The following is a 115,343-nucleotide window of genomic DNA, read 5'->3' on the forward strand; positions in this document are numbered from 1 at the left end:
ATATTATTTACGCTGCAGAAAGCGACATCTTAACGATCAAGTTTGACTGGTCTGAGAAAAAACTAAATTTAAATATTAAAAAGAAATAATGTTTGTTAAAGGAACAAGCTAATGAAAAAAATAGGTGTCTTGTTTGTGGGATTCGCTTTAGTCGCATGTACGCAACAACCAAACGAGAGTCATGAAACCAATACCGATGTTCAGATACCCAAAGTCGAGAAAGCTCAGAGTCAACAAAATAAGACGCTAAGCAAGCAAGGAAAGCCGGTCGTCTATCAGGTTTTCACGCGTTTGTTCGGTAATAAAAATTCGACCAACAAACCTTGGGGAACCATCGAAGAAAATGGCGTCGGTAAGTTTAATGATTTTACTGACCAAGCATTGAAGGGAATCAAAGAATTTGGCGTTACCCACATCTGGTACACTGGCGTGCCACATCACGCAGTGATCACTGATTACTCTGCGTATGGTATTTCAAATGATGATCCGGATGTTGTTAAGGGGAGGGCCGGTTCTCCCTATGCAGTTAAGGATTACTACAATGTTAACCCCGATTTAGCTGTTGATCCGGCGAAACGGCTTGAGGAGTTTGAGGCGCTCATAAAGAGGACTCATCAGCATGGTATGAAAGTGATAATCGATATCGTGCCTAATCATGTCGCTCGAAACTATCAATCACTGTCAAAACCAGCCGGTGTTGAAGATTTTGGCGCTTCCGATGATACCAGTGTCGAATATAAACGCGATAATAATTTTTATTATGTTGTCGGCGAGGCTTTTAAAGTGCCCGAACCGCTAAACAATTATCGACCTCTAGGCGGCGACAAGAATCCGCTTGCGGATGGAAAGTTCGAGGAAGTACCGGCTAAGTGGACTGGAAATGGTGCGAGAAAAGCACAGCCTCATTTTCACGATTGGTATGAAACCGTCAAAGTTAATTATGGTGTGCGTCCCGATGGTCGTTATGATTTTGATCGTTTACCTGAGACATATCGAACTAAATCATACCAGGAGCACGTTGCTTTTTGGCAGGATAAATCGGTCCCTAATTCGTGGAAAAAATTTCGAGAGATAGTATTGTATTGGACGGTAAAAGGAGTAGATGGATTTCGTTACGACATGGCTGAAATGGTACCGGTAGAGTTTTGGAGCTATCTCAACGCTTCAATAAAACAAGTGAATCCTGACGCCTTTTTATTGGCAGAAGTGTACAACCCAGACTTATATCGCGACTACTTGCAGCTTGGAAAGATGGACTATTTGTATGACAAAGTAGACTTATATGACACGCTTAAACCAATTATGCAAGGTAAACAAGTCACCTCGGCCATTACTCCTATCATTGAACGCTTTGCTGACATAGACACCAATTTACTGCACTTTTTAGAAAATCATGATGAACAAAGAATTGCGAGTCCTGACTTTGCTGGCGATGCGCTTAAGGGAAAACCTGCAATGGTCGTTTCCGCATTAATTGGTAAAGGGCCAACCATGCTCTATTTTGCACAAGCGTTGGGAGAGCCAGGAAAAGATGATGCTGGGTTTGGTGATCCCACGCGCACGACTATTTTTGATTACTTTGGTGTACCGAGTCTTCAACGATGGATGAATAACGGAAAATTTGATGGTGGTTTACTTTCAGAAAAAGAAAAAAAACTAAGGACTTTTTATACCCGTTTATTATCGTACAGCGCCAGTAGTTCGGCGGTTACTGGTGATTATGCTGATTTACATGCGACAAACCTTTCTCGAGCGCGAGCCGATAAAACCTCAGAGTATGATGAGAAACTCTATTCATTTGCGCGTTGGACTGAACAAGAAAAATTAATTGTTGTGAGTAATTTTTCGGACGAAAAAAGTTATTCAACAAGTTTATCAATTCCTGTTGAAGTGTTAGCAAAGATGAATATCCCATCCGGAGACCACTCATTAATGGATATAATGAGCGGAGCAACTTATAGCTTGAGCGTAAGTGACGGAGTAGGAGAGGTGAAGCTAACCCTAAAACCGTTACAGTCTTTGGTGCTTCAAATGTAATTGGCGAGTAATCAGCGATGTGTAAAAGAATTACGCAAATTTGGTGAAGAGCAAAATACATACTAGGGTAGGGAGAGATGATGAAATCAATGACTTTCTTAATCACACTTTTATTCATTACTGCAATAGTTGTTTCGGCGTGCAGTGAACAAAAGCCCAGAAAAGCTTCGGCCGCCGATAACGTTTTTGTCTTGGATAAAATCTTTGAAATTCCTGGACTTAATCGTCACCGTAAAATTAGAATTTATTTACCACCGAACTACCAAGCTTCCATTCAGTCTTATCCGGTTTTATATATGCACGATGGTCAAAATTTGTTTGACGATGCGACCTCTTATGCTGGTGAATGGGGGATCGATGAAGCCCTAAATCAACTCCATCAATCAAATGGACTATCACTAATTGTTGTTGGTATTGATAACGGTGAAGTGAAGCGAATGAATGAGTTGAGTCCATGGCCAAATCAAGACTATGGAGATGCTGAAGGTGAAGCATATATGCAGTTTATTATTGATGTCGTCAAACCTTTTATCGACTCTAACTATCGTACTTTATCCGATGCTAAAAATACCGCCATCATGGGCAGTTCTATGGGCGGTTTAATTTCACATTATGCCGCTTTTGAATACCCGTCGATATTTTCCAAGATTGGAATATTTTCCCCTTCTTATTGGTTCTCTGACAGCGTTTTTGTTTTCAGCGATATTAAAAAGCTAACCGCAGAGTCGAAACTTTACATGTTAATGGGGGGAGAAGAGGGTGATGACATGGTTGAAAACTTCAAGAAAATGAGACTACAGCTTAAGTCGGCTGGTTTGACTGATGAAAATTTGTCGGCGTCAGTGGTACCGGCAGGCGAACATAACGAGGCATTTTGGCGAAGCGAGTTTAAGCGAGCAATACTTTGGCTTTTTCAGTAAATTTAGGTACTCTCAATAAATTTAGGTACTCTCAGTAAATTGTTGTTCTATCGATAAGCTGCGGCGCTATCGATAATCTTAGGCGTTGTCACAAAAGATACTTGTTGCGCAAGCCGACTTTCATTCGGTCGGCTTGCTAGGCAGAGGATTCGTTTAGAAGTTGGAAATCGACCCTACGAGCCGATAGGGCGTTCTCGCTGCATCACATCGATTAAACTAGCCATACTTTTTTGGTTCCATAAGTCGTCTACTTGGATAGCGAGCCGTTGAAGCCAGTTGGGATGTTCGTCAATGGTTCCTGGTATATTAACTTGCTCATGCATTCCGAGCGCGTCTTCCAATGGAATCATTTGGATACTGCAAGGGGATTTAGCAAGATAACTTTGTACCGCTTCTTCTAATTGTGAGTTTATTATTGCGGGTGCTTTTTGCGGCGCATCTTCTTGTTTCAAAACTCCCATATCAATAAGTGCAGCGATCAAACGCTCTCGATCTAACACGCGATTTTCTTTATCCTGTTTTGACATCTCATCATTCGGGTATAGGTTTAGCGCGTTACGCCATTTAAGATCGTTACCCGTCCACCAACTCGCGAGGGTTGGTAAGTCGTGAGTTGATACCGTGACCATCGCTTGCTCAGGATAATGCTCTGGACGGAGGAATAATCCAGACTCCCAGCGTTCAAAAAAGAGTATTTTGTACGATAGCAAACCTGCAGCCGACATGATTTCGCCAAATCCCTCCGGAGTTGTACCTAAATCTTCACCGATAACTACACAGCTATCTCGTCTAGATTCAAGCGCTATGATGCGCAACAAATCTTCAAATGGAAAAGTAATGTAGATACCTTCGTCAGCTTTTTTTCCAGGTGCAACCCAGTATTGCCGCATGTAACCTAACACATGATCAATACGAATCGCACCAGCATGGCGCATATTACTTCTTAGTGCCTCCACAAAAGGTTGAAACCCTTGTCTTCGTAACTCAAGCGGATTGATCGGTGTAAGCCCCCAGTCTTGGCCGAGTAAATTTGTCGCGTCTGGGGGGGCGCCAACAGCACCACCCGAAACATAAAGTGAGCGATTAGACCAGACATCGGCGCCTCCTCCGTCACAACCGACAGCCAAATCGAGGTAGAGGCCAAGCGCCATTCCGCTTTGTTTAGCCGTTTGACTGACGGCAGCTAATTGCCTGTCAGCCAACCATTGATTAAACATAAAGTAATCAATTCGCTCGTTATGGGTTTTCTGAAATTCTTTCACTGCGGCTGAGTTATGATCTTGATAAGCTTCTGGCCAACTTGTCCAACCAAATGCATTGAAGTCTGTTTTCCTAAAGTGTTCATAAAGGGCGTCAAAGGTCGCCAACAATAGGAGTGACTCGCCCATTTTTTGCTTGAAGGCGGCAAACTCTTGGTTTTCTGGGGTGTTTTTCTTTACATGACTATCGACAAAATCTTTATGAAGTAATTCTAATGCTTGATATTTCAAATGAGCGACATGCTGATAATCAATATGTTCCTGCGCATTCGCTTGCTCAAGTTGATCTTTAAAATCCGCTGAGTTTGTTAACGCTTGGACAGCCTGACAATCATTAAAGTTTGGCGCTTTTGTTACATCAATATAGAGCGTGTTTAAAAACGTTCGGCTGGTTGGAGAGTAGGGACTCCGGTGAGCAGGATTTCCTGGATAAAGCGGGTGAAGAGGATTTAATCCGATGGTCGAAACGCCTTTTGTTCCGGCAACTTTGACCATATTATCTAAATCGCCAAAGTCACCAATTCCCCAGCTGTTATCGGTTTTTAAAGAGTAGAGCTGAGCGGCCAGCCCCCACATTTTATAATCCGCTGCATCTTTCGGGCTGAAGCCTGTTTTTGGCGCAACAATGATAAAGTTACTTCCCGTTAATACGGTTTTTCCATTCTCTAAACGAGCCAGCATTTTGTGGTAGCCTTCAATCAATCGCGGTAATTCGACCGAAAATTTTTGATATCGAGTTTGATTGATTACCTTCTCATCAATTGGTTTCAGGCTAGCTAAATCAGCCTCTCCAGTAATAACTTCACCTTTTTCAAGAGTGATCTCATATTTCAGTTTATTCGCTCGCGATTCGGCCGGCACTGATATTGTAATAAAATAGCTTGGATCTTCTGATTTAATAATTTCTGTCGGCTGTAAAAAGTCTAGCCACTCTTGGTTTTTTAATTTATCGATTTCTGATTGAACAGCAATATCAGAAGATACATCAAACCCCATCGCTTTAAGCAATGCTTTACGAGATTCATCAGTGGCGTAAACCGTATCCCCAAAACTATTAACGTAACTTTTATGAAAGCCGACTTGGTCAGCAAGTTTCTCGATCGGAGTCATTAATTTTCTTCTCTAGTTTAACTTTTTTTATCGTTTTGCTTGTTATGATTGTTGTGTATTTGTTCGAACGCTAAAACTACACATGCATTGGGTGGGACACGCAGAGGTTCGGAAGCAAGTACATCGGTATGTTTAAAGGCATACCCATTAGAAACAGAGTCGTCTGAAATTTCACAACTACTCAGACTCTCTGAAGTGTCGACAATTTTTTTCCATTCACCTTTGATGTTAGGTAACTGGAAGTTGATTCCTTTTGTATGAGCGTTGAAGATAATTAATAACGCATCATCCTGTCCGTACTCAATAGAACATTGCTCATTGGGTACTAAATAATTTTTTTCCATGCGGATTTCTTGACCGACGTCACCCAACAGCATAGCGAATGATTTTAAGCCCAAGTTGTGCCAGTCATCTCGAGTCATTGGAGCGCCGTCGGGGTTTAACCAACAAATATCGGGTAAACCGGTTTTTGCACTAATTTTTTCACCATGCTGGTAGTTTTCTCGATTGAGCAGTGGGTGCTCTTTACGCAATTGAATTAAATGCTTTACGAAGGACAACTCTTGCTTAATAGTTTCATCAGTTAAGTTTTGCCAGTCTAACCATGCGGTCTCATTATCTTGACAGTAAGCATTATTGTTACCCGCCTGAGTATTTGAGAATTCGTCACCAGCGAGTAACATAGGCGTTCCTTGAGCAAGTAACAAGGTCGCTAAAATATTGCGCTTTTGTTGTTTCCGAAAAGCAACTACCGTCGAGTCGGTTGTTGGTCCTTCTACACCATAATTGGCGGTAAAATTTGAACCATGACCATCAGTATTATTTTCGCCGTTCGCCCAGTTATGCTTTTGTTCATAACTAACAACATCTTGCAGTGTGTAGCCATCATGTGAGGTAACAAAATTAACCGAAGAATATGGACGTCGGCCTTTTTGTGAGAAAATATCGTGAGAGCCATGAAGACGTTTTGCAAACTCTGGGAGCATTCCTTTATCGCCACGCCAAAACCGTCTTACAGTGTCACGAAAACGATCATTCCACTCTAGCCAGTTATCCGGAAACCGTCCTAGCTGGTAGCCCCCTGGACCAACATCCCATGGCTCAGCGATCAGTTTGACTTTTGCAAGCGTTGGGTCTTGTCGTATAGCGGCAAAAAAACTACTGTAATCGACAAAGTCATCTTTACCTTGGCGGCCGCGCCCGAGTACTGGCGCGAGATCAAAGCGGAATCCATCAACGCCCATTTCATTAACCCAATAGCGAAGGCTATCCATGACGAGCTGGAGTACTCTAGGGTGTTGTAAATTTAAAGTGTTACCACACCCTGTGTGATTGACATAATAACGGGGGTCATTTTCTTCCAACCGATAGTAGGAGGCATTATCTATCCCCTTAAAACTGAACGTTGGTCCAAGGTGGTTGCCTTCTGCCGTATGGTTGTATACAACATCGAGAAATACTTCGATTTTTGCTTCGTGAAAAGCATTGACCATTTGTTTGAATTCGGCCAAATCCTGAGTATGAAAATATCGGGGCTCAGGTGCGAAGAATGCGATGCTATTGTAGCCCCAATAATTTTTTAAACCTTTAGTTAGTACGAATGGTTCATCAAAGAAACCTTGAACCGGCAGTAGCTCAACGCAGTTAACCCCGAGGTCTTTTAAATACTGGATCGTTTCAGGTTGTGATAGCCCTTTAAACGTACCTTGAAACTCTGTCGCAATTCTCGGATTTGTTTTTGTGAAACCTTTAACGTGTAACTCATAAATAATTGAATGTTGATGCTCTACCGTTGGGTAGTGAAGGTTCGGTAATCCGACCTCAGTTGTTTCGCTCTCGACAACCACACATTTTGGAATATATGGGGTGTTGTCTCGATAATCTGGAGTTAAGTCTTGTTGCGAACTTTGAGGATCGTAAGCGAGATGAGTATCTGACCAAATAAACTCGCCTTTTAATTGTTTCGCATATGGATCGATTAACAACTTATCTGGATTAAAACGATGGCCTTTATGGGGATCGTAAGGACCATCAACACGGAGTCCGTAGAGATCGCCTGGTTTGACTCCCGGAATGTAGCCATGCCAAACATCATCTCTAAACTCGGGTAGCGTAAAGCGTTTTATTTCTTTGGTCCCTGACTCATCAAATAAACAGATGTCGATACGCGTCGCATTAGCCGAAAAAACAGCAAAGTTGGTACCTTCCTCATCAGGCGTGGCACCCAGTGGGTATGCATGTCCGGCTAATATCTGCTGCATCTTATTGCAACTCCAATACGATGGTTGATAGTGGCGGAATGGTGATCGACACCGAATTTTCTCGATGATGCTGGCTGACTCGTTCACTCAACACGCCGCCAAGATTCCCTTGGTTGGAGCCTCCATAAATTTCCGCATCACTATTAAAGCGCTCTTTATACTTTCCAGCAACGGGGACACCGATGCGATAGTTATGATGTGTTTCTGGGGTAAAATTAGAAACCACAATGATAGGTTTGTCGCGGTTAAAACCAAACCTTGCGTAGGCGAAAATAGACTGCTCAGCGTTTTCATGATCGATCCACTCAAATCCATCATGTTCACAGTCTTTCTCATACAGTGCCGGGGTATTTCGGTAGAGTAGATTGAGGTCTCTTACCATCGTTTGCACACCGGCGTGTTTTGGCTGATGCGTCTCGTGCCAGTCTAAGCTTTGATCAAAATTCCATTCACCAGATTGAGCATATTCGCAGCCCATGAATAGTAGCTTTTTACCCGGGTGAGTCCACATAAAACCATAATAGGCTCTTAAGTTGGCGAATCGCTGCCAATCATCCCCAGGCATTCTACCGAGGATAGAGCCTTTGCCATGAACGACTTCATCATGACTTAGCGGTAAAATAAAATTTTCGTCAAAGGCATAAACCAAACTAAAGCTCATTTCGTTTTGGTGATGTTTGCGGTAAATCGGATCGCGGCTCATATATTCCAATGAATCATTCATCCAACCCATGTTCCATTTAAATCCAAATCCTAAACCACCAGCATCGGTCGGTCGTGAAACACCTGGCCATGAGGTTGATTCTTCGGCAACAGAAAAGGTTCCTGGATGCTCACCATATAACGATTCATTAAACGACTTTAAAAAAGCAACCGCTTCGAGATTTTCGCGACCGCCATATTCATTCGGCTCCCATTCACCTTCATTGCGGCTATAGTCGAGATAAAGCATTGATGCGACTGCGTCTACCCTGACACCGTCGACATGATATCTATCCAGCCAATGGTTGGCGCTGGCCCTTAAAAAATTGGCAACTTCAGTACGGCCATAGTTGTAAATCAAGGTATTCCAGTCAGGATGAAAACCTTTTCTGCGGTCCTCATGCTCATACAGGTGAGTGCCATCAAACTGCGCCAAGCCATGCTCGTCAACGGGAAAATGGCCGGGAACCCAATCAATTAAGAGACCAATATCGTTTTGATGGCAGGTATCGACAAAATACTTAAAGTCATCAATGAGTGTTTCAGGTGATTGACCAAAGCGACTGGTTGGTGCGAACAAACCGACTGGCTGATAACCCCAGGAACCATCGAAAGGGTATTCACTGACAGGCATTAATTGGATATGCGTGAAGTTCATATATTTGACGTATTGAATCAAGTCATCGGCGAGCTCTCGGTAGTTAAGAAATTCGTTATTTTCTTTTCGTTTCCAAGATCCAAGATGAACCTCATAGATTGAAATTGCCTTGTCTCGTTGATGCTTTTCACCACGAGTATCTAACCACTGCTGATCGCGCCACTGATAATGACTGACTGGTGCAATAACTGATGCGTTCTCGGGACGAATCTGAGATTGGCTCGCAAATGGGTCAGATTTTAATGGCAGTAAATTTCCATGACGGTCTTTAATTTCATATTTGTAGCTCATCCCTGCGTTAATATGCGGAATGAATATCTCCCAAACACCACAATCATGACGTAAGCGCATCGGGTGCTTTCTACCATCCCAGTGGTTGAATTCACCTACAACGGCGACATGGCTTGCATTTGGTGCCCACACAGTAAAAGCTACGCCGGAAACATCGTTAATCGTTTTAAGGTGTGCACCCATTACTTGGTAGGGCTTTTTATGTGTCCCCTCGGCCAACAAGTGCACGTCTAGTTCGCCTAATACGGGGGGAAAAGCGAATGGATCTTCCAGTAGCAACTCGGCTTCATCAAATTTTACTTTAAGTTGATAATCAAAGCGGTTTTTTCTTCGGGTCTTGACTGTGAAAATTTCACTGTGATCAACTTCAGCAAGTTTGTTGACGGTTCTGCCTGTTTTCTTGTCGATTAAACTGACCGCGCTCGCGCCGGGTTGAAACGTTGTTACCGTAAGATGGTCTGAGTCGTCAGATTTATGCATCCCTAAAAACGCGTAAGGCTGCGAATGATTCGCAGCCAAAATCGCAGAAATTTGTTGTTGCAGGTTACTCATTCAACCACCTATTCTCCAGATGCTAACTTAACTGCTTGAGTCGCAGGAAGGTTTTTGTCTAAAGACCAAATGTTATTTGCGTAATCTTCAATTGAACGATCAGATGTAAATTTACCCATCATAGCAGTATTCATGATGGCCATCTTTGCCCAGCCAGCTTGATCCTTATAGGCTTTATCCAATGCTTCTTGGGCTTGCGAATAGGAGACAAAGTCAGCCAATACTTTGTAATGATCACCGTCATTCAACAGACTTTGAGTAATCGCTGAAAGTTCACCAAATTTTCCAGGTGTAAAGTAGTCGGAATCTAACCAATCAATAATAGATTTTAATTCTGGCTCGCTATTGTAAATAGACACCGGATCATAGCCTTGACGATTTAACGCTTTAATTTCATCAACGGTTTTGCCGAAGATAAAGATATTGTCATCGCCAACTTCTTCCGCGATTTCAATGTTCGCTCCATCTAGTGTACCAATAGTTACTGCGCCGTTAAGAGCGAGTTTCATATTACCGGTCCCTGAAGCCTCTTTACCTGCAGTTGATATTTGTTCTGATACATCTGCGGCGGGAATAATTTTTTCTGCAAGACTAACGCGATAGTTAGGTAGAAAAACAACTTTAAGTTTGTCATTTATTCGCGCGTCATTATTAATTTTCTCAGCGACACAATTAATCGCATAGATGATTTCCTTGGCCAAATAATAACCGGGTGCAGCCTTTGCGCCGAAGATAAATACACGAGGGTTAATGTCAAGCCTCGGATTTTCTAACAGTCGGCGATACAAAGCGAGTATATGCAGCAAATTTAGATGTTGTCGTTTGTACTCATGCAGCCGTTTAATTTGGACGTCAAAAATTGCATCGGGATTAACCGAAACGCCAGTCAGTTTTTTAATTTCTTCACTAAGTTTAACTTTATTCTCGCGTTTCACTTGCATAAATTGTTGCTGAAATTTTTTATCTTCAGCGTAGTCGGTAAGCGTTGATAATAATGACAGGTTTTTTGCCCAGTCACCTTTGACTTTTTTACTAATCAAATCAGACAAAGCAGGATTACAAGCTTTCAGCCATCGTCTGGGTGTGATTCCATTAGTTACATTGGTTAGTTTGTTGGGGTAGAGCTTATGAAATTCCGGAAACAAATCTTGCTTAACCAGTTCTGAGTGAATTTCAGCAACACCATTGACTTTAAAACTTGTTATGACGCTCAAGTGGGCCATGCGAACCATTTTTTGCTGGCCTTCTTCAATCAAAGAAAGTTTGCGTCGCATTGCAGTATCGCCAGGCCACATTTTATCAACTTGACCATTTAAAAATTCCTCATTGATGCGGTAGAGGATCTCTAAATGTCTTGGCAAAATAGTCTCAAAAAGTTCAACGCTCCATTTCTCAAGCGCTTCTGGCAATAATGTGTGATTGGTGTAAGCAAAAACTTGTTTACACATTTGCCATGCATTATCCCAACTAAACCGATACTCATCTAACAATAACCGCATCAACTCCAAAATGGCGATCGTTGGATGGGTATCATTGAGTTGGATTACGAATTTGTCCGCGAACTGGGACCAGTCGTCGTGATGCTTTAAATAGCGACGAATGATATCTTTGATTGAACATGCGCAGAAAAAATATTGCTGGATAAAGCGCAATTCTTTACCTGCTGCAGTGGAGTCGTTTGGATAGAGGACTTTTGAAATGGTTTCCGCTTGGGTTTGTGCAGAGTTGGCATCCTGGTAATCGCCTGCATTGAAGGCTTCCCAGTCAAAATGACTTGAGGCTCGGCTCTCCCAAAGTCGCAACACATTGACGGTTTCGCAATTGTAACCAACAATTGGAACATCCCAAGGTACGCCTTTGATAATTTGTCCTGGATGCCAAACCTTGCGCAGGGTTCCATCAGTTTCGGCGACCGTTTCAACGTGGCCATAGAGAGGAATTTCTTGCTCAGCTTCGGGGCGGCAAACTTCCCAGGGATTACCGTATTCACGCCATTCATCTGGTGACTCGATTTGCCGGTTATTGTAGAACTGTTGCTCGAATAATCCGTGCTCATAATGGATTCCATAACCCATTGCGTTGTAATCGAGTGTTGCCAATGAATCGAGGTAGCAAGCAGCCAATCGGCCGAGACCACCGTTCCCTAAGGCGAGATCATGTCCTTCTTCAAAAATGTCCTCAATTTCGAATCCCAACTCTTTAGTTGCTGCTTGAGCCGTCTTGAACAGTTGCAAATTGTGTAAATTGTTGGAAAGCATGCGCCCCATCAAATACTCTAATGATAGATAGTTGATTGAACGGCTATTTCGCTCGTGACGACGTATATTGGTTGACTGTAACTTATCAAACACTATTTCGTTCACGCTAGAGCATACCGCCATAAGAATCGCTTTTTTGTCGATAGAATGGCTGAGATCAACGGCATGAAAGTTGAGATGATGCTGAATTCTCGCTTTAAATGCTTTGACGGTAATGTTTTTTCTCGATTTGCTTGTCATATTCATTTCTTTTTTCGGTTTAAACAGATATTCGTTGCCGACCATCTACTTATTATGGCCCTTTAGTACGTCACAACTTATATCAGTTTGTAATAGTTGCGCGGATTGGTCGAAGCCCCGGTGTTTTGCAAACAGCCTATGCGGCGAAATAGTTTCTCGTATTAGGCATAAATTGTAATCGGTAGTTTGTTATTTTTACTTAAAAATCAAAGATATACTTGTTGTTTTTGGCTGTAACTCTTTTTGGGTTTTTAAGTTGTTTAGGTGAACTCCCTGGCACCAGATGTGACTAGCCTCACTTATCCGTATTTTAAGGATTAAATTACTTGATGGTGTGACATTAAGGCAACCGAATACATACGTATTCAAAAAATAATTACCCTGCATACGTATGTATTGGAAAAAGGTTGTCTTTTTAAGTCTATTCGTCGTAAAACTAGCACAATCTAGAGCCATTGCATGTCATTCTTGGCTTTTTTTAATGTTATTGAATGAGTCGGTGGAAATAAGTTTTACGCTCGTAGCAATAGGTGATGTGGTTATCTTAAACTGAGATTTTTAGGTGTATAGTATTTTTAAAGCACCAGTTCGTCGTGTGACAGTAATGCTTTAAATAATACCACCATCAAGTACTAAGATTGTTTAATACAGTACTGACATGATTTAAAAATTTACCACTGAAATTTAATAGGGGTGGAGTGAAATAATAATATGACAAATGCACTTCAGTTAGCGGTATTCTTAGGCTTGACAGGACTCGTCGGCTTGATAACGTATCTCAAATGTCGTGCCGCCCCCAGAAATACCAGTAATAGTAAAGAGTATTTTTTGGCTGGTGGTACGCTATCTTGGCCGTTTGTGGCCGGCTCAATCCTGTTAACCAATATTAGCGCTGAGCAAATTGTTGGTATGAACGGGGCTCAATCTTTTCTCGTGGCTTGGTGGGAATTTGGTGCGGCGATCGGACTATTGGTACTGGCCAAGTTTTTAATCCCCCTGTACTACCGCTATAAGTGTACGACCACTACTGAACTGCTTGAGCATCGATTCCAAGATCATGGAATTCGCGCTTTAGTTTCGGGGCTATTTTTATTTGGTTACATGTTCATATTGCTGCCGGTGGTGCTATACACCGGTAGCTTGTTTATGAAGTCTATGTTTGGTCTTACTATGTCAGTTACAACTATTGCCGGGTTGTTTGCAATAGTCGGCGCAATTTATGCCATTTTTGGTGGACTAAGAGCCATTGCAGTTTCAGATACATTTAATGGTGCTGGATTGTTAGTCATGGGTTTAGCCGTTACTGTGTTTGCACTCAATGCTATTGATTTTGATCTATCTGGTTTACCTGCGGAACGTGTGACCTTAATTGGCAGTAATGAATCGGATATTCCTTGGCATACCTTATTAACCGGGATGGCTTTTATTCACATTTTTTATTGGGGGACCAATATGGTAATCGTGCAGCGAGCTCTGGCTGCCGATACGGTAAAAGAGGCCCAGAAAGGTATTTACGTAGCGATTGGTTTTAAGTTGTTGATTCCGTTTATCGTTGTCCTGCCGGGAATGATTGCTTTTAAACTTTATGGCGATGTTGGTGATGTTGCTTATGGAAAACTTGTTGGAGACGTTTTACCTGCCTGGTTGTCTGGAGCATTTGCTGCAGTAATTGCGGGTGCTGTTTTATCCAGTTTTAACTCATGCTTAAACTCGGCTTCGGCGCTTTATACTTGCGACTTGCACCAGAAATTTTTTAATCCGGAAGTTGATGTAAAAAAAGTCGGCCAAAGAGTCGCGCTGATTTTTGCAATGACATCGGTGATGCTAGTCCCTCTATTTGAAAAATCGGAAAGTATTATCGGTTTACTCCAACAATTAAATGGTCTTTACAGTATGCCTGTACTAGCGGCTTTTTTGATGGCGATGTTATTTAAAAATGTCAGAGGAACTCCCGTGAAAATCGGTTTGGTGTTTGGCGCTGCGCTTTATGCGATCTTTACTTTCGTTTGGTCGCCATTGCATTACATCCATTTAATGTTTATAACTTTGATAAGCTCAATGGCGCTCATTCTAATCATTAATCGATTCATGACCCACCAGGCAACGCAACTAGAACAATAATGATTAGTCGTTTGTTGTCGTCAAACTAAAGCGACTTAGGAAGGAATTTTATGCAAAAACCTCAACTCTCTTTTTGGCATATCTGGAACATGTGTTTCGGCTTTTTTGGTATTCAATTTGGCTTTGCGCTGCAAAATAGTAATGTCAGTCGGATATTTCAGACGCTAGGTGCTGACTACAGCAATATGACCATTCTTTGGGTTGCCGCGCCGATTACGGGATTATTTGTTCAACCGATTATCGGTTATATGAGCGACAATACTTGGGGCAAACTTGGCCGTCGTCGACCGTACTTTTTATATGGGGCGATCGTTGCAAGTTTATCTTTGTTAATTATGCCTAATTCACCGACCTTATGGATTGCTGCCGGTATGCTTTGGATTATGGACGCATCGATTAACGTTTCGATGGAGCCATTCCGAGCTTTTGTTGGCGATATGTTGCCACGAAATCAACGCGGTTTGGGATACGCGATGCAAAGCTTTTTTATTGGCGTCGCGTCGGTAATTGCATCAGCGCTACCTTGGATGATGACCAATTGGTTTGGGATTAGCAATGAGGCTGAACTCGGCAAAATTCCTGAGTCAGTTAAATTTGCTTTTTATGCCGGTGGAATTTTATTTTTTCTTGCCGTGTTATGGACCGTCGTTTCGACAAAAGAATATTCGCCAGAAGAATTAGAAGCGTTTGAGAGAGCGGAAAGAGAACTTGATAATCAGCCTGATTTACCCGAACCGACTCGTTCATCAAAGCAGTTTTTTTCCGGCGGATTCATTTGGGCTGCGAGCGGAATTGTATCCACCATTTTGGTTGCCTTCAACATCGAAGCCCTCGATAAAAATCTGTTACTACTCACTAGCGGTTTATTATTGTTTGGCGTCTTTCAAATTATCGCGGGCTTGTTGGAACAAACGGGAAATAATAACAATGGATTCTCTCAAATAATGGTGGACCTGTTTAATATGCCTGATGCAATGCGTAAGTTAGCAGTCGTGCAGTTTTTCTCATGGTTTCCATTTTTTGCCTGGTGGTCATCGTCAACACCGGCAATTACTTCTCATCATTACGGTACCAGTGATGTCGCATCAGCGGCTTTTAATCAAGGCGCTGACTGGGTTGGGATCTTAAACTCAGCTTACAATGTTGCCGCTGTTTTCGCGGCGATTTCAATCCCATTTGTGGTTCGTTGGTTTAATTTAAGAATTGCCCACACGGCGAATTTATTACTGGGTGGAATTGGCTTTATCTCGTTTATATTGATTAAAGATCCCAAGTGGCTGGTTGTTCCAATGATCGGTGTCGGTTTTGCGTGGGCATCGATACTTTCCCTCCCATATGCGCTGTTATCGAATTCCGTTCCGATGAAAAAAATGGGGCTATTTATGGGGATATTTAACTTTTTTATTGTGCTCCCACAGATTCTAGCGGCAAGTATTCTTGGATTTCTCGTCAACAAGTTTTTTGGTGGGCAAACCATATTTGCTTTGGTGATTGGTGGTTCGAGTATGGTTCTAGCAGGATTGCTTACATTAAGAGTTCAGCACGCAGACTAACAACTAATTTGGTATAGGTTCTAAATTTATGAGTGAACATTCACTAAAGATTAAACAACTGACATTTTTGAGTTTAACGAGTATTTTAATCGCAGCTTGTCAGCCAGCAACAGATTCGAAACAAAATGAGTCGGCACAGGAAACTCGTTTCGTAAGCACCGAGCGTTCCTACTATGGAACACTAGAGCCTTTTGCAAGCGAGGCGATTTACTTTGCAATGACCGATAGATTTGTTGATGGTGATCCAAGCAATAATTATCCCGAACAGGGTGGCGAACATAATACTTTTCAAAATCCGCTCAAAGGTCCCGGTAACCAAATGGCTTATGTCGGCTATATGGGAGGAGATTTTCGGGGCATATTAAACAACGCGCAGTATATCAAAGATATGGGATTTACTTCAGTTTGGTTAACGCCAATAGTCGATAACCCTGACCACGCTTTTTCTGGCGGCGAACCGATTGAGTTTGGAGGCGCTTTTAAGGATGGAGGTAAAACTGGCTATCACGGATACTGGGGTACCAACTTTTTTATCGAAGATGAGCACTGGGTTTCTGAGGACCTTAGGTATCAAGATTTAGCAACCCAACTGAAAGCAGACTACGGTATTAAATTAGTTTTAGATGTAGTTGCAAATCACGGCTCGCCAGCATTTTCAATGCCGTCGCAACTGGGGGATTTTGGAAAGCTGTATGATAAATCAGGGCAGTTAGTCGCGGATCATCAAAATCTTGAGCCTGAACAGTTAGACCATGATAACCCTTTACATCAGTTTTATAATCGTAAGAAAGATCTGATGCAGCTTTCGGATATTAATGAGAGCAACCCCGCAGTCTTAGATTATTTTGTTGAGGCTCACTCTCAGTGGATTCAGCAAGGCGCTGCAGCTATCAGAATCGACACGATTAAACATATGCCCAATAGTTTTTGGAAAAAGTGGGCGGATGAAATGAGAGAAAGACACCCTGGACTTTATATGTTTGCGGAGAGTTATTCGTTCGACGCAGAGTTTATCGGAAAACATACGCAGCCAGAAAACGGCTCGATCAGCGTGTTAGACTTTCCTGGTCGCGAGGCAATGCTAAAAGTTTTTGAGAATCCAAGCAGTGACTATAGTGAGTTGTTATCGTATCTGTATTTAGAGGAAGGGCCCTATGCAAATCCGTATGATTTAGCGACCTTTTATGACAATCACGATATGTCGCGAATTAATACTGATGAAAATGGATTTATCAATGTCCATAATTGGCTTTTTACTTCTCGCGGGATTCCAGTTGTTTACTATGGTTCAGAAATTGGTTTTATGGCGGGGACGTCTGAACACCAGGGAAATCGTAATTACTTTGGCCAAGAGCGCATTGAAATTGCTAAGTCTCACCCTATTCACAACGCATTAAAAAGAATTGCGAATGTCAGAAAAAACTCGATTGCGCTACAAAGGGGCTTGCAGGTCAATCTCGATTTTGTAGGACACACGGCTGCATTTTATCGCGTTTATGAACACCAAGGTGAATACCAAACGGCACTCGTATTATTAAATAAGGGCGATGTATCCCATGATTTTGTGGTTGAGAAATACCTGAGCTCCGGAGACTGGGTCGAAGCGTTTACTGGTGAAATAATAACCGTTAAGGACCAATTAGTCCGTAAAGTACCACCGCACGGAGTGGCTGTTTATTGGTTAAATCAGAAAAATACCAATTCAGATATGGTTACAGTGTTAGATAAATTAATGCAATAAAATCATAGTGTTACTTAGAAAAAGCCTCCCGAGCGGAGGCTTTTCAATATCTTGTTACGCTCAATGTATCATTCACACCGAGAATCACTTGAGTTTGGTTGTTTTCCCCTATAAGCTGGCAGTTTGATATCTATAAAGTTACGCTTTTTCAACGGGTTAATTCGTGACACTACTCATATTTTATTTACTGTTAGCGATCGGTGTATCGTTTCTTTGTTCTATTCTCGAAGCCGTTTTGTTGTCGATGAACGATTCCTATATTGCAATGCTCGAGTCGGAAGAAAAACCACATGGTAAAATTTTACGCGGTTACAAAGAGGATATTGATAAGCCGCTGGCGACAATATTAAGCCTAAATACTATCGCGCACACAGTCGGAGCCGCTGGAGTAGGCGCGCAAGCTCAGGTCGTTTTTGGAAGTTCGTCTTTAGCAATCACTTCGGCGGTTTTGACGTTATTGATACTAATATTCTCAGAAATCATTCCTAAAACTTTAGGTGCACGCTACTGGCGACAGTTATCTTTCCTGACGGCCAAAATTCTCCAAGTGATGATTATTTTGTTGATGCCATTAGTATGGTTATGCCAACAAATTACCCGTTTATTTTCTAAAGACGACCATATAGAACAGTTTTCTCGAGAAGAATTTGCTGCAATGGCTGATTTAGGCGCAGAGCATGGCGTATTTGAAGAAACGGAAGTCAGTGCTTTGAAGAACTTCGTATTTTTTGAAACACTCATGGCCTCCGATGTGATGACGCCGCGACCGGTGGTTCACTCTCTTGATCAAAATAGTGACATCGAAACCATTTTTAAACATGTCGAGGTATTACCGTTTTCGCGCTTCCCTGTTTATGATAAGCACCATGAAGATATCAGTGGTTATGTGCTTAAGACTGATATCTTTTTACAGGCTGCGAAAGGGCATGGCGAGAAGCTGCTGGACTCAATTAAGCGTCCCGTCTTTGTGGCTCCCAACACGCTAACTTTAAAAAATTGTTTTGAGCAGTTGATGGAGCGTAAAGAGCACCTCGCAATTCTAGTTGATGAGTACGGCGGACTATCCGGTATTGTGACGATGGAAGATATCATTGAAACAATATTAGGCTTTGAAATTATGGATGAAGTTGACACGATTGAAGATATGCAGCATTTTGCTCGTAAACAATGGGAAAAACGAGCGGAGCGGGTTGGCATCAAAAGTGAGGATTTAGATTCGGCGCTAATTGATCAAAACTAGTTTGAGAGAGTGATGGGGTGCTGACTGGCTCGTTAATTGTTAATCGTTGAGTGAAGTCATTCAAAAAGTTGAATTAAAAGTAAAAGTTGAAACTGAAAATGAAGCTAAGTAATTTAATGGGGCTCTCCTGGATGGCGATATCGTTGATTAGCTCTCCCATCGCCTTGTCATATTCAGTCCCCGATAGTCTTCAACAAAATAGTAAACTGTCGACAAAGTTGAAAGCTCGTGTACTCGAACTGAGGGAAGAGCGCGGCCAATCGCAAGTTGCTTTTCCGATAATGATCTATTTTACTGATAAAGGGAGCGATGTTACCAATAAACTCAACTCGGTAAAATTAAATATTAATGAATTGGCGCTCAAAAGAAGAGTGTTAAATCGGGGAGAAGCGAGAGCGATTGTTTTTGAAGATATCCCTTTAGAGTCTGGCTATATTAATCAGGTCAAAAGTCGGGTCGTTAAAATTCGCCATGAACTTAAAATGCTCAATGCGGTTTCAGCCGAGATCACGCCGCAAATGCTGCAAGAAATCACTCGACTGTCTTTTGTTAAAAAAGTTGATTTAATTAGCAAATTAAAACGTCAACCAACGCCACCAGTGACTGTTTCGCTTGAGAATTCCCTTCCCGGTCAATCGCAGAAAACGGCGAATAGTATGATGCTGGAGTATGGCAATTCGTTCACTCAAAATAATCAAATTAATGTCCCTGAAGTCCATGACATGGGTTTGAGCGGTAATGGCGTTGTTATCGCTGTATTTGATTCAGGCTTTAATCGTTTAAGCCATGAAAGTTTTAGTCAAATGGATATCGCAGGTATGTGGGATTTCGTTAATAACGATGGCAATGTTGCGGATGAGTCGGACATGGGTACCGGTTCGCATGGCACTAATACCCTCAGCGTTATTGGTGGTTTCAGTCCAGGAATATTAATTGGTCCTGCGTATGGTGCAACGTATTACTTGGCGAAAACTGAAAATAATGAATCGGAACTACATGTTGAAGAGGATAATTGGTGTGCCGCAGCCGAATGGGCGGACGCTAATGGTGCACAAATTATTACCAGTTCACTCGGTTATACCGTATTTGATCAGGGCGTTAATTATTCTCCCGACGATATGGATGGCAATACCACCATCGTCACTCAGTGCGCTGATTTGATCGCTGAAAGTGGTATTGTCGTCATAAATTCTGCTGGCAACGGTGGAAATGTTGCCCAATCAAATACAATTGGTGCGCCAGCAGATGGCAACTCAGTATTGGCTGTTGGTGCTGTTGATGCTAGTGGTAGCCGGGTTAGCTTTAGCTCTTATGGCCCATCGGCCGATGGACGAATTAAACCTGATGTGATGGCGATGGGACAAGGTGTTTTAGTTGCCAGCTCGTTGTCGGACACTGGTTATGGTAATGCTAATGGTACTTCGTTTTCTTGTCCTCTGACCGCGGGAGTTGCTGCACTGCTTCTAGAGTCTTCGCCAAATTTAACGGCATCGGAAGTACGCGAGCTAATCAGAAATTCTGCGGGGCAAGCTTCAAATCCGGATAACTTAAACGGTTATGGAATTATTAATGCGCTTGCTGCGGTTTATGCCGCTAATGGTCAATTTGTTCCAGAAGCATCTTTTGTTCATAATGAGGTTGATGCAATGACCATCCAGTTTACTAACACTTCTTCTGACTCCGATGGAACGATTGTGTCATACCTTTGGGACTTCGGTGATGGCAACCGTTCAACACTTGAAAATCCAACGCATCGTTATGCCGAGCCAGGGAGTTTCTCTTTGACCCTAAGAGTAACAGACAATGAGGGGTTAGAGAGTACAACTAGTCGTACCGTTTTTATTGAAGCACAAATGACAAGTTCAAGTGGCTCAGGTAGTTTAGGTGGCTTAAGTATTTTTATCTTGTTATTGACACTATTTCAAAGACGGCGAATCGAATTAATGGGTTAATTCCCCTACGTTAGCGGCCATTCTTGACTATTTGGTCAGCTTTTAACAGGGGGAAAATGCGTCAGCTGTTAGTTGCAAACGTCTGGTAACCGAAAAATTCACAAGGTATACTCGACGACTAGTTTACTGTTGACACCAATGGATTGTAGTTTGCATCTCATCAGAAACTTTCAATTTATTACACTTTTGCTTGTAGCGCTTTTGTCAGTTGCCTTTATATATGCGACTTACTTTGCGATCAATAATGTTGTAGCGGAACAAAGTAAAGTTCAGCAGCAAGCAATTTCTCCTGTTTATCGCCTGGTTAACGAACAATTACTCAAACCTTTACACATCGCGCAAACCTTTGCGAGTTCTTTGGATTTTAATAATAGTTTGGAGACTGCTCAAATCGATGAAGCGGTACTGTTGGCGCAATTAAAGCGATTACATGATAAAACCGGTATGGTGTTTTTCGTCGCAAGCGAAAAAGCTCGCAAGCAATATTTCTCTGACGGCAATGTTATCGATCTAATTGAAGGAAAGGTATTTTGGTATTTTGAAGCACTAAAAGTAGAGCAGGATGTTATTGCTGATTTGGGGCAAGTTGGTGATGTTCATTTGTTTTTTGATGTAAAAATATATGGCAGTAATGATGAGTTTTTGGGATTCGTTGGTGTCGGTAAGCGCCTTCAGACTTTTTTGGACTCATTCCAACAATACAAAAAACAATATGGTTACGATTTTTTATTTGTAAATGACGTAAACGATATTATTTTAACGTCGTTACCCGACCTAGTTGTAACCGGAGAACACATTCCAAAGTTGGATTCTTTAAAGTGGTACCAAGAGAGTATAAAGCAGCAGCAAGATTTAGACAGCTTATTGATTAGTAATGAGGATGAAGATTTTTTAATTTCTGAATTTACAATTGAAGAGTTGAATTGGCGGTTGTTGTTGTTAGTTCCTCTGAAGGAGAGACAAGCGCAAATCACCAAGTCTTTCATCGACAATACCTTAATTGCATTTTCCTTAGTTGCGCTTTTATTTATTGCGAGTTTTTACTTTGTGATGTTTTATAAAAGACGGCTTGAGAATCAAATAGAACTCGATCATTTGTCCGGCTTACCCAATCGAAATTTTATCCAAAGACGGTACAATCAATTACGCAGAAAAAAATTAGAGTTGTGCACAATTATTGTTGACTTAGATCACTTCAAACAAGTTAATGATACCTATGGGCATAATGCAGGTGACTTCATCATTCAAAAAGCGTCTGAGATCCTTTCTTTTGAGCTTCGACGAATGGACATGGTTGGCCGGTGGGGAGGTGAGGAGTTTGTAATGCTTATTCCTACCTCCAGTCCGCAAGAAGGTTTGGCCATTGCAGAGCGGGCCCGTCAACTATTAGAAAAAGCTTCTTTTGATTACGAAGGTACTGTAATTAAAGTTACAGCCAGTTTTGGCGTCGCGTCAGGCAACGCTAGCTTGTCATTATCAAAACTTTTAGCGAATGCTGATCTCGCGCTTTATGAGGCCAAGAAAAAAGGCAGAAACCGAGTGGAGATGTATCAGCAACCTTCACCGGGTCAAACCGCTGATTAGTATCCCACACTCGCTTTTATCTTTGTTTCGCTAAGCTTGATCAATTTTTAAGGTTGGTAGTTGGCGTTAAAATTACCGTAGCCTCTGTGCCTTCTCGCAGATATGCTGGACAGCCTCCGTCAAACACTCCGTAAGAGGCGAATATTGATTTGTCTGATTCTTGGTAACCTGCGGCAGTTGCCGTGAATTCCCATTCTCCTTCGGCTTTACCGAATCCACATGGCAATGTACAGGTAAGAATATCTTGTTCATAGTCAACTTCAATGTTGTGACTAAAAGGGGGACTTTCCTCGATAAAATCCAATTCAGTTCCGCCATTAATTCGGATGTTACTGAGTTGAATTTGCTCTATCGGTTCTTGTGTCGATTCATTAATCGCGCTGACTAAGTTTAATACCGGTTCTTGATTAATAACGATACAAGGTCCAAAAAGCGCTTCTTCATCTGAACCACATCCAGCAAAAAAAATGGAACAGATAGTGACGATTAGAATATTTAGATTTGCTTTTGAATTAAAAGCATATTTTTTCATATTTATGACCTCGATAAGTATGTTTTTATTATTGAAACTAGGCTCAAACCATAAACTCGCAACTTGTAATAGTCTGTAAAAATAATCGTTTAGATTGTTAGCTAACTCTATATCGTCAGTACGCTTTTACAAATTTTTGATTGAGTGACAGTCGCTGATTCGTCTTTGAGCTACTTTTGTTCAAAGTTTGTTTGTATTCGATTTGCCTGATTATATGATATGATATATCATCGCTTGGTTTTTTAATGAACACGACATTCAGTGAAGTGGGTACAGGTGACTAGCAGACAAAATAAGACCGTGATTGAGTCTCAATCACTTTGCGTTCAAATCAAGGGTATCTCCGTCCTTAAAGATTTAAACTTTAAAGTTGGCAAAGGAGAAATTTACGCCTTGCTTGGTGGAAATGGTGCGGGAAAGTCGACGACTCTAAAGACGTTATTAGGCTTCAACAAGCCGAAAAGTGGCTTAGCGATTATAGATGGTGAAAGCGTCGGAGATGCCTTAGTTTCGGTGAGAAAAAAAACGGCTTACTTACCGGAAAACGCCTCGCTTTACCCTCATTTAACGGCCAAGGAAAATATCGAATATTTTTTGTCGCTGGCTGATATAAAAAAGTCTAATGACGAAATTGAGAGCGCTTTTAAACTTGTTGGACTTCAAAGCGATTCCTGGGATAGACAATTGTTAACTTATTCGAAAGGTATGCGGCAAAAAACAGCAATCGCTTTAGCTGTGTTACGAGAGGCACCGATTTTCTTACTCGATGAACCGACTTCTGGCTTAGATCCCGTTGCAATCGATGAGTTTAACCAATTAGTCACCGAGTTAGCCTCAGCCGGCGCGACAATTTTAATGGTGACTCACGATGTCTATGGTGCCTGTCAAGTCGCTGACCGTATTGGTTTGCTTCGAAGAGGAGAGCTCGTTGGTGAGTTCGAGGCTCCGGATGAGGGAAGGATAGATACTGAACTCGTTCATGCTGCATTTGCGCAAAGGCAGCCAAATGAGTGATAAATGGAAAACACAAGTTTGGATTGTCGCAAAAGATGAATTGCGATATTGGTCTCGTTCCAAACTGGCTGTATCGGTACTTGTAATAGGGATAATTCTGACGCTGTCTTCGGTCGTTGTTACCGCGGTTAAGATGCATGAATTGAGTGAGCAAAGACAAGCGACGCAGAATAAGTCTGAAGAAACATTCTTACAGCAGCCTGATCGTCATCCACATAGAATGGTTCACTATGGCCATTATGCTTTTAGGGTTCCGGCTCCATTGAGCATGCTGGATCCTGGCGTCGACGCTTACACCGGGAACTCAATATTTTTGGAAGGGCACCGCCAGAATACCGCGATGTTTGCCGAACAAAAGCAAACGACGGGACTGACAAAATTAGGCAGCTTATCTCCCGCTTTTATCGTTCAAGTGATAGCGCCATTATTGTTGGTATTGATTGGATATAGCTCAATAAGTAGAGAGCGAGAGTCACAGACATTAACATTTCTGGTTGCTCAGGGAGTATCATTTTATTCGCTAATCATCGGGAAAGGTGTTGCTTTATTTTTTGTTGCTTGCCTCGTCTTGTTTCCGCTCTGCATTTCCGGCGTATTCACCGTTGCCCAAGGGGAAAGCTCACTGGTTGTCGCTAGTTTTCTATTGGCCTATCTGCTCTATTTGGTTATTTGGATACTTTTCATTTTATTGATTTCTGCATTATTTTCGAAAAGCAGTGAGAGTTTTTCAGGGCTAGCTATTGTTTGGATATTAGTATGTATTGTAATGCCGCGTGTTGCGAGTTCGACGGCTTCGGTGTCCGTACCAATTGAAGGAAAGCTTGAGACTGACTTTGCGGTTATCGCCGCTTTAAGACAACTAGGAGACGGTCATAATGCAAATGATCCTGCCTTTAATCAATTAAAAAGCTCTCTGTTAAAGAAATATAAAGTTGGGTCGGTAGAAGAGCTACCAATTAATTTTAGAGGTGCCGTAGCGAGTGCTTCGGAGGCAGAGTTGACGAAAGTACTTAATCAGTTTGCTGAAGAGCGAATGCAAAAAGAACTCAGGCAAACTCAAGTGGCTCGGCTTTTCGGTTGGTTGTCACCGAAGATAGCCATCAGATCGTTTTCAATGATTAGTGCAGGCACAAGTATTGAGACTCACCATCGTTTTTTGAGAGAAACAGAAGAATTGCGGTTTAAGTTTGTTCAATCTTTGAATAAAACTCACATGGAACAACTGAATTATATAGATGATATTAATCGAAATAAAGGACAAGAGGAAAATAGAAAAGCGCGAGTTAGCGCGTCGAATTGGAAAATAATACAAGGATTCAAGTTTTCTATTGATGATGCTTCGAAGCGATTATCCAGAGGTCTGCTTGGGCTTATGCAGTTGTTAATATGGATTGCGTTGCTATGTTTTCTTATCCGTTTTATTGGGAGACGAACCTTATGATGAATCATCTTTCAAGAGAATGGCGTTTTATGTTTCAACAGCGCTACGTAGTAGTGCTTTTATTATGTAGTTTTTTGGTTTCGACTTTTTCGATCGCGACGGGTTTAACAGAAGTTAGTGAGCAAAGACAGACGATCGAACGTCTCAAAAAAGCGGATAAAATTGACAGAGCTGAGGTTCAGTCGAAATACGATGATCCTGGGATGTTAGCTTACTATAGTTTTCATTTAACTTATTCAGAGCCTTCTAATTTAGCATTTGCTGCGCTTGGTGAACGCGATACTTATCCGTGGAAACATCGTATCCGCATGCTCGCATTAGAAGGACAAATTTATGAGAGCGACGCGCAAAACGCTGAACTTGCACAAGCGGGGAAAATTGATTTCGCTTTTGTTATAAGTGCGCTATCCCCGCTACTGATAATTCTGCTATTTCATGACTTGTTCGCAAACGAACGTAACGGCGGACGATATGATTTATTGATCAGTACGACGCGATCATCTTATGCTTTCTGGGGAGCGAGAATAACGGTTCGTGTAGTCGCACTATATCTAGCCCTTTTACTTCCCTTTTACTGTGGCGCCTATCTCAGTGACGCCTCATTGTTCGATGTGTTTCAAATTTCTTTCTGGTGCTCAGTCTACTTTATTTTCTGGGTTCTATTAAGTGTTTTTTGGGGCAGGCGATCGACTAGCGCTCCTAAGGTTGCTTCGAGGTTAATCGGAATCTGGGTGCTTTTTGCATTTATCATTCCAATTCTCGGAAACCTGCTAGTTAATCAATTAGTAAACTCTCCGAAAGGAAGCGAAATATTGCTGACTCAAAGAGAGGCGGTGAATGACGCGTGGGATCTTCCTGTGGAGACCACCATGAATGCATTCATCGCTACACATCCAAACTATGAAGCACATACAGAAGTTGGTAATAGCTTCGAATGGAAATGGTACTACGCCTTCCAACAAGTTGGCGATCAAGTTGCCGCACCGCTCTCTCAAGACTATCGAAAAGCAGGGATCAAAAAACATAGGCTTGCAGGTTATGTTGCATTTTTGTCTCCACCAATGTTCATTCAAAAGAGACTGTCGCGACTAGCGGATACTGACGCAATAGCGGCTATTGAATATGAAAGTCAAATTCGTCGGTTTCACCACTCGTTGAGGCTGTCATATTACCCTTGGTTATTTTCCGTCGAGCCATTCGATAAATCGCTATTAAACCGCCTACCTACCTATGAGCAATCCATTAAGGGGCCACAAGAACTGAATTAACTGAACGGACACAATTTCGTGTATAGCTTAATCATTTAGTGAACTTGTTGATTGAATTAATGCACATTGAAAAGATGAATATTTCTCAAATTAAAATTAGAAAGGTTAATAATTATGAATTTTAGCAAGGGACTTAAACCAGCGTATCTGGCTACTTTAGTTGGAAGTGCTTTAACAATAAATCCTGCGGTGTATGCAGAGGAAAAAACTGATATCGCCGATGAGGAGGATGAGCGAGTCGTGGTTATCGGCTCTCGTCAAGCTTATCAGGGAAATTTTGAACCACTAGAAACGCCGCAATCAGAATTGGAAATTAGCTCGGAAATTTTAAAAAATGCGGGAGCGCTTGATTTATCTGAGGCATTAGATTTATCGAGCTCAGTCGCGAGACAAAATAATTTTGGGGGGCTTTGGAACAGCTTCGCAGTTCGAGGCTTTGTTGGTGACGAAAATTTACCTAGTAATTATTTGGTCAATGGGTTCAACGCAGGCCGCGGATTTGGCGGATCGAGAGACTTATCGGGTATAGAGTCGATTGAAGTTTTAAAGGGGCCAAGAGCTGCTTTATTTGGACGAAGCGAACCGGGTGGAACAATCAATTTGGTTACTAAGCGTCCGACCTTCGAAACAAATGGTGAGTTCAGCTTCGCTGCAGGTAGCTTTGATACTTATCGATTGGATGCAGATTATACTGCACCCCTCTCTGACTCAGTTGCAATCCGCTTGGTCGGTTATGCGAAAGATGCTGGTAGTTTCCGCGATACTATTGAGTCGCAAGCGCAAGGTTTTAGTCCATCTATCGCATGGGCGATTACTGATAGCAGTAAGCTAATTTACGAATTAGAGTACAGTCACCAAGAGGTCCCTTTTGACCGAGGTGTCATTGCTATTGATGGTGTTCTCGGTTTGATTCCCGAGAGTCGCTTTCTTGGAGAGCCTGGTGATGGGCCCATGGAAGCCGATGTACTTGGTCACCAATTAGAGTTTCAACATGATTTCAACAAAGACTGGAGCGCTTTGTTAGGCTTTAACTACCGCGACACCTCTCTGGAAGGCGCTGCGACTGAAACCGGTTTTGGCGATGTTGTAGATGGAGAAATAAACCGGTTTCGCCGAACTCGGGATTATGATGCCGTGTATCGAGTTTTTCGTGCAGAGATAACGGGACTGTTTGAATTAGGGGACTTGCAACATCGAGTCATTATCGGCATGGATTCGGATAAATTTGAAAATGATCAAGTGTTTTTGCGAGTTAGGGGGGATCAATTCATTAATGTTTTTAATCCAGTTTATGGAGCGTATCCGCTTCCAACGCCCGGGCCGAATACTGACCGAGTAGAAATTCAAGAATCCGTTGGGATTTTCATTCAAGATCAAATTAGCCTAACCGATAAACTCGATATTCGATTAGGCTTAAGGTATGACGATTACAAGCAACAACTTAATAATCGAAGAGAAGATACACTCACTCGGCAAACTGAATCAAGAACCAGCCCGCAATTTGGCATTGTTTATGAGTCCTCAGATAGTCTTTCAGTTTATGCCGCGTATGGCGAAAACTTTCGACCGCTTTCTGGGAGCGATGCTAATGGCAATGGTTTTGAGCCCAATCAGTCAACCTCAATGGAGGTTGGTGTAAAATTTGCCCTTAATAATGGTGACTTGTTTGGAACTATCGCGCTATTCAAAGTTGAGCAGGAAAATATTTTAGTAGTAGACGATCCTCAAGCGTTCACGAGTGCAGCCATTGGTGAAGCAAGTAGTCAAGGTTTCGAGTTAGATTTAAATGGACAAATTGCTGATGGATTAGATCTCTGGGCTTCATATACTTATGTTGATGCACAAACTGAAAATGCTTTTTTCGATGCAAACTTTGGCTTCACTGTAGAAGCCGGAAGTCCGTTACTTAATATTCCAGAACACCAACTAACCCTTCAACTGGTTAACTCATCTGAACTTGATGGAAAGCTCTTTGAATATGGAGCTGGTATCTTGTATGTCAGTGAGCGAAATGGCTTTTTTGGTACAGACTTTGAGTTACCTAGCTATACCGTCGCGCGTGCTTTTGCGAACTATCAAGTTTCAGATTCGCTTTCAGTTCGTTTTGAGGTCGATAATCTTTTTGATGAGACTTATTATGTGAATTCTTTTGCAGATGTCTGGGTCCAACCGGGTACCCCTCAAAACTTTAATCTAATAGCGACCTATGGTTTTTAGTGAAATCACTTATGCCACTTTGTCCACTGCAAGAAATAGCTGTGGGCTTTGTGGCAATGTCTTTTTCATCGTATTCCAATTGGGCCGTGTTAGCTTAAGTATGAAACACGCTTTTTTTTCGATGTCTATTTGATTGCAACTTTAAGCCCGTCTTATTGGTTGGCTGACCACTGGTCTGGTTTGGGTGACCAATCGCCAGGTCCAAAGAACTGCTCGATTATTGCACCTAAGCTTCCACCAAATACTTTATATGCAGCCGCTTCACCACTGTCAGGATATTTTGCATTTCTTACAAACTCGACGAAGGACGGGTGCTCCTCTGCCATAGAAGCAACAATAATTTGCGCTAAGTGGTAACAGAGTTCGCTCGTTTCTCCCGGTTTTTGAAAACCTTCTCCAGACCAAAACTCTTGAATCGTTTTCTCATTCCAAAAGTCATTATGGCGAGAGTTTTTTTGCGGGTTTAAGCGATAGTTTGCCTGCCGTGTAATCATCGTTTCGGTATTGACCGCTAGTCCCTCGTCTACCCAAACAGGTAAAGATAAGTGACTGAGCATTGCATGCGTGAGCTCATGAGCAACTACCGCCTCAAGTTGTTCAAACTCGCTTTCTGGAACGACAAAGTGATTGATACCATAGCGCAAAAACACGCCACTACTTTGTTGAAATTCGCCATCTTCAGGGTAAAAGTAACTGACATAGTCGTAGTACAAATCGATATCACTGGTAACAAAAATCGGATGCTTAAAGTTTTCGGCAGCATCAAATTTAGGGTCCAAAATATCCGCTAAGGCACTTTTTATTCGGCGATAGATAGCCTCAGTCATTTTAAAAAGTTTGTTGAGAAATTTATCGTCTCCGTTGGAGAGGATAATGAAGTGATCAGATTGGTAGATGAAAAATTGTTGCGATAGTTGACTTCTCAATTGATTCAACCAAAGCAGGGTTAATTCTTGGTGAGTTATCAGATGTTTTTTATCAACAGCGCTTTGTTCTAGATAAGTGAAAACCCCTTGCCAGTTGATTCGAGCAATCTTATCTTGATGCTCGAGATAATCACTTAACCACGCGTTGTTTTCAGCCAGTTCAGAAAGTAGCTCATGAGAGACTTTTTGAAAAATTTTGGGGCGGCTTCGTTGAGTTTTAAAAAGACTAAGTAGCCCCATTTGTGATCCTTAAGTCAGACAACCTTCTCGGTTAAAAGACGAGTAAAAATTTGTTTGATAATGACTTTATTTTTTTGCTACGCCACAAGATTCGCGAATGATTAGCTTAGCAGGCAGCATGGTTGTTTTCACTGACTTATCATGAATTTTATCGATGAGTGTATTGACTAACACTTCGCCGGCAAGTTTAGTGTCCTGTTGAACAGTTGTTAAAGTTGGCCGGATAAACTCAGAGAGGGGGATATTGTCGTAACCGGCCACAGCGACTTCTTCGGGAATTTTAACTCCGCGCTCTCTTAATGCCTTGATGACGCCGATAGCGATTAAATCACTGGCACAAAAAATGGCATCGAATGGTTGTTTAAGTGCGAGCAATTGAAGTGCAGCAGCATAACCAGATTGTTCCGTTGTTATCGTGTCGATTTGTAATTTCGGATTAGGCTTCAGTCCCGCTTTTTCGAGCGCCGCGCAGGAGCCCTTATAGCGGTCAAAGAACTCTGGCGAGCCTATTCCAGCTCCGCCAATAAAAGCGATGTTTTTGCGTCCCAATTGAATTAAATGATCGGTGATTTCGAAGCCACCTTGGAAGTTATCACAACCAATAGAGATGCCTGGATGCCCTTCATTAGCCGCACCCCAGCGTACATAATTAGTTTTCTGTTCCTCTAATTGGAGGAGCTTCTCTTCGTAATCGGTGTAATCGCCATAACCAAGCAAAATGATTCCATCCGCTTTGTGACAATCTTCATAATCGGCATGCCAGTCGTCACTGAGTTGTTGGAATGACACTAATAAATCGTACCCCCGCTGGGTACAGGCTCGAGTGATACTGCCTAGCATCGACAAGAAAAAGGGATTTATTTGTGAGTCGTCACTTGTTGGGTCTTGGAAAAGCAGTAAAGCTATCGTGCCGCTTTGTTGTGACCTTAAATTACTCGCATTCTTGTCAACTTTGTAGTTGAGCTCTTTGGCGATGCGATGAATTTTTTCGCGTGTTTCTTCATTGACTAAGGGACTGTTGCGTAATGCACGAGACACAGTCGATTGAGAGACACCCGCTTGATGGGCAATGTCAAATGATGTCGCTTTACCTTTCAATCCAGGCTCCTGTCGCTATTATTATCGCTGGTCAGTTGGGTGACTGAAAGCGTGTACCTGATAATAAAATGTCAATGCAGTGGGTAGCTGCACTGCTAGTCATAAAGATATTAATAAAGGTTACGGTGCAATATACCGGATGTCCATGCCGGATTAAAGGCTGTTTGCATCAACAAGCAGTTTATCAGTAAATGTCGTTAAAAGTATCTAACATTGCGCAAAAATGCACCAATTTCGTGCAATCTACCTTTGACAAATGCTAAATGACACCGGTATCATAAGTGCCACGAGAATATCTCAAAATGACAAATAGAGAAAGCATTTATTGACTTTCTCGGAAGTTTTAATTGGATTGTCGTGTAACTTAATGTTCACGGCGATTTTTCAGAGATTGTTTAAATGCAAAACCATGAAACCTGCTACCCCTACATTGTTGCCGATATCGGTGGAACTAATGCGCGATTCGGCTTAGTGACCTCGATTGATAAAGTGAGCCGACAATTTACCGTTGAGAACCAACAGACATTCCCGAGTGCGGAATTTGATGGTCTCGAAGATGCTGTATCGTGTTACAAAGATACGCTTTCTGGTGAGAGCGTGAGTGGCGCTTGTCTCGCGGTAGCGGGACCTGTGGCGGGCGAAAACATTAAATTGACTAACTTGAACTGGAGTTTTACGGTACCCAAAGCGCAAGATGCATTGGGGCTCTCTAAGCTCCAAGTAATCAATGATTTTGCTGCTTATGCCTACGCAGTCCAGTACCTCGATCCGCTTTGCTTGACTACGATTAACCAAGGCGAGGCTGTGGAAGGATGTCCGATTGCTGTTGTTGGGCCGGGAACTGGTTTTGGCGTTGCTGCGCTAGTCAAAGGTGGCGGTAAAGTGAGTGTGGTTGCTTCTGAAGGGGGGCATATGTCACTGGCTGCTAATACGGCTTTGCAAGCGGCTATCAAAGAGCAACTCTCCAGAAAATATGAGCTAGTATCGATTGAAAAAGTTTTTTCTGGACCGGGATTGCGCCACCTTTATCATGCATTGGCAGCTGTTGAGGGCGCTAAGCCAGAACCATACCGTACAGCTGATATTAGTCAACGAGCCCTCGATGGCAGTGATGAAATGTGTCAACGTACTCTCGCACTTTTCTGCAGTTGGTTAGGGGCGGTGACTGGTGACCTTGCTCTCGCGTTAGGCGCGAAAGGGGGCGTTTATTTAAGCGGTGGAATTTTGCCGAGAATCGTTGACTTTTTAAAGGCCAGTGACTTTCAAACTTCGTTTAAATCCAAAGACCAGATGAGCCATTATTTGACTGATATTCCGGTTAAACTCGTCACCCAAGGTAACTCGGCGTTATTGGGAGCCGCTGCTTGGTATGACGATTACTCTTCGTAGGGTGGACAACTCATCAAAATTAGTACAAATCCTCAAAATTGTAAAAGTCAGCGCAATTCGTTGAATTCAATGTTGCTTGGGATGAGTGCGTTTCCAGTTTAAATCAAAAAGCCTAAATTGACAGATCAACACCATTGGGGCAAAGTTGGCCTGCACATGATACATAAGGATGAACGGGTTGCAAAAAGTCACCATTAATGATGTCGCAGAGCATGCGGGAGTCTCTAAGAAGACCGTCTCGCGAGTCTTAAATAATGAGCCGAATGTCAGTAAAGCAACGAAAGAGAAAGTTCTTGAAGTATTCAAAGAGCTCGGCTATCGGCCTAGTGCCCAAGCCCGAGGGCTAGCTACTAATCAATCTTTTTTAATCGGGTTGGTTTATGACAACCCAAACAAAACTTATGTTTCGGATGTCCAAACTGGGGCGTTAGAAATTTGTAATGAGAACGGTTACCACTTGGTTATTCACCCAACTGACCATGAACGGGAAGACTTGCTAGCGGAATTAGAAAGTTTAATTACGGATTCTCGACTTGATGGGGTAGTCTTAACGCCGCCGTTTTCCGATATGGCTGATCTTTTGTCGATGTTGCAGTCGCGAGCAATTCCTTATGCGAAAATTGGACCGACGATACTCGATGACGAGACGCCAAGCGTTATCAGTAACGATCTCGAAGCATCCTATGAAATGACTCGTTACCTTATTTCGCTTGGACATACTAAGATTGGTTTTATTAAAGGTCATCCCGACCACAATGTCTCTAATCAACGATTAGCCGGCTATCGACGCGCGCTTGAGGAAAGCCAGATTCAATTTAATAATGATTATGTCGCACAAGGTTATTTTACCTTTACTTCAGGCGAGGAATGCGCCAAACAGCTTTTATCATTACCGGCTAGGCCAACGGCTATTTTCGCCAGTAACGATTACATGGCTGCTGGGGTAATTAAAGTCGCGAGTCAAGAGAATATCGCCGTACCACAAGAACTCTCAGTTGCCGGGTTCGATAATGCGCCGATTTCAAGGTATCTGTGGCCAACTTTAACAACAGTAAAACAGCCAATCAAAGATATGGCGACAGATGCCGCGCGCTTATTGCTCGATGCGATAAATAAACGTCCGCTTGAGTCCAGCCTCGTTCAACTAACAGACGAGTTGATAGTTCGCGACTCGAGCGCACCGCTAAAAAGCACCTAGAAGTTAATAAAATCAATAAGTTAAGGCCATTGAATGCAGACCGCATTCGTATTCATTGAATTGTATTTGACACCGGTGTCACGATATGGGTTAATAACTCAATAGAATGGCGCGAGTTCTACTTGTTTATTGCGTCGTATTCCAGTCTAGATGCGAATTTATGCCAGATTTTATGGTGGTAAATTGTTTGTAAGCATCGTATTAAGAAGGTGAACCATGTCGTTATCAAATGACATACAAAAGATTACTGAGCGTATTATTGAGCGGAGTCGTCCGTCACGGGAAGACTATCTGCAACGCATGGCGCAAGCGAGAGTTTCAGGTCGTACCCGAGCCGGTCTAAGCTGTGGCAACCTTGCCCACGGGATGGCTGCTTGTTCTTCCGATGATAAAAAATTATTGGCAGAAGAAAAGTCCGCCAATCTCGCAATCATAAATTCATACAACGATATGTTGTCCGCGCATCATCCCTACCAACGATTTCCCGAAGTTATAAAAAATGCTGCCCGTCGCAATGGCATTACCGCGCAAGTTGCCGGTGGAGTCCCTGCAATGTGCGATGGTGTTACGCAGGGGCAAGCTGGAATGGAATTGTCGCTATTCAGTCGCGATATGATCGCGATGGCAACCGGTATGTCTTTATCACATAACATGTTTGACGGTGTCATGTGTCTTGGTGTTTGTGACAAGATTGTTCCCGGACTGTTAATTGGTGCATTGAGTTTTGGCCATTTACCGACGGTTTTTGTGCCGGCAGGTCCCATGCCGACTGGTCAAGGGAATGCCGAAAAAGCTAAAGTGCGCCAAGCTTATGCTGAGGGTAAAGTTGGCCGAGCGGAGTTACTCGCTTCAGAGAGTAAGTCATATCATGGGCCGGGAACCTGTACTTTCTATGGGACTGCAAATAGCAATCAAATGCTAATGGAAATTATGGGGTTACACCTACCGGGTAGTTCGTTTATTCCGCCTAACACTGAACTTCGAGATTTACTCACTGAAAAAGCAGTCGATTTGTTAGCAAAAGAAACCGCCAAAGGCGAATCTGCGACAGTTTTGGCTGATATTATTGACGAGAAAGCCGTAGTTAACGGGCTAGTCGGCTTACTCGCAACCGGAGGTTCGACTAATCACGCCATTCACTTAGTCGCAATGGCGAAAGCTGCCGGAATCATAATCGACTGGCAAGATATGGCCGAGCTTTCAAGCAAAGTCCCCTTGTTATGTCGAATTTATCCAAATGGCATTGCAGATATTAATCACTTCCAAGCAGCTGGCGGCATGGGCTTTCTAATGCGAGAACTATCTCAAGCTGGTTTCTTACATCAAGATGTTAAAACGATTATGGGTGAAGGATTAGAGTCTTATTTCAGCGAACCTACAATCGTTGCTAATCGCACCGCAGAAATATTTAGGCAGTCTGCCGATGTGAGTCAATCGCAAAAAGTTATTCAATGGCAAAGTGTCACTGAAAAAAGTTTCGATGAATCCGTTTTGCGACCTGCTAGTGAACCATTTAGTGAAGAAGGTGGACTTAAGCTATTGACTGGTAATTTAGGGCGTTCGGTCATCAAGGTTTCAGCAGTCGCGCCAGAACACCGTTTGGTTGAAGCGCCTGCAATTGTGTTTAACACGCAGGATGATTTTCAAGCGAGCTTTAATAAGGGGAAACTCGAAAAAGATTTCGTTGCAGTTATTCGATTTCAGGGACCGAAAGCCAATGGCATGCCTGAGCTTCATAAACTGACTCCGTTGCTTGGCTCACTGCAAGACCGCGGTTTTAAAGTCGCCATTGTTACTGATGGTCGAATGTCTGGCGCATCTGGAAAAGTACCTGCCGCGATCCATTTGGTGCCGGAGGCGATGGAAGGGGGGCTCATTGCTAAGATTGAAGATGGCGATGTGATTTGCCTTGATGCTGAAAAAGGACAGCTGACGATTAACGTCGCAACTGACGTGCTAAACAACCGTCCTGCTAGTCAGCCAAGTGAACAACAACAGCACTTTGGTGTCGGTCGTGAATTGTTTGCAGTCTTTCGTGAAAAAGTTACTAGTGCTGAGTTAGGTGCTACTGTTTTTTAATTTAAATTTCTAAACTTAAACTCTATAGATATTGGTACGCTATAGTTTGGAGAAATAATGAAACAAGTTTTCGACTTAGTCATATTCGGCGGAACCGGTGATCTCTCAATGAGAAAGCTTATGCCAGCTATGTACTATGCATTCCATCAAAAAAAGTGCATTGATGGATCGCGAATATTGGTCTGTTGTCGCAAACAAAGTGACTTTGATTCACTTAAAGACCAAATTAAAGCTGCGTTAAAATCCTACACTAAAACAAGCGAATTTTCCGAAGAAAGATGGCAGTCCTTTTCTCAGTTATTGGTGCCTGTTTTATTAGACTTAATTGATATCGAAAAAGGTTGGCAAGCATTTGCTGATTTATTTGAAGGACGTGAGGAGTTAGTACGCGTTTTCTATCTTGCGGTTATGCCGTCTATCTATGGTGCTTGTTGTGAAAATTTATCGCAAAAGGATTTGATTACTCCTAGTTCTCGAATCGTTGTTGAAAAGCCCCTAGGTTACGACCATGAGACAGCGGAAGAAATCAATGAAACAATGGCGAATTTCTTCCAAGAAAACCAAATCTATCGAATCGATCATTACTTAGGTAAAGAAACGGTACAAAATTTGTTAGCGCTTCGGTTTAGTAACTTTCTGTTTGAAAATATTTGGGATTGCAAAGCGATTGATCATATCCAAATCAGTATTGGTGAGCAGGTTGGTTTAGAGGGGCGTGCAGGGTTTTATGATGGCGCGGGCGCGATGCGTGATATGGTGCAAAATCATTTGTTGCAACTGCTATGTTTAGTCGCGATGGAATCGCCGAATAAACTGCAAGCTGACGATGTTCGAATTGAGAAAATTAAAGTGCTCAAAGCGTTAAAACCGATGCTTGATGAGCATATCGACAAAAATGTCGTTCGTGGTCAGTATGTGAGCGGTAGTGTTAATGGTGAAATAGTACCAGGATACTTGGATGAGCTTGGTGATCATGAAAGTAACACTGAGACCTTTGTCGCTATCCGCGCGTTTATCGAGAACTGGCGCTGGGCAGGCGTTCCTTTTTACTTAAGAACCGGCAAACGACTGAAACATCGAAGTGCAGAAATTATTGTTCAATTTAAAGATGTCACTCATAACGTCTATCCTGATATTAATCAAAAATTAAAGCCTAACCGATTAATCATTCAGCTTCAGCCAGATGAAAAAATTCAACTGCAATTAATGGCAAAGGATATTGGCAAAGAAGATAATGTTTTAAAACCGATGACTTTGAATCTAGATTTTTCCACTCAAAATAGTGACTTTAAAACTACGGCTTATCAAAGGCTATTAATGGATGCAATTGACGGCAATTCAACGTTATTTATTCACCGTGATGAAGTGAAAGCGGCTTGGCGATGGGTCGATCCGATCATTGAACATTGGCAAGAAACCAATAATAAACCTGAACTATATAAAGCTGGCACCTGGGGACCTGCGAAAGCAGACGATTTATTCAAGCGTAAAAGCCAGGGCTGGATTGATATTACCGAAGAACAAGAGGATTAGTAGGTGATTAAAGAAATACAATGCGACTCTCGCGATGAACTTTTTACCAACGTAGCCAATAAATGTGCATCGCGTTTAACCCGGGGTGTTGAAAAGCAGGGAAGAGCAAGTTTCGTTGTTCCCGGCGGAACAACACCTGCGCCTATGTTTGAGCGCTTATCAAAAATGTCTCTTGATTGGCATAATATTTTAGTCGCGCCAAGCGATGAACGATGGATTCCGGTCGATCACCAGGCGAGTAATCAAAAGCTCGTTGAAGAAAATTTATTGATTAACCAAGCTTCCAAAGCACGCGTTATGCCACTCAAAAATGATGCGGAGACGCCAATGGCGGGTGAAGCGATAGCAGAGAAAAATATTAGTGAATTAGAGCAACCATTCGATGTTACTCTGGTTGGTATGGGGAACGATGGTCACTTTGCATCATTATTTCCCGGTACACCCCAAATTGCTGAAGCGCTCGATCCGGAAACGACTAAAAAGTGTATCGGTATTGATGCAACAGGGTGTCCGGTTGCTGGTGAGTTTACCCAACGAATAAGTTTGACATTGTCGGCGATTTTAAACAGCAAATTAATTATCGTTTTAATTACAGGAAAAGAGAAATTACAAGTCGTGCAACGGGCAAAGGCAAAGTTAGCACCATTCGACTTACCGATATCAGCATTGTTTCATCAAAATCAAACACCCGTAGAAGTCTATTGGGCTGAGTAGCTGCTAGCTTTGTGAAAGTGATGACATTCGTACCACAAAAATTTTAAAGAGTTAACTTTTCATGACAGAGATGATTGACATATTGAAGAAAGGACCGGTTGTTCCAGTTATCGTGATTGATAACTTAGAAGATGCGGTACCTTTGGCAAGTGCGTTAGTAGAAGGTGGTCTAGAAGTACTAGAGGTTACTTTAAGAACACCGGTCGCTATCGATGCGGTAAAAGCAATGAAAGCGGCGTTACCTGACGCAATCATCGGTACAGGGACCGTGACCAATATGAAAACGCTGCATCAGTCTTTGGAAGCGGGTGCTGATTTTATGGTGAGTCCTGGCGCAACTAATAGCCTACTGAGAGACGCTGTATCTGAAGGAGCTTTATTGTTACCCGGTGCTGCGACGCCGAGTGAGGCAATGCATCTCTTGGAAGAGGGGTTTGTTTGTCAAAAATTTTTTCCAGCAGAGGCTGCAGGCGGAGTGGCGATGTTGAAATCAATTGCAGGTCCATTACCGCAGATAACTTTTTGCCCTACTGGTGGGATCTCAAATACAAATGCAGCAAATTATCTTGCACTCAGTAATGTTGCATGCGTTGGAGGCACATGGATGCTTGATAAAAACTTAATAAAACAAAAAGACTGGTCAGCGATAACGGAACTCGCCAGACAAGCAAAACAAATAGTGAGCTAACTTTTTAGCTTTGAAGAATCAAAAACTCAACTAACGTTTGGGAGACAGAAATGATAAGAGTAGCAATTAACGGCTATGGCAGAATAGGCAGAAACGTTTTACGTGCACTTTACGAATCTGGTAAACGAAACGACATTCAGATTGTTGCGGTAAACGATTTAGGTAGTGCTGAAACCAATGTTCATTTGACAAAATATGACTCGGTTCACGGACGTTTTAATGCCGAAGTATCGTATGCTGACGGAATGATGACCGTCAATGGCGACCCGATAGAAGTATTATCCGAGAGAGTTCCAGAGGAGCTACCATGGGATCGGCTAAATGTTGATGTCGTTTATGAATGTACCGGTGTTTTTCGTTCGCGAGAAACGGCCGGCAAACATATTACCGCTGGCGCGAAAAAAGTCATAATTTCCGCACCGGGTACGGATGTCGATGCGACAGTTGTCTATGGCGTCAATCATGATGTACTCAATTCAGATTGTGAAATTATTTCCAACGCTTCATGTACGACCAACTGTTTAGCTCCGATAGCAAAAGTAATTAACGATGCGATTGGTATTGAAAAAGGTGTCATGACAACAATCCACGCGTATACAAATGATCAGAACTTGATTGATATGGCACATAAAGATATCTATCGCGCGCGATCGGCAACGATGTCAATGATTCCGACTAAAACTGGCGCGGCTAAAGCAGTCGGATTAGTGCTTCCTGAACTCGAAGGAAAGTTAGATGGTATGGCCGTTAGAGTGCCGACGGCTAATGTTTCTGTCGTCGACCTTAATATTATAACTTCTCGTGACACCGGTGTCGCTGAAATTAATCATTTAATTAAAACAGCAGCTCTCGGCAAAATGGCTGGGGTGATTCATTACAATGAAGAACCGCTTGTTTCGATTGATTTCAATCACAACGCGGCCTCTTCTTGCTTTGATGCTTCACAAACGAGTGTCAATGGTAACTTGGTTAAAATTATGTCGTGGTATGACAATGAGTGGGGATTCTCAAACCGCATGTTGGACACTACGCTGGCATTAATGAATGCAACAGCACAAGCAACCGAGTCCGAAGCGCTTGCTGAAGCGGTTTAAACCAACTCATAAATAGAATTGATTACTGCGGTAACCAATTTCGACTTTTCGCGGGGACAATTCTCCCTGGTCCCCGCGATTATTTTTTATGATTGATGCTTATTAGGCTGCTTCAAAGTCCTGCTAATGTTTGTTCTTGTGATGGGCGTCACTCGTTAGATGTCCTGATCGCCAGCCTCAGTCGGCGATGGATGTTGTCGCCAACTCAGTGACTTTGTGACTCGCTCATTGGTTTGTGATTATTTATCTGTCATTATTGATTGACCCGCTAGCGCTATTTGCGCGAATCAATAAAACAGTGTTTGCCAAAAACCATGATTGCAGATAATAACACGCCACCAACCTCGAGAGCGTCGGCCTTTCAAAACCAATATGTGAGAGATCTTGATTGGCTTTTTTCGTCGCCGCCTATTCTTGATTTTGATGACGGTTATTTAAAAGAGCCACTGAGCTTCAGTTGGTTAAAATCCTTAGATGAGAATCCTGAGCAATTAGTCGATCATCTCGCGGCAAAAAATTTAAAAATGTTGGGACCCTACTTTGAGGCTTTGTGGGAGTTCTATTTGCTTAACTATCCTGGTTTGTCGTTAAAGGCAAAAAACCTTCAAGTTTTTCAGCGCGGCGAAACTCTCGGCGAATTCGACTTTATTTACGAGAACCAGAACACCGGACAGTTTTTTCATTTGGAAGTTGCCGTAAAGTATTACTTAGGAAATGCCAAAAAAATTCAGCAGATCCAGGAGAAGCGCGGACTCGATCTGTCCTCGCCGAAGAGTCAAAGTCTTTGGGTAGGACCCGGAACGCGCGATCGACTGGATAAAAAAGCGGAAAAACTAATTAGTCATCAATCGCGGCTGTCATTGACCGAACCAGGCCGAGAGACATTAAAATCAATCGGCATAAATAAAGTTTCTCGCCAGATTTGCTTGTTAGGGTGTTTATTTTATCCAGCGGATTACTCGATGGCGTCGCCAAACAACGCGAATAAAGACCATATACGGGGTAAGTGGATGACCTTAGATACAGTTACGCAACACCTCAGCAGTACTTCGTGCTATGCGATTGTCGACAAGCCTCACTGGCTGGCTCCACTCGATAGCGCAAGTCAGACTTTGCTGACACGAGATGACTTAGTTGAAACGCTGCGAGATTGTTTCGCCGATATTCCTCACCCAAAATTAGTTGCTGAATTCAAAAATATCTCGCCCAACCAGCCCGGTGATAACCCTAAAATTACCGGCTTATCTTCGTGTTGGCATTTTATAGTGCCTCAAAAATGGCCAAAAAGGTAATAATATCAAGCGGTTAGTATTGATTAGCGGTGCTAGGCAAAATTACCGAAATCGACCCTGTTTCTGGGCACAAATTAGGCTATAATTGCGCGTTCGATTTTTAGCTAGTTTTTCATCAGGATTATCGCCTTGAGCAAGACATTTCAAGCCGTCAAAGGCATGAACGACTGTTTACCCACCGATTCGCCGGTTTGGCAGTATTTAGAGGGCTGTCTACGGGAAGTTGTTGCCGGATACGGGTATCAGGAAATTCGCACCCCAATTGTGGAGAATACTCAGTTGTTCTGTCGCTCGATTGGTGAGGTTACGGATATCGTTGAGAAAGAAATGTACACCTTTGTTGACAAAGGTGAGGATAGCTTAACAATGCGCCCCGAAGGTACGGCATCGACGGTTCGCGCGGGCATTGAGCACGGGTTACTGTACAACCAGCAGCAAAGGTTGTGGTATATGGGACCGATGTTCAGGAGGGAAAAGCCACAGAAAGGGCGGTATCGACAGTTTCATCAATTTGGGGTTGAGACATTTGGTTACCCAGGTCCCGACATTGATGCTGAGTTGATAGCTTTGTCAGCGCGACTTTGGCAGAAACTGGGATTTGATGACAAGGTTGAGTTACAAATTAACTCTTTAGGCAGTAATCAAGCCCGCGAAGCTTACAAGCAAGTTTTAATTGAGTACTTCCAAACTAATCTGTCGCAACTCGACGAGGATTCGCAAAGGCGGTTGAAGTCGAATCCGTTGCGAATTTTAGATAGTAAAAATCCCGAAATGGTTGAGCTGATCGACAATGCGCCTAAGTTCAGTGAGCATCTTGACCAAGAGTCCGCGGCACACTTTACAGGATTATGCGAGAAATTAGAGTTGCTTGGTATCCGTTATACCGTCAACCCAACGTTGGTTAGAGGTTTAGATTATTACAACCGAACTGTTTTTGAATGGGTGACAACGGAATTAGGGGCTCAAGGTACAATATGCGCGGGCGGCCGTTATGATGGACTAGTTGCTCAGCTTGGTGGCCAAGCGACCCAGGGTTGTGGTTTTGCGATGGGACTTGAGCGCATCATTTTGTTACTTGAACAACAATCAGACTTCAAGAGCAAACTTTCTGCATCCGTCGATGTCTACATCTGCGGATTAGGCGAAAAAGCAGAGGCATTTTCGATTCAATATGCCGAAAAATTACGCAATAAAGCGCCATCCGTTAAGGTTCAGTTGCATTGTGGTGGCGGAAACTTTAAGAAGCAACTGAAGAAAGCAGACCGGTCCGGCGCTAAGGTCGCGCTCATTTTTGGCGAAGATGAAGTCAATGCTCAGTCAGTCGCCGTAAAGTTTTTGAGAGAGAATAAACCCCAAGAGATGTTAACGGCACAGTCAGTGTTAGAGTCGATTGGCGAGTTGCTCGGATAATTTGTAGATAACGAAGTAATGAGTCGATTACAAAGTATTCAGGCTTAACCAACAAATTGAATTAGTCCGCTGTGCATTGTTCCAGCGATAGTAGATTTAAGATTAGAGTATCAGGAAATATCAGGAGTTTAAGGTGAGTTACGAAACTGAAGAACAACAAGTAGAAAGGTTAAAGGAGTGGTGGAGCGAAAATGGCACGCCGCTCGTTGTCGGTGCAATTTTAGGATTAGCTGGCTTTGGCGGCTGGAAGTACTGGAATGCTCAACAAATTGCTTACCAAGAAGGGGCGTCAGATCTTTATCTAAAAGTTGCTGAAGTTGTTGCGTCTGACAATAAAGACGGCTTGGTAACGGCTGCCGAAGCAGTCAAAACACAATTCCCAAAATCAAGCTACGCGATTCTATCGGCTTTTCATATTGCAAAAAATGCGGTTGAAAAAGGTGAATTCGATAAAGCTGCTAGCGAGTTAACTTGGGTTGTAGACAACCACGCAGATAATGAACTTGCGCCGGTCGCAAAAATTCGTTTAGCGCGAGTATTGTTGCAACAAGGAAAAGCTGAGGAAGCACTTAAATTGGTCGAGTTTGAAGAAACTTCTGGTTATTACGCTTTAGCCAATTTAGTCAAAGGCGACGCGCTTATCGCGCTAGACAAAAAGTCAGAAGCCTTAGCTGCTTACGAGATAGCCAGTGCGGATTTGGAAGTGGTTGCTCGTCATCCTAGCTTGCAATTAAAAATGGACTCTTTAGCCGAACCATCAGTAGTGGAAACTGCAGAAGCGCCCAAACAAGAAACCCAAGATTCTAGTGAGCAATCTAGCGATTCAGATGAAACGCAACAACCAGCGAAAGAAGAGGAATCGAAATAATGAAGGTGCTTTATAAAGCTCTTTTCATTTCGTCTTTAGTGCTTGCTGGTTGCAGTGACGATGTTGATATTTACGAGCCTAACCCCTTGGTCGATATCGACAACCAATTTGAAACCAAAGAAGTTTGGTCTACCGACATTGGTGACGGAAATGATGATATTACCGTTAAGAACTCACCGGTTTATGCCTATGACAAAATTTTCGTCGCTGATGGTTCTGGCGCGGTTGCGGCAGTAAATCCAGAAGATGGTGAAATTATCTGGAGAAATGAGTTAGACGTCGCGATCGGTGGTGGGCCAGCTGTGGCGAGTAACTTGGTTGCAGTAGGAACTCAAGACGGCGAACTGATTGTGTTGAGCGCCGACGATGGGGCGCTAAAATGGCGTAAACCGCTAACCAGTGAAGTTATTTCATCACCAGCGATCGGCGAGGGCCATGTCGTCGTGAGAACTGTTGACGGTAAAGTTACTGCTTTTGACGCAAGTTCTGGTGATGAGAAATGGGTCTATGATCAATCAATTCCTGCTCTAACGCTACGCGGCGTTTCATCGCCAGTCATCGTCGGTGGCGGTGTTATCTCTGGTTTTTCAAACGGCAAGCTTGCCGTGTTTTTATTAGCTAACGGTCGAGTTGCTTGGGAAAAAACCATTACCGCACCTGTCGGTTCTTCTGAAATACAAAAGCTCGTTGATGTTGATGTAAAACCGCTCGTTGCTGGAAACACGATTTTCGTTGCTTCTTACAATGGAAACTTAGCAAACATTCAAGCTCAAAATGGTGAGGTAATTTGGCAACGTGAGTTGTCAACGTTCCAAGAGCTAACCTTATCGGAATTGATGTTATTAGTGACTCATGAAAATAGTCACGTCAGCGGTGTTGATCGTTCAAACGGCATTATCCTTTGGACCCAAAAAGATCTCTATCGGAGACAACTAACTGCGCCGGTTTCACTCGGCGATTATATCGCGGTAGGAGACTTCGAAGGATATATTCATTGGTTGTCTCGTCGTGATGGTACTCTAGTGAGCCGAGAACATATCGATTCTTCCGGTTTCGGTGGAACACCAATTGTTGTCGATGACAAATTGATCCTTTTAAGTCATAGCGGTACGCTTTACGCGGTTAAGAAAACATAAGGTAATACTCATGCTACCAGTGATAGCCTTGGTCGGGCGTCCAAACGTTGGTAAATCGACTTTATTTAATCGGTTTACTCGAACTCGAGATGCACTGGTAGCTGACCTTCCAGGTCTCACACGTGACCGTCAATATGGTCATGCACTATTGCAAAACAATCCTTTTATTATTATCGATACCGGTGGTATTACCGGCGGTGAAGTTGGCGTTGATGGATTAATGGCTGAGCAGTCAATGCAAGCTGTTAGAGAAGCCGACATTACCCTTTTTATTGTGAATGCTCGAGAAGGTTTAACTCCCGTTGATGAAGCGATAGCGACTCAACTTCGTGCGGAAAACAAAACCATCCATCTGGTCGTTAACAAAGTTGACGGACTTGACCAGAATACGGTGTTGGCAGACTTTTATCGTTTGGGATTTGATTCCGTTTCGGCAATCGCTGCGGCTCATGGTCGTGGCGTCGGGAAGTTGATTGATAACGTCATCTTACCCGCTGCTAATATCGATCCGGACCTGGAAGAAACTGAAACCGTTGATTCGGAAGATGACCCTGAAAAAGGTCCAAAATTGGCGATTATTGGGCGACCTAACGTCGGCAAATCTACATTGGTTAACCGAATGTTGGGAGAGGAGAGGGTTGTTGTTTACGATATGCCCGGCACGACCCGTGATTCGATTTATATCGAAATGGAGCGCCGAAACAAGCAGTACACTTTAATCGACACAGCGGGCGTTAGAAAACGCGGTAAGGTCCATGAAGCTGTCGAAAAGTTTTCGGTATTAAAAACTTTACAAGCGATTAATGACGCAAACGTTGTCATTATGATTTTTGACGCAAGAGAGGGAATCACAGAGCAAGATTTGAACTTGCTAGGTTTTGCCATTGATGCAGGTCGTTCTTTGGTTCTTGGCGTCAACAAGTGGGACAACATGTCGGAAGACAAGCGTGAAGCTGTTAAAGAAGCAATCGCTCGTCGTCTTCATTTCGCTGACTTTGCTCGGATAAAGTTTATTTCTGCGCTTCATGGTACGAATGTCGGCCACTTATGGGAAGCCGTTGATGAAGCATATGCCAGTGCAAGAGTTAAAATGACGTCCTCCAAACTGACGCGTGTTTTAGAAATGGCGGTAGCAAAGCATCAACCACCAGCCAGCGGGCGTTTTAAGATCAAGCTAAGATACGCACACCCGGGTGGACACAATCCCCCAAGAATAGTTGTACATGGTAATCAAACCAAGTCACTTCCCAAATCATATGTTCGCTATTTAGAAAAAAGTTTCCGAGAGGCCTTAAAAGTGGTTGGTACGCCGATCAAATTTGAGCTTAAAGAAAGCAAGAATCCTTATGAAGGTAAGAAACAAAAAGTCACTAAAGAGCTTATGGATAAGGCGCGACGGAATCGAAAAAAGTACAAAAGTTTTTCTAAAAAACGATAGTCCCATTCGCATGGCTAGTTTTGCTGTCTACCAAAAGGGCGCAACACTGGCCTGTGGAGTGGGATAAAGTTTACCACTCATTCTTGAATTACCTCTGCAGACCTTCATAGTCATAGCTTTTCCAATCATTTGACAACACATTTTGTAAAAGGCAAAGTGTTGTAAAAGATTAAGTGATGTAAAAAGCTACCCGATCGAAAAAGCAACGAGATCGATAAAGCAACAAGATCAAAAAAACACGCGACTATAGCGGTACTGTTGTTTAGTTGACCTTATCGCAACAACCGATAAATCGCAAAGACTTAAGGGTGAAAATAATAATGACTAAATTACCAATAAAAAACATTCCATTTCAACTGGCAAAATCGCTAGCAATCGGACTTACTATTGTATCACTCGCGGCTTGTCAGCCTGGTGAAAACAGCCAAGAAAAAAATACCACTGCTGCCGATACTTCAAATAAAAAGCCTGTAACTGAGCAACGCTCATCTCAAGTTTCGACTTCTGCCGCTGAACTTGCGCAAAAATATATTATTGCCGATCTTCATGTCGATGTTCCTTATCGCTTAGAAAATAAGTTTGAAGATGTCGCTAAGGCTACGGAAAGTGGTGACTTTGACTACCCAAGGGCAGTCGAGGGTGGATTAAATGCGCCTTTCATGTCGATATATATTCCCGCGAAGCTTCAAGAAGAGGGAGGCAGTAAGGCGTTAGCTGATAAGTTGATTGATGGGATCGAAAAGTTAATAACCGATTCCCCAGATAAATTCGCACCAGGTCGCTCAGTTGCTGAGGTCGAAGCTGCGTTTAAAAAGGGACTGATTGCATTACCGTTGGGTATGGAAAATGGTAGTCCATTAGAAGGAAAACTAGAGAACCTCGAACATTTTTATAAACGTGGAATTCGCTATATTACTCTGGCACATTCTAAAGCCAATCATATTTCTGATTCTTCCTATGATGAAAATCGACCAGCCAAAGGTTTGACAGAATTTGGCAAGAAGCTCATTACTGAAATGAATAACATCGGCATAATGATCGATATCTCGCATGTCTCGGATGAAGCGTTTTTTCAAGTTATGCAATTGAGTAATGTTCCCGCAATCGCCTCTCATTCTTCAGCAAGACATTTCACACCAGGATTTGAACGAAACATGAGTGATGACATGATTAAACTGCTTGCAGAGAAAGGTGGCGTAATCTTCATAAACTTTGGCTCGACTTTTGTTTCTCAAAAATCACGTGATAATTGGGACAAATATTCTGCTGCCCGTAAAGCGTTTATGGAAGAAAACAAGGTTGCTCAAAACAGTGAAGAAGTGAAGCAGTTTACCGCGGAGTATCGTCAAGCCACGCCATTTGAGTTTGCAACAACAGAAGACGTTCTCGACCATTTTGATCATGTCGTCAAGTTAGTTGGGATAGACCATGTCGGTATCGGTTCTGACTATGATGGAGTCGGCGACAGTTTGCCGACAGGTTTGAAAGATGTGTCGACTTATCCAAACTTAATCCAAGGGTTAATAGACCGTGGCTACAGCGAACAAGATATCGCTAAAATATTATCCGGTAACTTGATGCGAGTTTGGAAGCAAGTGGAAGACTACGCGGCTAATAATTAACATCGATTGTACCGATAAAATATCAGCCTTCATGCAGTAGGGTGAAGGCTTTTTACAATAAAGAAACTGTCGTTTATAAGAAAAATACAGTAGCTAGACCGAGAAAGGCGAAAAAACCAACCATGTCAGTGACGGTGGTTAACACAACACCGCCCGACAGCGCTGGGTCGATATCCATTTTAGTCATCATTACCGGTAATATCGCGCCAAAGGTAGCACCTGCGATTAAGTTGATTACCATTGCGCCGGCAATAGTAATACCCAGGTAGGTGGCATGTTCAGAATGTTGCACAAAGTGAAACCATAAAAATACGCTCATCCCAACAACCAGCGACCATAGTAAACCATTCAATACTGACACGCCCAACTCTTTCATCATCAACCAGCGAAAGTTGTTATCGCTTATGTGACCAACACTCATCCCTCGGATAACGAGCGTTAAGGTTTGCGTACCGGCGATACCGCCCATACTTGGGACGATAGGTTGCAAAATCGCCAATGCTGTCACTGCGGCGATTGTCTCTTCAAATACGCCAATAACGCTTGCAGCGACCATCACGGTGATCAAATTGATACCTAGCCATACTGCCCGCCGTTTAGCACTCGTTACAACCGGGGCAAAGGTATCGTCATTCTCATCAAGCCCAGCCATACTCATCAACGAGTGATCGGCATCTTCGATAATAACGTCAACGACGTCATCGATGGTGATACGACCGAGAAGCTCACCATCTTTCCCAATAACTGGCGCAGAAATTAAATCACGTCTTTCAAAAACACGTGCCACCTCATCATCAGGTTGGTCAACAGGGATCGGGTGGATATCTTTTTCCAGAACCTGCTCAACAGTTTCGTCTGGTTGGCTAGTGATTAGGGTCGATAAGCTGACAGAGCCGATAAACTTGTCTTCAGAGTCCACCACATAAATACAATCGGTTGCTACTGGCAATTCGCCTTTCATGCGCAAATAACGGAGCACCACTTCAATAGTCACCAATGGCCGCACGGTGACCAAATCGGTGTTCATTAATCCGCCAGCAGTATCTTCTGGATAACTAAGCGCATGCTCGACGCGATGTCTGTCTTGCACCCGCATTGAGGCGAGAACTTCTTTTACAATCTTATCGGGCAGATCACCAAGTATGTCCGCTTGGTCATCGACTTCGAGATGTCGCGTTGCAGCAGCGAGTTCCGCCGGTTCCATATTCGCAGCATATTCGTTTCTGATCTCATCATCCAAGAATTGCAGGACTTGTCCTTCACGTTCCGTATTAATGAGACGCCAAAGAATATTTCTTTCTTTGGGCGGAGTCGATTCTAAAAAGTGTGCAACATCTGCTGCGGGTAATTCATTTAGCATCATTCGTACTTGCATAAACATGCCGCTCTGGAGCGCTTCATTTAAGCGCTGGAGCTGATCACTACTGTGTTCATTTTCAAAGTGTTCCAGTATTGGCATTGTTTGTCAGGTTTGTGTTAGCTAAATAGAGAAGGACAGTCGACCGCGTAAGGTCTGGCGAAATTATCACAAGTTATTGAAAAACTGTCCAATTTTTCTTTGTTATAAATCTAAGTATAGGCGGTTTTGACTATTTCGCGTGACAAACTTGTGAACGATAAAGCAACTCATGATAAGTCGGTATTCTTGTGGTATGAGAAATTTTTGAATCTCAAAAACAAACCTCTCTTCTTAGGACTGACGAGCTAGCCTTTTAAAATGACATATGATAAAACATCCCAATCTTTTTCAAAGTTAACCACTTTACACTTGTAGGACGCAAACATGCCATCATTTGATATTGTCTCCGAGCTTGATACACATGAATTATCGAATGCCGTTGACCAAGCCAACCGCGAAGTATCGTCACGTTTTGACTTAAAGGATACCGGCGCAAAATTTGAGCACCAAGATAACTTGGTAAAGATTACTGCCGAGGGTGACTTTCAAGTCAAACAGCTGCGAGATATTTTACGAGGTAAATTAGTTAAGCGAAATATTGATCCTAATTGCATGGACCCAAAAGATATCGACATCACCGGTAAAATTGCGAGACAAGATATCGTCATAAGGGAAGGAATTGACCAGCCTTTAGCGAAGAAAATTGTTAAGTTGATCAAGGACTCAAAGATGAAAGTACAGGCCTCTATCCAAGGGGACAAGGTTAGGGTAAATGGTAAGAAACGGGATGACTTGCAACAAGCCATTCAGTTAATAAAGCAGGCAGAACTTGAGTGGCCTTTGCAGTTCAATAATTTTAGAGATTAATCAAGCTTTACAGTCAGTAAAGGCATAATTAAGCAGTGCTAGCGAGTAGCGAACTTTGTCTTAACAAATGATACTGTTGAGACGAACTGCTTGCTTTAGCTAATGCGTAGTTTGCATCCTGAATGATGTGAGACACCGACATATGAAGTTCCGGGTTGTAAATAACGCCTCCTATCCTGGCATCGACATAGAGCTCAATATCTTTATTAATGGGCTGTTGAATATTGATGAGTTCATCATAGATTCGTTGTAGATTACCTTCGGCAAACTCTTCTTTGGTTATCGACGAGGCGACACAAAACTGTTCATCGCTGAATCGGCAAATAAGGTCATAGGGTCTTAGGACTTTAGTGAGTGAGTTGCTGACAGTTGAAAGCAAATGATTGCCGATACTGTAACCGTAATTAATACTAATCCGTTTTGCTTGTTGTATGTCAATTACCGCTACAAGCAGCATGCCGTCGCCACGGTTACAGCGTTGCATTTCTTCAGAGAGTCGTTGGAAAAATGCGGGGCGAAGAAGCGTTCCTGTCAAATGGTCATAAGTAGAGCCTTTAAAATAATGCCAGTACTTATGGGTGAGGATTAAAGTAAAGGTGATTGATACGAGTGCTGATACAATAGGGACTATAGCTGGCCGCTGGACTAAATTTAGCTCGAAGGAACCCGCCGAATACATCAGTGAGTCATAGCAAAGTGTCAACCAACCGAAAGCACTGGTGGTCATCATTAACCATGCGTATCGTCTTTGTTTATGGGCCGCAATGAATAGCGCGCTACCAGCGACAAAGAAATTGATAATGATTAATAGCCAATAGTTGATTTCAGCTAATTGACGCATTTGAGTTGCATCTGGCCAAATAATCATGACGAGTCCCGAGACCCCCATAACATAAAGACCAATCGCATAGATACGCCGAATTTCTAATTCGAAGAAATGAAAAAGATAAAGTGATAAGGATATTATTGCAGCATTGAGCATGAATATTTCAAGTTTAAACAACGAACTTAAATCTAAATCAAGATGCACTGGTAGATTCGAGCGAGCTATAGATAGTGATGCGAGCGAGAGTAAGAAAAACATAAAATACAATGTTTCATAGTTTCCCTTAAGGACAATAAAATAAAAAATCGGGAAAACCATTAGCATGATTAAAATAGCGGAGATGACAACAAAAACGTAATCTTGCTCTTGGATGTTTTCATTAAAGGCGACAAAGTTACCGATCATCGGCGCGGCAGTTTGAATTCCTGGTCGCTGGCGAGAGCTATGAGTGATGATTTCAATGCGATTAAACTGGTTATATTTGAGGATTTCGTTAGGAATAAAATAAACTCTTTGCCGTCGATAGGCAGATTCAAAGTTTGGAGGAAATTGTCCCATGTTGCCTATTTGCTGTTCATTAATGAGGACCTTATCTGCGTCATCAATATTTTTTATCCAAATACCGAGCGGTTGAGATTTTAGTTCACTCGAGATAATAAACTCCTTTACGTAACTTTGGTGGGTTATAGAAGGGGGGAGTTTTTGAGTTAATTCAGGTAACTTTTGTTGTACGCAATCTCTGCTACTCGATTCAAAATGCAGACACACAGTCCACCCATGCGATAATTCAACGGGAATATTATTAACAAGTTGTGCGCCAAGTATTGGTTGAGTTGCGGTTAAGATGAGAATACTGAAGAGACATTTTAATCCCGCTAGATTTAATCCTGCTAGATTGAGAATCTTCATAAACTTGTTGCCTGTCAGTCTGAGCTTTTTTAAACAATTAAACTATCTGAGTTTTCGTCAATATCAACATCGTCAGAGTTTTCTTTTGGATGATTTAACCCGGGAAAAATATCTTCAAAAGATGTGTAAATTGACGCAATCAAAATACTATTAAAAATAAGCATCAGTAAAAAGTTAAGAAAAAGATTTAGAATAGGGAATAACAACCCTACTAGCGATACAATAATTGATAGAAATAAAATTCCAAACACGCAGACAATGCCATAAATTAAAAAAGGCAAAGAGTTAAACGCACAAGCCTTTAAACTTTTCATCATCGCTTCTACTGGCTTTTCATGAAACAAAACGGCTAACGCTGGCGCAAACCAAAAAGCCATCAATACCGGAATCAAAAATCCCATTGAGATAAGTGTTGGCATTAACAATGACTTCATTAATTGCATTGCGGCTTGTTGGTCATTAGCAACCTGTTGAATTTCTTCGTTAGTTGGAAACTTAAAGCCGAGTAGCTCACTGAAGCTGAGGCCGATCATACTACTAATAAATACGCCACCGAAATACAATAAACCAATAATGCACAAGGTTGCGGTATTAGTCTCGAATCCTGCGAATAAATGCTGGATATGAAATTTTTTGTACTGATAGAGCTGATGACTGCCTATCATCAGACCACCAAGATAGAGCGAAGTGAGCATAAATGAAGCTGGCGCAAGGGGAGGTATTAAGCCAATAACTAACAGAACGAGGATAAAAGTAAACAGCAATAAAATCGAGCAGCTTAACCAAGCTCCCGGGTTGCGTTTGAATAATACTATCGCCCTTTTTATCCAGAGAATACCGTTGGCAGCGGGGACGATCCGATATTCGGTATCTAAAGTTGGACGTTCTGAATTTGGTAACTGCGCTTCAGTCACTAAAATTAACCTCTAAATTATGCCGTTTTATCTATCAAAACCTGTCGCTATCTTACTTTTGTCAGATCCCGAACACAAGAATTCTGAAGATTTAATGCATTTACACAAGCGTTTACAAATTAATTCGCTTTAAATGCCGATTAACCCCCCTTAATCAACTCGTTCCATTGGGCGGTGACTAGCCACTTGTTTCTCAATAGTGATATGCTTTTGAGCTAATTTTTAGGGTGGCTGTCAAACGGTGATGGATTAGCCTTCAATAGGGTCGATTGATCAATGAATGCAGGCTAATCGATTAAAATTAATTTAACCTCTGGATTAAGTAAAATCTGAGTTGAGACTACCCATAAATCTTAACCTTCTAATGAGGCGCCTAAAATGCGGTTAACAAAATCAATAATAGGGATGACCCTGGCATGCGCGAGCATGGCTATTTTGGCAGATAAGCCTGTCAACTCAACCATTGTCAATAACGACCTTACAATGAACAAGATAATGGCAGACCCCGATTGGATGGGGAATGCGCCTAATAATCCCCGCTGGAGTCACGACGGCCAGTCAATTATTTATTCTCAGAAAGTTGTCGGTCATACCCACCGACAGGATTTTAAACTTCAATTAGGTGCTCAATCTATTGAAGCGATACCGGTAGAACAAGCTTTATGGACCGCAAGTCAAAGTGCTGCCAAAAGTACCGATAAGTCGCAAGGTGTATTTATATACCAAGGAGATGTTTATTGGACTAATTATCAAACGGGAGAGATTAAAGCGCTGACTGCTGATGAAGAGTCTCAATCCCGTGCTCAGTTTATTGATAACGATAAAGTCAGCTATTTTGAAGGACGTAAAGTATTTGTTTATGATCTAGCCAGCAAATTAAGTACACAAATCGCTGAGTTTAAAACTCAAGTTGACCCAAACAAAGAGAAGAAAAAGAGCTATCTCGAGCAAAGCCAACCAAGACTTTTTCAATACATCGATAAAAAACAAAAAGAAGATAAATTTCAGAAAGAACGCCGCGAGAAAAACAAACTGTCTAAAAATAAAACTTTTTATTTAGGTTCTGGAATTGAAATCAGTACATTTCGTTTGTCTCCAGACGCCAATTGGATGGTGGTTGGAACGATAAAAGCAAAGTTGTCAGGCGAAGCGGATCATATGCCTGAGTTTGTCACCGGATCGGGCTATGTTAACGATCGCAAAGTTAGGCCACTAGTCGGAACATCCAAGCCTCGAAATGAAACTTTTTATCTTTTCGATTTAGTAAATCATAAACGATATCCCATAGACACCGCGAACTTACCGGGTATAAATGATGACCCCTTAGAGGACTTGAAACAGTCGTCAGCCAAAAAAATCGGCTATAAATACCAAGAGTTACAGGGCCCGAGGGCCGTATACGCATACAATTGGCGAGCTAACGGTGGCGTGGAGTGGACCCGAGATAGTCGTAAGTTTTCAATTTTGCTCTACTCTTACGACAACAAGGATCGTTGGCTTGTTGGGATGGATACTAAAGATCAGAAATCCAAAACGCTTCATTGGATGTCTGACGAGGCGTGGATTAACGACTGGACATTTAATGAATTTGGTTGGTTACCTGATAATCAAACCGCTTACTACTTATCCGAAGAGGATGGTTATTCACACATTTATATTAAAAAAGGCAAACGCAAGGCTCGTCAATTAACTGAAGGAAAGTGGGAAGTCAGCGACCTGACAATCTCGCAAGATGGACAAAATATTTACTTTAAAGCAAATAAGAAACATCCAGGTATCTATGAAATTTATCGAGTGTCTACCAAAGGCGGCAAGATTGAAGCCTTAACAGATTTGGGAGGGGTGAATGATTATGTGTTGTCGCCAAAAGAGGACAGGCTGGTTATTCGCCACTCCACTACGACGCAATTGCCAGAATTATTTTTAGTGAATATTGCTGATAAACAGGCGCCGGTAAAACTCACCAACACTTCAAGCGAAGCTTTTAAAGCCATCGAATGGAACAAGCCAGAAATCGTTGAAGTGCCTTCAAGTAAAATCAAACGGAACATATACAGTCGATTCTATCAGGCCGAAACCAATGCGAGAGATGGCGAAGACAAAAAGAAACCTGCGGTAATTTTTGTACATGGTGCAGGATATTTACAGAATGCCCATCAAGGCTGGTCGGGTTATTTTCGCGAATTCATGTTCCATAACTTACTCACTAGGCAAGGCTATGTTGTTTTAGATATGGATTTTCGGGCTTCGAAGGGGTACGGCCGAGATTGGCGAACGGCCATCTACCGACAAATGGGGACCCCTGAACTCGAAGATCTTGTCGACGGGGCTAATTGGCTTGTGGAAAACCATAATGTTGATCCGAAACGCATTGGTATATACGGCGGATCTTACGGTGGGTTCATGACCTTCATGGCATTGTTTAAAGAACCCGAAGTATTTGCCGCAGGAGCGTCACTTAGGCCCGTGACAGATTGGGCACATTACAATCATGGTTACACTTCAAACATACTCAATACGCCAGAGGTTGACCCAGAAGCTTATGAAAGAAGTTCGCCCATCGAATTTGCTGATGGACTGAATAAGCCGTTATTGATTGCTCATGGCATGGTGGACGATAATGTGTTCTTTAAAGACAGCGTTAGGTTGGTACAAAGATTAATTGAGTTAGAAAAAACTCGTTACTTCGAAACCGCTATCTATCCCGTGGAGCCTCATGGTTTTAGGGAGCCTTCGAGCTGGTTAGACGAATATACGCGCATTCATCTGTTGTTTGAGCGTCACCTCAATCCATAGTTAATCAGCGCCTTATCATCGCAACCAAACAAGAAAGCCAGCGTTAGCTGGCTTTTTAATCGTATTATTATTGTCTGTTATAGTTGTTTGATACGGCTTTGTTAACAGTCAGCGTAGGTAACGGTTTTAGTTGAAGCTCGATAGCTGTCTTGTTTTTTCAGAAAAGCAGAATACTTATGTTCAGACATAATTTCTCGAATAATGCTAAACATCAGCGCATCAGTCGGTTGATTGGAATACTTATCGGTTAGGTAAGCTTGAACGGGTTTTAGCCAATCGGGCCACACGACTTTAAACCGACCATTGTCCTCAAACATCTCCACACCATTGGAAAATAATTGATTGTGAGAACCGGCTTCCTCAACGGCCTGATGGACAGTATCCCAAATAAACTGAATATCTTGCGGTAATAAGTCTGCGTGCATTACTAGGTGTTATCGTGTTAATCATTTGTTGATGAGGAGTAAAAATCTCAGTGTTGAATTGCTTTCCGCGAGAGAATACAAAAACGCGCATAGTATAGGGTATAGCTATTTGAGATAGTAGGTAATATTACCACATGGAGGCTAATCAACTGTTTGAACCTCAAGCATCTTGTTCTCTACCCCACATTGTCTCAGTTTAAACAGGAGAATATTTTAAATAGAAGGTAAAATGCTCTTTAGTCAATTATGATTTGATGGTTAAATCGTTCAATAAACTCTAAGTAATGAGCGCAGTTTTACTGATGAAATTTAAACTAGGCATTTTCTTTGTTATTACCCTTTTGTTGACTGTTGGGTGCACCGATGAAAGGGAAGTCGAATATGATCTGCTTTCTGATTGTGAAAACCATTTTCAAGCGACCAGTTATAAGGTCGCGGTTGAGGTTTGTACCGAGGCTGCTGAAAATGGAATTACCGAAGCGCAATGGCTGCTGGCGAATATTTATGAGTTCGATCTCACGGGAGAGGGCGCCGATCCTGACAACGCGTTTAACTGGTATTTAAAGGCCGCAGAAGGCGGTCATATGCGCGCTCAAACATTGGTCGGTGAATCCTATCTACATGCTACTGGAGTAACCCAAGACTTTGAGCAAGCTTTTCAATGGCTGAACAAAGCTGCTCGCAACGGGGATCCTAATGCTGAGTTTAATATTGGTTATATGTATTTTGCCGGAAAAGGGCGAAACAAAGATATTAGCGCCGCGTTGTCTTGGTATCGTAAAGCTGCTACCAAAGACCATTTGATGAGTATCAACAACCTTGCATGGATCTATGCGACCAGTAAGAAAAAGACAATTCGTAGCGCGAAAAAAGCCCAGTACTGGGCGGAAAAGCTGGTAATCAGTGACGATAATCGATCCGTTTTCCTCGATACCAAAGCGGCTGCTTATGCCATTGCAGGCGATTTTATTAAAGCGGTAGAGTTACAGAACGAAGCGATTGCTAATTTGCCAGAGGAAGTCGAAGAGAGTCAGTTGCTCGAATTTCAAAAGCATCTAGAAAGTTATCAACAGGAAAAGCCTTGGGAGGAATGAATCCGATGGCGTCAAACTTAGACCAACGAGAGCAACTCAAAGGCCGCTACCGCCATTACAAAGGCGCTGAATATATTGTCTTGGGGACTGCTTACCATAGCGAGACTGAGGAGCTAATGGTGGTTTATCAGCCCGATTATGGTGATAAGAAACTCTGGGTCAGACCTTTTGATATGTTTAACGAAACTATCGAAGTAGCTGGCAAGCAGGTAAAGCGCTTTTCACTGATTGACCAAAAATAAACATTCAATCTGTAAGAAATCTGAAATTGGATAGACTAATAACATTAAACCCACTTAAGGACCGATTGACGATTGATTTCATCTACCATGCACGGCGTTTACGATTATCGACGTGTCGAGTTTTCTTCTATGTCGCTTAAAGAGAGGCGAGAATACGATCGCTTTTTTGAGGCAACCTTGTCGGAACACCATGGGGTTATTTCTCGTGTTGTCAGCAGTTACGAAAGAAATAGCGCCCTTCAAGAAGAGTTGTATCAGGAAATCTCTGTTGCACTGTGGAAAGCACTTGCTAAATTTGATCATCAATCGAGTTTAAAAACCTACATATTAAGCATTGCTCACAAAAGAGCTGTTTCACACGTCGCCAAGTATGTTAAAGAGCCTCGCTCGGTGGAAATATCAGAATTAGAACTACCGGGTCGTGACTGTCCGAGCGATGAAATGACTCAATCGCAGAGGATGTCGCAACTAATGGCCGCTATTTATCAACTCGCGCTGGGTGATCGACAGCTTGTAACCCTCGCACTAGAAGGCTTAAGTTATAAAGAAATTGCCCACATTTTGGGGATAAGCGTGAGTAATGTGGGGGTTAAATTGAACCGCGCAAAAACCAAACTCAATCAGTTATTAGAAGAGGTCAAAGTATGAATGATCCGTTGAAAGATTGGGACAAGCTACAGGCCGAATGGCAAACTTACCAACCCGACATTCAGCAAATAAAAAAGAAAATCAACTGGGTAACGCTCAGAATGATAGCGGTTTTAGCTATCGATGTGGTTGTGCTCGTCGGCTATTTTCCGTTTATTTATTACTTTTTAGACTTTTCTATGGATAACTGGATAGAAAATAGTTGGCATGGCGTTATCGGAATACTACTGTTCATTGGGGTATATCTTGATTTCAAAATTCGTTTGCCGATTCTTCGAATGTCAGGAGAGTCAACTAAGGAAATATTAGCCTTTTATTTGAAACGAACTCGGGCGGGCGTTGTGATAGGTCGATATGGCGCGGGGTTTTCTTGGTTACTTTTAGCAATATTTACGGTTTGGTTTGCGGCTAACCTCTTCCTTGTTGCCCAACCAGCGAAAGAATTTAATTGGATGTTCGCTGCGTTTGGTATTGTGTGGATTTCAGGTGCGGCTTTGTTATGTCATTGGTATGCCAGTAAGAAACAAAAAGAATATCTTAAGCTGAAGCAACTGTGGCGTGACTTTATTGATTAGCTGCGCTTCTTTTCAAGCGATTCGAAGCGCAGTAAATCTGGGTATCATCCCTAAGATTATTAATATTAATCATCTCCTAATCTATTGAAATATAAGCAGTTCAAATTACTTCAAAGTCTCTCAAATTAAATTCAAGCTTGTCGTTGATTATCGCTTTAGTCTTGTTGTCGTTTAAGACTGACAAGAAAACGAGGAGATAACAATGGGTCGCTTTAATCAGCTTTTTTTATGGGGACTAATGATGGTGAGTGCATCAGTGCAGGCTGCCAACGAGTGCAGGGTTCAGTACAAGTACAAAAATTCAACTGGGAATGAAACCACCAAAACTGTAAACATAAACGCAGGCGAAACAAAAACGCTTAATATTGATCGCTTGGTTTATCTTAAGAATCTGAAAACGCGGGAAGTCAATGCTTGGGTAAATAACTATCAAGTTAAGCTCGGTAAAAACGTCGTCGATCCTGCTAATGGATTTCATCTAGCGCGAGTTAGACTGAAAAAAGTGAAATGTTTGAGCAGCAATCCGCAACAGCCAATCGATTTAGTCGTTCAACAGTTTAAAAACGCTGGAAAGTCAGCCTCGTTTATTGCGCGTCATCTCAAAAACAGCTTGCGTCAAAATGAACGTCAAATCGCGAGCTTATTGAAGAATGTTCGATTCACAACTCAACAAATTGTTATCGCACTGAAAAGTGCAGGATATTCTCATTTAGCGGTCGGTAATGTATTAAAATCGGTACTCAAGGTTGGCGCCAAAACTGCAGCCATTGTATTAAAAGGTGCTGGCTACAGTTTGATTAATGTGGCAGACGTACTCAAAGTCGTTTTTAGACAAACCGAACAACGAGTGGCCTATTGGTTGAAGCAGGCAGATTACACCCAGCGTGAAGTCAGTTTCTTTTTGCTTCGTCATGCACTAATGGCTGCTCATGTTTATTTCACAACCATGATCAACCTTTACAATGCGAGCGCAGACTTTGTTGTCGGCGCCGCGAAACAAGCAAACCGAGGGGCAACTGAAGTCGCCAAAGCGTTAAGCGATGTTTACCGCTTATCCACTTCACGAATTGAAAGTATCCTTCGGCGAGCGGGTTATAGTTTGGTCGATATTGGCGAAGCGCTTGAGCAATTTGCTGAATCCGATAATTCAAGTACCAAAAGCAACTCGCGTCGACCTAAAAATCAGCCAGTAAATTGTCCCAAGGGAAAAAGAATGGTCAATGGCCGCTGCATATAATCGGTTTACTAGCAAAGATAAGGACTTGATGCGAACAGTGCTTCGGTTTAGAGTCCTTATTTTGTGGTAATCAAATTCAAGGTAAGTTATGAGACCGGCTTTATTAATTATTGATGTTCAAAAGGGGTTTGATGACCCGTATTGGGGGACTCGGAACAACCTGGAGGCTGAAAGTCATATTGCTCGGTTGCTCAAATCTTGGCGACGCCTCCAGCTCCCCGTAATTCATGTCCGCCATTGTTCGACAGAACCGAATTCACCGCTCAGGCCCGGTTCTGTTGGAAACGAATTTAAAGAAGCCGCTGTGCCGCTAGACGGTGAACAAACATTCGACAAAAGTGTCAATAGTGCGTTTATTGGAACTGGGCTCGATGAACATCTACGCAGTAAAAATATTGGCGAGCTGGTTATTGTCGGATTAACCACCGACCACTGTGTGTCGACGACGACCAGAATGGCAGGCAATCTGGGATATAAAGTTTCCTTGCCAGCCGATGCAACAGCGACTTTCAATCGACTAGATATCAATGGAAACAACATTTCTGCAGATGATATCCATCGGATACACCTGTCAAGTTTACATAAAGAGTTTTGCGAAGTTACAACAACCGACGAAATTCTCGAGACAGTGTTAAACGATAATTAGATACTGAGTAATAGTGTTCGCTACGCCCATTAAAAAAGAGAAAATGGGTAGGCCCACCAAACTAAGCATAATGAGTCCAAACAAGACCATTGCGCCGTAGGCGTGATTCCATCGAACATATTTATAGGCTAAGTCTCTCGATAAGAAGTAGGGAAGGATGTAGTGTCCATCTAGTGGACCGATGGGCAGTAAATTGAAAAGCATCAATAGTAAGTTAATAAACGCCATATACTGAAAAAACAGTAACCCGCCTTGCGAGCTCAATAGCCCTAAGTCATTAGTAGCCGCGAGCGCAAAAACGTTGATACATAGAATCGCAAGAATGAGATTCATTGCCGGTCCTGCTGCACTTATCCAAAGCGAGGCTTGTGGAGAGTTAAAGTTTCGAGGATCGGTGGGTACTGGTTTCGCATACCCAAAGCCAATAATCGCAACCATCAGCAATCCCATGGGATCGATATGAGCAACAGGATTTAATGTCAAACGTCCCATTCGCTCAGCGGTATTGTCGCCAAACTTTTTCGCTGTCCAAGCGTGACCAAACTCGTGGAAAGACAAAGAAATCACTATGGCAATTATTGCATAGTGAAGAGTTCAACTTGTCCCTGCATTAATAAACTAATCATGGTGAGTGTTATATCTTGTGTGAATCACATCTCTTGTGGTTTGGGAATATAATAAATATGCATTCCAGGAATATCTGATTTTTCCACCAATGTCATACTATTGAACCAATTCTCATTGGTCATATTTGAATAAAGGTTTTGCCAATCTGCTGCCTCACTTGACTGTACTTTTAGTCGACACATATGATTGATACAGTTCACTTCTTCGATAAAATGAAGACCGTTCGGATCGCTATTTGCGATGAAATTAGTAATTCGATTTTCGTACTCTACTCCCCACTCACTTTTTTGTGAATTGGCATCAAACATACGATTGAACTCTTTGATTTGCTCCGGCTTAAGCTCAATAGCAACACCTTTAAATCGATTTCTGAAGGAGCCTTTCATGCGATTTTCAAAGTCATCCATGCTAATTGTCTCCAAGCCTTTGGGAGGGCTATCAGATTCAGCACTTTCCTTTGTCGCATATTGCTCCAGCGCTGCTTCGAGCGAGTTTATTTTGGAAGCTTGCGTGTCGACTAATCGTCTTAATTGTTCCAGTTCAGATTGACTTTGTTCAAGGTTTGATGGTGATGGAACTTGTATGGGTCGATCGAAAGCTGTCGAGTCAGAAGCTGTTTCTGGTTTAGTGATGGTTGGGATTCGCTCAGGGAGCGGGTTTTGTGGTTCAGTTTTTGGTTGGCCAAAAATGACATAGGCAACAATAAAGCCTGCAGTAGCAGCCATAGCATATGGAATCGTTTTAATGAGCATAGAGCGAATGGGTATCCTTTAACTTCCCGAGAATTAATGGTCATTCAATCATTCGGCTAATGTAGCAAATATTACCGGTAGATATCACTATCTATTAGATAAATATTGTCACTAGATATGAAGTTACTGTGTATAAATTGAGTAATTTTGGTACATTTAAAAAACGCAAGGTAGAACAAAAAGTGGCTAAACGATTCAGATGGCGGTACGGGATATTCTAAAAATGGGCAATCCACTGCTTCAACAAGCCAGTGAGCCCGTTACTGAGTTTGCGACCCAAGAATTGAGTGATTTAATAGTCGATCTAAAGGACACAATGGAAGCCGCCAATGGTGCGGGGATCGCCGCTCCTCAAATAGGAGTCCTCAAGCAAGTCGTTATGTTTGGCGTTCAAAGCAACCCCAGGTATCCTGATGCTGAGCCCGTTCCGTTCACGATATTAATCAATCCCTCGATTACCATATTGTCCAATGTTCGCTCGGCTTATTGGGAAGGGTGTTTGAGTGTTCCTGGTATGCGCGGCTTAGTGGAAAGACCTAATCACATTAATTATTCAGGATTTAACCAATTTGGTGACGTCGTCGATCGTGAAGCGACCGGTTTTCATGCTACTGTTGTCCAGCATGAATGTGATCACTTGAATGGTGTACTCTACCCCATGCGTATTAGGGACATGAGTTATTTTGGTTTTTCCGAAGAAATCGACAAATTACTCGACGACCATTGAAAAGTAGATAATCAAAAGAATTTTAAGAGCGAATAATAACTTTGACTAAAGTAGATACGCGAGTAATCGGCGAAGCGGCCAACGCGATTATTCAGGCTGATGGTTTAATTATAGCTGCAGGTGCTGGCTTGGGTGTCGATTCGGGATTGCCTGATTTTCGCGGGCAGCAAGGATTTTGGAAAGCTTATCCTGCACTTGCTGAGGCGGGATTGGAGTTTACCGAAATTGCCAATCCATTGGCTTTTAGTATGAGCCCAAAGCTTGCATGGGGTTTTTACGGCCACCGATTAAATCTCTACCGCAAAACGATACCTCATGAAGGGTTTCATATCCTTAAGCAAATTGCTGACCGAATGCCCAACGGTTTTCAAGTTTTTACTAGCAATGTCGATGGTCAATTCCAAAAAGCAGGGTTTAACGAAAACAAAATTTATGAATGTCATGGTTCGATTCATCATTTGCAATGCGCTGAATCTTGTCGGCCAAATATTTGGTCAGCTGATAGCTTGATAATTGAAACTGATGATGTGCATTGTCTAGCCGTTAGTGAGCTTCCAACTTGTCCATACTGTCGAGAGTTTGCAAGGCCCAATATTTTGATGTTTGATGACTTCAATTGGCAAAGCGAAAGAGCCGACTCCCAAAGAGCTAAAATGACCAAAAATATTCAACAAATGCAGAGCCCAGTTATCATCGAATTAGGTGCGGGAGAGAGCGTTGCGACCGTAAGATATTTTAGTGAGTCTCAACCGGGAAAATTAATCCGCATAAATCCCAGAGATTTTGATGTCCCAAATGGAGGATTGAGTGTCAAATTAGGGGCGTTAGAAGGGTTAACCTTGATCGTGAATACGCTATCCACATTAGGATATTTTGAAAATTAACTGGCAATTGGTATTTGCGATTTTCGAACTTTTGTGATGATTCACTTGCAAAGAATAGCGTTTGAGTATTGACGCTTTTTGATAGGTTAAACAAGATGGTTTTTCGTGAAGCTAAAATCTCCGATTCTCAACAGATTGCTGAACTGATCTATCGAGTCGCGCTACCCTTCAAGTTAGTCGATTTCACTGAGGTAGGTTGGCAATTTAGTTGTGAGTACAACACCGTCGAAAAAATCAGGCAGCGCTTTAGTCAGCCCAATTATATCACTTGGGTTTGTGAGGTTGATGGAACAATCATTGGGTTAATATCGGTTTTAGAAAAAATGCAAATTAGTCAACTATTTGTTGATGCGACATTCCGAAAACGAGGTGTTGCAAAACGTCTTTGGCGTGAGGTACTCAATCAACTTACGCTCGACGATAATAATCCAGTGCAGTTTTCAGTAAAGTCTTCGAGTTTTGCTGTGAAGTTTTACGAAAAAATCGGTTTCCAAGTCATTGGTGAGCGCCAATGTTCGAATGGTATTTGGTTTATCCCAATGACGTTGAGCTAATCCGAAAGCTCATCGTTTGCAACTTGTTTCTTGCTATAAAAACCGACAAAAGCATCAGCCCATGTTTTTCCGTTATCAGCAGAGCTTTGCCAGTGTTGCTTTACTCGTCCGTCTTTTAATGGTGTCCATGTAATTCGGTGAAGAATACTTTTACCTTCTTTGTTAGGTCGAACACCTGATAGAATCATCTTTCCCGCTGCATACTTGCCATCAAGATAAAGCGGATTGCCACTTTGATCTATCCAAGTTTGATGCCATTTTTTTTCAGCACGGTCGTAAAAGTTATAACTTTTACCTTTGTTACCTCTGGCGCTGAGCCAATTTTCAGAAATTGCACAGCCGCCCAAGATAGCGTAGATTTTATTTTCGCCAACTGCATTTCCCTTGGCATCTTTCACTTGCCAATCGCCTAGCCAAAAGTCAAATTGACGATATGCCTCTGATGTACATAGTTTTGGCTGCGCTGCAATTGCCGACGAACTCAACAACAATAAAAGAGTAATGATGGAAAAGAGTGTGGAAAGAAAACAATAATATTGCTTACTCATTGTCAGCCTCTGGAGTTTATTATGTTGGTCGTGTTACCTATCAAACCAATCAAGTAAATCGTTAATATCTTACGGCTTTTGCATTAGTGTTATGCTGTGTTTGTAGTATTGTTAATGCGTTGCTTTTAGTTCGAATTTTTAGTTCGAAATTTTTCTTTGATAATTTACTTCGATATTTTGAAATTGCGTTTTTTGATGATTGCTCTGGTTTTAGACTCTCGCGTTCATCAAAGGACTAAAAATTTGTTAGGACTTTGGTAACTTACCTTCCATTTGAAGTGCAACTCTTAAAACATTGCCTTCCATGAACACGTTTTTACCATAGCGAACAATCCGAGTTTCTCCGCCAACTAATTGCGCCGTTTCTTGTGGGACATGTTCTAAAATGTCTTGGTCATGAAAGTCAATAAACTCACCACCAGAAGATAAAATTTCTCGGTTGTCTAAAAAATGTGGTCCGGGTACAGTCATTAAAGATTGATCTTCACAAACCAGTGTTGTCATTACTTTATCTTCGAAAATGTCGTAACCCAAATATTCAGCAAAATACTGAACTGCTTGTTCTGCATCACTGGCCGCAACAAACCAATCCTCACAATGGTCGCATGATTCAACCCAATAAATATTCATTGTGCTGCCAAATTATCCTCATGAAACAATAAATGATCGCCAATAAAACTGCTGATAAAGTAATAGCTATGGTCGTAACCTTCTTGCATGCGAAGCTCGATATCTTGCCCTTTTTCTCTGCAGGCTTTTAAAAATAAATCTGGTTTTAACTGTTCTTCAAGAAACTCATCACTGGTCCCTTGGTCGATAAGTATTTTAGAGGGTGATTTACACCCGTTTTTCATTAACTCAGTTGCGTCATATCGTTGCCACTCGTTGTGATCGTCGCCTAGGTATCCGGTGAAGGCTTTTTGGCCCCAGGGGCATTGCGAAGGGGCAACGATCGGTGAAAAAGCAGAAACGGAAGGAAAAATATCTGGGTTTCTCAATCCGATAGTCAATGCTCCGTGTCCTCCCATGGAGTGTCCCATTAGACCAAAATGAGGCGTTACTACCGGAAAGTTGTGGCTGATGATATCGGGTAGTTCTTTACTAATATAGTCATACATTCTGTAGTTGGCGGACCAAGGTTTTTGAGTGGCATTGAGATAAAAGCCCGCTCCACTGCCAAAGTCATAACTATCGTGTTCTTCTGGGAAGTTTGTGCCGCGAGGAGATGTATCTGGACAAACAATAATCAAACCCAGTTCTTGCGCATAACGCTGGAAGCCGGCTTTGGTAGTGACGTTTTCGTGGGTACACGTTAACCCCGATAAATATATAATTGCCGGTCTTTTATGAGTCCAAGCGATTTGTGGAATATAAACACTAAACGCCATTTCACATCGAGTGACAATCGAGTTATGTTGATAAACCGCTTGGCTACCGGCAAAGCATTTATTCTCGGTTTTTTTAGTTATTTGCATGATTAAACAATCGTTCCTTCGAGCCAGTTACTCATTCATTAATCGTATAATACGACACTACGAATGCTTTTTCCTGCATGCATCAAATCGAAAGCCGTATTGATTTCTTCAAGCGGCATAGTATGGGTGATTAAATCATCAATATTAATTTTTCCTTGCATGTACCAGTCAACGATTTTCGGTACATCAGTTCTCCCTTTTGCGCCACCAAACGCGCTTCCGCGCCACACGCGACCGGTGACTAATTGGAAGGGGCGAGTTTTTATTTCTTGACCAGCACCAGCGACGCCTATGATAGTACTCTCTCCCCATCCTTTATGGCAGCACTCTAAGGCATCGCGCATCACATCCACATTACCGATACACTCGAATGAGTGATCGGCCCCGCCTTTGGTTAAGTCGACTAAGTAGGGCACTAAATCGCCTTCGACTTCTTTGGGATTCACGAAGTGAGTCATGCCAAATTTCTCGGCCATGACTTTTTTGTCGGGGTTTGTATCGACGCCAACTATCATATTTGCTCCGACCATTCGAGCACCTTGAATTACATTAAGCCCGATACCACCTAAACCAAAAACTATAACATTATCCCCAGGTTGAACTTTAGCGGTGTTGATAACTGCGCCGATTCCGGTTGTTACCCCACAACCGATATAACAAACTTTATCAAATGGGGCGTCCTGACGTATTTTGGCTAGCGCGATTTCTGGTACGACAGTGAAATTAGCAAAGGTTGAAGTACCCATGTAATGAAAGATTTTTTCGCCGTTTAGTGAAAAACGAGAGGTGCCATCGGGCATTAGACCTTGGCCTTGAGTTTCACGAATTGCCTGGCATAAATTAGTCTTCCCTGAGAGACAATACTCACATTGGCGACATTCAGGGGTGTAAAGTGGAATAACATGATCACCTGGTTTTAAACTGGTGACACCAGGACCAACTTCTCTCACTATGCCTGCACCTTCATGGCCTAATATCGCGGGAAATAACCCCTCTGGATCAGCGCCGGAGAGTGTGAACTCGTCAGTATGGCAAATTCCCGTCGCTTTTATTTCGACCAAACATTCTCCCGCAGATGGACCATCGAGAGATACCGTTTCGATTGATAGAGGTTTACCCGCCTCAAAGGCGACAGCTGCTTTGGTTTCCATTGTTGTCCTTGCTAGTCCCAAATATAATTGTTGAAATTGTTATAGATAGCTCGGCTTGTTGAATGTGAAATATCGACGAGCTGCTTATCCATTGTGCAACTGGATGCTGAGATTTTCAACTCATAACTGATATTCTCTGAGTAAGTCTGCTTGGAGCAGATAGGCAGAACCATAGAGTTAACTGATTCTCAGCATAAAATTCCTTGAATTTGATTCCCTAATATTATCAAATTGGGGTAATATACTACTCAAATAAACACCTGTTTATGTTTGTAATGATCCCATTCCCTAACACGCGGCTAAAACATGATTGAGACAGATCGGATTATTAGTGCTTCCAGCCAAGGAACGGAAGAGCAAGTCGACCGAGCGATTCGGCCTAAAAAGCTTACTGACTATGTCGGTCAGCCTAAGGTTCGTGAGCAAATGGAGATTGCTTTTCAAGCAGCGCGAAACCGACAAGACGCGCTCGATCATACGTTAATATTTGGGCCGCCAGGGCTTGGAAAGACGACTTTAGCCAATATCATCGCTAATGAAATGGGGGTCAATATTCGGCATACCTCAGGCCCGGTTTTAGAAAAAGCCGGCGATTTAGCCGCTCTTTTGACCAATCTCGAAGAAAACGATGTTCTGTTTATCGATGAAATCCATCGTTTGAGTCCGATGGTTGAAGAAATCCTTTATCCGGCTATGGAAGATTACCAGTTGGATATCATGATAGGGGAGGGCCCTGCGGCACGCTCGATTAAGCTTGATTTACCCCCTTTCACATTGGTTGGCGCGACAACTCGAGCGGGCTTGTTGACGTCACCGTTGCGGGATCGTTTTGGTATTGTTCAGCGACTGGAGTTCTATGAAATTGGTGATCTTACCTCGATAGTCGAACGCTCCGCCAATATCATTGGCTTGCCCATCGATACCAATGGTGCAAAAGAAATAGCGCGGCGATCTCGAGGAACGCCAAGAATAGCAAATCGTTTGTTAAGGCGAGTGCGTGATTATGCTGAGGTGAAATCAGACGGGAAAATAACCCAAGAGATTTCTGATATGGCGCTTAACTTGCTCGATGTGGATGACAAAGGGTTCGACAATATGGATCGTAAGTTGATTCTGGCGATTATTAATAAGTTTGACGGTGGTCCGGTAGGGCTTGATTCTATTGCAGCCGCAATAGGAGAAGAGCGAGATACAATTGATGACGTGTTAGAGCCTTTTTTGATCCAACAAGGTTTTTTACATCGTACTCCCCGTGGACGCGTTGCGACTAAATTAGCCTATCAACACTTTGGTTATAAACCAATCAATAACGACTTATTTGATGAGTGATTGATTAAAAAAATAAAAGTCTCTAAATTAAGCGGCACTTATCCATTATATCGCGAGTCCAGGGTAACGCTTCTGAACCCCATTGATCCGATTGGGGGACGAGTTTCTGGCGTTGTTTGATTGTACCCACTCTTAGATTGAATTCAGCCGCATCATTAACTGCCGTTGAATAAATTTGTGTGCCACAATTGTCACAGAAGCAGAGGGCTCGTTGATTACCACTTTCGGCTATTTTTATATAAGTTTTGAGCTCACCGCAAACTAATTGAAAGTCTGACTTTAGGGTGGGAAGGTTGATTCGAAAAGCGCTGCCAGAAGTCACTTGGCAATCATTGCAATGGCATATTCGAACTCTATTTAAATCGATTAGCGCTGTATATTGGATTTTTTTACAGTGACAACTCCCTTCAATATTTAGACTCGACTGCTCAACTGTTTTAGGACGATCAGTTTTTTTTGAACTATCAGTAATATTTGACATGTGGAATCCTTTTTATTGGCGATATGTGAGCTATCTTCAATAGTTAAGTTAATGTCGATTATAAGGTTATCATCGAAAATAAATTTACTGTCGAAAGTGAATTCACGGTCGACATGTGATTTTTCTACTTAGGCTTCTTTAGCGAGCGCCTGCCAATAGCTCAAATCTTTAGATAGTTGTTCAAGATAATTAAACTGATTGCGACAACGGATTAGGTTGTGATCCTCGTAATCAGTTTTAAAGTAGTTATCACCTTCTAAAAAGTCGGTTAAGAACCTAATGCCAAGCATATAGTAAATGAGTTGAACTGCGGTCACCATATGACTTTTTTCAAACTCGCTTAAGTGAGTGTGAGTTGCATTCAGATAACCTTGTGAGGTTGCTTTAAAAATTTCAGTGTCAAGATATTGATGTTTTAAATCATTGCTGTCTTCACGAGAAGAAGGCGTAAATGAGCGAACCATGTCAGCATAATCATAGAGCCAACATCCTGGCATTATTGTATCCCAGTCGATGAGTGCTTTGGGTTTCTTTGTTTGCCGATCAAACAGCTGATTGGTAATTTTGGTATCATTGTGGGTCACTTTTATTCTAAGATTTCCGTTTGCCAGATTTGAGGACTGCCACTCACCTAGCCAAGTGAAACGCTCGATTAACTCAATCTCCCGAGCACAAAATCTTCGACGGTTAAGTAAATCGACCCTCAGGACTTTTTTAAAGCGCTCCAGACGTTTGCTGAGGTTGTGAAAATCAGGGATGGTGGTGTGAAAGTCATCCGGATTTAGATCGCCTAAATGTAAATCAAAAAGTCCGATCATTTTCGCAGCATCATGCGCTTGCTCAGGAGACTCGATCTTTTCAAGCGTTATTGAATTCTCAATAAAAGGCATCATCCGCCAAAGGCGGTTATTAATTTCAATAATTGAATCACCATTAAGGGTTTTAACGGATTGTAATCCAGAATATGGATAGCCTGACTGCATTAGATGGATTGAAACACGATCAAAATTTTCCTGAATTGCAAATGGTTGAGTGAAAACTTGAGTATTGAGTCTCTGTAATATAAATGATTGATGCCCATCTTGAACTCTAAATGAATCGTTGATGAGTCCTGAATTGATGGTGATAACTTCATCAAGTGAAGCTTTAATCGCAAAAGATTGCGACACTTTGTCCCAATCTTTTAGTAAATTATTATTCATTGATAAACCGACATTACATCAATTCATGTTTACCGCCACGATTCACTGGCTTACCAGGCTTAACCAATTTGATGTCTTTGATCTTAAATGGGGTGCCCCATTGTTGAATAGTCATGACGTCTTCATCTTTTTCCCCAGAAAATTCAATGATTGCGCCGTGTTGTAAATATTCTTTTGGTAAGCCCATCGGTAATAATTTAGTCCCTTTATCTGTGGTGATACCAAAAAAACCACCTTCCAAGTCAACGTACTGGATCGTTCCTTTATAAGGGAGGATATTTTTCACATTCGCTTCCTCTATGTTGTTTTCTTTCTCTTCCTTTTTATAAGTTGCCGATGTTGACGCATTTGTTTCGGCTGTCGACGAATTTTCCGGTGAAGTCGATTCAACTTTTTGTTGGCATGCCATTAATATTGAGGAAGAAAAAAGCGAGATAATTAATAAAACTTTGGTATTCATATATTCTCCAAGAGTGCCTGAGATTGAGGCTCTATCATTAATAGCCTTTGTCCAAATCAACGATTGAAATTAACCTATCACCTCGAATGTATCGGTGTAAGTTCTCTTTTGCAAGTGTCATAACTCGTTGACGTAACTTTTCAGAACGATAAGCAACATGGGGAGTAATTATAACTCGCTCTTGTTTCCATAACGGATGATCCGCCGGTAAAGGTTCAGGATCGGTTACATCGAGCCCCGCGCCAGCGAGCTCTCCAGCCTCAAGTGCTGCGAGTAAATCACTTGTTACGACACTCCTTCCTCGAGCAATATTGATAAAGTAAGCTGATGGTTTCATTGCTTTAAAAAACTGTCGATCGAATAAACCGGTTGTTTTGTCTGTTAACGGCACTGTGTTGACGATAACATCTGCTTTTGAAGCAAGAGTCATTAATTCATTTGATAACCCCACATAGTCAACATAAGCAGGTCCTTTTCTGCTACTATTTCGTGTCGCGATTACTTTCATGCCAAGGCCTTTGGCTCTTTTCGCGGTTTCACTACCGATACCGCCTAAGCCGACGACCAACATGGTTCGTCCTTCAATTTCCCAAATTTGATCAACTCCTGGCGCAAGACCACGATCCCAAGTCTGCTTAGCTTGACTTGCTGCGTATTGATCGAGACGTCTGACTAATGCAAACATTAATGCAATGGAGTGTTCAGCAATTTCGGGAGAGGATAGGCGTTTAGTATTTGTCAGTATCATATTTGCATTTTGAATTGCTGGTGAGTTAACGCATCCTTCGACACCGACACCCATTGATTGGAGCCAACTAATATTTAAGTCCTTATCAAATGCTCCAGGAATACAGAAGCCAATAAATACATCGGCAACCTTCAGTTTCTGTTTTGCATCTTCAATGCTTGATGTCGCTTGAAAAGTCAGCTCAGGGAATTCCTTTTTTAACCCGGCAAGATCAGAATCACTCCCCCAAAAGAGAACGCTTTTAGGCGCTCTCCAGCCCGGCATGTCGCGTGATGCCAGTTCGCTTTCGCGAAGTTCAAAGCGATTGATTAACTGTTCCGCGGCGTTTTCATTGGCGGCGAGACTATTAGTGAATAATAAAGCGGTTAAGCTTGCCATAGAAGCCATAAATAAAGCTCTCAAACAATTTTGTCTCTTTTTGCTCACTATATTTTTCTCCAGAGGTTGGTCACCATCGTAAACTTATTTGGGGTGTCGTAATACCACACCTCGATCGCTTTTAATGAAGACAACATTTTTTGAATTTCTTCCCACTACCACAGGGACAAGGATCATTTCTCCCGATATTCTTGAGCTGATTAATACTCGACTCGATTTTCTGTTCAGTGCTTTCTGTACTCGAGTTCTGTGCCATATCTTTTCCCAGCATACCTACGGCGGAAAGTAAACTGGGTAGTGCTTTAAAACATTCGCTCAGATTGGGTAGCTGTGCGTAAAACTCCGGCTCAGATTTTGCGACAGCTTCTTCATTGATAAATCGGCTCAATATTAAATTTAAAACAACCAGGCTTCGGGTTGCCTCGGTTTCCTCTTCCGGCAGCACGGCTTGCCAAGTTGCAGATAGCCAACTATAGCCGCGGAGGTAACCAGTAGCAAAATCGATGAGTGACTGATTTGCTTGTTGATTTTCATCGAGTGTTATGGTGTTCGGAAGTACAAGTTGATGTCCATGATCAAAGAAAGTCGTACAGTATTGCCACCAAGCAACCATGTTTTGGGTGAATTCTTTAAGCTGTTCATCATTGTCAAATTTTAATGTGGTTTTGGGAGAGCGTTTGATTTGCTCAATCCATTCATTTGCACCGATGTTATCAGGGCTCGAAGCAACGGCAGCTACCAAGCCCAAGCACTCGTGCATGCTGCAAAACGATTCGCTAATATTGGGTTGGGAAAAGCAAGCCTCCAAGGCTTCGATACTAAATGACGACATAGACTTCTCTTGAATGAATACAAACTAAAGGGAATATTACCTGTTTTAGGAAGAATAGTCAGAGACTTTATTGGGATTATGGCTGTGAAATAATCTGATTGTTCAATAGTTAAACAATTGAGGTTGGGAATGAAGGCCAAACAATGAGGATTGTTCAAAGAGGCATTTACAAGGAAGGAAATGCAAGGAAAGAAATACAAGGAGGGAAATACAACGAAGACGACATAAATAAGGTCGTGGAAAGGTGGCGATAAAGACCCGATCGCGTGAGCCCTAAAATTACCCAGGCTTAGTTTCGCCGTTAGTTTCAGTTCTGCTAATTGATGGCAGTCCTAATGAAAGGTCACTAATATGACTGCCGAACGACTAGTTTCTGCGAATTGGCCGCTAGATTTTATGAGAAAACCGACTGCGCAGTAAAGCACGCCAATAAAACACTAAAAGAAATGACATGACGATTGTCATGAGCACTATGAAGACAATCGTCGCGACAGAAATGGCGACCCCTTTCTCTGTAAATAACAAACTCTGTGCATTATGGAAAAACAAAAATTCTGATATTGAACCAGGTAAGGAAAAGCTTGTTTTAGCGAGTGTCAAAATGATGGCAATTCCAAAAATAACCTGCGCCATGTTTGCCTCCGTTCATTTAACCTTTAGTAGGCTTTCCATTGGCAATTTAGCAAAATAGGTTTTGCTTATCAGTCTTAATGCGATAAGACTACCAACGTAAATGAAAGCAGGAAGAGAAAACCATTGGTCAGAAGGCGTATTACTCAACCAAATTCCGGCTAATATAATTACGCCTGCGTATGATGCCAGGGCAGTCACTAAAACAAGAGAAACGTTTATCCAGCGTAAACTTAAGAATCCCGGAGAGAAAGCGAGTCCGACTCCAACCACTAGGATAGATTGGAGAACAATCAACTTGAAGTTGTATTCAATGCTCAATAGCTCGGCTAACACTATGACCGAAGCAACCAGAATGGTACAGTTTTTTACGATCAAAAAGTCAACAGCACGAAGGATACGATTCTTCAAATCTATTTGTCCTGGGCCGATAAATGTATGAGCAACTGGTTTAATCTGTGGCATTAATTTCCGAGATTCACCAATTAATGAAATTAGCGTTGAGGCGGTCATCATTACAGTAAAAACTTCAAGAATTGACTTTTCATTGTCGCCCATGAGTGAGAGTGGAATGATGAATACTAAGTAGGTGAGCGGAACTAAGCCTAGTTTAAAATAAGGTAAACAAATCGCCCAGCTAACATCTTTTCTTGACTTTTTAATCATCGGTGTCAAATGCCGCCCGATGGCGTGATTAATCTTAGCAACGATAGGAGGCAAAGTTGCGGATTCACCAATGCCCACTGCTTGCAGAGTTTCTTTGGCTGTCTTTACTTTATCTCTATCGACTTCAAATAAGTAATAAACCAAACCAACCGACGCGCCGATAATCAGCAGCAAAATCACATTTGGCGGAACACCAAGTTTAACTGTGAGTCCAAGCAAAATTGGTGCTGACGGAATTAAAGTTTTATGCAATAAAGACTTCCCTAAAACCGTAAACGCGCTAAACATCGCCGCACAGAAGGGAGTGAACAATAACAAATGGAGTCGCGGTAAATTGATCGACATTACAGATGCTTGAATTGCAGAGTAAACTATGACTAAAATCAAAAATGCACTAATTAACACGTTTCGATAATAAGGGTTAATTGCCCATAGATAATGCTGTTTTAGCTTAAGCATTCCACCGGCAAAGTATATGCCGATAAATGAGCCAATCACACAACTACTCATTAATAAGAACGATAGAATTCGCTCAGGTTCACCTGAGTTACCGGGCAAAATAATTTGCATTGGCATTAATGTCGCTGCAAGCAATATGATTGAAATTAGCGTCACATAAGAGTGGGAAAAGTAGAAACCAATGGTTCGTTTAATCTGTTGCATGACACACCTCTAAATACCAATCCTCTAGTGACATCGGAATGATCTCTATGTGAGCTGAATGATTATTTTTGAACTCGTCAAGCGTTTGCTTCATTGGTGTAGCAATCGTCGCAGTGGCGCCACCAGCGATAGGCGTCCAGTTAATCAGCGAACTAAATTCTTCGGTTTGTTGCAACGGAGCTTCCGTCGAAATCTTGACATGAGCAATTGAGGCTTTGAGCTCTTCTACATCATAGTAGTGTTGGATTTCTCCATTCATGAGCAAGGCCACTTTGTTGGCAACTCGTTCTAAGTCGGAAACTATGTGACTTGAAAAGATTACCGTTGAACCAATTTCGCAAGTTAGTTCCACCAGTTCGCCGAGAAACTGTCTGCGGATATTCGGATCTAAATGGGCGACAGGCTCATCGAGAATCATCAAGTCAGGTTTTACTGAAAGCGCTTGAATAACATGTAAGATTTGTGATTGTCCGCCCGATAAATCGCCGACTCGCTGCTTTGGATCTAAATTCCATTTATGCACGAGTTTTTGACAATAGTTAGCATCCCAAGAAGGAAAGAACCCACCAAGATACGTCAGAAAATCATCGACTTTCATCCACTCAAACCCAGCTGTTTCTTGAGCAACAAAACTAATTTTTTCTCTTTGCGCTTGGCTTAAATTATCCCACTTATTTCCCCATAAAAGAACTTGCCCTTGGTCGCCATTTCTTAAATTCATAATGGACTCCAATAGGGTACTTTTGCCTGCACCGTTACGCCCAAGTAGCGCCACAATATCGCCTTGATTAATTTCAAAATTAAGTGAATCTAAAACTTTGGCATCAGCGTAAGATTTGCTAAAGTTTGTTACAGAAAGGATCGGAGAACTCATAATTTTAACCTTCTTGATTTAACGACAGGTATTGTTGGACAAGGGTGATAATTGCTTCGTCGTCATAACCTTTGGTACGAGCTTGATTGATAAACTCCACTAAAGGTAATTCGATGATTTTGTCGATTGGCTCGCCTGATTGCTGAGGAGCAACTAGCATCCCAACGCCTCGCTTGCGGATTAATACCCCCTCTAACTCGAGTTGGGCAAAAGCTTTTGAAATTGTCATTGGATTAATTTTTAAAGCACTTGCGAGATGCCTGACTGACGGCAATTGATCATCGGCTTTGAGCAAGCCCATGCGGATAGATTGTTTAATCTGATCGATCAGTTGTCGGTAGATGGGAATACCTGAACTGGTGTTTAAAGAAAACAAATTAACAAACGATGATTCCGTCACAACTCAACCTATAAAACTGAAACTTTCAAATACACCTTCCAGTGATGACCACAGAGTGTCTACTGTTTCTGATTGCTGCAAATCGAGCGACTATAAAGCCAACGGCATCAAATCGAACGGTTATCAATCTTGCACGATAAATCGTCAGTGTATTATCTGTGTATTAATATAGTGATACACTAGATAGTTATATGTCAACAGGTTTTTGTTTTTTATTGGTTACTTGTTGCTCAATTTGGGCTAAAATGCGCGCCTTTTCGTAAAGCTACAGGATTAGATGTAGCTGCTATTTTATTGTTAACTGTTTGATTTAAAGGCGTTTACTTTGATTTCTACCGCAAACATCACGATGCAATTTGGCGCAAAGCCACTATTTGAAAATATTTCAGTTAAATTTGGCGAAGGTAATCGCTATGGATTAATTGGTGCGAATGGATGCGGTAAATCGACATTCATGAAAATCCTCTCGGGGGCGTTAGAGCCATCGGCGGGTAATGTTATTACTGATCCCAATGAACGGATTGGCGTATTGGGACAGGACCAGTTTGCGTTTGAGGAGTTTAGCGTTATTGATACCGTCATCATGGGCCACAAAGCGCTTTGGGAAGTGAAACAAGAGCGTGATCGTATATACGCTTTGCCAGAAATGAGCGAAGAAGAAGGGATGATTGTCGCAGATCTTGAAGTTAAGTTTGCCGAAATGGATGGGTATACCGCAGAGTCTCGGGCAGGCGAGTTATTGCTCGGTTTAGATATACCGACCGAGCAACATTTCGGTCTCATGAGCGAAGTTGCACCAGGTTGGAAGTTACGTGTTTTATTGGCGCAAGCCTTGTTCGCTGATCCAGATATTATGCTTTTAGATGAGCCGACAAATAACTTGGATATTAATACCATTCGCTGGTTGGAAGAGATTCTAAACCAACGGCAATCAACCATGATTATCATTTCCCATGACCGTCACTTTTTAAATAGTGTTTGTACGCACATGGCGGATTTGGATTACGGTGAATTAAGGCTTTTTCCAGGTAACTATGATGAATATATGACTGCTGCTACACAAGCGCGAGAAAGGCTTCTTGCTGACAACGCCAAGAAAAAAGCGCAAATCGCGGAGCTACAAACTTTTGTTTCGCGATTCTCGGCAAATGCTTCTAAAGCAAAACAAGCCACATCAAGGGCGAAGCAAATTGAAAAAATTCAGTTGGAGGAAGTCAAACCCTCAAGTCGAATTAGTCCGTTTATTCGCTTTACTCAAGAAAAGAAACTGTATCGATTGGCATTAGAGTTGGAAGGTGTCTCTAACGGTTACGATGAGATGTTATTTAATGATTTTGATTTAATGTTAGAAGTTGGAGAAAAAGTAGCAGTAATTGGTCCTAATGGAATTGGTAAGACTACTTTTTTGAAAACCCTAATAGGTGAGATGCCAACCAAATCAGGTGAAGTGAAATGGTCGGAGAACGCGAGTATTGGGTACTACGCACAAGATCATAACGAGGACTTTGCTGAAGATATAAATTTGTTTGATTGGATGAGCCAATGGCGAAACGAAGGAGAAGATGACCAGGTTGTCCGCGGAATTTTAGGTAGAATGCTTTTTTCGCAAGATGATATTAAGAAATCAGTGACTAAATTATCGGGTGGGGAAAAAGGCCGCATGATGTTTGGTAAATTAATTATGCAGCAACCTAATATTTTGATAATGGATGAGCCAACAAATCACATGGACATGGAGTCAATTGAAGCGCTCAACTTAGCATTAGAGCATTATGAAGGAACATTGATTTTTGTTTCTCATGACCGCGAATTTGTCTCATCGCTTGCAACAAGAGTACTCGATATGAAGGACGACAATATTTTTAATTTTGAAGGTAAATACGAAGATTACCTGATTGCTCAAGGTATTGTTGAAAAAGCCAGCTAGCTGGCCGAAAAAAATTCGCTGATTAAATCGCTTAAATTAAATGAATACTCACAGGCTTGCCAAAATTGAGAACGCTGGTAAGCCTTGTATCACTCACTTGTTTTATCGAGTTAGCAAATCCATCAGCACTTCTCTCGATTTCGTATCTCAAAACCTCATGATATTATGGGCAAAACCTTCGACTTCTTAACAACCTTTTATGACCAAAATTATAGAAGCAACATCTCAAGAACAAATAGAAATCGCTCGTGACCTTTTTCGAGAGTATCAATCTTTTCTCGGGGAAGATTTATGCTTTCAAGGATTTGAGCAAGAGCTTGCGGAATTGCCTGGTAAATATGCCGATCCCACCGGGGCAATTCTATTGGCCGAGCATCAAGAAAAAATTATCGGTTGTGTGGCTGTTAGACCTATCGAAGGTGAGGTTTGCGAAATGAAGCGGTTGTTTGTTAGAACTGAAGCCCAAGGGCTTTCAGCAGGGCGACTTCTTGCCGAAGCTATTATCGCCAGAGCGCACTTGTTGGGTTACAAAAAGATGCAACTCGATACGTTAGAAAGGTTAGTTCCGGCTTTGGCTTTATATGAAAAGCTTGGTTTTAAGCGGATAGAACCTTACTACGCTAACCCGCTGAATGAAGTTGTTTATTTAGAATTAGAACTGAATTAAGCTAAAAAGTTTCCGTTAATATTTATCGTAACTAATTGAAATTATTAGATTTCAAACTCCCTCAAGTTATTTCAAACAGATTTCAAGCAAGTGTTTTTCTGTGACGATATTGTGGCGCTGTATCTATAGTTCGCATATCAAAGGAGAAACACAATGGACAGCCACAACCCAGTCAGGGGTACCTGGTTTTTTGAGGTGAAAACGATGCGCTGGTTGCAAAGCGCAGCGATCGTTTTTTTACTAGTTAGTTTTATGGGATGCAATCCCTTTCGTAATAACATTGGTGGCGAAGGACCCGAAGCCGAAGTTGACATTAATGAAGCTCCCACGGCAGCGTTTACTGCTTCTGTCGAATCGGGAGACGCTCCTTTGGTTGTGAATTTTACTGATCGATCAATCAATGGTTCTGCAACGATTACCGAATGGCAATGGGAGTTTGGTGATGGCAATACCAGTAGCGCTCAAAATCCGCAACATACTTTTAATACGCCCGGTACCTATAGTGTTTCGCTCACTGTTGTTTCAGCAGACGGTAGCGATGTAGAAGCGAAAACAGATTTTATTAATGTTGCTTCAGCAGAAGTGGCGATGAAAGTGTCTGTGGTCGATACCAATGGTGTTTTGCTTGATGATGTGACCATTGGATCCACTGACTTTGAAATCATTGAGCAACAGGCTGGCGAATCAGGTGTTGAGTTGGCAGTGCGTCCTAATGAACAGGACGGTGTTATCAAAGTGAGTAAGGACGGCTACGTCAGTAATTATATTTTTATGGAAGGCGTTGCGCTTGAGCAAAGTAAGGTCATAGTCCTAAAAGAAAAGGCGACACCAATTTTAATTAATGGATTTAGAGGCGGGCGCTTCACTGGTGCAGATGGAACCGGTGTCGAAATTCCGGGCGAATCTTTACTGCGTGCTGACGGTTCGACTGTGACGGGTGAAGTCGAGCTCTACATCACGCCAATCGATATAAGCGATCCGCTTGAAGAAGGAGCATTTCCAGGGAGTTTCTATGGCGTTTCTGATATCGGTGAACCACAAGACCAGCTTTTCTCCTACGGTGTTTTTGATATTACCTTTGAGGAAAATGGCGAAGAATTACAGCTTGCGGACAGCGCATTAGCGGTATTGACGCTACCTTTGTACGCGACTAAATCATATACCGATGAGGATTTGGTTGATGGAGATACGATTCCCCTGTGGTATCTAGACGTTGAAACCGGTTTGTGGATATATGAGAGCGAAGGACAGGTGATTGAAGATCCACTTTCACCTAATGGTCTTTCATTACAGGCGACTACCAGTCATTTTACGACCTTTAATTCTGATATTAATCCCCCAGGGTTAGGCCGAGGTGGCTCCGGAGGGGGCGGCGGAAGTGGCGGATCTGGTGGCAGTAATGTCTGCCGATTGAGTATTGATTTAATCGGTGCTGAAGTTGGCGAGAATTATCTTTACTCTGTGGTCTATAGTCGACCGGGTTGGCCTGCATCGAGAAGCGACCGCGCATTTTCATACACTGGGGCGCCACTCGGTCAGAATATCTTGAGAGGTTATTACGTCACCATTACTGTTTCTCAAGGCGACACTGAAGGCAGTTCCAGCTTTTTCTGTAATGGTGCAGACGTCAATACAAGCATAACTCTCGGCGATCAACCGCCAGAAATCAAAGATTTCAACTTACGGGTAGAGCCAGTATTTGACCGAATTGGTGGTTTCAGTGAAATTATCTACAACCGAATTTATGTTGGTGGCTATTGGGTAGGCGCCGAAGCAGGCATAATCGACTCTGAAATTCTCACTGCGCCATTGATTCTGGGTAGAGGTGTCTATAAACAGATAACTTATGAGTTTGACGAACCATCGCCACTAGTTTTCTCAGCGACAGTAAGTAATGAGTTTGGTACGGACACCACCGCGACATCAGTGCAGTTTATCGATGAGCATCCGCCAATTTTAGGTTACAGCTATGCGTTTTATGACGTGGATGTCAATTTAACCTGGATATCGTGGTCGAATGTGGAAGGCGCTGACGAAGTTAGTATTTACCAGCTAAACGAGTTAACGGACCCGCCCGGCAATCCAATTCTTACTAATACTGAATTAAATTCGAGTGATGAACTGGAGTTTATTCAAGGAGAGTATACGGGTTATTTGAGATTGGACTTTTCAAACCGTTATGGAACCACCACCGAGTACATCCCAATAGGTGGTGCTGACTGTCCGCCAAACTCAGATGTATGTGTGCCGGAATCATAAATAAGCATTAGCGACTCGCGTCATTCTCCGAGAAACGGAGAATGACGACAAACAATTAGACAGACTAGTTTTCCAAACAATTAGACAGTCTAGTGTTGAGTTCCGAGAACCAATTAATTGCGGGCTTCCCGAAAAGTGGTGTGCTTGGCTTGAGCACAAAATCACTCATAAAAGCGCAAAAATTCAACAACTTATCGAGTTTTCCTCACAAAGTCCTCAAAATTGCCATAATTTTACATTTTAACGGTTATATTCTCCGTTACAATTCGCTATAGTGCCCGATTAACGAGGCTTTGCCGCAATTTTCGAGTTAAAAAAATAACTAATGTCGAGTGAATTTATTTGGCCGATCAGGGTCTATTACGAAGACACTGATGCAGGTGGTGTTGTTTACTACGCAAACTATTTAAAGTTTTTTGAGCGAGCCCGAAGCGAGTGGCTCAATCATTTAGGGATAGACCAGCCTAAATTACTGGCAGAAGATATTGTTTTTGTCGTTAAAAATGCCAACGTAGATTTCGCTAGCCCAGCTAAATTAAACGATGAATTAGAAGTTGTATCTCGTATCACGGAAATGCGTGGCGTGAGTTTAGTATTCCAACAGCAACTTTTTAGACGCGGTGACCGTCAAAAGTTACTGTGCGAAGGAATCATTAAAGTTGCCTGTTTACAATTAAAAACGTTTACACCCTGCCGCATACCGGCAGTTGTTAGGGAGGAGTTTCAGCGTGTCTGCTGATATGTCGATTTTAAGTTTATTCCTTGAAGCCAGCATTGTAGTACAGCTGGTGATGATTATTTTGCTGCTGCTGTCGGTGATTTCCTGGGCGATGATATTTGAGCGAAGTCGCGGACTGAATTCGGCAATTACCGAGGGCAACAAGTTTGAAGAGCGCTTTTGGTCAGGTATTGATTTGAGTAAGCTTTACAATGATTTGACGGCAAGACAGACTCAACCCACCGGTATGGAATTGCTGTTCTTGGCTGGATATCGAGAGTTCGCTCGCTTACGTAAGCAAGTGGGTACTTCGCCGCAAGCAGTCATGGATGGTACACATCGAGCGATGCGTGTTGCCTATTCACGTGAAATTGACAAGATTGAAGTCCATTTGTCGTTTTTGGCAACTGTAGGCTCAACAACGCCCTACGTTGGCCTATTCGGAACCGTGTGGGGAATTATGAATTCATTTATTGCGCTTGGCTCTGTGAAGCAAGCGACTCTCGCAATGGTCGCGCCAGGCATCGCCGAGGCGCTAATCGCTACTGCTATGGGATTGTTTGCTGCGATACCCGCAGTAATCGCTTACAACCGCTTTACCCACAAAGTACAAAAGGTCGAGACTCAATACGAAAACTTTGTTGAAGAGTTCTCAGGTATTTTACACCGTAAAGCGCACAGCAAAACTGCACCTTAGTAGTTTTTAGCAACGACTTAGAGGCTAGTTGATGAGTCATTCGCCAATAATCCGCAAGAATAAGCGCCGCCCGATGGCGGAAATCAATGTCGTGCCCTACATCGATGTCATGTTGGTATTGCTGGTGATTTTTATGATTTCCGCGCCATTAATCACCGCTGGTATTAATGTCGATCTGCCAGAAGTCAGTGCAGAACCAATGTCGGCTAATGAAGAACCGCCGTTGATCGCAAGTATTGATGCGAGTGGTAATTATTATTTATCCGTTGGCGATTCCTCGGATCAAGCATTAGAGCCACATGAGTTGGTTGAGTTAGTACTTGCTCACCGTAAGTTAAACCCTAATGTTCAGGTCCTGATTAATGGCGATAGAAATGTCGCTTACGACAAAGTAGTTCAATTAATGGTTTTATTGCAAGGGGAAGTGGGCATCGATTCAGTGGGGTTAATGACCGATCCGGAGAGTTAGTCACTGATGATAAATGGTGTTATCCAAGCGCAAGTCGCTGAATGGACATTGTTTAAGGGGTTGTGGAAACCCGCGTTGCTCTTTTGATCGTTAACAGTGAGTTAAACGAAAGTCTTTACTCTAGGTCTTTATTTTTGAAGTTTAAATTACCAAATTAAGATTATTAATGAAGTTTAATACCGCCATTATCGTCTCAATAGTCGTCCATATTGGATTGATTGGTTTGTTGTTAACCAATTACCAATTTTCAAAAGTGGAGCTGGAACAAACCGGATCTAATCAGCCGAAGATTAATGCAAAAGCGGTTGATAGTAAGCGGGTGGAGCAGTTAGCAGAACAACTAAAAAAGCAACGAGTTGACCAGCAACGTAAAGAACAAAAACGTTTAGATGACCTTAAACGTGCTGAGGAGCGAGCAAAAAAGCGTCGCGAAGCCGAAGAGCAAAAAGCAGAAAATGCCCGCAAGCGCCGAGAGCAGGCTGAACGCAAGCGTAAGGAAGAGGAGTCTAAAGCCCTCGCGCTGAAGAAAAAGCGTGAAAAGGAAGAGGAAGAACGCAAGAAGAAAGCTGAGCAGGAGCGCAAACAAAAAGCTGAGGCAGAGCGAAAGCGCAAAGCGGAAGAAGAAAGAAAACGAAAGGCTGAAGCAGAGCGGAAGCGTAAACAAAAGGAAGAAGAAGAACGTAAACGCAAAGAAGCTGAAGAAAAAGCGCGCCAAGAAGCGCTTGAGCGAGAAATGGCTGCCGCAATGGAAGCGCAAGCTGCTGAGTTAGCCGCTGCCAGACAAGCGGCAGTTATGAGTGAAGTTGATATCTTCAACACGCGGATCCGCAGTAAGATCGAACGAAATTGGTTTAAGCCTGAGTCGATAGGTCAATGTACTTTTAGAATCAAGATTTCACCTGGAGGTTTAGTTATTAATATAGAGGTGATTGATGGGGCTCCGGCACACTGTGAATCAGGTCGTCGAGCAATTTTAAGAGCGGAACCTTTGCCCGTTTCAAAGGATCCAGACGTATTTAATGTTTTAAGAACGAGAACTTTCAAATTAGAAAATGAGAATGACGAACAGTAAATTTATGGCTCGCGTGAGTGGCCTACTTTTAGGGATGTTTTTTACTTTTACCGTTCAAGCGGAAGAGGTGAAGCTCGATTTTGTTATTAGCGATGGTCTCGACAGCGCGAGGCCGGTCGCTGTCATTCCTTTTGCTTGGAAAGGCCTCGCCCAACAACCCTCTCAAGATGTCGCGACCGTTATTTCGTCGGATTTACGACGAAGTGGTCGCTTTAACCCGATGGCGCGTAATCAAATCCGCTCGTTGCAAGAAGTCTATCGTTATGAAGACGTCAACCTTGAACTTTGGAAAGAGAAGGGGATAGAAGCGGTCGCGGTTGGTTCAATTGAAGAACAGCCCGATGGGCGATTGAAAATTAGTTACGACTTGGTCGATGTCTTTCAGCGTGAACAAGAAGTTCGCAATGGCGAGTTGGTCAATGTTAATCGCAACCGAATTGACACCTGGGCGATTATTATCCCGGCAAAAGATCTTCGGTTTTACGCCCACAAAGTCGCTGATCGTATCTATGAAGCACTGACTGGTGAAAAGGGCGCATTTGCGACTCGTATCGCTTACGTAAGTGTTAACAAATCTCTCGAGAAGCCTTACTCATTAATGATTGCTGACTCAGACGGCTATGCACCGCAAACCTTATTTTCTAGCTACGAGCCGATAATGTCTCCCGCTTGGTCGCCTGATGCACAAAAAATGGCCTACGTTTCCTTTGAAAATGGTCGTTCGGAAGTCTGGATGCAAGATATCTACAAAACGAACAGTCGTCGCCGTGTGGCGGCTTTTGAGGGAATAAACAGTGCTCCCTCGTTTTCCCCTGACGGTCGCAAATTGGCGTTGACCTTGTCTCGTGATGGTAACGCGGAGATATACGTTTTAGATCTAAACAGTCAGCGGTTTTCACGAATTACCCGTAGTATTAACTCAATTGAAACCGAAGCTAGCTGGACACCTGACGGTCAATCGCTCCTATTTACCTCGGATCGTGGTCGTGGTCCACAAATTTACAAACAAAACCTTGCCAGCAACCGCGCATTTCGGTTGACTTGGGAAGGGAACTACAATGCCAGCGCGGCGTTAACGCCCGATGGTAAAACAATGGTGCTTATTAACCGCACTAATGGTATATTTCACGTTGCTGTGCAGGACATGGAAACCAATGCAATGCAGACATTAACTGAGACATCCTTGGATGAATCTCCCAGTCTGGCGCCTAACGGCAGTATGGTTATCTACGCGACGGTGTATCGAGGCAGACAGGTTTTATCTGTGGTTTCGACTGATGGAAGGTTTAAAGCACGACTTCCTTCTCGCCAAGGAGAGGTTAAGGCGCCTGTTTGGTCGCCATATTTAAATTAATAAAAATCACGATTTTGCCAACAAGTCGTTGAATTTCGGCAACAAAATCGTTGATAATGACCAAAATAACAGAATTTTAATTAATAGCTAATAAATAGGAGCATTCTAATGTCTATCAACAAATTGGGGAAAGGCTTGGTCGTACTAGCATCAGCAACTTTCTTATTCGCTTGTGCGGGATCTGACGATTCTTCATCTCAGGACACTGTACCGGTTGTACAAGAACCGACTCAACCAACCGTAGTAACTCCACCGCCTAAATCTCCAGAAGAGCTGGCTAAAGAAGCAAACGATGCTGCTCGCCAAGCGCGCACAGTATACTTCGATTTTGATGATGACACAGTAAAAGCAGAAGGCCGTACTTTACTTGAAGCACACGCTTGGTTCTTATCTAAGCCTGAAAATGCGGGTGTTGTTGTTGAAGTTCAAGGCCACTGTGACGAGCGTGGTACGCCAGCATACAACTTGGCTCTCGGCGAGCGTCGTGCTAAAGCTGTTGCACAAATTCTTATGTTAAACGGTGTTCAAGCGTCTCAAATTAAGACTGTTAGCCATGGTGAAGAAAAGCCAGCTAACCCGGGTCACGACGAAGCTGCTTGGGAAGAAAACCGACGTGGTGTTTTAGTCTATGAAGGATAAGTCCTTATTGGTGGCGGCGTTTGTCGCCACCTTCTCTCTACCTCTCTCCGCATCACAACAATCGCTCGAACAACGTATTCAACAGTTAGAGCAAAAACAACAAACTCAAGCTTTATTGCAAAATCAGATGAGTGAGCAACTTATTGAATTGCAAAAAGAAGTGAAAGAATTGCGGGGCATCATTGAAGAGCACGATTACAAGTTGCAGCAGATCCAAGATCGGCAACGAGATTTATATCGCGATATCGAAAATCGTTTAAGTGCACTTCCGCAAGGGGCAACCTCTGCAGCATCGTCGCCAGTGACGACAACACCATCAGCCAATACGGCAGCCCAAACGCCAGTCGTCAGTCCGACCACTGCGCAAAGCGTTCAGCGAGCTGTTGGTTCTAGTGGTACAGAAAGAACTGAATTTGAAGAAGCATTCAAACTGGTTAGAAATCGCGAATACAATAAAGCGGTAGAAAGTTTTGAGGCATTTTTAACCAAATATCCGACGGGAGGTTTTTCGGATAATGCTCGTTTTTGGATTGGGCAGGTTTATTTTGCACAATCTAAACTCGCTGAAGCGGAACAGCAATTTAATCGCTTACGCAGCGATTTCCCTGACTCCTCGAAAATGTCGGCGGCCATGTTAAAGCTGGCTGAAATCAAAGTTAGACAGGAAAAGTGGGAAGAAGCCAAGGCGATGTATAACGAGATTGTCGCTAAATACAGTGGCGCTCAGCAACAGCTGGCTCGTAAAGGGTTACAGGACATAAAACAAAAAGGCCATTAATTAGACAAGATTAACTTTAAGGCCTAGGTTGTATGCGCGATCAATTGGGTTAGGAACTTCGAAACTCTAAAACCCCGAACCCTCAAGTCCGTAATGATGAAGACCAAAATTTTTAGCAAGGCGCCAATTAAGGCGCCTTTCTTGTTGAAGCGAATTGAGCTGATACAGTTTAGACCGATGAATACTCTGCCAGCAGATTAAAATTTGCTTAGCCCTTAGCCCTTAGCCCTTAGCCCTTAGCCCTTAGCCCTTAGCCCTTAGCACTTAGCCCTTAGCACTTAGCCCTTGTTCCTCTCGCTATGGCAGGGTTTCTCATGTAAAATCCGCGCTCTGTATGAAAACCAACCAATTTTGACGTGTTAATATTTTGTCTCGACTAAGAATTACGGAAATTTTTTACTCGCTGCAAGGTGAGTCTTCAACCATCGGAAAACCGACATTATTTGTCCGTCTGACCGGATGCCCGTTGCGGTGCGTCTGGTGTGATACTGAATACGCGTTTACCGGCGGAGCGTATCGCGAGATAGCAGATTTGATTAAGGAGATTGAATCTTTTAATCCCCAAAACATCTGTATAACCGGAGGCGAGCCGCTTGCACAAAAAGAGCCCTGCGAAGAACTAATGAGAATCCTTTGTGACAAGGGATATTCGGTGTCGATTGAAACCAGTGGAGCGATCGATGTTTCCGGAGTTGATAAACGGGTCACTAAGGTAATGGACTTAAAAGCACCAGACTCTGGGGAGCTAGCAAAAAATCGCTATGAAAACCTCGCTTTTTTGAATAAAACCGATGAAGTAAAGTTTGTGATCATGAGCCGCAAGGATTATGACTGGGCCAAAATGCAGATGGACCAGTACCAATTAGCCGACAAAACGAATGTCATATTCTCCCCTTGTTTTGGTGAAATTAACGAGCGTGAATTAGCTGAGTGGATAATTGCTGATAACTTGCCGGTGAGATTCCAACTACAAATGCACAAACTTTTATGGGATGATGCGGCTGGACACTAAGTCTATTTATTGTTCGGTAATAGAAGTTTAACGTGGATATCTGAACACTTAAAAACAAAAATAAAATATTACTGTCATGCTGCGAAATGCGTTAACCTAAGGCCAAATGTCCTATTCTAGGTTATTTAAGATGCGGGCAGCACCATCGATAAAGCAAAGAAAATATATTAATGAGCGATAAAAATACGCCAAAAGCGATCGTACTTCTCTCCGGTGGACTTGACTCTTCGACCTGCCTAGCGATTGCACAGTCCAAAGGTTTTGATGTTTACGCGTTGAGTTTTTCGTATGGTCAAAAGCATTCTTCGGAGCTTGAAGCTGCAAAGCGAGTTGCGAATTTAAGCCAAGTCAGCGAACATCGAATTATCAATCTTGACTTAGGTGGATTTGGCGGCTCTGCTTTAACTGATGAAGGTATCGAGGTTCCCACAGAGAATGACCCCGACAACTCAGATGAGATACCGGCGACTTATGTTCCCGCGCGCAACACTGTGTTTTTATCGATTGCACTTGCATGGGCGGAGGTGCTCGAAGCGGAGAAAATTTTCGCTGGGGTTAACGCAGTGGATTATTCAGGTTACCCAGATTGTCGCCCGGAATATATTGAAGCGTTTCAAAAGATGGCCGATCTGGCGACCAAAGCGGGTATCGAGGGCACTGGAGTCAAAATTGAAACGCCACTAATTAATCTAACTAAACCTAAAATTATTCAGTTGGGTTTGAGCTTAGCGGTCGATTATTCGCAGACAGTTTCATGCTATCAAGCAGACGAGCATGGGCTGGCTTGCGGCCAATGTGACTCTTGCTTGATTAGAAAAGCAGCGTTTGAAAGCGCCGGTATTGCCGATCCTACCCGTTACCGATAAACAGATTTGATTGAATGACCTCACCCAATTAAGAACAGCTTATGCAAAATATTGATAATCGAATTGTTATTAACGTCGAAAACAAAATTGCAACCGTCAGTTTTTCGCGACCTGACAAACACAATGCGCTTGATATGCCAATGTTTTATGCGATTGATAAAACCGTTCGAATACTCAAGAAGCGAAAAGATGTGAGGGTAATAATCGTCAATGGTGAAGGACAAAGTTTTTGTTCGGGCCTCGACATTAAGTCAGTGATGACAAACAAGGGTAATGCCATTAAATTACTCTGGAAGTGGTTACCCGGAAACGCTAATTTGGCGCAGCGAGTGACGGTCGGCTGGCGACGTTTACGAGTACCAGTCATCATGGCTATTCATGGCAAGTGCTGGGGTGGTGGTATGCAAATCGCCTTGGGAGGTGATTATCGAATCGCGGCCGCTGACGCCTCTTTGTCGATAATGGAGGCTCGTTGGGGGCTAATACCGGATATGGGGGGAACCATCGCGCTCTCTGAGAATATGCCCGTAGACCAAGCGATGAAGCTAGCAATGACCGCAGAGACTTTATCTGCTGAAGAAGCCCTTAACCTGAAACTGATTTCTCAAGTCGCTGAAGATCCTTACCAAGCGGCGAAAAACTTTGCGGAATCACTTGTTGAACGCTCTCCTGATGTACTGGGTACTATTAAACCGGTTTATCATTCGCTTTGGTGTCCTAGTGAGCGAAAGATACTCGCCAGAGAAACCCTCAACCAGTGGCGAATAATCTTTGGCAAAAACAGAGCCATAGCCGTTAAAAAAGCCATGGGAAAAGATAAAATCGACTTTGTTTGATGGCTCATTGAAGGCTGTCTAAGTTAATTAGCCTGAGCGACGGTGACTATTTTTCAATCAGTGCTACTCCATTTAATACTTCACGTGTATAATACGCGCCCTTAAGCATCAGCTGATGCACCCGAATTCAACCTTTTAGTTAGTTAACTAATTGATTTTTATAAATATTATATTGGAGTTAATCGATGGCTATCGAACGTACTTTTTCTATTGTTAAGCCTGACGCAGTTGCTAAAAACGTAATCGGTCAAATCTACGCGCGTTTTGAAAGCGCTGGTCTAAAAATTGTTGCTAGCAAAATGGTTCACTTGAGCCAAGAAAAAGCTGAAGGCTTCTACGCTGAACACAAAGAGCGTCCATTTTTCAATGACTTAGTAGCGTTTATGACTTCTGGTCCGGTAATGGTTCAGGTGTTAGAAGGCGAGAATGCAATTAAAGCTAACCGTGAAATCATGGGAGCGACTAATCCTGCTGAAGCAGCTCGTGGTACACTACGTGCTGATTTCGCTAACTCTATCGACGAAAATGCGGTTCACGGCTCAGACGCGCCAGAATCTGCTGCACGTGAAATCGCTTATTTCTTCTCTGAAGAAGAAATTTGCCCACGTACTCGATAAATCGATTGAAGTGCTAAGCATTAAAGCTTATACACTATAAATATCGCCCTCTCTCACGGGAGAGGGTATATATTTCCCCTCTGGGAAATATCACAAATGTAAAAAACAATATAATCGCAAAAAGGTAGTGCAATGAGTGAGAAGTTAAATTTACTCGACCTGACTCGCGATGGAATGGTTAAATTCTTCGAAGAAATCGGTGAAAAACCTTTTCGTGCGCCTCAAGTCATCAAGTGGATCCACCAGTTTGGCGTCGATAATTTCGATGAAATGACCAACATTTCTAAGGCCCTTCGTGCCAAACTTCAAGAAACAACCGAAATTCGTGGTCCAGAAATCATCACAGAGCAACTCTCGGATGATGGAACCATCAAATGGGCTTTAAAAACACCTGATGGTCAAGCGGTAGAAACCGTTTTTATCCCTGACGGAGAGCGTGGAACCCTGTGTGTGTCTTCGCAAGTCGGCTGTGTGGTTGACTGTTCGTTTTGCTCTACCGCCCAACAAGGGTTTAATCGAGATTTGTCAATTGGCGAAATCATCGGCCAGGTTTGGTTGGCTGCTAAGCGTTTGGGAAGCATTAAAACCACTGGCGAACGCAAAGTTACCAATGTCGTCATGATGGGAATGGGCGAACCGTTGCTTAATTTTGAAAATGTCGTTGGCGCGATGGAGCTGATGATGGATGACTTTGCTTATGGGTTATCAAAACGACGAGTGACCTTGAGTACATCGGGGGTTGTCCCAGGATTGGAGAAGATGTTAGGGCGAATTGACGTAGCCTTGGCCTTGTCACTTCATGCGCCGAATAACGAACTTCGTAGCCAATTGGTTCCTTTAAACCGAAAGTATCCTATTGAGAAACTGTTTCCAGCAGTAAGAAACTATATTAAGGATTCGAAGGCGAGTAAAAAGGTCACTATCGAATATGTGATGCTGAAAGGTGTGAACGATACCCCAGAGCATGCATACGAACTCGCTAAACTCTTGAAAGATTTACCCAGTAAGATAAACTTAATTCCGTTTAATCCGTTTCCTAGAACACGTTATGAAACATCCACTCAGCGTGACATCAATAAGTTTGGTGAGATCCTGCTAAAGAAAGGGTTTGTGGTTGTCACAAGACGAACTCGAGGCGATGATATTGATGCTGCGTGTGGTCAATTGGTGGGTAAGGTAGCGGATCGAACTAAACGCCAACAAAGGCGTCTAAAAGAAATCGATGTTGTGCAAGTATCATAAAACGCTTCTAGGTTTTTGAGCCTTGGCACTAGTCGAATCAATGACGAATTTAGCTCGGAGCTTCCCGTGATCAGAACTCTTGCCATAATTTTAATCGTTTTGTCGGTTTCGGCATGTCAAACAACTCGAGAAACGCAACGTAACAATATTGGCTCAAACTCGACTAGCGCGCCACCTAAAGGCGGCTTCGATAAGAAAAATGCAGCAGAAAAGCGAGTGGGTATGGGATTAACCTATATCAACGCGCAAAATTATAAGCGCGCTAAGTTCCATCTTGATAAAGCGTTAACCTACAACGCCAAGTCGCCAAACGTCCACTATGCGCTCGGTATTTACTTCCAGCGCGTTAAAGAATATAAAAGTGCAGAAAAACATTTCAAACGAGCGCTCTCCATCGATAGTAAACGGCCAGAGTTTTATAATGCTTATGGCGCTTTTCTTTGCGAAAAAGGCGATTACAAAGATGCAGAAAAGATGTTTAATCGAGCGATTGATATCCCGACCTACACCGATGTCGCTTCAGCGTTTTACAACGTCGGATTTTGTGCTTTAAAACAAAATCAAATTGATAAAGCCGCAGAATATTTCAGAAAGTCACTCAATCGAGATCGACGTCGCGCTGATGCACTTATTGAAATGGCAAAAATTGAGTTCTCCAAAGAGCGGTATGCACGGGCTTTGCAATATGTAAGACGTTATGAACAGACAAGAACGACATCCGAATCCGCTTGGCTGGGGCTTAAGGCCGCTCACTTTTTAAGAGATAAAGACGCCATTGCACGTTACGGTATAATTTTAGAGCAACGCTTCCCAGACAGTGAAGAAACCGCAGAATACTTGGACAATAAAAAACGATGGATGTAGTGGAAGAACCCTTAAACAAAACCGATAACGCGGCGTCTGATAGTGACTCGTCCTCGCAGAAATCATCTTTCGAGGAGTCGAGTCAGAGAGAAGCGGGTCAGCTTAATATTGGCCGGTTGTTGATTGAAGCGAGAGAAAATCAAAACTTAACCGCTAACGATATTGCCGAGCAAATGAATTTAACGGTTTCGGTAATTCTCAAAATTGAGTCGAACGAGTTTGAGCAAGATATCCCAATCGCTTTTATTAGAGGCTATGTTCGATCATATGCACAAAAAGTTGGCGTAGATGTAGAAAATATTTGTGCTGAATTTGATCGCCAGACCGGCCAAGAAAATGTAGCGGTCCAAAAAATAAAGACGGTTTCAGATTTTAAAAAGCGCCGAGAAATAAATTCAAACAGTTTTGTTTTTAAACTCATCACTTTTGCTATCTTACTTGTTTTGTTTATCCTGGGTGGTTGGGAACTGGTCAAGCGACTGGACAGCCCACAAGCGCCAACCGAACAATCAGTGACTGAAATCCAGCTCGACAGCCAAGACCCTATCAGCCAAACGGTAACGAGCACTTTCGAAACAGCTCAAAGCGACGCAACTCCAACCGATTTGGTTGTCGACAATGCTCAAAGCGATAGGCTATCGTCCGACAAAGACAAGACATTCGAGCCCAGTGGCTCAGGCAGCGCAACTAGCCCAATTGAATCCGAGGTGTCTTCGCAGAACTCTCCCCAAGCTGCTCAATTCAATCCAAGTTCAAATGCTAGCGAATCGGCAACTGACCAAAAACAAATTGCCACTGAACAAGCTCCAGTGAATATTCAAGCTGCTCCAGCTCAGGTCGAAAAGCGTATTCCATTAATAACGGGTCCGTTAGAAGAAGTCGTGTTTACCTTCACTGCGGATTGTTGGGTAAGAGTGACAGATGCCAACGGAGAAGTTATGGCATTAGGGCTCAAGAAAGCGGGTAAAGTTATGCCTGTGGAGGGGATTGCGCCGATCAACGTCACATTGGGTGAACCAACAGCTGTTACTATAGATTTTAAGGGCGAGTCATATGATATGTCTCGCTTTAGAGCCGGCAGAGCCGCGCGTTTTGTTTTAGAGTAATCGATTCCTGAATACTTGGTCATTGAAGCATTGGCGCAAGACTCGGGTTTTAAATGGTTAACACATAGCGTGTTAATTCTGTTTTTGTAGAGTATTTAAGTAAGCAGATCATGAAAGGTATTTCTTGGATTAAGCGGCGTAAGAGCCGCCAAATTATGGTAGGTAATGTGCCTATTGGTGGAGACGCGCCAATCGCGGTGCAGAGTATGACCAATACGGATACATGCGACGTAGAGGCCACTATCGCCCAAGTAAAACGAATTGCTGATACTGGTGCAGACATTGTCAGAGTTTCTGTGCCAACCATGGAAGCGGCGGAAGCATTCAAGCAAATCAAGATAGGCTCTCCAGTGCCTTTAGTGGCCGATATACATTTCGATTATAAGATTGCTCTGAAGGTAGCAGAGTACGGTGTTGATTGTTTAAGAATTAACCCTGGCAATATTGGTAAAGAAGATCGTGTAAAGGCGGTTATTGAGAAAGCCAAAGACTTCAATATACCGATCCGTATTGGTGTTAATGCAGGTTCACTTGAGAAAGATCTGCAAATGAAATACGGCGAACCGACGCCAGAAGCTTTAGTGGAGTCGGCCTATCGACACATCGACATTCTTGATCGTCATGACTTTCAGAATTACAAAATTAGTTTAAAAGCGTCTGATGTATTCATGACGGTTTCGGCATATCGTCAGCTTGCCTCACAAATTGAGCAGCCACTCCATCTGGGTATTACTGAGGCCGGCGGGTTGCGCGCGGGTGCAGTCAAATCTGCGGTGGGACTCGGAATGCTGTTGGCAGAAGGAATAGGAGATACAATTCGTGTTTCATTAGCCGCAGATCCGGTTGAAGAAATCAAAGTCGGTTTTGATATTTTAAAATCGCTTGGATTAAGACAGCGAGGGATTAATTTCATCGCGTGTCCTTCTTGCTCGAGACAGCAATTCGATGTCATTAAAACCGTCAACGAACTGGAAAACCGACTCGAGGATGTGAGAGCTCCCTTGGACGTCGCAATAATTGGATGCGTTGTTAATGGACCAGGCGAAGCCAAAGAAGCTGATATCGGTTTAACCGGCGGATTGAAAGCCAGTTTGCTTTATCAAGATGGTGAAAAAGATCATAAGATCGACAATACAGAATTGGTCGACTCGATCGAAAAATCAATAAGAGAAAAATTAGCGGCTCGAGAAAAGCAGGTCCAAGAAAAAACCAAAGGCGAAACACAAATCGAAGTTTCAAATGCCTAAAGGCTAAGGCTTGAAACCTGTAGTGAATGCTACAGGGATTGCCTTAACATGAAAACTCGATAACTACTGCGAATAAAGCAAACTTTCAGTTGACTAGTTTGAATCAATCTAGGTGCGTTCTGAAAGCAATGATGAGTCGGCTGAATCAAGCAATAGTTCGCAATTACTTGTCCGTTATTGGCCATTCAAAGATGAATTTTGCTCCGCCGAGAGACGAATCTTCCAGATAAACTCGACCTCGGTGAAGCTTCGCAATTCGTTTTACAATGGCAAGACCCAGGCCAAACCCTTTGGTTTTGTGCTTATCTGGCAAACGAACAAAAGAATCAAAAACTCTCTCTTTTTGTGCTTGGTCAATCCCTTCGCCATCGTCTTCCACTATTAATTTGCATTGCTTGTTGACGAACTCCATACTCACTGCGACCCTTTGGCTTGCGTGTTTCAGCCCATTAATAATCAAGTTTTGAAGTGCTCGCTCAATCAGATAGCTGTCGCAATAAATCGTTTGTTGGCTTTTATCGGTAGCTACATCTAAGGATATATGGGGTGCATTGCGCTTTAGCTTTTCAGCGAGATTTTCAACTAACGATTGAATATTACCTCTTTCAAGTTTGGCAACAGTTGAAGCTTTTTCCAAGCTGGCGTAACTTAACAAGTCATCGACTAAGTTCTGCATTTCAATGACATCTTCACTAATACTTGATAATTGAATCGCGATATCAGATTTATTGGTTGTTTCGCTAGCAATTTCTAAAGAGAATTTTATTCGTGCAAGCGGCGTCCGTAACTCGTGCGAAATCGCATGTGACATCTCTTGCTGATCGTTGAGTAACTGTTTAATTCTTACCACTAAGGCGTTGTAGGTATTGGCTAAGTGGCTTACTGGCGAGTTTTCTGCGACAGAGACAACGGTATCCCATTCAGAATCAGCGAAATTAGTGACCCCCGCTTCTAATCGCTTTAAATCTCTGACGAGCGGTCGTGTCCACGCGTAAACAATCACGGCAATCAACAAGTAGAATAAAGCTAACAACCCGTATTGGCGGCTTGTTGAGATTTCATTTCGGTCAATTGAAAGTCTGACCAACATCTCGCTTCCCGAAATTAATCGGTAAGCCTCATCCTTCATATCCGTTGACTGTAGAAAAACGACTTCGCCTTGAGTTAGTTTCTTTTGAATAGCGGCACCACTGATTTGCTCGAGTGGCACTAAGGTGAAATTCAAGCCTGTATTAGCGTTGAGCTGCTCGATTTGCGCCTGATAGCGCTGCGTTGAATTATCGAGCGAGTTGGCTGCTACATTGAGTAATGCGACTTCTGGTGGATCGTTGTGCTCTTCTACAGAACGCCACAAGTAATCAATTGTAAGTCCAATTATGATAACCGAAACAATAATAACCAAATAAAACCGGACAAAAATTTGCTTAGCTAAATTCATTTACAATCACCAAGCATCGGGTATAAATAAATAGCCTTTTCCCCAAATAGTCTTAATTTTGAACGGTTCTTCAGAGTCATCGCCCAGCTTTTTCCTAACCTGTGATATCCGCACATCAATAGAGCGATCGAGACCATCATAAGAGCGGTTATAAAGTTTATTAAATAATTCATCGCGGCTTAATATCGTTCCAGCGTTTTTCGCGAGTAACAATATGAGTTCAAACTCATGGCTGGAAACGGTTATTTGTTGATTATCGAGAGAAACCGTTCGAGATATGGGATCGATAAGCAAACCACCGACTTCAAGTTTTTCTTGTTGCTGAGGCTGTTGTGTTTGAATGCGTCGCAATAAAGCATTTACTCGAGCTAATAGCACTCTGGGTTCTACCGGTTTGATGACATAGTCATCCGCGCCAAATTCTAGCCCCAATACCTGATCAAAATCTTCATTTCGAGCGGTAAGCATAAGGATTGGTCCATTAAACACAGGCCTAATTTCTTTGCAAATTGTCAAGCCATCTTTATTCGGTAGCATGATATCCAGAATGATTAGGTCGGGTTGGAAGTGATTAAATTTGTCGACAGCCTTTGCACCGTCGTGCTCAACAAGAACTTTGAATCCAGAATTATTTAAATATTGCGCGGTTAATTGAGCTAACTTTAAATCGTCCTCAATTAAGAGTATTTTTTTGGTGTCTTTGCTCACTAATAGCTCCTAGTAAAAACGCCATGGGTTTCGACGACTTCTGCGATATCGTTTTATCTCTCGTTGTAACCTGACTATTTGCTGATAGATAATCGCATTAGTACTTTGCTCTTTTAAAATTAAGGTTAAGTTATCGTTAATGGAAAAATCAACATAAACTGTTCCGCTGTTATTGTCTGCCCAGCATTCCAAAGGGGTACTTTCATGTGCTTTATACAAACAATAGTTAGCATTACTTTTTGTTTGCCAGCGAACATGAATATTGATTTCACAAGTTTTCTCTTCAGAAGACATTAAACAAAGATTAGGTGACAAATAGAGACCATACTCGTCACTGGGCGAGCTTGCTTCGATAAATGACGAAAACATGCCTCCTAAACCAGTAAGCATGTACAGCGTTATTTTTTTACAAAAATTACTAATGAGTTTAATCCCTTGTTATTTTATTTTTGTAATTGTTGCGCTTGCTAGAAGCTAAATTGTTTACCAATGAATAAAGTCAAAATATGATCTTTATCGACGATTGGACTATCCGCTATTTCAGAGTCGAGTTTTTGATACTCAAAGACAAAACGCCATGTACTGGTATGGACGTTTTGTTGTTGCCAACTCAATCGAATAAAAGGGTTTAGACTTGCACCTGCTTGGTAATAACCCCGATCATCGACGACTTCATCTTGATCAACACCATAGTAATAATCGGTCATTGATTTATCTTTCCATGTCAGCCCGAAAGTGGCATTGAGACCGCTATTGGCAAAAGGGTAGGCATAAGCTAAGCGAATTTCGCTGCCAGAATGAACATCACTGATGTCCTTTAAAACGTTAAATTGCAATTGACCATCATTTAGCGGAGTGCTGTATTCAATGCCGCCGAGAATACTAAACTCTCTTTTTTTCAGTTCTGAGCTGAGTATTTCTGTGAATGCAGCGCCTTCACTCCCGCCCGCGATCGAGTCACCAGGATTGGGAGTCGTAAAACTTGGGCTTGAAGATAAATCGACGAGAATATTGCTGATATCCCACTGTTCGAACAAAACCCGATCAAAGCTGGGCGTAATGAGTAGGTTAAGCATTGAGCTTTCAGTGTCGATAAGCGTGTATCCCACATCCAGATTATCGACGAAGAAACTGTCACCATAGTAGCTAATTGAGGGTAGCAGGATAAGTGGAATGTCATCACCGTCTAGAAGCGGGTTTGAGCGATAACCGAGACCGACTGATAATCCGATAGACCATTCGCCTACCTCTCGACAAGTGTCTTGCGCTGGATCACATTCGGTATTAGCGTTGACCGCGCCGCATAAAGTGAAACTAACCAGTAATACCATAAACTGGGTTGAGTAACGACTCAAGCGTCGGTAAAAAGCGTTCAAAAATGAGTTACCTTAATTTGTTTAACGAGGATATTTCAGTCACATCATGGTGCCTTTATACCCAAGCTAAGTCTTTGAGTAAATAGTGATTAATTGTTAAAAACTGTAACTCTGACCTTTTTACAGATTTTCACAAAATTAATCAAATCTTGCACAGCAATTCGCAGTGGCTGGCTTTAGTCTGATTGACATCAAACACGATAAACTGAAAACCAATTTGAGGATACAATAATGGTGAACCGAAAAAATTTTCGAAGTAATCGACAAAGTATTAAATCGATGCTTGCTGCCGTGGGTATCGCGACCTTAATCAGTGCTTGTGGCGGAGATGATGAAAAGCTCAACATCGATTACAGCGAACTTAAGCTCGCGAAAATTAAGGATCAGCCGCTAGCAATTACCTCGCAAGGGAACTTTGAACGCTATTTAAAAAATGGCATACGGTTACGCTTAGGGTCCTCTATTTATGAACCCGATATGCTCGCCTCACCCGCTGATGGAGGCGCAGTTGAAACGCAATTTTCCACCACGAATGTTCATGAGATTGGTGTTGATGAAGATGATCGGCTGAAATATAACGGTGAACATCTATTCCTGATGGAAGATGGCTATTTTCCACTTTCGAGTCCGGAGTTGAGTCAACGAATACGAATTATGGCGACTAATCCAGAAACAGCTGACGCATCAGAAGTCGCAATGATTGAAAACTCTGGTGACAATCTCCCATTTTCTGGGATGTACTTACATGAATTAGCTGACTCAGATTATTTGGTATCTATCTCGGCCAGTCGTTTTTATGCCTGGAATAGCTTTTTTATCGACTCCTACTGGAGTTGGGGAAGTGGCAAAACACAAATTCAAATACATGATGTCACCACGCCTGAAAATCCCGCGCTTGACTGGCAAATAGAAATTGAAGGAAGTTTGGAAGGAAGCCGCAGAATTGGTAATAAGCTTTACTTGATTACTCGCTACGTGCCGAATATTGAAGCGCTCAACAATAATGCGCAAACGGATGATGAGAAACGCCAAAATGAGCTTCTAATCCGCAACACGCCGATTTCGGATTTGTTACCTCATTATCAGATTAACAATGGGGGAATCAGGAGTTTGGTCGGTCCGCAGGATTGTTTCGTCACTCAGGAAATCGATCAAAACGAAGGCTATGCTGATGTGATAACGCTCACGAGCATCGACTTAGACAGCCGAGGTATCGAATCAAGTGTCTGCCTAAACGCCAATGTTAGCGGAATCTATAGCTCTACTGAGTCATTGTATATTGGTTCAAGTGGTCCGGTAGATTGGCTTGGCGGAAGCGATGGAACCTCTATTCATAAATTTTCACTCACCGAACAAGGGGTCAATTACCGTGGCTCAGGCTGGACAGAGGGGTTTATGGGCTGGAGTGATCCGGCTTTTAGAATGAATGAGCATCAAGGCTATCTTCGAATGGTCACCACTTTTTGGGAAAATGGAGAAAGGAAGCATCGGCTTTCAGTATTCGAAGAGACTACTAATAATCAACTAGCGGTGGTTGCTATGCTACCCAATAGCGATAACCCAGCGCCAATCGGGAAGCCCGGCGAAGATATCTTTGCCGTGCGTTTTGTTGAAGATAAAGCTTACATCATTACTTTCCTACGAATTGACCCGCTTTATCAAATTGATTTGAGCGACCCATTGAACCCTGTTATTGCTAGTGAACTAGAGATGCCTGGTTTTGCTCGCTATTTACATCCATTGGCGGATGGTTGGTTGCTTGGGATTGGGCAAGATGTTGAAAATGACATTCCGCGTGGGGTGAAATTGGAGCTCTATGACTTAAGAGACCCCAATAACCCACAAGTTAAAGATACAATAAAAGTGGGCGACATAGGCTCCTGGACGGAAGCGCTCAACGACTTGAGAGCAATTAGCTTTTTACCGATTTCACAAGATGTGCGTCAACTCGCTTTGCCCATCGACCGATATGAAGCAGGGAGTGCAGCAGGAAACAGCGGCTGGATTCACTCTGGATTATACACTTTTGAGATTTCTGGGTTTAATAGTGGCGAGTTATCTCTCAGCCATAGTGGCACCATGATTACTGAATCCCGAGACGAGAACACCACCTATCCACGCCATTGGCAGCGAGGGCGGAGCACTCTGACACCGGATTCGATTTACTTTTACCGCGGTAACCAGCTTTGGTCTGCACGACAAAATGACATCGAAAACGTAATAGGGCCTCATTAATTTGAGGCGCTTGCCGTGTTGATTAAACACGCGATTTTTGTGACCAGTAGCACATTAATTATGATTTTGTGAGATATATGGGCAAAATTCAATCTATTTTTGCTGCGCTCGTGCGACTAGTAGTTACTTTCTTGGTAGAAAAGAATTAAAATTCGCCGCTGTTCGATTTACCCACACAATAATTTGCCGAGCGCGATGAAATAATAACCAAATCGAACGTTTATTTTGTTAATTTCGGGTTTAAGATATGAAAAATTTATTTGTAGTGACGCTCCTTTCAACTTGTAGTCTGTTATCAGCATGCTCAAGTTTGTCTATTTATGATTCAAATCTGCAACAAGATCATTCAACTTTTCTGGCAACTCTAAATAGTTATCAGATTGATAATGGATTTATCACTATAGAAACAACGGGCTATGGATGTACATTCTTTAATAGTTTTGAAGTGCAGGTGGCTGATAACATTGAGAACGGCCTAAAAGTCGTTCAAGTTAACCCTGACAAGTGCGGAATGAAGCCTCGTCCAGTATCGCTTCAATACTCTTTTAAGCATCTCGGTCTAGATTTGGACAAAAAGATAGCAGTAACAAACCCTATTGAATCGAGTAGTGATACCTTAGTGAAAAACTAAGTAATAATTCGGTTTTTAGAAGATTTAGAGCGGCTGTTGTGGATACAACGGCCGTTTCTCTTTCTGGGGTTAGCATCCGACTAACGCCTGTTAAATACTAATTTTTATAAATACCCTTAAGTTCTAGAACATTTTTAATGTCGATTTGGGTCTTTTCACACGCCAACGAATAATAGTGCTAATCTCGTTAAGAGAAATGGATTTCTGATATTTGAACAATGAGTTGTTTGGTGAGGTGAGTCTTTACATGTTGAGTCACTTAAAATCGGTCAAATCGTCAAGAATTGGTGTTATAGCCCTCGATAATGGTTGGATTAGCCAGTCGCAATTGGCGCGCGCTCTCGAGTACCAGCAGCAGAATCAAGCGAGACTCGGTGAAACGCTGGTAAATCTCGGTTATCTGAGTGATTTCCAATTAAAAAAAGCGCTCTGTCGGCAGCGATGGATGCGCTCTTTTGTCGCTAGTGTCGTGATGTTGTCGACGCCAATTTGTCCAGTGCTTGCTTCAGAGCAGGAGGAAGAAATTGACTTTGCTGCTGAATTTTCGTCTAAGCTTTCTGATATCGAGTCACCGCAGAACATCGATGGTGCACCCTTTGAGGAGTTAACTTTCGATGAACAAGATGATTTTATTTATGCGATCAGTCATGAGTTTTCACCGCGATCGGGAATAGAGCTTGGATTAGCGGAACAAAATATCAACTTTCGAGAACAAGGGATCGTCCCGAAGATTTCAATCTACACATCGTCAAAATCAAGTTATCATCAAAATCGCTTTAGCCAAAATAAGCGGAGTGATCGGTATAAAAATACCATACCCGCAGTCTACCGCTTAACGTTAAAAGGATTTTCAATTTACGAAAGTGATGCGTATGTCAGTAAGTATTGGGGATTTGATAAAGACAAAGACTCTCCCTATAAAAAATACGAAGTAATGTTTTCTATCACCAAGGAGTTTTAGTCTTTAACAATGCGTAGTTTGGCTTTGATGAATTCACTGTGAGGAACAAACAGTAAATCGGCAATTTTACGCAGAAAATGCTCTTCATGACTGTCGATTTTGCCATCAGAGTAAGCAATGTTCCAAAGTTGCTCAATCATTGCAACTTTTTCAGTTCGCCCAAAGTTTTGATTAATTAGCGAAGTGAATTGATAATAGTCAACTGCGTCACTCAGCTCTTCTTCGGCAAGCGACGTTAACTCGCTAATCTCATCATCGCTAATCCCATATTGCTGGTTAAGTATAGTGTTTAGTTTTGCTCGCTCACTCTCATCGAATTGATTATCTATTCGGCCCATTTCAATGAGAATTGCGGCGATTGCCAAATTTAGTGCATGTTGAGGATCGACTGTTTCTTCTTCTACTAAGATGAATCTTTCGAAAAAAACAGAAATTTTCTTGAGCATAATTCTAAGCTAAAACCTTGATAATTAACCCGTTAATCAAGGTTAGCATAACATCCCATACGACATAAATTAAGCGGCTAGATTTAAAGTAACAAAAAATGCTCAACTAAGATTTAGATTTTGTTTCCCGGTTTAATTTAAGCAAACTGTCTTGTGCAAATTCCAAAATTTGTTTGTTTGGTTTTGCAGTAAATTTGAGCGTTTCCAAATAAAACTCAATACTACTAACAATGTCGGCAAATAAATTAATCGCTTTCTCGCTCGTGGAGTGGGGGTTTTTAGTCAGATGATACTCGAGGAATACTCGACAGCCTTCCATGACTTGTGTCGCATCGTCTGAATCTAAAAGTTTGATTGATTCTAAAATTTTATCAACTTGTTCTTTAACGTTTTTCAGAATCGTTTGTTTTCGATTTTGTTTGGTAAATGATAAGAATTCTTTTATTAACAATTGAACGTCTTTGTAGGCTTGTTCACAGACTGCGAGCTTTTCTGGAGAAAGCGTTGAGCGTCTGATCGCGGCTTTACTCGAATATTTGGCTAGCTCTGACTCATTGACAACCTTGCTGATACTCTCGAGAACGGTCTTAAGAATATTAATATCCTTATCTTCCATGACCATTCCTTCTTCGATCGCTTTGGTCAGCAAGTCGATGGCGACCGATAGTCTTACTGTCTGATCGTCAACTTGTAATATTTTTAATAAGCTATTTAAGTTGGTCAACTGCTTCAATGTTTGCGGCAAATCCAGTGGCTCAAACTCGTTCTCTTGACTATTGTGGATAGCGTCTTGGAGCAGCATAATTTCTTCGAGAAGGGTTTCTGCTATGGAGCTGTAGTCCTTGTCGCTCGGTCCGCGCATCGCCTCTGACTCCTGTCTCAATAGCTTGTCAGTCAGCTCCGTTGGTTCGATTTCGAAATGTGCTAAAACCTGGCTGATTAGCTCGGAGTAAGCTCCACTGATGCTCGTAAGGTAGAGCATTTCTTTGGCGAGTAAACGAGTTTCTGCACGGTTATCATTGAGGACATGAGTTGGCTTATTTTCGACTTGGCGAATTTGTAAGTCGAGCCTCGCTAGCATCTTCAACCGAGTTTTGGTGACTTTAAGGGCGTTATGGACGTAGCCATCAAGCATTGCTTGAGCGATCCACCACAAATTGGGAGAGTTGGGACGAGGACATTCCTCATCCAAGAGTTTCATCGCTCTTTGCATCATCTTTAAACCGCCAACCACATTCGTTTGTCGTAGCACTTCAATAAAACCGATTTGATACATCTGGCGAAAATGGCGTGATTGCTCTGCACTCTCTTCAGTTGTTACCATCACTGGTCGCAAATTTGCTCTGGGTTTACGAGTTTCTCCTTTGAAGAAAGTCGATTCACTCAAGGTTGTCGCATTAATAGCACTGCGCATGTTGTTAATTGCAGGTAACAATAGCTGAGGCATGTCATAAGGCTTTTGATTAACATGTTCAGTGTAACGCATCAGTCGGGCGAGGGCCGTGGTGACGATTTCGAGCAACTTCTGGCGAGTTTCTTTTTTCTTAATTGGCAGACTTTTGACGAGGGCGATAGCATCGGATACCAGTCGCTGAGCGCCCTGCATTTCAAGTAGCGTGAATACACCTTTGAGTTTTTTTAGATGAACGATTGTCTTTTTCAAGGGCTGCTTGTCGTCACTATTTTTTGAATATTGCTCCAAGCCATTGATTGATAAATTAATCTCAGCAGAAACATCTTCCAGAATTAAATCGAGAGATTGTAATGAACTAACTTGTGACATGCATTGTTCCCTTGATTGTTGCGGTTCAGCCGCTTTTTCGCCCTTAATTCATAGGACCAGCTAAAGCGTTCAGTCCTTGATTTCTTATTATCCCAACATTTTAGTCAATCGCTATGAAAGTGTCTGGTTCTAAGTCTCAGAATTGCAACTGAGTATCAAATTGGTGTTCAGGCCCTTTAAAAGTTGATGTTGTTCGGATAAGCTAAAATAGCATTACGGTAATATAAGTCATTGTTTTATTTGTTATATTGCTGCACCAATTATGCCTATTCGATTATAATTCTGGGGTTGAAAACCATTGGGTCGTTACCATTATTTTATCGGGTAATATTACCAATTTGCTTGGCCGGCGTATCAATATCGCCGCCAGAAACAGTTACAGTGTAGACCAATCAACTATTTTTACAAAAAGTCACTTGGACAAACCGGTCTATTTTTTAACCATTAGTTTTAATTTAAAGGTTCATCATTACTAAAAGGTCATATCATGCAACAGCTAAATTTGTTCATCAGGAAAGCACTAATCGGTGGCGTTTTAATCATTTTACCGATAGCGATTATTGGCTTAGTATTTCAATGGGCCTTTTACTTTGTGACAGACTTAATTCAGCCTTTAACGGATTATACTCAAGCTCAGTATGGCTTACCTGAACTGGTGGCCGATGGAATCGTCATTTTAATCATTTTGGCGGTCTGCTTCGTTGTCGGCACTGTTGTATCAACAGGTATTGGCAAGTGGTTGCACAGTCATTTCGACAAATACCTAGTGAGATTGGCACCAGGCTATCGCATAGTTAAAGAAATTGTCAGCCAAGTATTTGGAGATGCCAAAGATTCACCGTTTGCCAAAGGTGAAGTGGTCAGAGTGCAATTATTTGGCGAACATTGCGAAACGACAGTGACCGCCTTAGTGACAGCTAAGCATGAGGACGGTACTGTGACAATATTTATGCCAACCGGTCCTAATCCAACATCGGGGAATATTTATCACTTACCCGAGAAATTGGTTACTTACTATCCAGAGGCAACGGTCGAGAGAATGATGAAATCGATTATTGCCTGCGGTGCGGGAAGCGACACCTTATTCACTCGATAATATTCCCTCAACGCCATTCATCTAATTATATTATCTCGATGCGGTTATCGCTGTTACTGCTGATGCTATGGGGGCGATTGTTTCACTAAAAATTGACAGGTGATAGCTCAGGGAAGTAGTGTGTTGAAAATTTATCTAATGTTTTTAAAGGTCATTAAAAGTAATGCAGTTTACAATCAATCCAAACCTTAACCTTGACGAAGCTAACCAAGAGTATGTCAAAGACAACCGTATCAACTTAGTTAATTTCCTCGACGTTGAGCAGGCGAATGAATTATCGGAATACATGCAAAAGCGAGTGAGCTACGATCAAGCCTATTTTGTTGATAACCAGTATCACCAAACAGCTTACGAAAAACTTAAGCAGTTGAATATGGAACAGCGGCGAGAGCTAATGACCAAGGTTTATCAACAGGCGCGCGACGGGGTAGGATTTTGGTATGGACGTCAGCGAATTCGCTATGACTCTGGAGATATATCCGATCAATTCTTTGAGTGGCTTAATGACGATTCAACACTCCAAGCGATTCGAATGCTCTCGGGTATATCGACAATTAAGTCGGCAACGGCTCAATTAACCCGTTATCTGCCGGGTGATTTTTTAACTCGCCACAATGATGTCGTCGAAAAAGAAAAACGCAGAATCGCTTTTGCTTATTATTTGTCACCCCAATGGCACCCGGACTGGGGTGGTTTACTGCAATTTTATAAGCTCAATGGTATGCCAAGGGACTCTTGGGCACCGTTTTTTAACTCGATTAGTTTGTTTGATGTGAACCACGTTCATGCGGTCACTTCTGTCGCTACTTTTGCGCCAACTAGCCGATATGCGATTAGCGGCTGGTTTCTTGATGAATAAGAAAGCGGTTTGGCGGAAAGGTTAGGGAGTGAACAGGATTCCTAAACACTTACTAGCCGACAAACATTAAACTGAGTTGTGGGATGTAAGTAATCATCAAAAGCGCAAGCAGTAGCAACAAGATAAATGGTACTACCGAGCGAAAGATCTCACCAATCGGCTTGCCAAATCGATAACTGGCAATAAACAAATTCATTCCAATAGGAGGCGTAAGATAGCCGATCTGCATGTTCGCTAAGAAGATAATGCCGAGGTGTACCGGATGGATACCAAAGCTTGCAGCGACTGGCAAAATTAGCGGCACCATAATGACGAGGGCTGAAAAAATATCAAGTACAGCACCCAGTACCAACAAAATAATATTCAGCAGAATTAAAAAGCTCAGTTTGTCATCAACATATTGCTTAGTCCACTCGAATAATTGTTGGGGCAATGACTGGTCGACCATCCAGTTAGCTAGCGCAAGGGACACCGCTAGAACGATCATAATTCCGCCACTCATTACCATCGCTTGGCTACCGATCGTGGTCAAGCGCTTAACGGGAATTTCTTTATAAACAAATACTTCAACGATGATCAGGTAAACACAACTAATGACAGCGATTTCTGAGAGGGTAAAAAAGCCGCTGTATACGCCGATCAGTACGAGCGGAACCAGTGGCAATTCCCATGCACTTTGTTTGGCAGCTTGTCCCAGTCGTTGCCATGAAAAACTCACACGTTGTGAGGTCTGTTGCCGATTACTCACCACCGCCCACACACTCAACAGAAACACCATTAATAACGCAGGGATAATTCCAGCGACGAGTAAATCCTGTAGTGTGAATTGAATCTCAAGATCGAGCTGTTGGGCGATAACACCGTATAAAATCAGCGGCAGCGCAGGAGGTATTAACAAACCCAAGCTACCGGAAGTCGTCACTAAGCCTAGACTAAAATTCTCGCGATAGCCTTCTGATACCAATGCCGGATAGAGTAATGCGCCTAAGGCGACGATAGTGGCTCCAGTAGCACCAGTGAATGCCGTGAATATCGCGCTCACCAAAAGTGTAACAATCGCGAGTCCAGCGGGAAGCCAACCAAGCAACGCTTTTGATACCGCGACTAATCGCTCAGAAGTTTTACTTTCGCTCAACAAGTAGCCTGCAAAAGTGAAGAGCGGAAGTGCCGAGAGAATGGGAATATCGGTTAGTCGATATATTTCAATTGCGATAACAAACAAGTCAATTTCTGCGAGGTAAAAACCCCACATTGCAAGGCTAACGATGACAATATAAAGCGGAAGTCCCGAAAGCCCTAGAAGAATAATAATAACCGGTAGTAACCATTCCATTAGTTAACTTCCTTGGAAACTGTCAAGCAGGTTACCATTTGAATAGCAAATCGAAGACCCATCAAACCGAAACCTATCGGGATAATCGATTCGGTCACCCAAACTGGAACCACGCCAAAAGCGATTTCGCCGTAACTATATTCCTCGAGTACAAAACCGAAACTGTAATAAGCTACCAAAAAACAAACACTGGCGCTGACTAAGTGCAAGAATGACTGCCAGTGCGAAATAAATGGTTTGGGAATTAAACGGTCGAAAATGTTAATTTTTATATGGCGATTATCAACTGTCGCGCACAGTGCCCCAAGCAAGGTGAGCCAAAGTACCAAAACACGGATTAAAGTTTCGTTCCAAAGGATGCCTGTATCAAATACATTTCTAAGGATTACTTGTAACAAGCCGGCCGCGATTAGTGCGACCAGCATTAGCCAAAGAATACCTTGCTCAATTCGATGCAGTTGATTGAGTAGTCGCTGCATTATTTACCGTTTGATTAGATTGTTGTCTGTATTCTTCGATGACTTGATTGAGTTTTGCGAAAAGATCAGCCGAGATTCTTCCTTGTTCGACCATATTGGGTCCAACTTGTGCGGCAATCTTATACCAAGCTTGGCGGTCGACATCGGCGGGTTGGATATACTCTATGCCAAAATTAACCAGTGCTTGCTTTGCGGCTTCGTTTTCTGTTTTATTCTTCTCGTTGATTTCCCGAAAAGTATTAGTCATGACAGCTTTAAAGATTTTTTGATCGTCAGGCTTGAGCTTGTTAAACGCTTTTTTCTCAACCGTGAAATAAGCATAGATATACAGGATAGGTAAGTCGATGACGTATTTTACCTGGGTGTGCCATTGAAGCGCGATTGCTGCTATTGGTGATGTTGCGACTGTATCGATAATACCCGTTTGTAAACTCGGTAAAACATCGCCAAGTGAAAGCGGAATCGGATTAATATCAAACGCTTTGACAATTTCGCTAGCTGCCTTGTCATTGCTCGGGATCCAAACCTTATGAGATCGCACATCATCAATGGTTTTAAGCGGATCTTTTGACATCAGGTAAGCAAAACCACCGCCAGCAAAACCAAACACAACAAAACCATTATCCTCGTAACCTTGGAGTAATTCTTGATCAAGTTTTGCTCGCACATAGTCAATTTCCTCTTGGTCACGGAAGACCATAGGAAGGGTATAAAGCTGACTGTCAGGATAGGTATTGGCAAGACTACTACTGGTTAAAGCGCCGCCTTGAAGTTGTCGAAAGCGAATTTTTTTTAATACGGCTTGGTCATTGCCCATGACCCCACCGGTATAAAATTTAATTTTAACTCGGCCTTCGGTTTTTTTCTCAATCTCTTTGGCGCTTGCGCGCATACTTTTCATCCAGCTAGAGCCCTCTGGAGAAATCGTGGCAACTTTGAGGGTCACCGCGTGAGCAGAACTGGATATCAAGAATAACAATATAGCGAAAAGGTTTTTCATTTTATTTCCTAGAAAAATTCGTCGGCTGATTTTAATAACGCTTCAGCTTTTTCTTTAGCGATAGTATTGATAAGGCGGTATTGAGCAAAATCGTCCTGATTCGCGATGACTTCTTTTAGCCATTTGTCATGTAAGTCGCGGTCGAAGATGACGCGGGCATATCGTTCAGCTAAAGTCACTTTGATCATTAGATTTTGCTGATTGGCGATTTGATCGGCCTCTTCGAAGTGCTTTAAGGCCAATTGCGGTTTGCCGCCGAGTGCTGGTGGTACCAAGCTATGGATGATACCGAGGTAATAATGCGCGTTGCCGTTGTCGATTGTACCATCGATAGCAATCACACGCTCCATAATGTATTGGACTTTCGGTAAATGAACGACTTGGTTCCAATCGTCGCTCGAAGCTTGCATATGTGCCGCCCAACTTTTTCCAAGCGTGAATAACAAATCAACTTCGTCTTCATCCACCTCATCGATTAGCTGGGTAAATTGGTCATATTTCAGTAATTTCAAATTGCAGAAATCATCGTCTTCAAGACAGGCTGCCGCAAGTGAATAGTTATGTGCCTTGCTGGCCATACGACGTTGTCTCTCACTATCAGTGACAAAGATCGTCGCATATGCGGCGTACAAATTAGCTGAACTGAGGAGTAAGTCAGGGTTTTCGGTATCATCCTGCATTATGCCTTCCAGTAGCAGCATGTAAGCTGGAATACCGTCTTTTACCGTTTCTAAATCGTCACTGGAAGCGACCGCTCGACCAAGTTGGTCGGCGAGGTTATTCCCAGCGCTTGTGATAACGGTGCTACAGCCTGAAATTACAGCAAGACTCATTAGCGAAAAGGCTGCTTTTTTGAGCCAATTTAATTGCATATTAGTGGTCAAAACAGAATTTTCCGATGGATGAAATTGTAGACTTGGAACTCGGCCCGGATGTTACATCAATTGCTAAATATATACGAGGAAAGTATAGCTCCAGATGCCTAAAATCGCGGAAATTTTGTTAGAAATTGCGAATTGAAGCCGAATTTTATGGCATTAGGCAAGAAAATAAAGAATTGCGACTTGGCCGATGTTTAATGAAGACCGCCTGCTTGCTTGCCGCAATTCCAATGGAAAAGATGCTCAAAAGTGGCTAACTACTCATTATCATCTTGGCCTTTTTTCTGTTTCACGCCGATGTTTTCTCGCTCGACACCAGGCTTATTGACAGTAACACTTTTTGTTTTTGCCCGAATAATTGAGCGTTTACCTTTGGCGACCAGTTTCGCTTTGCCTGCCTTCACAAGATACTGCTTGCCGTCTTTAAAACGATACATACCTTCTTTTAGACGAACTTTCTTACCGTTTTTATGTTTGATGACCAATACGCCATTTGAGAATTGGTAAGATTCGATGTCAATCCACTTGTCGTGTCCTGACCCTGCCCGCATCGATTCGCCTTTTATGTCGCCAATTTTGATATAGGCGGCAGCACTTGCATCATTGGACACTAAACATAAAGCGACCGCCGTTAAAATAACTACTAGCATGGATTTCATCATTCTCTCTCCAGTTTTGATTGATTCACGATTAAGTCGTAACAACTGACATATCGGTTTAAATTTTTAGTTACACTCATCATTGATTTTAATAAGACCCCAGCCAAAACTTTTATCTCGTCCAGGCTCACCGAGATCGATACTCGAGTTTTTGAGGGTTTCTATGTCGCTTACGGCTGCCATAGCGGTGACAAATGGTGCTGCAAAAGAGGTTCCCTGCTGATATTTAAAGCCATTCTTTTTATGCGCAGTCCAAATCGCAACGCCGGGTGCAGCGAAGTCGATATAGTCACCCCGATTGGCTTTTTTATAGAGATTTTGGTTCTTATCGATGGCAGTGACGGCGATAACATTTTTAAAAGCAGCGGGGTAAATTGGTAATGCATCTTTTCCAGAGTTACCCGCAGCTGCGACCACGGTGATATTTTTTTGAATCACACGATCGATTGCAAGCGCTAACAATAGGTTCTGACGACCACCAAAGCTCATATTGATAACCGATACTTTTTGACTAACCAGCCAGTCGAGCCCTTTAATAATCCATTCGGTTGAAGTGTATTTTTTATCGGAATCTTCCCAAAAAATATCAGCGGCAAATAGATGACCTTGAGTCAGTAAACCGCCAGGAAAATTGTTCATTTTGTTGCCCACTAGTAGTGAGGCAATTGCATTTCCGTGACCATCTTGCACGGCTTCAGAATTTTTCGGGCGAAATGGCTTGGTTGTTATCATCTTTGAATTAAGCGAAGGATGTTGCAAGTTAACTTGCGTGTCGAGTTGTCCCACGCGAGCCGGTTTGTTACATGATTCTGGCCAGTCAACCATTTTTTGTCCGAGTGAATGCCTCGGGTCGGCTAAGAGTTGATAATGATGATTGAAATCTACCCATATATCAGGACTTTGGGCTCTGATTTGATTTGCCAAATCAACAAGATCTTCACCTTGCGGTGTTCTAAATACGCTGATGACTAATCCGAGGTTTGTAAGTTTTTTGCGGCTTTTCACTCGAATATTAAAATTCCTGAGTTCAGCCGAGACTTTATTTGCCTCTTGCATATCCGCACTCAAAACGACTAACTGGTTAGGCTCGAAATCGGGGCTTTTCGAAGGCGGCGGCGCAATCCTGACTTGCGGCGGTGAAGGCAGGGATCGTCCCATCAAGCTGCCACTTCGATCAACATAATCAGTGACATTTCTTGACACGCCTTCATCAATTCGCGCATTTGATGTTGGTGGTTGGCGAGAAGCAGAGGCGTCGTCATTAGGATTTCTGGCTTGTGCTGTGGTTGAATCGAAATTAACTGTCGCCGGTTCACCGCTGGCGGTTTCAAGGCGCGAATTGGGCGGGCGACAGAACTCCAACAAGAGTTTACTTTTGGTTAGCCAGGCTTTTTGGCCTTTTTTTCGGATCCCGAGTTGATACCGTCGCCCGAACTCGATCAATGACGTGTCTGTGTTAACAGTAACGATCCTTCGCGTCGACCAACTTATTGGGTTTAATTGAAGCGCAGGTTTAGTATCAGCAATATACAGTGACAAGTTACGTCCATTGCCAAGGTTTTTGCCTTCGATGGTAAATTGTTGTCCTAACTTGACACAGCTTTGCAGATTAATCTTGAGTATTTCAGGTTTTGAGGCGCTCGGCCGCGGCAAAACTTCAGCGGCTTGTTGGCTAGCTCGAGACTCGGCAGCGGTTAAACTATTCGTATCGAGCAGTAATCCTAGCGTCGTAAACAAAGCAATGAAACGCGCTATTATTCGAACACCTTTTGGCCAGTCAATTCGCATATCAATTCTCAACGATATTGTCGACAAAGGGGAGTTGCGATAGGGATGTAATAACCTTTTCGATATTAGTCGACTCTTCCAGTGCTATCGTATAAACCCCTAACTCTCCAGGGCCATCGACGATAGTTCCGCCGGTCAGTAAAATGGCTTCCCTCAGTTGTTGTTCAGTGGTGTTAGGTTTAAATGAGATTTGGATTTGATTATCACTGATGCTGCTGCCGGAAAGCGGCTGATAATTTTCGTCGTTAGTACTCGATTGGTCGATTAATAATGCACTTTGTAAAACCACGACAACTAACGCTGCCGCCAGCGCAGGTCTCGCCCAACGATTAAATCCTGAAAATGGTGTTCCGGTATTTTTCTCGGAGTCAGCGATTTCTCTTTTCAAACGTGCTAATCCAAATTCTCCTGGCGTTGGAACATTTTGTGATTTTAAATTTGCACGGAGTGATGACAGAAACGCTTTTTCGGACTGAAGCGCTTGGTCAGAATCCAGCGCGTTATTAAGTGCTTCATTGTTTGTCTCGGTTTGGTTGATTAACCAAGGCAAATCTTTTTGATTGTCATTGCTCACTTGATGTTACCTCAAAAACTTTTGCAAGCACTGCTTGAGTGCATTTTTGGCGTGAAAAACGCGTGACTTAATTGTTCCCGCTGGACATTCAACAATTTCGGCAATGTCTTCATAGTGGAGATCCTCGAAAAAAGCGAGATGAATAACTTCTTTGAACTCATCTTTTAGTTTGCTCATACAATGGTTCACTTGTTTCTCACTTTGCGCCGCACTAATTAAAGATTCAAATTCGGGAGATTCATCCTCAATAGTGTCAGAGAGTTCGGCCGTTTGTTTGCGTGCTTTTTGACGAACTCTATCGATAGATTTAAAGTTCGTAATACCCAGAATCCAAGTCGAAACCTTAGAACGTCCCTGGAAGTTTTTAGCTGATTTCCAAACCTCCATCATGACTTCATTGAGTATGTCGGCAGCATCGAAAGGATCGTTCAATTTCGATAAAGCGAACCGATAAACACTTGATTCAAATAATCGATAAAAGCGCTCGAGCGCTCCTTGCTGTCCTTCTGCAATTCTTTCTATTAGCGATATAGCTTCCTGCTCTTGACTGACCGATAATGACAATACTTTTTCCTCTATGACTCGTTTTAGCGTTTAATCGTTTTGTTATGGCGTTTTGATAGCGCGAATGGGACTCACGGCAATAATGTTGCCTTTTTCGCTAATAGCGATGACTCGCCATAAATATTCTCGATTACCCATTAAGTGTTGCTGGCTCACTTGGGATAAAGATAGGCGGTTAGTTTCGCCTGGAACTAATATTCCAGTTATAGGCGATCCTTTTGGTACTTGAAAACGATTAGTTGTTTCGATTTCCTCTTGGTAGCGAGGACTTTTTTCGGCTATTTCGAATGCGCTTGCGGCAAAAATTTCGAGTTGATAGGCATCTGCTCCCGGTATCGTTTGCCATTGAAATTCTGTTGAGCTTGTTAAGCGGGCATTTTCCGGAGGTTGCATCACGCGAATTTTTGCTAAGCTTGCTAAATCTTTTTCACTGTTTGCTGTTACCACATAACGCAGTTCAGTAGTCGAAAACCGTAACTGAGGCTGTTTGACTCGCAATCGAACTAAATGATTACCGACTATTTCAGCCGGTAACACTGGACTTTGGACAAGTGCATTACCACCTGCACCTAAGTAGCGGCGAATGTTTTGAATCGGACGATAAAATGGCCGGCTAGAGGTACTGGGCGGAGTTGCGACTTCCCAAACCGCATCCAATAAACCGGCTTGTTGATAATTAATTTGTGCAATAACTCGACTTTGTTCACCTTTGCCGATTGTGCGCACAATTTGATCGTTATCAAAACGCAATGCAATACGTTCAATTGATAATTGACTGAGCGACTTTAGTTGAATTGTTAATATATCAGTTTCAACTCGCGCGGCGCCACCTGAGGCGGGATCAGTGCCGATATTAAATGTTCTTTGGTATTGAATTGTTTTAAGGCCAAGGTCGCTGGCTTGAGCGATAACTGAGGCCGGAACGAAAATTGACTCAGGAAATGAAACGAACTGGTTGGCATTGGTTAACCGGGTTAACGGTGTGTTAATCACGCCAAGCACTTCTCTTGCGTTAGGATTAATAAATATACCCTGTTGTGAACTGGTTGTTCCCTCTCCTAATGGCCCGGTGTTGTATCGCCAGGTCACATTGATTGGTACAACGCTATCTTGAACGAGCTGAGTTGTACTAGGCGTTACTGTTGCCTTAACCTCTGCGATTAAGATTAATGGCAAAGTAAGCACACTTAAAAATAGACTTTTTATGGTTAGATTAAACATTCTACTGCTCCCGCACTATTCATTGTGTGGCGCTGAATAGGGCAGCGTCAAAACAAAGTTTAAAAACATTTGATAGCTTGAAAGGTTGTTTAAACTATCGAGATTATCGATGAGTCTTTGTCTTTCATATGACAATGAAAGATCGATACCCATTTGGTTAATGTTAGCTTCAGATAAATTTAAGCTGAAAGCGGCAGAGAGGTTTTCTGATTCACCATCCTCGGTGTAAAACAAATGTTGACGAGCATCCAGCCGATTTCTGGCATATTGAAAAACGCCAGATAACTTATCGGGCACAATAACAAAGCTGGATGACAACGAATAAAGAAAATTGCTTGATTGACTATCAATGTCAATACTTTCTGTTTCTAACCATTGAATACTCGGATTGAGCTGCCATGACTCACCAATTAAAAAACTCGCATCTAAGTTAATGGATTCTGTTTCGCTGTCGACTTGAAAGTTTGTAAAGTCTTCGAAGTTATCTTCGCCCCAACCAATCGACCAACTCCATGTGTCGTAACTAAATGAGGCCGCTAACATCAAGTTGTCCGTAGTATTATCCTGCGCATCGAGCCCCTGTGCCGTAATTAAATCCTGAATTTCATTTTCACTAATGGCTAGCGATAAGGATGGAGTACCCAGCCAAGACCAGAAAGAATTTTCATCAATCGCTTCACTGGCAGCGTAATTGGCCGTCAAATACCACTGGGTAATTTCAGTCGTTGAGAAATTACTGTCATTGTCGAGATTGTTCTCCTCTTCGCCAAACGATGCATCAAAACTCCATTGATCTTTGCTCAATGTGGAAAATATTCGATTCAGCTTTTTGTCGGCTGGTAAATGAGTGTTGGCGAGACTTTTGAAGAAACTGCCCACTTCGAGCGATTCTGCACCGAGAACCCAGTCCCATGGGGTTAAATCGCCTTCCTTCATTTCACTCGAATAGTGGTAGCTAACCAGAAATGATTGAGCATCATCATCTAAAGCTGATTCCGCCCCGCCGGCGTCAAAATCAAATTCACTCGAGGCTTTTTCTATTCTCATTCTTAGCTGGCGCTCGAAAAAGTTTCCATCAGCGGCAAAGGTCCATGCTTTACCCTTTTGATTTGTACCTGAAAAATTGACACCTTCGCCACCTTGATTACCTTCGCCATCGAGCCACCCAAAGCTGAGAACGAGTTTTTCTGGATCATCTTCGTAAGGCGCTAAGTTCCATGTAACGCCAGAAACTCGATTTTCTTTTTGGGAGATGCCAAGGCCTTTTTGAAAACCGGTAATGTCATCAGTGCGTAACATAAATCCT

The 115,343-nt window shown here is 42.5% G+C and carries 103 protein-coding genes (2 of these 103 only partly in view); 61 read left to right on the plus strand and 42 right to left on the minus strand.

Annotated elements, in window-relative coordinates; all coding sequences use genetic code 11:
- From FLL45_RS08855 to FLL45_RS08865, 3 genes are all read left to right on the plus strand, one after another.
- A protein-coding gene (locus tag FLL45_RS08855) for a glycoside hydrolase family 31 protein (RefSeq protein ID WP_142941657.1) crosses the window boundary here: on the plus strand, positions 1-89 show its 3' end. The gene continues 2,353 nt to the left of window position 1, outside the view; the window shows 89 of its 2,442 coding nt (coding positions 2,354-2,442); its start codon lies beyond the left edge, outside the window; it ends in the stop codon at positions 87-89.
- 22 nt (positions 90-111) lie between these two features.
- Positions 112-2,037 carry an alpha-amylase family protein gene (locus tag FLL45_RS08860; protein WP_142941658.1) on the plus strand — a complete coding sequence of 642 codons (1,926 nt, stop codon included), beginning with the start codon at positions 112-114 and terminating at the stop codon, positions 2,035-2,037.
- Between the two features lie 80 nt (positions 2,038-2,117).
- Positions 2,118-2,957, plus strand: coding sequence for an alpha/beta hydrolase (locus FLL45_RS08865; RefSeq protein WP_142942243.1), 840 nt, complete (start codon positions 2,118-2,120; stop codon positions 2,955-2,957).
- Positions 2,958-3,130: 173 nt separating this feature from the next.
- On the opposite strand, the gene malQ is transcribed toward FLL45_RS08865, so the two are convergent.
- From malQ to FLL45_RS08885, 4 genes are read right to left on the minus strand one after another with little or no spacing between them, the layout of a single operon-like run.
- Positions 3,131-5,326, minus strand: a complete 2,196-nt coding sequence (malQ, locus tag FLL45_RS08870) for a 4-alpha-glucanotransferase (RefSeq protein ID WP_142941659.1) — start codon at positions 5,324-5,326, stop codon at positions 3,131-3,133.
- Between the two features lie 17 nt (positions 5,327-5,343).
- Positions 5,344-7,587: a glycogen debranching protein GlgX gene (gene glgX / locus FLL45_RS08875; RefSeq protein ID WP_142941660.1), complete on the minus strand. Its 2,244-nt coding sequence runs from the start codon at positions 7,585-7,587 to the stop codon at positions 5,344-5,346.
- Position 7,588: 1 nt separating this feature from the next.
- Complete coding sequence (gene glgB / locus FLL45_RS08880; RefSeq protein WP_142941661.1) at positions 7,589-9,790, minus strand: 1,4-alpha-glucan branching protein GlgB; 2,202 nt, start codon at positions 9,788-9,790, stop codon at positions 7,589-7,591.
- An 8-nt stretch (positions 9,791-9,798) separates the two neighbouring features.
- Positions 9,799-12,288 (minus strand): glycogen/starch/alpha-glucan phosphorylase, encoded by a 2,490-nt coding sequence (locus tag FLL45_RS08885; protein WP_142941662.1) that lies wholly within the window; start codon positions 12,286-12,288, stop codon positions 9,799-9,801.
- Positions 12,289-12,999: 711 nt separating this feature from the next.
- On the opposite strand from FLL45_RS08885, the gene FLL45_RS08890 reads away from it, so the two are divergent.
- From FLL45_RS08890 to FLL45_RS08915, 6 genes are all read left to right on the plus strand, one after another.
- Positions 13,000-14,409: a solute:sodium symporter family transporter gene (locus FLL45_RS08890; RefSeq protein ID WP_142941663.1), complete on the plus strand. Its 1,410-nt coding sequence runs from the start codon at positions 13,000-13,002 to the stop codon at positions 14,407-14,409.
- Positions 14,410-14,459: 50 nt separating this feature from the next.
- Complete coding sequence (locus tag FLL45_RS08895) at positions 14,460-15,962, plus strand: MFS transporter (RefSeq protein WP_142941664.1); 1,503 nt, start codon at positions 14,460-14,462, stop codon at positions 15,960-15,962.
- A gap of 28 nt (positions 15,963-15,990) precedes the next feature.
- On the plus strand, positions 15,991-17,703 hold the full coding sequence (locus FLL45_RS08900) for an alpha-amylase family glycosyl hydrolase (RefSeq protein ID WP_142941665.1): 1,713 nt from the start codon (positions 15,991-15,993) through the stop codon (positions 17,701-17,703).
- A 163-nt stretch (positions 17,704-17,866) separates the two neighbouring features.
- Positions 17,867-18,943: a CNNM domain-containing protein gene (locus FLL45_RS08905; RefSeq protein ID WP_142941666.1), complete on the plus strand. Its 1,077-nt coding sequence runs from the start codon at positions 17,867-17,869 to the stop codon at positions 18,941-18,943.
- A 98-nt stretch (positions 18,944-19,041) separates the two neighbouring features.
- Positions 19,042-20,895: a S8 family serine peptidase gene (locus FLL45_RS08910; RefSeq protein ID WP_142941667.1), complete on the plus strand. Its 1,854-nt coding sequence runs from the start codon at positions 19,042-19,044 to the stop codon at positions 20,893-20,895.
- A 150-nt stretch (positions 20,896-21,045) separates the two neighbouring features.
- The gene (locus FLL45_RS08915; protein ID WP_185964386.1) at positions 21,046-22,479 is read left to right on the plus strand and encodes a sensor domain-containing diguanylate cyclase; all 1,434 of its coding nucleotides are present in this window, start codon (positions 21,046-21,048) and stop codon (positions 22,477-22,479) included.
- 40 nt (positions 22,480-22,519) lie between these two features.
- On the opposite strand, the gene FLL45_RS08920 is transcribed toward FLL45_RS08915, so the two are convergent.
- Positions 22,520-23,011 carry a hypothetical protein gene (locus FLL45_RS08920; RefSeq protein ID WP_142941669.1) on the minus strand — a complete coding sequence of 164 codons (492 nt, stop codon included), beginning with the start codon at positions 23,009-23,011 and terminating at the stop codon, positions 22,520-22,522.
- 276 nt (positions 23,012-23,287) lie between these two features.
- Here FLL45_RS08920 and FLL45_RS08925 point away from each other — a divergent pair, with 276 nt between their 5' ends.
- From FLL45_RS08925 to FLL45_RS08940, 4 genes are all read left to right on the plus strand, one after another.
- Positions 23,288-24,025 (plus strand): ABC transporter ATP-binding protein, encoded by a 738-nt coding sequence (locus tag FLL45_RS08925; protein ID WP_142941670.1) that lies wholly within the window; start codon positions 23,288-23,290, stop codon positions 24,023-24,025.
- Entirely contained in the window at positions 24,018-25,466 is a 1,449-nt protein-coding gene (locus FLL45_RS08930) for an ABC transporter permease (protein ID WP_142941671.1), read from the plus strand. Before FLL45_RS08925 ends, FLL45_RS08930 begins: the two co-directional genes overlap by 8 nt.
- On the plus strand, positions 25,463-26,734 hold the full coding sequence (locus tag FLL45_RS08935; protein ID WP_142941672.1) for a DUF3526 domain-containing protein: 1,272 nt from the start codon (positions 25,463-25,465) through the stop codon (positions 26,732-26,734). The genes FLL45_RS08930 and FLL45_RS08935 overlap by 4 nt, the downstream gene beginning before the upstream one ends.
- 114 nt (positions 26,735-26,848) lie before the next feature.
- On the plus strand, positions 26,849-28,951 hold the full coding sequence (locus FLL45_RS08940) for a TonB-dependent siderophore receptor (RefSeq protein ID WP_142941673.1): 2,103 nt from the start codon (positions 26,849-26,851) through the stop codon (positions 28,949-28,951).
- A 152-nt stretch (positions 28,952-29,103) separates the two neighbouring features.
- On the opposite strand, the gene FLL45_RS08945 is transcribed toward FLL45_RS08940, so the two are convergent.
- Together FLL45_RS08945 and FLL45_RS08950 are read right to left on the minus strand one after the other, a co-directional pair.
- On the minus strand, positions 29,104-30,117 hold the full coding sequence (locus tag FLL45_RS08945; RefSeq protein WP_142941674.1) for a hypothetical protein: 1,014 nt from the start codon (positions 30,115-30,117) through the stop codon (positions 29,104-29,106).
- Positions 30,118-30,183: 66 nt separating this feature from the next.
- Positions 30,184-31,215, minus strand: coding sequence for a LacI family DNA-binding transcriptional regulator (locus tag FLL45_RS08950; protein ID WP_142941675.1), 1,032 nt, complete (start codon positions 31,213-31,215; stop codon positions 30,184-30,186).
- Between the two features lie 399 nt (positions 31,216-31,614).
- Between FLL45_RS08950 and glk the strand changes: the two genes are divergently transcribed.
- The 13 genes from glk to FLL45_RS09015 all read left to right on the plus strand — a co-directional run bounded on the left by glk (position 31,615) and on the right by FLL45_RS09015 (position 47,676).
- Entirely contained in the window at positions 31,615-32,604 is a 990-nt protein-coding gene (gene glk, locus FLL45_RS08955) for a glucokinase (protein WP_142941676.1), read from the plus strand.
- A gap of 178 nt (positions 32,605-32,782) precedes the next feature.
- On the plus strand, positions 32,783-33,802 hold the full coding sequence (locus tag FLL45_RS08960) for a LacI family DNA-binding transcriptional regulator (protein WP_142941677.1): 1,020 nt from the start codon (positions 32,783-32,785) through the stop codon (positions 33,800-33,802).
- Positions 33,803-34,018: 216 nt separating this feature from the next.
- Positions 34,019-35,881: a phosphogluconate dehydratase gene (gene edd / locus FLL45_RS08965; protein WP_142941678.1), complete on the plus strand. Its 1,863-nt coding sequence runs from the start codon at positions 34,019-34,021 to the stop codon at positions 35,879-35,881.
- A gap of 57 nt (positions 35,882-35,938) precedes the next feature.
- On the plus strand, positions 35,939-37,414 hold the full coding sequence (zwf, locus tag FLL45_RS08970) for a glucose-6-phosphate dehydrogenase (protein ID WP_142941679.1): 1,476 nt from the start codon (positions 35,939-35,941) through the stop codon (positions 37,412-37,414).
- A 3-nt stretch (positions 37,415-37,417) separates the two neighbouring features.
- Entirely contained in the window at positions 37,418-38,128 is a 711-nt protein-coding gene (gene pgl, locus FLL45_RS08975; RefSeq protein ID WP_142941680.1) for a 6-phosphogluconolactonase, read from the plus strand.
- Positions 38,129-38,189: 61 nt separating this feature from the next.
- The gene (locus FLL45_RS08980; RefSeq protein ID WP_142941681.1) at positions 38,190-38,816 is read left to right on the plus strand and encodes a bifunctional 4-hydroxy-2-oxoglutarate aldolase/2-dehydro-3-deoxy-phosphogluconate aldolase; all 627 of its coding nucleotides are present in this window, start codon (positions 38,190-38,192) and stop codon (positions 38,814-38,816) included.
- A 50-nt stretch (positions 38,817-38,866) separates the two neighbouring features.
- Positions 38,867-39,910, plus strand: coding sequence for a type I glyceraldehyde-3-phosphate dehydrogenase (gap, locus tag FLL45_RS08985; RefSeq protein ID WP_142941682.1), 1,044 nt, complete (start codon positions 38,867-38,869; stop codon positions 39,908-39,910).
- Between the two features lie 314 nt (positions 39,911-40,224).
- Complete coding sequence (locus FLL45_RS08990) at positions 40,225-41,202, plus strand: DUF1853 family protein (RefSeq protein WP_142941683.1); 978 nt, start codon at positions 40,225-40,227, stop codon at positions 41,200-41,202.
- 129 nt (positions 41,203-41,331) lie between these two features.
- The gene (gene hisS, locus FLL45_RS08995; RefSeq protein WP_142941684.1) at positions 41,332-42,612 is read left to right on the plus strand and encodes a histidine--tRNA ligase; all 1,281 of its coding nucleotides are present in this window, start codon (positions 41,332-41,334) and stop codon (positions 42,610-42,612) included.
- A gap of 133 nt (positions 42,613-42,745) precedes the next feature.
- Positions 42,746-43,480: a YfgM family protein gene (locus tag FLL45_RS09000; RefSeq protein WP_185964388.1), complete on the plus strand. Its 735-nt coding sequence runs from the start codon at positions 42,746-42,748 to the stop codon at positions 43,478-43,480.
- Positions 43,480-44,616: an outer membrane protein assembly factor BamB gene (gene bamB / locus FLL45_RS09005; protein ID WP_142941686.1), complete on the plus strand. Its 1,137-nt coding sequence runs from the start codon at positions 43,480-43,482 to the stop codon at positions 44,614-44,616. The genes FLL45_RS09000 and bamB overlap by 1 nt, the downstream gene beginning before the upstream one ends.
- Positions 44,617-44,626: 10 nt before the next feature.
- A complete protein-coding gene (gene der / locus FLL45_RS09010; RefSeq protein ID WP_142941687.1) occupies positions 44,627-46,054 on the plus strand; it encodes a ribosome biogenesis GTPase Der in 1,428 nt (475 codons plus the stop codon).
- A 320-nt stretch (positions 46,055-46,374) separates the two neighbouring features.
- On the plus strand, positions 46,375-47,676 hold the full coding sequence (locus FLL45_RS09015) for a dipeptidase (RefSeq protein WP_142941688.1): 1,302 nt from the start codon (positions 46,375-46,377) through the stop codon (positions 47,674-47,676).
- Positions 47,677-47,749: 73 nt separating this feature from the next.
- Here the strand turns inward: FLL45_RS09015 and mgtE are convergent, their stop codons facing one another.
- Complete coding sequence (mgtE, locus tag FLL45_RS09020) at positions 47,750-49,135, minus strand: magnesium transporter (protein WP_142941689.1); 1,386 nt, start codon at positions 49,133-49,135, stop codon at positions 47,750-47,752.
- 324 nt (positions 49,136-49,459) lie between these two features.
- On the opposite strand from mgtE, the gene FLL45_RS09025 reads away from it, so the two are divergent.
- Positions 49,460-49,942, plus strand: a complete 483-nt coding sequence (locus tag FLL45_RS09025) for a YajQ family cyclic di-GMP-binding protein (protein WP_142941690.1) — start codon at positions 49,460-49,462, stop codon at positions 49,940-49,942.
- Between the two features lie 28 nt (positions 49,943-49,970).
- On the opposite strand, the gene FLL45_RS09030 is transcribed toward FLL45_RS09025, so the two are convergent.
- Together FLL45_RS09030 and FLL45_RS09035 are read right to left on the minus strand one after the other, a co-directional pair.
- Positions 49,971-51,677: a GGDEF domain-containing protein gene (locus FLL45_RS09030; protein ID WP_142941691.1), complete on the minus strand. Its 1,707-nt coding sequence runs from the start codon at positions 51,675-51,677 to the stop codon at positions 49,971-49,973.
- Between the two features lie 29 nt (positions 51,678-51,706).
- Positions 51,707-52,591, minus strand: coding sequence for a BPSS1780 family membrane protein (locus FLL45_RS09035; protein ID WP_142941692.1), 885 nt, complete (start codon positions 52,589-52,591; stop codon positions 51,707-51,709).
- Positions 52,592-52,969: 378 nt separating this feature from the next.
- On the opposite strand from FLL45_RS09035, the gene FLL45_RS09040 reads away from it, so the two are divergent.
- Positions 52,970-55,387 (plus strand): S9 family peptidase, encoded by a 2,418-nt coding sequence (locus FLL45_RS09040; RefSeq protein WP_142941693.1) that lies wholly within the window; start codon positions 52,970-52,972, stop codon positions 55,385-55,387.
- Between the two features lie 101 nt (positions 55,388-55,488).
- On the opposite strand, the gene FLL45_RS09045 is transcribed toward FLL45_RS09040, so the two are convergent.
- Positions 55,489-55,812 carry a hypothetical protein gene (locus FLL45_RS09045; protein ID WP_142941694.1) on the minus strand — a complete coding sequence of 108 codons (324 nt, stop codon included), beginning with the start codon at positions 55,810-55,812 and terminating at the stop codon, positions 55,489-55,491.
- 302 nt (positions 55,813-56,114) lie between these two features.
- Here FLL45_RS09045 and FLL45_RS09050 point away from each other — a divergent pair, with 302 nt between their 5' ends.
- The 6 genes from FLL45_RS09050 to FLL45_RS09075 all read left to right on the plus strand — a co-directional run bounded on the left by FLL45_RS09050 (position 56,115) and on the right by FLL45_RS09075 (position 60,254).
- Entirely contained in the window at positions 56,115-56,906 is a 792-nt protein-coding gene (locus FLL45_RS09050; RefSeq protein WP_185964389.1) for a tetratricopeptide repeat protein, read from the plus strand.
- Positions 56,907-56,911: 5 nt separating this feature from the next.
- Positions 56,912-57,148 (plus strand): DUF1653 domain-containing protein, encoded by a 237-nt coding sequence (locus tag FLL45_RS09055; protein WP_142941696.1) that lies wholly within the window; start codon positions 56,912-56,914, stop codon positions 57,146-57,148.
- 72 nt (positions 57,149-57,220) lie between these two features.
- On the plus strand, positions 57,221-57,796 hold the full coding sequence (locus FLL45_RS09060) for an RNA polymerase sigma factor (RefSeq protein WP_142941697.1): 576 nt from the start codon (positions 57,221-57,223) through the stop codon (positions 57,794-57,796).
- Positions 57,793-58,371, plus strand: coding sequence for a hypothetical protein (locus FLL45_RS09065; RefSeq protein WP_142941698.1), 579 nt, complete (start codon positions 57,793-57,795; stop codon positions 58,369-58,371). Before FLL45_RS09060 ends, FLL45_RS09065 begins: the two co-directional genes overlap by 4 nt.
- Positions 58,372-58,573: 202 nt before the next feature.
- Entirely contained in the window at positions 58,574-59,608 is a 1,035-nt protein-coding gene (locus FLL45_RS09070; protein WP_142941699.1) for a hypothetical protein, read from the plus strand.
- A gap of 88 nt (positions 59,609-59,696) precedes the next feature.
- Positions 59,697-60,254 carry a cysteine hydrolase family protein gene (locus tag FLL45_RS09075; protein ID WP_142941700.1) on the plus strand — a complete coding sequence of 186 codons (558 nt, stop codon included), beginning with the start codon at positions 59,697-59,699 and terminating at the stop codon, positions 60,252-60,254.
- Here FLL45_RS09075 and FLL45_RS09080 read toward each other — a convergent pair.
- Both FLL45_RS09080 and FLL45_RS09085 read right to left on the minus strand, forming a co-directional pair.
- Positions 60,240-60,833: a site-2 protease family protein gene (locus FLL45_RS09080; RefSeq protein WP_342778750.1), complete on the minus strand. Its 594-nt coding sequence runs from the start codon at positions 60,831-60,833 to the stop codon at positions 60,240-60,242. The two genes, FLL45_RS09075 and FLL45_RS09080, sit on opposite strands and share 15 nt — an antisense overlap.
- A gap of 71 nt (positions 60,834-60,904) precedes the next feature.
- Positions 60,905-61,633: a hypothetical protein gene (locus FLL45_RS09085; protein WP_142941702.1), complete on the minus strand. Its 729-nt coding sequence runs from the start codon at positions 61,631-61,633 to the stop codon at positions 60,905-60,907.
- Positions 61,634-61,832: 199 nt separating this feature from the next.
- Between FLL45_RS09085 and def the strand changes: the two genes are divergently transcribed.
- From def to FLL45_RS09100, 3 genes are all read left to right on the plus strand, one after another.
- A complete protein-coding gene (gene def / locus FLL45_RS09090; protein ID WP_142941703.1) occupies positions 61,833-62,360 on the plus strand; it encodes a peptide deformylase in 528 nt (175 codons plus the stop codon).
- Positions 62,361-62,401: 41 nt separating this feature from the next.
- Positions 62,402-63,244, plus strand: coding sequence for an SIR2 family NAD-dependent protein deacylase (locus FLL45_RS09095; RefSeq protein ID WP_142941704.1), 843 nt, complete (start codon positions 62,402-62,404; stop codon positions 63,242-63,244).
- A 95-nt stretch (positions 63,245-63,339) separates the two neighbouring features.
- On the plus strand, positions 63,340-63,798 hold the full coding sequence (locus FLL45_RS09100; RefSeq protein ID WP_142941705.1) for a GNAT family N-acetyltransferase: 459 nt from the start codon (positions 63,340-63,342) through the stop codon (positions 63,796-63,798).
- Here FLL45_RS09100 and FLL45_RS09105 read toward each other — a convergent pair.
- From FLL45_RS09105 to FLL45_RS09120, 4 genes are all read right to left on the minus strand, one after another.
- On the minus strand, positions 63,795-64,346 hold the full coding sequence (locus FLL45_RS09105) for a hypothetical protein (RefSeq protein WP_142941706.1): 552 nt from the start codon (positions 64,344-64,346) through the stop codon (positions 63,795-63,797). The genes FLL45_RS09100 and FLL45_RS09105 overlap by 4 nt on opposite strands.
- A gap of 246 nt (positions 64,347-64,592) precedes the next feature.
- Entirely contained in the window at positions 64,593-64,976 is a 384-nt protein-coding gene (locus tag FLL45_RS09110; RefSeq protein ID WP_142941707.1) for a hypothetical protein, read from the minus strand.
- A complete protein-coding gene (gene fghA / locus FLL45_RS09115; protein WP_142941708.1) occupies positions 64,973-65,821 on the minus strand; it encodes an S-formylglutathione hydrolase in 849 nt (282 codons plus the stop codon). The genes FLL45_RS09110 and fghA overlap by 4 nt, the downstream gene beginning before the upstream one ends.
- 38 nt (positions 65,822-65,859) lie before the next feature.
- Positions 65,860-66,972 carry an S-(hydroxymethyl)glutathione dehydrogenase/class III alcohol dehydrogenase gene (locus tag FLL45_RS09120; protein WP_142941709.1) on the minus strand — a complete coding sequence of 371 codons (1,113 nt, stop codon included), beginning with the start codon at positions 66,970-66,972 and terminating at the stop codon, positions 65,860-65,862.
- Between the two features lie 306 nt (positions 66,973-67,278).
- Here FLL45_RS09120 and ruvB point away from each other — a divergent pair, with 306 nt between their 5' ends.
- Positions 67,279-68,301, plus strand: coding sequence for a Holliday junction branch migration DNA helicase RuvB (ruvB, locus tag FLL45_RS09125; RefSeq protein WP_142941710.1), 1,023 nt, complete (start codon positions 67,279-67,281; stop codon positions 68,299-68,301).
- Between the two features lie 22 nt (positions 68,302-68,323).
- Here ruvB and FLL45_RS09130 read toward each other — a convergent pair whose 3' ends face one another.
- From FLL45_RS09130 to FLL45_RS09170, 9 genes are all read right to left on the minus strand, one after another.
- A complete protein-coding gene (locus FLL45_RS09130) occupies positions 68,324-68,782 on the minus strand; it encodes a GFA family protein (protein ID WP_142941711.1) in 459 nt (152 codons plus the stop codon).
- 128 nt (positions 68,783-68,910) lie between these two features.
- Complete coding sequence (locus FLL45_RS09135) at positions 68,911-69,984, minus strand: phosphotransferase enzyme family protein (RefSeq protein WP_142941712.1); 1,074 nt, start codon at positions 69,982-69,984, stop codon at positions 68,911-68,913.
- A 13-nt stretch (positions 69,985-69,997) separates the two neighbouring features.
- On the minus strand, positions 69,998-70,444 hold the full coding sequence (locus FLL45_RS09140; RefSeq protein WP_142941713.1) for a hypothetical protein: 447 nt from the start codon (positions 70,442-70,444) through the stop codon (positions 69,998-70,000).
- A 37-nt stretch (positions 70,445-70,481) separates the two neighbouring features.
- Entirely contained in the window at positions 70,482-71,618 is a 1,137-nt protein-coding gene (locus tag FLL45_RS09145) for a D-2-hydroxyacid dehydrogenase (protein WP_142941714.1), read from the minus strand.
- 73 nt (positions 71,619-71,691) lie between these two features.
- Positions 71,692-72,402, minus strand: coding sequence for a YecA/YgfB family protein (locus FLL45_RS09150; RefSeq protein WP_142942244.1), 711 nt, complete (start codon positions 72,400-72,402; stop codon positions 71,692-71,694).
- 387 nt (positions 72,403-72,789) lie between these two features.
- Positions 72,790-73,035 carry a hypothetical protein gene (locus FLL45_RS09155; RefSeq protein WP_142941715.1) on the minus strand — a complete coding sequence of 82 codons (246 nt, stop codon included), beginning with the start codon at positions 73,033-73,035 and terminating at the stop codon, positions 72,790-72,792.
- Positions 73,036-73,047: 12 nt separating this feature from the next.
- On the minus strand, positions 73,048-74,361 hold the full coding sequence (locus FLL45_RS09160) for a hypothetical protein (RefSeq protein WP_142941716.1): 1,314 nt from the start codon (positions 74,359-74,361) through the stop codon (positions 73,048-73,050).
- A complete protein-coding gene (locus FLL45_RS09165; RefSeq protein ID WP_142941717.1) occupies positions 74,348-75,235 on the minus strand; it encodes an ABC transporter ATP-binding protein in 888 nt (295 codons plus the stop codon). The genes FLL45_RS09160 and FLL45_RS09165 overlap by 14 nt, the downstream gene beginning before the upstream one ends.
- A gap of 4 nt (positions 75,236-75,239) precedes the next feature.
- Positions 75,240-75,635, minus strand: coding sequence for a GntR family transcriptional regulator (locus FLL45_RS09170; protein WP_210247148.1), 396 nt, complete (start codon positions 75,633-75,635; stop codon positions 75,240-75,242).
- Positions 75,636-75,960: 325 nt separating this feature from the next.
- Here FLL45_RS09170 and FLL45_RS09175 point away from each other — a divergent pair, with 325 nt between their 5' ends.
- The 18 genes from FLL45_RS09175 to ispG all read left to right on the plus strand — a co-directional run bounded on the left by FLL45_RS09175 (position 75,961) and on the right by ispG (position 94,005).
- Positions 75,961-77,562, plus strand: a complete 1,602-nt coding sequence (locus tag FLL45_RS09175) for an ABC-F family ATPase (RefSeq protein WP_142941718.1) — start codon at positions 75,961-75,963, stop codon at positions 77,560-77,562.
- 199 nt (positions 77,563-77,761) lie between these two features.
- On the plus strand, positions 77,762-78,229 hold the full coding sequence (locus tag FLL45_RS09180; protein ID WP_142941719.1) for a GNAT family N-acetyltransferase: 468 nt from the start codon (positions 77,762-77,764) through the stop codon (positions 78,227-78,229).
- A 153-nt stretch (positions 78,230-78,382) separates the two neighbouring features.
- Positions 78,383-80,488, plus strand: coding sequence for a PKD domain-containing protein (locus FLL45_RS22910; RefSeq protein ID WP_210247149.1), 2,106 nt, complete (start codon positions 78,383-78,385; stop codon positions 80,486-80,488).
- A 325-nt stretch (positions 80,489-80,813) separates the two neighbouring features.
- Positions 80,814-81,227 carry a tol-pal system-associated acyl-CoA thioesterase gene (gene ybgC / locus FLL45_RS09190; RefSeq protein ID WP_142941720.1) on the plus strand — a complete coding sequence of 138 codons (414 nt, stop codon included), beginning with the start codon at positions 80,814-80,816 and terminating at the stop codon, positions 81,225-81,227.
- Entirely contained in the window at positions 81,217-81,903 is a 687-nt protein-coding gene (gene tolQ / locus FLL45_RS09195) for a protein TolQ (RefSeq protein WP_185964390.1), read from the plus strand. Before ybgC ends, tolQ begins: the two co-directional genes overlap by 11 nt.
- Positions 81,904-81,934: 31 nt before the next feature.
- Positions 81,935-82,372, plus strand: a complete 438-nt coding sequence (gene tolR / locus FLL45_RS09200) for a protein TolR (protein WP_142941721.1) — start codon at positions 81,935-81,937, stop codon at positions 82,370-82,372.
- A 166-nt stretch (positions 82,373-82,538) separates the two neighbouring features.
- Positions 82,539-83,444 carry a cell envelope integrity protein TolA gene (gene tolA, locus FLL45_RS09205; protein ID WP_142941722.1) on the plus strand — a complete coding sequence of 302 codons (906 nt, stop codon included), beginning with the start codon at positions 82,539-82,541 and terminating at the stop codon, positions 83,442-83,444.
- Positions 83,431-84,798: a Tol-Pal system beta propeller repeat protein TolB gene (gene tolB / locus FLL45_RS09210; protein ID WP_210247150.1), complete on the plus strand. Its 1,368-nt coding sequence runs from the start codon at positions 83,431-83,433 to the stop codon at positions 84,796-84,798. Before tolA ends, tolB begins: the two co-directional genes overlap by 14 nt.
- Positions 84,799-84,906: 108 nt before the next feature.
- A complete protein-coding gene (pal, locus tag FLL45_RS09215) occupies positions 84,907-85,437 on the plus strand; it encodes a peptidoglycan-associated lipoprotein Pal (protein ID WP_142941723.1) in 531 nt (176 codons plus the stop codon).
- Positions 85,427-86,215 (plus strand): tol-pal system protein YbgF, encoded by a 789-nt coding sequence (ybgF, locus tag FLL45_RS09220; RefSeq protein ID WP_142941724.1) that lies wholly within the window; start codon positions 85,427-85,429, stop codon positions 86,213-86,215. Before pal ends, ybgF begins: the two co-directional genes overlap by 11 nt.
- Positions 86,216-86,582: 367 nt before the next feature.
- On the plus strand, positions 86,583-87,227 hold the full coding sequence (gene queE, locus FLL45_RS09225) for a 7-carboxy-7-deazaguanine synthase QueE (protein ID WP_142941725.1): 645 nt from the start codon (positions 86,583-86,585) through the stop codon (positions 87,225-87,227).
- A gap of 170 nt (positions 87,228-87,397) precedes the next feature.
- Positions 87,398-88,093, plus strand: a complete 696-nt coding sequence (gene queC / locus FLL45_RS09230; protein ID WP_142941726.1) for a 7-cyano-7-deazaguanine synthase QueC — start codon at positions 87,398-87,400, stop codon at positions 88,091-88,093.
- A gap of 41 nt (positions 88,094-88,134) precedes the next feature.
- Complete coding sequence (locus FLL45_RS09235; RefSeq protein WP_142941727.1) at positions 88,135-88,929, plus strand: crotonase/enoyl-CoA hydratase family protein; 795 nt, start codon at positions 88,135-88,137, stop codon at positions 88,927-88,929.
- 185 nt (positions 88,930-89,114) lie between these two features.
- Complete coding sequence (gene ndk / locus FLL45_RS09240; protein WP_142941728.1) at positions 89,115-89,546, plus strand: nucleoside-diphosphate kinase; 432 nt, start codon at positions 89,115-89,117, stop codon at positions 89,544-89,546.
- 132 nt (positions 89,547-89,678) lie between these two features.
- Complete coding sequence (gene rlmN, locus FLL45_RS09245) at positions 89,679-90,788, plus strand: dual-specificity RNA methyltransferase RlmN (protein WP_142941729.1); 1,110 nt, start codon at positions 89,679-89,681, stop codon at positions 90,786-90,788.
- Positions 90,789-90,854: 66 nt separating this feature from the next.
- A complete protein-coding gene (gene pilW / locus FLL45_RS09250; protein WP_185964391.1) occupies positions 90,855-91,652 on the plus strand; it encodes a type IV pilus biogenesis/stability protein PilW in 798 nt (265 codons plus the stop codon).
- On the plus strand, positions 91,643-92,758 hold the full coding sequence (locus FLL45_RS09255; protein WP_142941731.1) for a RodZ domain-containing protein: 1,116 nt from the start codon (positions 91,643-91,645) through the stop codon (positions 92,756-92,758). The genes pilW and FLL45_RS09255 overlap by 10 nt, the downstream gene beginning before the upstream one ends.
- 110 nt (positions 92,759-92,868) lie before the next feature.
- On the plus strand, positions 92,869-94,005 hold the full coding sequence (gene ispG, locus FLL45_RS09260) for a flavodoxin-dependent (E)-4-hydroxy-3-methylbut-2-enyl-diphosphate synthase (RefSeq protein WP_142941732.1): 1,137 nt from the start codon (positions 92,869-92,871) through the stop codon (positions 94,003-94,005).
- 163 nt (positions 94,006-94,168) lie between these two features.
- Here the strand turns inward: ispG and FLL45_RS09265 are convergent, their stop codons facing one another.
- The 4 genes from FLL45_RS09265 to FLL45_RS09280 form a co-directional block, all read right to left on the minus strand.
- Complete coding sequence (locus FLL45_RS09265; RefSeq protein ID WP_142941733.1) at positions 94,169-95,443, minus strand: ATP-binding protein; 1,275 nt, start codon at positions 95,441-95,443, stop codon at positions 94,169-94,171.
- Positions 95,444-95,449: 6 nt separating this feature from the next.
- The gene (locus FLL45_RS09270) at positions 95,450-96,151 is read right to left on the minus strand and encodes a response regulator (protein WP_142941734.1); all 702 of its coding nucleotides are present in this window, start codon (positions 96,149-96,151) and stop codon (positions 95,450-95,452) included.
- A gap of 9 nt (positions 96,152-96,160) precedes the next feature.
- Positions 96,161-96,541: a DUF3019 domain-containing protein gene (locus FLL45_RS09275; protein ID WP_142941735.1), complete on the minus strand. Its 381-nt coding sequence runs from the start codon at positions 96,539-96,541 to the stop codon at positions 96,161-96,163.
- A gap of 77 nt (positions 96,542-96,618) precedes the next feature.
- Entirely contained in the window at positions 96,619-97,527 is a 909-nt protein-coding gene (locus FLL45_RS09280) for a MipA/OmpV family protein (RefSeq protein ID WP_142941736.1), read from the minus strand.
- Positions 97,528-97,758: 231 nt separating this feature from the next.
- Between FLL45_RS09280 and FLL45_RS09285 the strand changes: the two genes are divergently transcribed.
- From FLL45_RS09285 to FLL45_RS09295, 3 genes are all read left to right on the plus strand, one after another.
- Positions 97,759-99,762 carry a beta-propeller domain-containing protein gene (locus FLL45_RS09285; RefSeq protein ID WP_142941737.1) on the plus strand — a complete coding sequence of 668 codons (2,004 nt, stop codon included), beginning with the start codon at positions 97,759-97,761 and terminating at the stop codon, positions 99,760-99,762.
- 247 nt (positions 99,763-100,009) lie between these two features.
- Complete coding sequence (locus tag FLL45_RS09290) at positions 100,010-100,393, plus strand: hypothetical protein (RefSeq protein ID WP_142941738.1); 384 nt, start codon at positions 100,010-100,012, stop codon at positions 100,391-100,393.
- 247 nt (positions 100,394-100,640) lie between these two features.
- Complete coding sequence (locus FLL45_RS09295) at positions 100,641-101,354, plus strand: cyclic di-GMP-binding domain-containing protein, MshE-related (RefSeq protein ID WP_142941739.1); 714 nt, start codon at positions 100,641-100,643, stop codon at positions 101,352-101,354.
- Here the strand turns inward: FLL45_RS09295 and FLL45_RS09300 are convergent.
- Together FLL45_RS09300 and FLL45_RS09305 are read right to left on the minus strand one after the other, a co-directional pair.
- Positions 101,351-101,800, minus strand: a complete 450-nt coding sequence (locus FLL45_RS09300; RefSeq protein ID WP_142941740.1) for a tellurite resistance TerB family protein — start codon at positions 101,798-101,800, stop codon at positions 101,351-101,353. The two genes, FLL45_RS09295 and FLL45_RS09300, sit on opposite strands and share 4 nt — an antisense overlap.
- Before the next feature lie 106 nt (positions 101,801-101,906).
- Complete coding sequence (locus tag FLL45_RS09305; protein WP_142941741.1) at positions 101,907-103,583, minus strand: FimL-related protein; 1,677 nt, start codon at positions 103,581-103,583, stop codon at positions 101,907-101,909.
- A gap of 487 nt (positions 103,584-104,070) precedes the next feature.
- Between FLL45_RS09305 and FLL45_RS09310 the strand changes: the two genes are divergently transcribed.
- Positions 104,071-104,679 (plus strand): DUF502 domain-containing protein, encoded by a 609-nt coding sequence (locus FLL45_RS09310; RefSeq protein ID WP_142941742.1) that lies wholly within the window; start codon positions 104,071-104,073, stop codon positions 104,677-104,679.
- 163 nt (positions 104,680-104,842) lie between these two features.
- Positions 104,843-105,538: a 2OG-Fe(II) oxygenase family protein gene (locus FLL45_RS09315; RefSeq protein ID WP_142941743.1), complete on the plus strand. Its 696-nt coding sequence runs from the start codon at positions 104,843-104,845 to the stop codon at positions 105,536-105,538.
- Between the two features lie 52 nt (positions 105,539-105,590).
- Here FLL45_RS09315 and FLL45_RS09320 read toward each other — a convergent pair whose 3' ends face one another.
- The 10 genes from FLL45_RS09320 to FLL45_RS09365 form a co-directional block, all read right to left on the minus strand.
- Positions 105,591-106,871 carry a TRAP transporter large permease gene (locus FLL45_RS09320; RefSeq protein WP_142941744.1) on the minus strand — a complete coding sequence of 427 codons (1,281 nt, stop codon included), beginning with the start codon at positions 106,869-106,871 and terminating at the stop codon, positions 105,591-105,593.
- Positions 106,871-107,350 (minus strand): TRAP transporter small permease, encoded by a 480-nt coding sequence (locus tag FLL45_RS09325; protein ID WP_142941745.1) that lies wholly within the window; start codon positions 107,348-107,350, stop codon positions 106,871-106,873. The genes FLL45_RS09320 and FLL45_RS09325 overlap by 1 nt, the downstream gene beginning before the upstream one ends.
- Positions 107,316-108,350, minus strand: coding sequence for a TRAP transporter substrate-binding protein (locus FLL45_RS09330; protein ID WP_142941746.1), 1,035 nt, complete (start codon positions 108,348-108,350; stop codon positions 107,316-107,318). The genes FLL45_RS09325 and FLL45_RS09330 overlap by 35 nt, the downstream gene beginning before the upstream one ends.
- Positions 108,351-108,358: 8 nt before the next feature.
- Positions 108,359-109,183 carry a TRAP transporter TatT component family protein gene (locus FLL45_RS09335; protein ID WP_185964392.1) on the minus strand — a complete coding sequence of 275 codons (825 nt, stop codon included), beginning with the start codon at positions 109,181-109,183 and terminating at the stop codon, positions 108,359-108,361.
- A gap of 305 nt (positions 109,184-109,488) precedes the next feature.
- On the minus strand, positions 109,489-109,893 hold the full coding sequence (locus FLL45_RS09340) for a hypothetical protein (protein WP_142941748.1): 405 nt from the start codon (positions 109,891-109,893) through the stop codon (positions 109,489-109,491).
- A gap of 63 nt (positions 109,894-109,956) precedes the next feature.
- Positions 109,957-111,678: a S8 family serine peptidase gene (locus FLL45_RS09345; RefSeq protein ID WP_142941749.1), complete on the minus strand. Its 1,722-nt coding sequence runs from the start codon at positions 111,676-111,678 to the stop codon at positions 109,957-109,959.
- 1 nt (position 111,679) lies between these two features.
- Complete coding sequence (locus tag FLL45_RS09350; RefSeq protein WP_142941750.1) at positions 111,680-112,252, minus strand: S8 family serine peptidase; 573 nt, start codon at positions 112,250-112,252, stop codon at positions 111,680-111,682.
- Positions 112,253-112,258: 6 nt separating this feature from the next.
- Positions 112,259-112,816, minus strand: coding sequence for an RNA polymerase sigma factor (locus tag FLL45_RS09355; protein WP_185964393.1), 558 nt, complete (start codon positions 112,814-112,816; stop codon positions 112,259-112,261).
- 42 nt (positions 112,817-112,858) lie between these two features.
- On the minus strand, positions 112,859-114,037 hold the full coding sequence (locus tag FLL45_RS09360) for a hypothetical protein (protein WP_142941752.1): 1,179 nt from the start codon (positions 114,035-114,037) through the stop codon (positions 112,859-112,861).
- A 15-nt stretch (positions 114,038-114,052) separates the two neighbouring features.
- Positions 114,053-115,343 carry the 3' portion of a hypothetical protein gene (locus FLL45_RS09365; RefSeq protein WP_142941753.1) on the minus strand. It continues 770 nt past the right edge of the window, so the window shows 1,291 of its 2,061 coding nt (coding positions 771-2,061); its start codon lies off the right edge, out of view; its stop codon occupies positions 114,053-114,055.

It is taken from the genome of Aliikangiella marina (assembly GCF_007004765.1).
In the GTDB taxonomy this organism is placed as follows: Bacteria; Pseudomonadota; Gammaproteobacteria; order Enterobacterales; family Kangiellaceae; genus Aliikangiella; species Aliikangiella marina.

Excerpts from the sequence above, each read along its gene's own strand:
- FLL45_RS08860 (WP_142941658.1), top strand. The coding sequence starts at position 112 with ATGAAAAAAATAGGTGTCTTGTTTGTGGGATTCGCTTTAGTCGCATGT.
- FLL45_RS08865 (WP_142942243.1), top strand. The coding sequence starts at position 2,118 with ATGAAATCAATGACTTTCTTAATCACACTTTTATTCATTACTGCAATA.
- malQ (WP_142941659.1), bottom strand. The coding sequence starts at position 5,326 with ATGACTCCGATCGAGAAACTTGCTGACCAAGTCGGCTTTCATAAAAGT.
- glgX (WP_142941660.1), bottom strand. The coding sequence starts at position 7,587 with ATGCAGCAGATATTAGCCGGACATGCATACCCACTGGGTGCCACGCCT.
- glgB (WP_142941661.1), bottom strand. The coding sequence starts at position 9,790 with ATGAGTAACCTGCAACAACAAATTTCTGCGATTTTGGCTGCGAATCAT.
- FLL45_RS08885 (WP_142941662.1), bottom strand. The coding sequence starts at position 12,288 with ATGACAAGCAAATCGAGAAAAAACATTACCGTCAAAGCATTTAAAGCG.
- FLL45_RS08890 (WP_142941663.1), top strand. The coding sequence starts at position 13,000 with ATGACAAATGCACTTCAGTTAGCGGTATTCTTAGGCTTGACAGGACTC.
- FLL45_RS08895 (WP_142941664.1), top strand. The coding sequence starts at position 14,460 with ATGCAAAAACCTCAACTCTCTTTTTGGCATATCTGGAACATGTGTTTC.
- FLL45_RS08900 (WP_142941665.1), top strand. The coding sequence starts at position 15,991 with ATGAGTGAACATTCACTAAAGATTAAACAACTGACATTTTTGAGTTTA.
- FLL45_RS08910 (WP_142941667.1), top strand. The coding sequence starts at position 19,042 with ATGAAGCTAAGTAATTTAATGGGGCTCTCCTGGATGGCGATATCGTTG.
- FLL45_RS08920 (WP_142941669.1), bottom strand. The coding sequence starts at position 23,011 with ATGAAAAAATATGCTTTTAATTCAAAAGCAAATCTAAATATTCTAATC.
- FLL45_RS08930 (WP_142941671.1), top strand. The coding sequence starts at position 24,018 with ATGAGTGATAAATGGAAAACACAAGTTTGGATTGTCGCAAAAGATGAA.
- FLL45_RS08935 (WP_142941672.1), top strand. The coding sequence starts at position 25,463 with ATGATGAATCATCTTTCAAGAGAATGGCGTTTTATGTTTCAACAGCGC.
- FLL45_RS08940 (WP_142941673.1), top strand. The coding sequence starts at position 26,849 with ATGAATTTTAGCAAGGGACTTAAACCAGCGTATCTGGCTACTTTAGTT.
- FLL45_RS08945 (WP_142941674.1), bottom strand. The coding sequence starts at position 30,117 with ATGGGGCTACTTAGTCTTTTTAAAACTCAACGAAGCCGCCCCAAAATT.
- glk (WP_142941676.1), top strand. The coding sequence starts at position 31,615 with ATGCAAAACCATGAAACCTGCTACCCCTACATTGTTGCCGATATCGGT.
- edd (WP_142941678.1), top strand. The coding sequence starts at position 34,019 with ATGTCGTTATCAAATGACATACAAAAGATTACTGAGCGTATTATTGAG.
- zwf (WP_142941679.1), top strand. The coding sequence starts at position 35,939 with ATGAAACAAGTTTTCGACTTAGTCATATTCGGCGGAACCGGTGATCTC.
- FLL45_RS08980 (WP_142941681.1), top strand. The coding sequence starts at position 38,190 with ATGACAGAGATGATTGACATATTGAAGAAAGGACCGGTTGTTCCAGTT.
- gap (WP_142941682.1), top strand. The coding sequence starts at position 38,867 with ATGATAAGAGTAGCAATTAACGGCTATGGCAGAATAGGCAGAAACGTT.
- FLL45_RS08990 (WP_142941683.1), top strand. The coding sequence starts at position 40,225 with ATGATTGCAGATAATAACACGCCACCAACCTCGAGAGCGTCGGCCTTT.
- bamB (WP_142941686.1), top strand. The coding sequence starts at position 43,480 with ATGAAGGTGCTTTATAAAGCTCTTTTCATTTCGTCTTTAGTGCTTGCT.
- der (WP_142941687.1), top strand. The coding sequence starts at position 44,627 with ATGCTACCAGTGATAGCCTTGGTCGGGCGTCCAAACGTTGGTAAATCG.
- FLL45_RS09015 (WP_142941688.1), top strand. The coding sequence starts at position 46,375 with ATGACTAAATTACCAATAAAAAACATTCCATTTCAACTGGCAAAATCG.
- mgtE (WP_142941689.1), bottom strand. The coding sequence starts at position 49,135 with ATGCCAATACTGGAACACTTTGAAAATGAACACAGTAGTGATCAGCTC.
- FLL45_RS09025 (WP_142941690.1), top strand. The coding sequence starts at position 49,460 with ATGCCATCATTTGATATTGTCTCCGAGCTTGATACACATGAATTATCG.
- FLL45_RS09030 (WP_142941691.1), bottom strand. The coding sequence starts at position 51,677 with ATGAAGATTCTCAATCTAGCAGGATTAAATCTAGCGGGATTAAAATGT.
- FLL45_RS09040 (WP_142941693.1), top strand. The coding sequence starts at position 52,970 with ATGCGGTTAACAAAATCAATAATAGGGATGACCCTGGCATGCGCGAGC.
- FLL45_RS09045 (WP_142941694.1), bottom strand. The coding sequence starts at position 55,812 with ATGCACGCAGACTTATTACCGCAAGATATTCAGTTTATTTGGGATACT.
- FLL45_RS09050 (WP_185964389.1), top strand. The coding sequence starts at position 56,115 with ATGAAATTTAAACTAGGCATTTTCTTTGTTATTACCCTTTTGTTGACT.
- FLL45_RS09055 (WP_142941696.1), top strand. The coding sequence starts at position 56,912 with ATGGCGTCAAACTTAGACCAACGAGAGCAACTCAAAGGCCGCTACCGC.
- FLL45_RS09065 (WP_142941698.1), top strand. The coding sequence starts at position 57,793 with ATGAATGATCCGTTGAAAGATTGGGACAAGCTACAGGCCGAATGGCAA.
- FLL45_RS09070 (WP_142941699.1), top strand. The coding sequence starts at position 58,574 with ATGGGTCGCTTTAATCAGCTTTTTTTATGGGGACTAATGATGGTGAGT.
- FLL45_RS09075 (WP_142941700.1), top strand. The coding sequence starts at position 59,697 with ATGAGACCGGCTTTATTAATTATTGATGTTCAAAAGGGGTTTGATGAC.
- FLL45_RS09085 (WP_142941702.1), bottom strand. The coding sequence starts at position 61,633 with ATGCTCATTAAAACGATTCCATATGCTATGGCTGCTACTGCAGGCTTT.
- def (WP_142941703.1), top strand. The coding sequence starts at position 61,833 with ATGGCGGTACGGGATATTCTAAAAATGGGCAATCCACTGCTTCAACAA.
- FLL45_RS09100 (WP_142941705.1), top strand. The coding sequence starts at position 63,340 with ATGGTTTTTCGTGAAGCTAAAATCTCCGATTCTCAACAGATTGCTGAA.
- FLL45_RS09105 (WP_142941706.1), bottom strand. The coding sequence starts at position 64,346 with ATGAGTAAGCAATATTATTGTTTTCTTTCCACACTCTTTTCCATCATT.
- FLL45_RS09110 (WP_142941707.1), bottom strand. The coding sequence starts at position 64,976 with ATGAATATTTATTGGGTTGAATCATGCGACCATTGTGAGGATTGGTTT.
- fghA (WP_142941708.1), bottom strand. The coding sequence starts at position 65,821 with ATGCAAATAACTAAAAAAACCGAGAATAAATGCTTTGCCGGTAGCCAA.
- FLL45_RS09120 (WP_142941709.1), bottom strand. The coding sequence starts at position 66,972 with ATGGAAACCAAAGCAGCTGTCGCCTTTGAGGCGGGTAAACCTCTATCA.
- ruvB (WP_142941710.1), top strand. The coding sequence starts at position 67,279 with ATGATTGAGACAGATCGGATTATTAGTGCTTCCAGCCAAGGAACGGAA.
- FLL45_RS09130 (WP_142941711.1), bottom strand. The coding sequence starts at position 68,782 with ATGTCAAATATTACTGATAGTTCAAAAAAAACTGATCGTCCTAAAACA.
- FLL45_RS09135 (WP_142941712.1), bottom strand. The coding sequence starts at position 69,984 with ATGAATAATAATTTACTAAAAGATTGGGACAAAGTGTCGCAATCTTTT.
- FLL45_RS09140 (WP_142941713.1), bottom strand. The coding sequence starts at position 70,444 with ATGAATACCAAAGTTTTATTAATTATCTCGCTTTTTTCTTCCTCAATA.
- FLL45_RS09150 (WP_142942244.1), bottom strand. The coding sequence starts at position 72,402 with ATGTCGTCATTTAGTATCGAAGCCTTGGAGGCTTGCTTTTCCCAACCC.
- FLL45_RS09155 (WP_142941715.1), bottom strand. The coding sequence starts at position 73,035 with ATGGCGCAGGTTATTTTTGGAATTGCCATCATTTTGACACTCGCTAAA.
- FLL45_RS09160 (WP_142941716.1), bottom strand. The coding sequence starts at position 74,361 with ATGCAACAGATTAAACGAACCATTGGTTTCTACTTTTCCCACTCTTAT.
- FLL45_RS09165 (WP_142941717.1), bottom strand. The coding sequence starts at position 75,235 with ATGAGTTCTCCGATCCTTTCTGTAACAAACTTTAGCAAATCTTACGCT.
- FLL45_RS09180 (WP_142941719.1), top strand. The coding sequence starts at position 77,762 with ATGACCAAAATTATAGAAGCAACATCTCAAGAACAAATAGAAATCGCT.
- FLL45_RS22910 (WP_210247149.1), top strand. The coding sequence starts at position 78,383 with ATGGACAGCCACAACCCAGTCAGGGGTACCTGGTTTTTTGAGGTGAAA.
- ybgC (WP_142941720.1), top strand. The coding sequence starts at position 80,814 with ATGTCGAGTGAATTTATTTGGCCGATCAGGGTCTATTACGAAGACACT.
- tolR (WP_142941721.1), top strand. The coding sequence starts at position 81,935 with ATGAGTCATTCGCCAATAATCCGCAAGAATAAGCGCCGCCCGATGGCG.
- tolA (WP_142941722.1), top strand. The coding sequence starts at position 82,539 with ATGAAGTTTAATACCGCCATTATCGTCTCAATAGTCGTCCATATTGGA.
- tolB (WP_210247150.1), top strand. The coding sequence starts at position 83,431 with ATGACGAACAGTAAATTTATGGCTCGCGTGAGTGGCCTACTTTTAGGG.
- pal (WP_142941723.1), top strand. The coding sequence starts at position 84,907 with ATGTCTATCAACAAATTGGGGAAAGGCTTGGTCGTACTAGCATCAGCA.
- ybgF (WP_142941724.1), top strand. The coding sequence starts at position 85,427 with ATGAAGGATAAGTCCTTATTGGTGGCGGCGTTTGTCGCCACCTTCTCT.
- queC (WP_142941726.1), top strand. The coding sequence starts at position 87,398 with ATGAGCGATAAAAATACGCCAAAAGCGATCGTACTTCTCTCCGGTGGA.
- FLL45_RS09235 (WP_142941727.1), top strand. The coding sequence starts at position 88,135 with ATGCAAAATATTGATAATCGAATTGTTATTAACGTCGAAAACAAAATT.
- ndk (WP_142941728.1), top strand. The coding sequence starts at position 89,115 with ATGGCTATCGAACGTACTTTTTCTATTGTTAAGCCTGACGCAGTTGCT.
- rlmN (WP_142941729.1), top strand. The coding sequence starts at position 89,679 with ATGAGTGAGAAGTTAAATTTACTCGACCTGACTCGCGATGGAATGGTT.
- FLL45_RS09255 (WP_142941731.1), top strand. The coding sequence starts at position 91,643 with ATGGATGTAGTGGAAGAACCCTTAAACAAAACCGATAACGCGGCGTCT.
- ispG (WP_142941732.1), top strand. The coding sequence starts at position 92,869 with ATGAAAGGTATTTCTTGGATTAAGCGGCGTAAGAGCCGCCAAATTATG.
- FLL45_RS09265 (WP_142941733.1), bottom strand. The coding sequence starts at position 95,443 with ATGAATTTAGCTAAGCAAATTTTTGTCCGGTTTTATTTGGTTATTATT.
- FLL45_RS09275 (WP_142941735.1), bottom strand. The coding sequence starts at position 96,541 with ATGCTTACTGGTTTAGGAGGCATGTTTTCGTCATTTATCGAAGCAAGC.
- FLL45_RS09285 (WP_142941737.1), top strand. The coding sequence starts at position 97,759 with ATGGTGAACCGAAAAAATTTTCGAAGTAATCGACAAAGTATTAAATCG.
- FLL45_RS09290 (WP_142941738.1), top strand. The coding sequence starts at position 100,010 with ATGAAAAATTTATTTGTAGTGACGCTCCTTTCAACTTGTAGTCTGTTA.
- FLL45_RS09295 (WP_142941739.1), top strand. The coding sequence starts at position 100,641 with ATGTTGAGTCACTTAAAATCGGTCAAATCGTCAAGAATTGGTGTTATA.
- FLL45_RS09300 (WP_142941740.1), bottom strand. The coding sequence starts at position 101,800 with ATGCTCAAGAAAATTTCTGTTTTTTTCGAAAGATTCATCTTAGTAGAA.
- FLL45_RS09305 (WP_142941741.1), bottom strand. The coding sequence starts at position 103,583 with ATGTCACAAGTTAGTTCATTACAATCTCTCGATTTAATTCTGGAAGAT.
- FLL45_RS09310 (WP_142941742.1), top strand. The coding sequence starts at position 104,071 with ATGCAACAGCTAAATTTGTTCATCAGGAAAGCACTAATCGGTGGCGTT.
- FLL45_RS09315 (WP_142941743.1), top strand. The coding sequence starts at position 104,843 with ATGCAGTTTACAATCAATCCAAACCTTAACCTTGACGAAGCTAACCAA.
- FLL45_RS09320 (WP_142941744.1), bottom strand. The coding sequence starts at position 106,871 with ATGGAATGGTTACTACCGGTTATTATTATTCTTCTAGGGCTTTCGGGA.
- FLL45_RS09325 (WP_142941745.1), bottom strand. The coding sequence starts at position 107,350 with ATGCAGCGACTACTCAATCAACTGCATCGAATTGAGCAAGGTATTCTT.
- FLL45_RS09330 (WP_142941746.1), bottom strand. The coding sequence starts at position 108,350 with ATGAAAAACCTTTTCGCTATATTGTTATTCTTGATATCCAGTTCTGCT.
- FLL45_RS09335 (WP_185964392.1), bottom strand. The coding sequence starts at position 109,183 with ATGAGTCTTGCTGTAATTTCAGGCTGTAGCACCGTTATCACAAGCGCT.
- FLL45_RS09340 (WP_142941748.1), bottom strand. The coding sequence starts at position 109,893 with ATGATGAAATCCATGCTAGTAGTTATTTTAACGGCGGTCGCTTTATGT.
- FLL45_RS09345 (WP_142941749.1), bottom strand. The coding sequence starts at position 111,678 with ATGCGAATTGACTGGCCAAAAGGTGTTCGAATAATAGCGCGTTTCATT.
- FLL45_RS09360 (WP_142941752.1), bottom strand. The coding sequence starts at position 114,037 with ATGTTTAATCTAACCATAAAAAGTCTATTTTTAAGTGTGCTTACTTTG.